At 44.8% G+C, this 115,343-nt stretch carries 115 protein-coding genes and 1 tRNA gene (2 of these 116 only partly in view); 27 read left to right on the top strand and 89 right to left on the bottom strand.

Annotation, left to right across the window (positions count from 1 at the left end):
- The 27 genes from neuC to ABD036_RS11010 all read right to left on the bottom strand — a co-directional run.
- Positions 1–580, bottom strand: the 5' portion of a protein-coding gene (neuC, locus tag ABD036_RS11140) for a UDP-N-acetylglucosamine 2-epimerase (protein WP_343859882.1). Its footprint begins 596 nt before the window's first position; only the first 580 of its 1,176 coding nucleotides appear in the window; it begins with the start codon at positions 578–580; its stop codon lies off the left edge, out of view.
- A 22-nt stretch (positions 581–602) separates the two neighbouring features.
- Positions 603–1,595, bottom strand: coding sequence for an NAD-dependent 4,6-dehydratase LegB (locus tag ABD036_RS11135; RefSeq protein ID WP_343859879.1), 993 nt, complete (start codon positions 1,593–1,595; stop codon positions 603–605).
- Positions 1,596–1,644: 49 nt separating this feature from the next.
- Positions 1,645–2,736: a polysialyltransferase family glycosyltransferase gene (locus tag ABD036_RS11130; RefSeq protein WP_343859876.1), complete on the bottom strand. Its 1,092-nt coding sequence runs from the start codon at positions 2,734–2,736 to the stop codon at positions 1,645–1,647.
- Positions 2,726–3,685 carry a nucleoside-diphosphate sugar epimerase/dehydratase gene (locus tag ABD036_RS11125; RefSeq protein WP_343859873.1) on the bottom strand — a complete coding sequence of 320 codons (960 nt, stop codon included), beginning with the start codon at positions 3,683–3,685 and terminating at the stop codon, positions 2,726–2,728. Before ABD036_RS11125 ends, ABD036_RS11130 begins: the two co-directional genes overlap by 11 nt.
- An 18-nt stretch (positions 3,686–3,703) precedes the next feature.
- Entirely contained in the window at positions 3,704–4,777 is a 1,074-nt protein-coding gene (locus ABD036_RS11120; protein ID WP_343859870.1) for a phosphonoacetaldehyde reductase, read from the bottom strand.
- Entirely contained in the window at positions 4,777–5,901 is a 1,125-nt protein-coding gene (gene aepY, locus ABD036_RS11115) for a phosphonopyruvate decarboxylase (RefSeq protein ID WP_343859867.1), read from the bottom strand. The genes ABD036_RS11120 and aepY overlap by 1 nt, the downstream gene beginning before the upstream one ends.
- Positions 5,901–7,202: a phosphoenolpyruvate mutase gene (gene aepX, locus ABD036_RS11110; RefSeq protein WP_343859864.1), complete on the bottom strand. Its 1,302-nt coding sequence runs from the start codon at positions 7,200–7,202 to the stop codon at positions 5,901–5,903. The genes aepY and aepX overlap by 1 nt, the downstream gene beginning before the upstream one ends.
- Before the next feature lie 53 nt (positions 7,203–7,255).
- Positions 7,256–8,479, bottom strand: a complete 1,224-nt coding sequence (locus ABD036_RS11105) for an acyl-CoA reductase (protein WP_343859861.1) — start codon at positions 8,477–8,479, stop codon at positions 7,256–7,258.
- Between the two features lie 45 nt (positions 8,480–8,524).
- Positions 8,525–9,625 (bottom strand): LuxE/PaaK family acyltransferase, encoded by a 1,101-nt coding sequence (locus tag ABD036_RS11100; RefSeq protein WP_343859858.1) that lies wholly within the window; start codon positions 9,623–9,625, stop codon positions 8,525–8,527.
- The gene (locus ABD036_RS11095) at positions 9,618–11,039 is read right to left on the bottom strand and encodes an AMP-binding protein (RefSeq protein WP_343859855.1); all 1,422 of its coding nucleotides are present in this window, start codon (positions 11,037–11,039) and stop codon (positions 9,618–9,620) included. Before ABD036_RS11095 ends, ABD036_RS11100 begins: the two co-directional genes overlap by 8 nt.
- A gap of 3 nt (positions 11,040–11,042) precedes the next feature.
- Positions 11,043–11,768 carry an SDR family NAD(P)-dependent oxidoreductase gene (locus ABD036_RS11090; RefSeq protein WP_343859852.1) on the bottom strand — a complete coding sequence of 242 codons (726 nt, stop codon included), beginning with the start codon at positions 11,766–11,768 and terminating at the stop codon, positions 11,043–11,045.
- Positions 11,761–12,006: an acyl carrier protein gene (locus ABD036_RS11085; protein WP_343859849.1), complete on the bottom strand. Its 246-nt coding sequence runs from the start codon at positions 12,004–12,006 to the stop codon at positions 11,761–11,763. The genes ABD036_RS11090 and ABD036_RS11085 overlap by 8 nt, the downstream gene beginning before the upstream one ends.
- Before the next feature lie 59 nt (positions 12,007–12,065).
- Entirely contained in the window at positions 12,066–12,659 is a 594-nt protein-coding gene (locus tag ABD036_RS11080; protein ID WP_343859846.1) for a GNAT family N-acetyltransferase, read from the bottom strand.
- A complete protein-coding gene (gene pseG / locus ABD036_RS11075) occupies positions 12,652–13,710 on the bottom strand; it encodes a UDP-2,4-diacetamido-2,4,6-trideoxy-beta-L-altropyranose hydrolase (protein WP_343859844.1) in 1,059 nt (352 codons plus the stop codon). The genes ABD036_RS11080 and pseG overlap by 8 nt, the downstream gene beginning before the upstream one ends.
- An 18-nt stretch (positions 13,711–13,728) precedes the next feature.
- A complete protein-coding gene (gene pseI / locus ABD036_RS11070) occupies positions 13,729–14,781 on the bottom strand; it encodes a pseudaminic acid synthase (RefSeq protein WP_343859842.1) in 1,053 nt (350 codons plus the stop codon).
- Between the two features lies 1 nt (position 14,782).
- On the bottom strand, positions 14,783–15,730 hold the full coding sequence (locus ABD036_RS11065) for a glycosyltransferase family 9 protein (protein ID WP_343859839.1): 948 nt from the start codon (positions 15,728–15,730) through the stop codon (positions 14,783–14,785).
- Positions 15,723–16,424, bottom strand: a complete 702-nt coding sequence (gene pseF / locus ABD036_RS11060; protein WP_343859837.1) for a pseudaminic acid cytidylyltransferase — start codon at positions 16,422–16,424, stop codon at positions 15,723–15,725. Before pseF ends, ABD036_RS11065 begins: the two co-directional genes overlap by 8 nt.
- Positions 16,421–17,584: a UDP-4-amino-4,6-dideoxy-N-acetyl-beta-L-altrosamine transaminase gene (pseC, locus tag ABD036_RS11055; RefSeq protein WP_343859834.1), complete on the bottom strand. Its 1,164-nt coding sequence runs from the start codon at positions 17,582–17,584 to the stop codon at positions 16,421–16,423. The genes pseF and pseC overlap by 4 nt, the downstream gene beginning before the upstream one ends.
- Before the next feature lie 9 nt (positions 17,585–17,593).
- Positions 17,594–18,592, bottom strand: coding sequence for a UDP-N-acetylglucosamine 4,6-dehydratase (inverting) (pseB, locus tag ABD036_RS11050; RefSeq protein WP_343859916.1), 999 nt, complete (start codon positions 18,590–18,592; stop codon positions 17,594–17,596).
- Positions 18,593–18,848: 256 nt separating this feature from the next.
- Positions 18,849–19,157, bottom strand: a complete 309-nt coding sequence (locus ABD036_RS11045) for a hypothetical protein (protein WP_343859832.1) — start codon at positions 19,155–19,157, stop codon at positions 18,849–18,851.
- Positions 19,154–19,585 (bottom strand): flagellar export chaperone FliS, encoded by a 432-nt coding sequence (fliS, locus tag ABD036_RS11040; protein WP_343859830.1) that lies wholly within the window; start codon positions 19,583–19,585, stop codon positions 19,154–19,156. Before fliS ends, ABD036_RS11045 begins: the two co-directional genes overlap by 4 nt.
- A gap of 15 nt (positions 19,586–19,600) precedes the next feature.
- Entirely contained in the window at positions 19,601–21,058 is a 1,458-nt protein-coding gene (fliD, locus tag ABD036_RS11035) for a flagellar filament capping protein FliD (RefSeq protein WP_343859828.1), read from the bottom strand.
- A 19-nt stretch (positions 21,059–21,077) separates the two neighbouring features.
- Positions 21,078–21,500, bottom strand: coding sequence for a flagellar protein FlaG (locus ABD036_RS11030; RefSeq protein ID WP_343859826.1), 423 nt, complete (start codon positions 21,498–21,500; stop codon positions 21,078–21,080).
- An 88-nt stretch (positions 21,501–21,588) separates the two neighbouring features.
- Complete coding sequence (locus tag ABD036_RS11025) at positions 21,589–22,413, bottom strand: flagellin N-terminal helical domain-containing protein (protein ID WP_343859823.1); 825 nt, start codon at positions 22,411–22,413, stop codon at positions 21,589–21,591.
- 739 nt (positions 22,414–23,152) lie between these two features.
- Positions 23,153–23,983, bottom strand: a complete 831-nt coding sequence (locus ABD036_RS11020) for a flagellin N-terminal helical domain-containing protein (protein WP_343859821.1) — start codon at positions 23,981–23,983, stop codon at positions 23,153–23,155.
- Positions 23,984–24,472: 489 nt separating this feature from the next.
- Positions 24,473–25,315 carry a flagellin N-terminal helical domain-containing protein gene (locus ABD036_RS11015; protein WP_343859819.1) on the bottom strand — a complete coding sequence of 281 codons (843 nt, stop codon included), beginning with the start codon at positions 25,313–25,315 and terminating at the stop codon, positions 24,473–24,475.
- A gap of 364 nt (positions 25,316–25,679) precedes the next feature.
- A complete protein-coding gene (locus tag ABD036_RS11010; RefSeq protein ID WP_343859817.1) occupies positions 25,680–26,504 on the bottom strand; it encodes a flagellin N-terminal helical domain-containing protein in 825 nt (274 codons plus the stop codon).
- Positions 26,505–27,231: 727 nt separating this feature from the next.
- Between ABD036_RS11010 and ABD036_RS11005 the strand changes: the two genes are divergently transcribed.
- A complete protein-coding gene (locus ABD036_RS11005) occupies positions 27,232–28,164 on the top strand; it encodes a hypothetical protein (RefSeq protein WP_343859815.1) in 933 nt (310 codons plus the stop codon).
- A gap of 15 nt (positions 28,165–28,179) precedes the next feature.
- On the opposite strand, the gene flgL is transcribed toward ABD036_RS11005, so the two are convergent.
- The 13 genes from flgL to ABD036_RS10940 form a co-directional block, all read right to left on the bottom strand.
- On the bottom strand, positions 28,180–29,409 hold the full coding sequence (gene flgL / locus ABD036_RS11000; protein WP_343859813.1) for a flagellar hook-associated protein FlgL: 1,230 nt from the start codon (positions 29,407–29,409) through the stop codon (positions 28,180–28,182).
- 8 nt (positions 29,410–29,417) lie between these two features.
- Positions 29,418–31,514 carry a FlgK family flagellar hook-associated protein gene (locus tag ABD036_RS10995; RefSeq protein ID WP_343859811.1) on the bottom strand — a complete coding sequence of 699 codons (2,097 nt, stop codon included), beginning with the start codon at positions 31,512–31,514 and terminating at the stop codon, positions 29,418–29,420.
- Positions 31,511–32,494: a flagellar assembly peptidoglycan hydrolase FlgJ gene (gene flgJ, locus ABD036_RS10990; RefSeq protein ID WP_343859809.1), complete on the bottom strand. Its 984-nt coding sequence runs from the start codon at positions 32,492–32,494 to the stop codon at positions 31,511–31,513. The genes ABD036_RS10995 and flgJ overlap by 4 nt, the downstream gene beginning before the upstream one ends.
- Positions 32,495–32,520: 26 nt before the next feature.
- Complete coding sequence (locus tag ABD036_RS10985; RefSeq protein ID WP_343859914.1) at positions 32,521–33,582, bottom strand: flagellar basal body P-ring protein FlgI; 1,062 nt, start codon at positions 33,580–33,582, stop codon at positions 32,521–32,523.
- A 62-nt stretch (positions 33,583–33,644) separates the two neighbouring features.
- A complete protein-coding gene (gene flgH / locus ABD036_RS10980) occupies positions 33,645–34,334 on the bottom strand; it encodes a flagellar basal body L-ring protein FlgH (RefSeq protein WP_343859806.1) in 690 nt (229 codons plus the stop codon).
- An 11-nt stretch (positions 34,335–34,345) separates the two neighbouring features.
- Positions 34,346–35,134: a flagellar basal-body rod protein FlgG gene (flgG, locus tag ABD036_RS10975; RefSeq protein WP_343859804.1), complete on the bottom strand. Its 789-nt coding sequence runs from the start codon at positions 35,132–35,134 to the stop codon at positions 34,346–34,348.
- Between the two features lie 33 nt (positions 35,135–35,167).
- Entirely contained in the window at positions 35,168–35,911 is a 744-nt protein-coding gene (locus ABD036_RS10970) for a flagellar basal body rod protein FlgF (protein WP_343859802.1), read from the bottom strand.
- 133 nt (positions 35,912–36,044) lie between these two features.
- A complete protein-coding gene (gene flgE, locus ABD036_RS10965; RefSeq protein WP_343859800.1) occupies positions 36,045–37,427 on the bottom strand; it encodes a flagellar hook protein FlgE in 1,383 nt (460 codons plus the stop codon).
- Between the two features lie 43 nt (positions 37,428–37,470).
- The gene (locus ABD036_RS10960; RefSeq protein WP_343859798.1) at positions 37,471–38,157 is read right to left on the bottom strand and encodes a flagellar hook assembly protein FlgD; all 687 of its coding nucleotides are present in this window, start codon (positions 38,155–38,157) and stop codon (positions 37,471–37,473) included.
- A gap of 26 nt (positions 38,158–38,183) precedes the next feature.
- Complete coding sequence (gene flgC / locus ABD036_RS10955; protein WP_343859796.1) at positions 38,184–38,606, bottom strand: flagellar basal body rod protein FlgC; 423 nt, start codon at positions 38,604–38,606, stop codon at positions 38,184–38,186.
- Complete coding sequence (gene flgB, locus ABD036_RS10950; protein ID WP_343859794.1) at positions 38,603–39,007, bottom strand: flagellar basal body rod protein FlgB; 405 nt, start codon at positions 39,005–39,007, stop codon at positions 38,603–38,605. Before flgB ends, flgC begins: the two co-directional genes overlap by 4 nt.
- A 108-nt stretch (positions 39,008–39,115) precedes the next feature.
- Entirely contained in the window at positions 39,116–39,952 is an 837-nt protein-coding gene (locus tag ABD036_RS10945; protein WP_343859793.1) for a CheR family methyltransferase, read from the bottom strand.
- A gap of 27 nt (positions 39,953–39,979) precedes the next feature.
- Positions 39,980–40,906, bottom strand: coding sequence for a chemotaxis protein CheV (locus tag ABD036_RS10940; RefSeq protein ID WP_343859790.1), 927 nt, complete (start codon positions 40,904–40,906; stop codon positions 39,980–39,982).
- A gap of 166 nt (positions 40,907–41,072) precedes the next feature.
- Between ABD036_RS10940 and flgA the strand changes: the two genes are divergently transcribed.
- From flgA to flgN, 3 genes are all read left to right on the top strand, one after another.
- Entirely contained in the window at positions 41,073–41,792 is a 720-nt protein-coding gene (gene flgA, locus ABD036_RS10935; RefSeq protein ID WP_343859787.1) for a flagellar basal body P-ring formation chaperone FlgA, read from the top strand.
- 137 nt (positions 41,793–41,929) lie between these two features.
- The gene (flgM, locus tag ABD036_RS10930) at positions 41,930–42,262 is read left to right on the top strand and encodes a flagellar biosynthesis anti-sigma factor FlgM (protein ID WP_343859786.1); all 333 of its coding nucleotides are present in this window, start codon (positions 41,930–41,932) and stop codon (positions 42,260–42,262) included.
- Between the two features lie 55 nt (positions 42,263–42,317).
- Positions 42,318–42,743 (top strand): flagellar export chaperone FlgN, encoded by a 426-nt coding sequence (gene flgN, locus ABD036_RS10925; protein ID WP_343859785.1) that lies wholly within the window; start codon positions 42,318–42,320, stop codon positions 42,741–42,743.
- Between the two features lie 127 nt (positions 42,744–42,870).
- On the opposite strand, the gene ABD036_RS10920 is transcribed toward flgN, so the two are convergent.
- Positions 42,871–43,767, bottom strand: a complete 897-nt coding sequence (locus tag ABD036_RS10920) for an alpha/beta fold hydrolase (RefSeq protein WP_343859784.1) — start codon at positions 43,765–43,767, stop codon at positions 42,871–42,873.
- A 132-nt stretch (positions 43,768–43,899) separates the two neighbouring features.
- Positions 43,900–44,364 (bottom strand): LPP20 family lipoprotein, encoded by a 465-nt coding sequence (locus ABD036_RS10915; RefSeq protein WP_343859782.1) that lies wholly within the window; start codon positions 44,362–44,364, stop codon positions 43,900–43,902.
- A gap of 270 nt (positions 44,365–44,634) precedes the next feature.
- Here ABD036_RS10915 and ABD036_RS10910 point away from each other — a divergent pair, with 270 nt between their 5' ends.
- Both ABD036_RS10910 and ABD036_RS10905 read left to right on the top strand, forming a co-directional pair.
- Complete coding sequence (locus ABD036_RS10910) at positions 44,635–45,810, top strand: flagellar assembly protein FlgT (protein WP_343859779.1); 1,176 nt, start codon at positions 44,635–44,637, stop codon at positions 45,808–45,810.
- A gap of 53 nt (positions 45,811–45,863) precedes the next feature.
- A tRNA-Arg gene (locus ABD036_RS10905) sits at positions 45,864–45,940 on the top strand.
- Between the two features lie 73 nt (positions 45,941–46,013).
- Here the strand turns inward: ABD036_RS10905 and ABD036_RS10900 are convergent.
- Positions 46,014–47,813 (bottom strand): cation:proton antiporter, encoded by a 1,800-nt coding sequence (locus tag ABD036_RS10900; protein WP_343859777.1) that lies wholly within the window; start codon positions 47,811–47,813, stop codon positions 46,014–46,016.
- Between the two features lie 382 nt (positions 47,814–48,195).
- Positions 48,196–48,576, bottom strand: a complete 381-nt coding sequence (locus ABD036_RS10895; protein WP_343859774.1) for a TonB-dependent receptor — start codon at positions 48,574–48,576, stop codon at positions 48,196–48,198.
- Between the two features lie 324 nt (positions 48,577–48,900).
- Between ABD036_RS10895 and ppk2 the strand changes: the two genes are divergently transcribed.
- The gene (ppk2, locus tag ABD036_RS10890) at positions 48,901–49,854 is read left to right on the top strand and encodes a polyphosphate kinase 2 (protein WP_343859771.1); all 954 of its coding nucleotides are present in this window, start codon (positions 48,901–48,903) and stop codon (positions 49,852–49,854) included.
- Between the two features lie 41 nt (positions 49,855–49,895).
- Here the strand turns inward: ppk2 and ABD036_RS10885 are convergent, their stop codons facing one another.
- The gene (locus ABD036_RS10885) at positions 49,896–51,779 is read right to left on the bottom strand and encodes a M1 family metallopeptidase (RefSeq protein ID WP_343859769.1); all 1,884 of its coding nucleotides are present in this window, start codon (positions 51,777–51,779) and stop codon (positions 49,896–49,898) included.
- 349 nt (positions 51,780–52,128) lie between these two features.
- Here ABD036_RS10885 and smrA point away from each other — a divergent pair, with 349 nt between their 5' ends.
- The gene (gene smrA, locus ABD036_RS10880; protein ID WP_343859768.1) at positions 52,129–52,713 is read left to right on the top strand and encodes a DNA endonuclease SmrA; all 585 of its coding nucleotides are present in this window, start codon (positions 52,129–52,131) and stop codon (positions 52,711–52,713) included.
- A 21-nt stretch (positions 52,714–52,734) separates the two neighbouring features.
- On the opposite strand, the gene ABD036_RS10875 is transcribed toward smrA, so the two are convergent.
- A complete protein-coding gene (locus tag ABD036_RS10875) occupies positions 52,735–52,872 on the bottom strand; it encodes a hypothetical protein (protein WP_343859767.1) in 138 nt (45 codons plus the stop codon).
- A 330-nt stretch (positions 52,873–53,202) separates the two neighbouring features.
- The gene (purL, locus tag ABD036_RS10870; protein ID WP_343859766.1) at positions 53,203–57,096 is read right to left on the bottom strand and encodes a phosphoribosylformylglycinamidine synthase; all 3,894 of its coding nucleotides are present in this window, start codon (positions 57,094–57,096) and stop codon (positions 53,203–53,205) included.
- Between the two features lie 229 nt (positions 57,097–57,325).
- On the opposite strand from purL, the gene mltF reads away from it, so the two are divergent.
- Together mltF and ABD036_RS10860 are read left to right on the top strand one after the other, a co-directional pair.
- Complete coding sequence (gene mltF / locus ABD036_RS10865) at positions 57,326–58,741, top strand: membrane-bound lytic murein transglycosylase MltF (protein ID WP_343859764.1); 1,416 nt, start codon at positions 57,326–57,328, stop codon at positions 58,739–58,741.
- Positions 58,742–59,146: 405 nt separating this feature from the next.
- A complete protein-coding gene (locus ABD036_RS10860; protein ID WP_343859762.1) occupies positions 59,147–59,299 on the top strand; it encodes a hypothetical protein in 153 nt (50 codons plus the stop codon).
- Here ABD036_RS10860 and tadA read toward each other — a convergent pair.
- A complete protein-coding gene (gene tadA / locus ABD036_RS10855) occupies positions 59,296–59,805 on the bottom strand; it encodes a tRNA adenosine(34) deaminase TadA (RefSeq protein ID WP_343859761.1) in 510 nt (169 codons plus the stop codon). The two genes, ABD036_RS10860 and tadA, sit on opposite strands and share 4 nt — an antisense overlap.
- 204 nt (positions 59,806–60,009) lie before the next feature.
- Between tadA and ABD036_RS10850 the strand changes: the two genes are divergently transcribed.
- Complete coding sequence (locus ABD036_RS10850) at positions 60,010–60,246, top strand: hypothetical protein (protein ID WP_343859760.1); 237 nt, start codon at positions 60,010–60,012, stop codon at positions 60,244–60,246.
- Between the two features lie 110 nt (positions 60,247–60,356).
- On the opposite strand, the gene guaA is transcribed toward ABD036_RS10850, so the two are convergent.
- Positions 60,357–61,934, bottom strand: a complete 1,578-nt coding sequence (gene guaA / locus ABD036_RS10845; protein WP_343859759.1) for a glutamine-hydrolyzing GMP synthase — start codon at positions 61,932–61,934, stop codon at positions 60,357–60,359.
- A gap of 74 nt (positions 61,935–62,008) precedes the next feature.
- Positions 62,009–63,478 (bottom strand): IMP dehydrogenase, encoded by a 1,470-nt coding sequence (guaB, locus tag ABD036_RS10840; RefSeq protein WP_343859758.1) that lies wholly within the window; start codon positions 63,476–63,478, stop codon positions 62,009–62,011.
- Positions 63,479–63,617: 139 nt separating this feature from the next.
- On the opposite strand from guaB, the gene xseA reads away from it, so the two are divergent.
- A complete protein-coding gene (gene xseA / locus ABD036_RS10835) occupies positions 63,618–64,976 on the top strand; it encodes an exodeoxyribonuclease VII large subunit (RefSeq protein ID WP_343859757.1) in 1,359 nt (452 codons plus the stop codon).
- Complete coding sequence (locus ABD036_RS10830) at positions 64,976–65,350, top strand: DUF1801 domain-containing protein (protein WP_343859756.1); 375 nt, start codon at positions 64,976–64,978, stop codon at positions 65,348–65,350. The genes xseA and ABD036_RS10830 overlap by 1 nt, the downstream gene beginning before the upstream one ends.
- 8 nt (positions 65,351–65,358) lie before the next feature.
- On the opposite strand, the gene der is transcribed toward ABD036_RS10830, so the two are convergent.
- The 19 genes from der to serB form a co-directional block, all read right to left on the bottom strand.
- Positions 65,359–66,801 (bottom strand): ribosome biogenesis GTPase Der, encoded by a 1,443-nt coding sequence (gene der / locus ABD036_RS10825; protein ID WP_343859754.1) that lies wholly within the window; start codon positions 66,799–66,801, stop codon positions 65,359–65,361.
- Positions 66,802–66,929: 128 nt separating this feature from the next.
- Positions 66,930–68,165 carry an outer membrane protein assembly factor BamB gene (gene bamB, locus ABD036_RS10820; RefSeq protein WP_343859752.1) on the bottom strand — a complete coding sequence of 412 codons (1,236 nt, stop codon included), beginning with the start codon at positions 68,163–68,165 and terminating at the stop codon, positions 66,930–66,932.
- A 7-nt stretch (positions 68,166–68,172) separates the two neighbouring features.
- Positions 68,173–68,787 (bottom strand): YfgM family protein, encoded by a 615-nt coding sequence (locus ABD036_RS10815; protein WP_343859749.1) that lies wholly within the window; start codon positions 68,785–68,787, stop codon positions 68,173–68,175.
- A gap of 43 nt (positions 68,788–68,830) precedes the next feature.
- Positions 68,831–70,111 (bottom strand): histidine--tRNA ligase, encoded by a 1,281-nt coding sequence (gene hisS / locus ABD036_RS10810; protein ID WP_343859746.1) that lies wholly within the window; start codon positions 70,109–70,111, stop codon positions 68,831–68,833.
- A 104-nt stretch (positions 70,112–70,215) separates the two neighbouring features.
- The gene (ispG, locus tag ABD036_RS10805; protein WP_343859743.1) at positions 70,216–71,334 is read right to left on the bottom strand and encodes a flavodoxin-dependent (E)-4-hydroxy-3-methylbut-2-enyl-diphosphate synthase; all 1,119 of its coding nucleotides are present in this window, start codon (positions 71,332–71,334) and stop codon (positions 70,216–70,218) included.
- A 12-nt stretch (positions 71,335–71,346) separates the two neighbouring features.
- The gene (locus ABD036_RS10800) at positions 71,347–72,255 is read right to left on the bottom strand and encodes a RodZ domain-containing protein (protein WP_343859740.1); all 909 of its coding nucleotides are present in this window, start codon (positions 72,253–72,255) and stop codon (positions 71,347–71,349) included.
- Between the two features lie 2 nt (positions 72,256–72,257).
- A complete protein-coding gene (pilW, locus tag ABD036_RS10795) occupies positions 72,258–73,550 on the bottom strand; it encodes a type IV pilus biogenesis/stability protein PilW (protein ID WP_343859737.1) in 1,293 nt (430 codons plus the stop codon).
- Positions 73,551–73,612: 62 nt separating this feature from the next.
- Positions 73,613–74,749 (bottom strand): dual-specificity RNA methyltransferase RlmN, encoded by a 1,137-nt coding sequence (gene rlmN, locus ABD036_RS10790; protein WP_343859734.1) that lies wholly within the window; start codon positions 74,747–74,749, stop codon positions 73,613–73,615.
- Positions 74,750–74,865: 116 nt separating this feature from the next.
- The gene (gene ndk / locus ABD036_RS10785) at positions 74,866–75,297 is read right to left on the bottom strand and encodes a nucleoside-diphosphate kinase (protein ID WP_343859731.1); all 432 of its coding nucleotides are present in this window, start codon (positions 75,295–75,297) and stop codon (positions 74,866–74,868) included.
- Positions 75,298–75,509: 212 nt separating this feature from the next.
- A complete protein-coding gene (gene fdx, locus ABD036_RS10780; protein WP_343859728.1) occupies positions 75,510–75,848 on the bottom strand; it encodes an ISC system 2Fe-2S type ferredoxin in 339 nt (112 codons plus the stop codon).
- Positions 75,849–75,867: 19 nt separating this feature from the next.
- The gene (gene hscA / locus ABD036_RS10775) at positions 75,868–77,733 is read right to left on the bottom strand and encodes a Fe-S protein assembly chaperone HscA (protein ID WP_343859726.1); all 1,866 of its coding nucleotides are present in this window, start codon (positions 77,731–77,733) and stop codon (positions 75,868–75,870) included.
- Between the two features lie 60 nt (positions 77,734–77,793).
- On the bottom strand, positions 77,794–78,321 hold the full coding sequence (gene hscB / locus ABD036_RS10770; protein WP_343859724.1) for a co-chaperone HscB: 528 nt from the start codon (positions 78,319–78,321) through the stop codon (positions 77,794–77,796).
- A gap of 54 nt (positions 78,322–78,375) precedes the next feature.
- Positions 78,376–78,699, bottom strand: coding sequence for an iron-sulfur cluster assembly protein IscA (iscA, locus tag ABD036_RS10765; RefSeq protein ID WP_343859721.1), 324 nt, complete (start codon positions 78,697–78,699; stop codon positions 78,376–78,378).
- 19 nt (positions 78,700–78,718) lie between these two features.
- On the bottom strand, positions 78,719–79,105 hold the full coding sequence (gene iscU, locus ABD036_RS10760) for a Fe-S cluster assembly scaffold IscU (protein ID WP_343859719.1): 387 nt from the start codon (positions 79,103–79,105) through the stop codon (positions 78,719–78,721).
- 87 nt (positions 79,106–79,192) lie between these two features.
- Positions 79,193–80,416: an IscS subfamily cysteine desulfurase gene (locus ABD036_RS10755; protein ID WP_343859717.1), complete on the bottom strand. Its 1,224-nt coding sequence runs from the start codon at positions 80,414–80,416 to the stop codon at positions 79,193–79,195.
- Between the two features lie 12 nt (positions 80,417–80,428).
- Positions 80,429–80,917 (bottom strand): Fe-S cluster assembly transcriptional regulator IscR, encoded by a 489-nt coding sequence (iscR, locus tag ABD036_RS10750; RefSeq protein WP_343859715.1) that lies wholly within the window; start codon positions 80,915–80,917, stop codon positions 80,429–80,431.
- Between the two features lie 116 nt (positions 80,918–81,033).
- A complete protein-coding gene (gene cysE, locus ABD036_RS10745) occupies positions 81,034–81,843 on the bottom strand; it encodes a serine O-acetyltransferase (protein ID WP_343859713.1) in 810 nt (269 codons plus the stop codon).
- A gap of 8 nt (positions 81,844–81,851) precedes the next feature.
- On the bottom strand, positions 81,852–82,583 hold the full coding sequence (gene trmJ, locus ABD036_RS10740) for a tRNA (cytosine(32)/uridine(32)-2'-O)-methyltransferase TrmJ (RefSeq protein ID WP_343859912.1): 732 nt from the start codon (positions 82,581–82,583) through the stop codon (positions 81,852–81,854).
- Positions 82,584–82,704: 121 nt separating this feature from the next.
- Positions 82,705–83,715: a phosphoserine phosphatase SerB gene (serB, locus tag ABD036_RS10735; protein ID WP_343859710.1), complete on the bottom strand. Its 1,011-nt coding sequence runs from the start codon at positions 83,713–83,715 to the stop codon at positions 82,705–82,707.
- 142 nt (positions 83,716–83,857) lie between these two features.
- Between serB and ABD036_RS10730 the strand changes: the two genes are divergently transcribed.
- Complete coding sequence (locus tag ABD036_RS10730; protein ID WP_343859708.1) at positions 83,858–84,466, top strand: AhpA/YtjB family protein; 609 nt, start codon at positions 83,858–83,860, stop codon at positions 84,464–84,466.
- An 18-nt stretch (positions 84,467–84,484) separates the two neighbouring features.
- On the opposite strand, the gene ABD036_RS10725 is transcribed toward ABD036_RS10730, so the two are convergent.
- The 10 genes from ABD036_RS10725 to rpoE all read right to left on the bottom strand — a co-directional run bounded on the left by ABD036_RS10725 (position 84,485) and on the right by rpoE (position 93,126).
- Positions 84,485–85,261: a TatD family hydrolase gene (locus ABD036_RS10725; RefSeq protein ID WP_343859706.1), complete on the bottom strand. Its 777-nt coding sequence runs from the start codon at positions 85,259–85,261 to the stop codon at positions 84,485–84,487.
- Between the two features lie 16 nt (positions 85,262–85,277).
- The gene (pdxH, locus tag ABD036_RS10720; protein ID WP_343859704.1) at positions 85,278–85,940 is read right to left on the bottom strand and encodes a pyridoxamine 5'-phosphate oxidase; all 663 of its coding nucleotides are present in this window, start codon (positions 85,938–85,940) and stop codon (positions 85,278–85,280) included.
- 57 nt (positions 85,941–85,997) lie between these two features.
- Complete coding sequence (gene era / locus ABD036_RS10715; protein ID WP_343859702.1) at positions 85,998–86,900, bottom strand: GTPase Era; 903 nt, start codon at positions 86,898–86,900, stop codon at positions 85,998–86,000.
- Positions 86,897–87,574 carry a ribonuclease III gene (gene rnc, locus ABD036_RS10710; RefSeq protein WP_343859699.1) on the bottom strand — a complete coding sequence of 226 codons (678 nt, stop codon included), beginning with the start codon at positions 87,572–87,574 and terminating at the stop codon, positions 86,897–86,899. Before rnc ends, era begins: the two co-directional genes overlap by 4 nt.
- Positions 87,575–88,459 carry a signal peptidase I gene (lepB, locus tag ABD036_RS10705; protein ID WP_343859696.1) on the bottom strand — a complete coding sequence of 295 codons (885 nt, stop codon included), beginning with the start codon at positions 88,457–88,459 and terminating at the stop codon, positions 87,575–87,577.
- Positions 88,460–90,256 carry a translation elongation factor 4 gene (gene lepA / locus ABD036_RS10700; protein ID WP_343859693.1) on the bottom strand — a complete coding sequence of 599 codons (1,797 nt, stop codon included), beginning with the start codon at positions 90,254–90,256 and terminating at the stop codon, positions 88,460–88,462. It abuts the gene before it with no gap.
- 147 nt (positions 90,257–90,403) lie between these two features.
- Positions 90,404–90,883: a SoxR reducing system RseC family protein gene (locus ABD036_RS10695; RefSeq protein ID WP_343859690.1), complete on the bottom strand. Its 480-nt coding sequence runs from the start codon at positions 90,881–90,883 to the stop codon at positions 90,404–90,406.
- Between the two features lie 2 nt (positions 90,884–90,885).
- Positions 90,886–91,887 (bottom strand): MucB/RseB C-terminal domain-containing protein, encoded by a 1,002-nt coding sequence (locus ABD036_RS10690; RefSeq protein ID WP_343859688.1) that lies wholly within the window; start codon positions 91,885–91,887, stop codon positions 90,886–90,888.
- Entirely contained in the window at positions 91,868–92,488 is a 621-nt protein-coding gene (locus tag ABD036_RS10685; protein ID WP_343859686.1) for a sigma-E factor negative regulatory protein, read from the bottom strand. The genes ABD036_RS10690 and ABD036_RS10685 overlap by 20 nt, the downstream gene beginning before the upstream one ends.
- A gap of 59 nt (positions 92,489–92,547) precedes the next feature.
- Positions 92,548–93,126, bottom strand: a complete 579-nt coding sequence (rpoE, locus tag ABD036_RS10680) for an RNA polymerase sigma factor RpoE (RefSeq protein ID WP_343859684.1) — start codon at positions 93,124–93,126, stop codon at positions 92,548–92,550.
- Positions 93,127–93,312: 186 nt separating this feature from the next.
- Between rpoE and nadB the strand changes: the two genes are divergently transcribed.
- Positions 93,313–94,917 carry an L-aspartate oxidase gene (nadB, locus tag ABD036_RS10675; RefSeq protein ID WP_343859682.1) on the top strand — a complete coding sequence of 535 codons (1,605 nt, stop codon included), beginning with the start codon at positions 93,313–93,315 and terminating at the stop codon, positions 94,915–94,917.
- Here nadB and ABD036_RS10670 read toward each other — a convergent pair.
- The 3 genes from ABD036_RS10670 to ABD036_RS10660 are packed head-to-tail and all read right to left on the bottom strand — an operon-like array spanning position 94,906 to position 96,464.
- The gene (locus ABD036_RS10670; RefSeq protein ID WP_343859680.1) at positions 94,906–95,763 is read right to left on the bottom strand and encodes a MaoC family dehydratase; all 858 of its coding nucleotides are present in this window, start codon (positions 95,761–95,763) and stop codon (positions 94,906–94,908) included. The genes nadB and ABD036_RS10670 overlap by 12 nt on opposite strands.
- Before the next feature lie 10 nt (positions 95,764–95,773).
- Positions 95,774–96,226, bottom strand: a complete 453-nt coding sequence (locus tag ABD036_RS10665; protein WP_343859678.1) for a protein YgfX — start codon at positions 96,224–96,226, stop codon at positions 95,774–95,776.
- A complete protein-coding gene (locus ABD036_RS10660) occupies positions 96,213–96,464 on the bottom strand; it encodes an FAD assembly factor SdhE (RefSeq protein WP_343859675.1) in 252 nt (83 codons plus the stop codon). Before ABD036_RS10660 ends, ABD036_RS10665 begins: the two co-directional genes overlap by 14 nt.
- A 158-nt stretch (positions 96,465–96,622) precedes the next feature.
- Between ABD036_RS10660 and ygfZ the strand changes: the two genes are divergently transcribed.
- Both ygfZ and ABD036_RS10650 read left to right on the top strand, forming a co-directional pair.
- Complete coding sequence (gene ygfZ, locus ABD036_RS10655; RefSeq protein ID WP_343859674.1) at positions 96,623–97,570, top strand: tRNA-modifying protein YgfZ; 948 nt, start codon at positions 96,623–96,625, stop codon at positions 97,568–97,570.
- Positions 97,571–97,709: 139 nt separating this feature from the next.
- On the top strand, positions 97,710–98,195 hold the full coding sequence (locus tag ABD036_RS10650; protein ID WP_343859672.1) for an FKBP-type peptidyl-prolyl cis-trans isomerase: 486 nt from the start codon (positions 97,710–97,712) through the stop codon (positions 98,193–98,195).
- A 152-nt stretch (positions 98,196–98,347) separates the two neighbouring features.
- Here the strand turns inward: ABD036_RS10650 and ABD036_RS10645 are convergent, their stop codons facing one another.
- Both ABD036_RS10645 and nadE read right to left on the bottom strand, forming a co-directional pair.
- The gene (locus ABD036_RS10645) at positions 98,348–98,686 is read right to left on the bottom strand and encodes a P-II family nitrogen regulator (RefSeq protein ID WP_343859669.1); all 339 of its coding nucleotides are present in this window, start codon (positions 98,684–98,686) and stop codon (positions 98,348–98,350) included.
- Positions 98,687–98,742: 56 nt separating this feature from the next.
- Positions 98,743–99,585, bottom strand: a complete 843-nt coding sequence (nadE, locus tag ABD036_RS10640; RefSeq protein ID WP_343859666.1) for an ammonia-dependent NAD(+) synthetase — start codon at positions 99,583–99,585, stop codon at positions 98,743–98,745.
- Positions 99,586–99,774: 189 nt separating this feature from the next.
- Here nadE and ABD036_RS10635 point away from each other — a divergent pair, with 189 nt between their 5' ends.
- Positions 99,775–100,350 carry a GspH/FimT family pseudopilin gene (locus ABD036_RS10635; protein ID WP_343859663.1) on the top strand — a complete coding sequence of 192 codons (576 nt, stop codon included), beginning with the start codon at positions 99,775–99,777 and terminating at the stop codon, positions 100,348–100,350.
- A 71-nt stretch (positions 100,351–100,421) separates the two neighbouring features.
- On the opposite strand, the gene ABD036_RS10630 is transcribed toward ABD036_RS10635, so the two are convergent.
- Together ABD036_RS10630 and ABD036_RS10625 are read right to left on the bottom strand one after the other, a co-directional pair.
- A complete protein-coding gene (locus ABD036_RS10630; protein ID WP_343859661.1) occupies positions 100,422–100,679 on the bottom strand; it encodes a DUF3081 domain-containing protein in 258 nt (85 codons plus the stop codon).
- Between the two features lie 68 nt (positions 100,680–100,747).
- The gene (locus tag ABD036_RS10625) at positions 100,748–101,365 is read right to left on the bottom strand and encodes a hypothetical protein (RefSeq protein WP_343859659.1); all 618 of its coding nucleotides are present in this window, start codon (positions 101,363–101,365) and stop codon (positions 100,748–100,750) included.
- Positions 101,366–101,745: 380 nt separating this feature from the next.
- On the opposite strand from ABD036_RS10625, the gene ABD036_RS10620 reads away from it, so the two are divergent.
- Genes ABD036_RS10620 through fghA form a run of 3 tightly spaced genes read left to right on the top strand, consistent with a single transcriptional unit; the run spans position 101,746 to position 104,041 of the window.
- Positions 101,746–102,051 carry a hypothetical protein gene (locus ABD036_RS10620; protein WP_343859657.1) on the top strand — a complete coding sequence of 102 codons (306 nt, stop codon included), beginning with the start codon at positions 101,746–101,748 and terminating at the stop codon, positions 102,049–102,051.
- Positions 102,052–102,071: 20 nt separating this feature from the next.
- Positions 102,072–103,190, top strand: coding sequence for an S-(hydroxymethyl)glutathione dehydrogenase/class III alcohol dehydrogenase (locus tag ABD036_RS10615; RefSeq protein WP_343859655.1), 1,119 nt, complete (start codon positions 102,072–102,074; stop codon positions 103,188–103,190).
- Positions 103,190–104,041, top strand: a complete 852-nt coding sequence (fghA, locus tag ABD036_RS10610; RefSeq protein ID WP_343859654.1) for an S-formylglutathione hydrolase — start codon at positions 103,190–103,192, stop codon at positions 104,039–104,041. The genes ABD036_RS10615 and fghA overlap by 1 nt, the downstream gene beginning before the upstream one ends.
- A 713-nt stretch (positions 104,042–104,754) precedes the next feature.
- On the opposite strand, the gene ABD036_RS10605 is transcribed toward fghA, so the two are convergent.
- The 3 genes from ABD036_RS10605 to ABD036_RS10595 form a co-directional block, all read right to left on the bottom strand.
- Positions 104,755–106,872 (bottom strand): PQQ-dependent sugar dehydrogenase, encoded by a 2,118-nt coding sequence (locus ABD036_RS10605; RefSeq protein ID WP_343859653.1) that lies wholly within the window; start codon positions 106,870–106,872, stop codon positions 104,755–104,757.
- A 149-nt stretch (positions 106,873–107,021) separates the two neighbouring features.
- On the bottom strand, positions 107,022–107,864 hold the full coding sequence (locus tag ABD036_RS10600; protein WP_343859651.1) for a hydrolase 1, exosortase A system-associated: 843 nt from the start codon (positions 107,862–107,864) through the stop codon (positions 107,022–107,024).
- Positions 107,861–108,772 (bottom strand): alpha/beta hydrolase family protein, encoded by a 912-nt coding sequence (locus ABD036_RS10595; RefSeq protein WP_343859648.1) that lies wholly within the window; start codon positions 108,770–108,772, stop codon positions 107,861–107,863. The genes ABD036_RS10600 and ABD036_RS10595 overlap by 4 nt, the downstream gene beginning before the upstream one ends.
- Positions 108,773–108,907: 135 nt before the next feature.
- Here ABD036_RS10595 and ABD036_RS10590 point away from each other — a divergent pair, with 135 nt between their 5' ends.
- The 6 genes in view from ABD036_RS10590 to ABD036_RS10565 are tightly spaced (at most 33 nt apart) and all read left to right on the top strand, a layout consistent with a single transcriptional unit that may run on beyond the window.
- Positions 108,908–110,050, top strand: a complete 1,143-nt coding sequence (locus ABD036_RS10590; RefSeq protein ID WP_343859646.1) for a DegT/DnrJ/EryC1/StrS family aminotransferase — start codon at positions 108,908–108,910, stop codon at positions 110,048–110,050.
- Positions 110,051–110,059: 9 nt separating this feature from the next.
- Positions 110,060–111,082 carry a GNAT family N-acetyltransferase gene (locus tag ABD036_RS10585; RefSeq protein ID WP_343859644.1) on the top strand — a complete coding sequence of 341 codons (1,023 nt, stop codon included), beginning with the start codon at positions 110,060–110,062 and terminating at the stop codon, positions 111,080–111,082.
- 10 nt (positions 111,083–111,092) lie between these two features.
- Entirely contained in the window at positions 111,093–112,046 is a 954-nt protein-coding gene (locus tag ABD036_RS10580) for a glycosyltransferase family 2 protein (RefSeq protein ID WP_343859641.1), read from the top strand.
- Positions 112,047–112,079: 33 nt separating this feature from the next.
- Positions 112,080–113,051 carry a glycosyltransferase family 2 protein gene (locus ABD036_RS10575; protein ID WP_343859639.1) on the top strand — a complete coding sequence of 324 codons (972 nt, stop codon included), beginning with the start codon at positions 112,080–112,082 and terminating at the stop codon, positions 113,049–113,051.
- Between the two features lie 9 nt (positions 113,052–113,060).
- Entirely contained in the window at positions 113,061–114,146 is a 1,086-nt protein-coding gene (locus ABD036_RS10570; protein WP_343859636.1) for a glycosyltransferase family 4 protein, read from the top strand.
- Positions 114,143–115,343, top strand: partial view of a glycosyltransferase gene (locus ABD036_RS10565; protein ID WP_343859633.1) — the 5' portion only. It continues 716 nt past the right edge of the window; only the first 1,201 of its 1,917 coding nucleotides appear in the window; it begins with the start codon at positions 114,143–114,145; the stop codon falls past the right edge of the window. The genes ABD036_RS10570 and ABD036_RS10565 overlap by 4 nt, the downstream gene beginning before the upstream one ends.

The following is a 115,343-nucleotide window of genomic DNA, read 5'->3' as shown; positions in this document are numbered from 1 at the left end:
TGGACAATTCAGACAAACTAAGCAGCGATGATTTATGAATATTGTCTAGACCCGGTGCGCCAACATTAAACACCGTGTCAGGCTGTTCGCCAAGCTGAATGATCCGCTGCCGGTGTTTCTCTGTGGAAGCGAAATGCAAATGCGCCAGTTTGCTTATCGCATGTCGAATTGAGTCGTCCATTGCCCCTTGGGTTATCTCACCACCGTGGATATGAGCAATGGGTATACGGGCTAACATTGCCGCTTGAGCTACCGCCAATGCTTCGTATCTGTCTCCTAGTAAAATTAGCAGGTCAGGCTGGTGCTGAGCAAAGGCCTTAGCACTGCCAATCAACGCTTGTCCCATTGAGGTGGCAATCCCTTGGGTGTCGTCAGTGGATGCAAGAAAATCGAGACGCTCCATAATGTCAAAGCCATCTTCTTCAATTTGCGTCACCGTATAACCGAAATCATGGGATAAATGGGTACCACCGACATACAGCTGCAATTGCATATCTGCGCACATGTCTAACTCTTTTATGATCCAATACAGCAGACCATATTCAGCTCTAGTACCTGTAAATACCGCAATTTTACGCATGATTAGATGTCTTCATTTGAGCCTAAATGTTGTATATCGAGGTTTTGTACTTAGCCAAATTCTCTGGTTGGCTAAACCAATTAATGGTTTCTTGTAACCCTTGACGCAAATCATATTGATGCGCTAGCCCGGTCAACTCCGTCATTTTAGAATTATCCGCCCATAACCTAAACACTTCAGAGCCCGCAGGACGCAGCCGTTGTTGATCGAGTAACAGCTCCACATCACTGCCCATCAACTGTTTAATCAGCTTCACCGTATCCAATATTGAAATTTCGGTGTTAGAGCCAATGTTGACCGTTTCACCAATGGCATTTGGACAAGTGGCAAGAGCAAGGAAACCACGACAGGTATCGGTGACAAAATTAAAGTCACGTGTGGGTGACACATCTCCTAGATTAATACTCTCTACACCACTGGCTATTTGCCCAATAATGGTCGGGATTACCGCGCGGGCAGATTGTCTAGGTCCATAGGTATTAAAAGGTCTGGCGATGGTCAATGGCATTTCAAATGCGTTAAAATAACTCATGGCCATGGCATCAGCGGCTATTTTAGATGCACTATAAGGCGATTGCGCTTGCAGCGGATGTTTTTCATCAATAGGCACATATTGAGCCGTGCCGTAGACTTCACTGGTTGAGGTATGAATAACACGCTCAACGCCAGCATCTAAGGCAGCCTGACAAATATTAAGCGTACCTTTGACGTTGGTGTCTACATAACTATCAGGTGCAACATAAGAATACGGAATGGCAATTAATGACGCCAAATGAAAAACCAGTTGGCAGTCTTTTACGATTTCTCGGCAAAAATGCGGATCACGCACATCACCCAATACCACTTCGACCTCACTCAAGGCGTCAATGTCTTCCAACCAACCCCAGCTATTGAAAGAGTTGTATTGCGCGAGTGCTTTCACCTGATAGCCGCTTTTAACCAATAGCTCGGTTATATGAGACCCAATAAAGCCATCCGCTCCGGTGACCAATACTTTTTTATTACTCGTTGTCAAAGCCTTGCCCTATTTTATAGAAAAGCAGTTTAATTTGATCCTAATCCAACTATGTCGTGTGTGACGTTGCAACCGATGAGTTCACAGTCACTGATTGCATTGGTTCGATGAGGTTCATCCGCAGTTTATAATAATCATAAATGAGTTCGAATATATCTAAAATACTAAGATGACTACTTCGTGACATCCTTAATTGAGCGTCACTGGTAAAACACTCAGTGTTAAATCGATGCGCATCGACCGTTATGCCAGTCTGAAATTTTGCGACATACCACAAGGCTGCTGAGAAAAAGCTACTTAACACCGATGGCGGCAACGAAGATTGCAGTAAATATTGCTCTACCGAAAGTTGAGTTTTAACCAAGATCACCCCATCGTTATCCTGCAGCTCTTCAAGGTAGCTTCCATCTTCACGAGGATGTGCCAAATATTGAAAATCCATACCCGAATAAAATTGCCGAACGGCCTTAACATGGGCAACATAGGAATCTTGCGTAATATAGCCATACTTTGCCAATGGCTGGCCTAAAAAGAGCACTTGATTAGGATTGGTTTTTGGATGGTGCGTCGCAATTTGACTCATCGGGTTTGCAACCACCTTGAATTGTTCGCAAGACTCAAAATCAAAAGCGGTAAATAGATCATATTTCACTGGCGTGAGTTGCCAAAGTCCGTATTTCTTTTTTACCTTCTCTATTGCCTGTTGACGAGTTGGTGACGAGCTTTGGGTAATATCAAAATATTTACCGGTGTGCTTTAAGCTCTCTACAGTTTGGATAATGCCAGTACCATCATCCATCAAATAGGTGCATGGATGCTGCAAGCTATTCACGATATCTATAAAAATGTACAGGCGTGAATCGGAAAAAAACACCAAATCAAACGCTTGCTCCTTTAACCAAGGAATATGCTTCGCATAGCCCTGAGTACACCCCTCTAAATCAAAATCATTTCTCTCACAGAATAGGCTGTTGGCATTAACCGGCAAGGCTGCGATCATCATTTGCGCCCACTTTGCATTGTGCTTACTGGTTACCACTAAAAAAGTAGGATGGGTGATACCAAATTTAATAATAGCTTCACGGGCATTATGAATATGCAGCGGACTTTGCACCATGAAAAGTGCTTTACTATTGGTCATTTGCACGGCCATTTACACGACTGTTTTGCGCTTGTTGTGAGTGGGTAATGTCAGTAGCAGTAAAGCTGGCTTGCTGAATATCGGCAAAATCAACGCTTTGCAGGTTTGCATAATCACTTAACTGAATATCTTTCTTAGGGGTTTTCCAGTCGCCGTACTGAAAGGTTAAATAGGCTTCATGATCAAGTGGCACAGGGACTTTCTGGCCGCGCCAGTCAATGGTGTTAACACCCGCGAAGTGCGCTTGTGGCGCGAACCACATACCTAGGCTTGGCATATGTACCGATTTACCATCGGTGTTTTGCCGAAAACTGAAAGAAGAGGTGAATTCAATTAATTCGCCTTTTGGATCGTTAAACTTGAGTAGTAACCCGGAAATATTATTATGACTATCCGCTACTTTTTCCAACTTCCAGATAACCCCAAATTGTGTTTCAGCGACAAACTCCTGCAGTAATTTTTCTACCTGTTCACTGGCCTCAATGGGGGCGGCAAAATCAATATCGTCATCCCACTCAATAATGTCGTTATCTCGCGTGATCCCCAGCAAAGTGCCAAAATCAATGACAATAGGCACTTGCTTAGCAAGCGCAAGTGACGATATAGCCGTCACTATGTCTCGCCCTAAACACATTGTTTTTGGGTGTTCGAATGGGGTGATTTTTTTAAACTGATTTTTCTCAGGAAGAATGACCTTGTCGGCTGCTACGCCAAGCTCGTTGAGCAGTTGATGTTGCACTTCCATGGCCCATTGAGTAGAGATCACAATCTCATCAAACTGCAATTCACTCACGCGCTCTGGGGCATGAATGGGTAAGCCTTCAAACTCAGTCCCATGTTTGTTCTTGTCATTATCCAGAAACCCAACAAAATCTCTTGAGCCAAGGTTATTTTCCATATATTGACGAGAACCTTGCCCAGCGCCAAAAAGTAACGTTTGCGTTTTCATATTATCAGTCCCCCGCTCTCACGCTTTTGCGCCTTGCAGTATGTCCATCACCTTAATGTCTTCAACATCAACTACAAAGTTTCCGGCTCGACTTGGATCCAGTGTTATATTGAGTTGGCTGGTTAGGGTTTTCCAATCGACAAACCGTTCAAGTTCACTAGGCAAGTCTAAGGATTCAAGTAACTGTGCCACCTTAACGGCCAAATCTGCGCTCAAGTTGAGTTTGTCGCTGCCAAATGTGTTTAGAATGCTCAGCAAGGTAAAACTGCACGCCAGTCCATGCGGGACGCCGAATTGCAAGGTGACCGGATAGGACATCGCATGTGCAAGCGCGGTTTTAGTAATCGATATTGCTATACCTGCGCAAGTTGCTGCCACTTGCAGGTTCTTTCTAGCAACCAAATCCGAAGGATCGACTAACGCCAAGGGCAAATTGTCGCACACCAGATTAATCGCCAAAACAGCATAAACACTGCTTTGCTCAGTATTGTTCACATTCCATTGTGACTCCAGTGCATGAGAAAGCGCATCCAATGCCGGATAGAGGGTTTGTTCAACCGATAGCGACAAGGTTAACGACGGATCCAGTAAAGCAACGTTGGGACGGATCCCATACAGTGAATACTTCCTAGCGATATCACTTTGCCACACTGTCGCAAAGGGGGTAACTTCCGCGCCTGTGCCTGAGGTTGTTGGCACCGCAATCAAGTTAAGCTTGTTTTCAACACTAGCCACTGACAACAAATCATCTAATGATAAAGTTGGATGACTCAACAAAGCACAAAATATTTTGGCGGCATCGATGACACTGCCGCCCCCAAGGGCAATAACGTGGGTAATCTTGCTTTGCATAAAACGCGTAACATGGCTGCTTAAATGTGCCTTTTCAGGATTAGGCGTCACCTGATCAAACACGTGAACTCTCGTTGAACCAAGAGTGTCAACCACTTGCTTAACTAAACCTCGTTGCGAAAAACTTTGACTGGTGATTAACAGAATATTGCCTGTTGCTGCAAGCTCAGGTAGAGCCGATAAAAAATCGTCGCATTCAATGATTTTCACATCGGAAAACTGCTCAAATGCGCGGTTCATTAGCGACTCCCAACATGTTGCATAAAGGCTAATTTGTTCTCTATTGGCGTGCTCGTAGGTCGGCCAAGATCCGCCCGCGAGCCAATCGCAATTTTCACTTCAAGTAGAATAGGCCCAGTTTGGCTAAGCACTTCATTCATGCACTTGCTTAACCCCGCCTCCGTTGCCGCACAATCATAATGTTGATAGCCGCTAGCCAATGCAATCTGTTGAATGTCTATTTCTCCGGCGACAGTGGGCTGACCTCCAACCGACTCGTGACTTTGATTATTCAGCACTATATGGACTAAATTGGTTGGTCCGTGACAACCGATAATCGGCAATGCCCCCATATGCATTAGCATCGAGCCGTCGCCATCGATGGCAATGACTCTGCGCTGGGGTTTAGTTAATGCCACTCCCATTGCGATAGAAGAGGTATGTCCCATACCACCTACAGTCAAAAAGTCATTAGCCGGTTGCTGGCGAGATTGTCTTATCTCGAACACTTCCCTTGAGGTTTTTCCGGTGGTTGAGACCACAATGTCGGACTTATCCAAACTCGCTAATATTATCGATAAGGCCTGTTCACGCCCCAAAGGTGCAATAGGGTCCGTTGCCATTTGGGTTTGGTATTTTGCGAAGGTGTTTTTCTTGACCAGAAGCGCAACAGGTCGAGAACCATCAAGCATTTTCTGCAATAACGAGGGCAATATCGATTCTAATGAAGAGTCGGCATCTAAGATCACGTAGGGTATATCCAATAACTCAAGTTGTTGTGCGGTTATTTGGCCTTGCTTGACATGCTGCGGCTCGTCTTTGACATCGGGTTCGCCACGCCACCCCACGACTAACAACATGGGAATACTATAAACTTGCGGGTCGGTTAACGACGTTAATGGATTAATGGCATTACCCAGCCCGGAGTTTTGCATATAAGCCACTGCTGGCGCCCCACTGCCAAGGTAATGTCCTGCCGCAAGGGCAATAGCATTGCCTTCATTGGCAGTGATAACGTGTTGCTGTGACGGCAGATTATCGTCTATGTAGGCACATAGGTTTTTCAATAGTGAATCTGGCACCCCACAATAAAATTCGATTTTGTGTTGCGCCAGCGTGTCGCAAAAGTGTTTAGCTTCAATCACTATTTACCGCCTGGGATCAATTCTAAAATCTGTTTGATCGGCATCATGTTTTCATCCACTTCAGCGGAGCGACCATGCTGAAGTATTGATTGAGCGGTGTTAACCATGGCTGGATACGCACTGCGCAATAGCTGATTAGCATAGATGACCACGTTAACCCCCTTGGCCTGTAATTCTTGTTCGTACACAGAATTATAACTGGATGGCACAACCACTAAGGTTTTTCGATTTGGCAGTTGGCTGTATCGATCGCAGAACTCAAATATTTCATCTGGGCTTTTGTTTCTACTGTGGATCATAATGCCATCTGCCCCTGCATCTAAAAATGCCTCAGCCCTTTCCAGCGCATGCTCAATACTTTGACCTAAAATTAAACTTTCGATACGCGCAATGATCATGAAATCATTTGTGGCCTGCGCATTTTTGCCCGCTTTAATTTTTAAACTAAAGTTTTCAATACTGTCTTGGGTTTGCTCAACGTCAGTACCAAACAGCGAGTTTTTCTTAAGACCTGTCTTGTCTTCAATGATGACCGCTGACACGCCAAGACGCTCTAGCGTCTTCACCGTAAACACAAAGTGCTCGGTTTTGCCGCCAGTATCACCGTCATAAATAATCGGTTTGGTGGTAACTTCTAACACTTCATTGAGCGTCGCCATTCTCGAAGAAACATCGACTGCCTCAATATCTGGTTTTCCTTTAGCCGTGGAGTCAGTCAAGCTACTTCCCCACATACCATCGAACTCTTTGACTCCGCTTTCAGTGGTGACTTTGGTGTTTTCGATAATCAGCCCAGATAACGCATTGTGAATATCTAAAAAACGCAGCATAGGTTTAGCTGCGAGCAGACGTTTCAATGATTTCAATCGTATTTGTGGTGTAGTACCAATTTCCTTCATTGCATTGTGCAATTGCGTGGAGGAGATCCCTTGGGTGTATGAGACCTCAACCAACTCGCCGCCCCATTGCTTTAAGCAATCAATAACACGTTGCCGGGTTTTTCGTTGCACACCCACTCGCCAATCATCACCATGCACCACGTAATCGGGCTTGATTCGCTCTAAGTTAGGCACGTAATCGAGGGTTGATTGAGTCACGACCGTATGCACACCTTTGATGTTTTCGATCACTTGTTTACGTTGCTCAAACTCCATAAAAGGAACTCTTTTATAACTGGCAATCGCTTGATCCGTTAGCAAACCCACGGTTACCTGCCCTAATTTGGCGGCCTCTTTGATGATATTCAAATGGCCTGGATGGACAAGATCAGCACTCATTCCCACGTAAACTACTTTTGACATTATTTATTGATTCCGTAACTCATTATTAAATTTAAAAGACATTACCCCTTGCCTTAGCAAATTGTGACTTGGCGGGTAAGTTGGGTCTGAAGTTGATATCCATCCCAGTCGGTGGAAAAATCCAGCGCCTGCCCTACAGGCACTATTCTATCTATTCCTGATATCGACGGTAGACTTAAAATCTTTAGCAGTTCAAGTTTGTCCACGCCCCAGTAACTGAGGGTTTGCAGCTTGCCGATGTCATCTAAAAGGAGGTCTTGATAGCGCTCAATTTGACGTATATAAAATACGTTTTCACCAGCATGCCAATCTATCAATTGTTTAGTCATTCTCGCCACAGAAACAGCACAAATATGTTGCTGCATCAGGACTCTTGCGCTTTCATCCGCGCTCATTACCATCTGTAAGTTCACTAACTGATTGTTTTTACGAGTAATTGAACTGGTTTCTTGGCTGGTTAGCTTATTTATCTCATCAAGCAACCGATGTAACTGCGACTCGTCACCTTTGTAATACACAATCCTCGGCGATGAGCAGGCTTGTTGTTGATAGGGCGCTGCATCTTTAAATAATTTAGTCGCCAACTTAGCTAACTCAGTCGGATTTGATGTTGCGCTCAAATCTAGCACGGTTGCCGAAAATCGATCTGCAAAGCTAATGTCTCGACATCGCGGTTTACAAGCTTCATTACGGATGGCATTAACACTGTCATCGCCGCCCCAGATAACCCGAGCATCGGCCAGCAGTGAAAGCTGTGCACTTAAGCTTGATTGTTTAGGATAACTTACAAACCCGTTTCGTTGGGCAATTTCTCTATGTTGTGGTTGCGCGAACAACTGGTTTATCAGCTCTAATAGTGCGCTGCGAAGCTCGCTTTCGTTTGACGCCACTCTGACGATATTATTGTTGCCACACAATAATGAGCAAACCCAGCTGTAGACAAACATGGTGTCTACATTGGCAGGTGTGAAATGCACGACCAATCCTAATGGCTTGGTGATCACATAAGCTGTGTTCAGGTCAGACGGTGGATTTTGATTCAACGGTTCAAATAAGCTTAACAGATTGCGTTTACGTAACCAGAACCCTAATGCCACCAATTCAGGGTACGCTTTATACTGCGGGTCTTTAAGCAGGCCCTCAGATAAGTCATGCAAAAAACTCAAACTTTGACTGTTCATCGGTAACAGTGGCGCAAGGGTGACAAAACCGCTGTCCGCAAAGGTCGCGGTGTTGAGCGTCATGTTGCTGGGCGCTAAAATAGTCATGTTATCCATCAACAATTCACTCCGGTGCAAAACATCGCGTTTGCTAAATAATGATCAGGCGCTATGAGTATCACTGCAACCTCGCACTTCTGTTTTGGGTAGTCGTCCTTGAATAGTAAAATAATGTCCTTGCCGACCGCACTGACAATCATCTGTGCCTATTAAAGTGCCTAAGTCTTCGGTCAAAATACTGTGCCCGGGATAACTTGTAGGCAACACAGACAACACTTGCACTAAACCCGATTGGCCAATAGGTGCGACCTCTAAGGTAAAGGGATCACGAATAATCACATCTGCAAATACGGGCGCGTGCAAATACCCCTGTTCGCACTCCATAAATACCGAACCGACTTGCTCTGCCATGCCATAAAAATTATAACAGCGTTCAACGCCCGTTGTTTGAGCTAATAGATGTTTAAACTGGTGATTATCAACACGCTGACCTTCCAACTTTTTCCAACCACCGGAATGCAGTAAAACACCGTGGTTAAAGCGTACTGTTTTGGCTTGTTGTTTTAACCCTTGAATAAAATACAACCACACCATAAAGGTAAAGCCAAATATCAGTACCGGTTGGTCTTGGTATTTTTGATGAAAAGCGTCAATCGCGCTCCAGTTAAGCTGCATATTGTCGTCTAACGCATAGGTATGATCACGCCCAAAAAACGATAAACCTTGGATCCCTGCACCTCGCGCACTGAAAAGCGATTTATCTTTTAGTACTGCGGGGCTATCTATAATCAGCATAGGTAGTCGCTGTTTACCTAAGGTTTCTTGTAGCACCTTGACCAAAACTTTGCTTTGCCTACCACTGGTCGCCTTGTCTAAGAAAATACTGGCAGGTCTTTGACTGGTGGTGCCTGATGACTGTAAAACTTTAAACACATCTTGTTGAGGAACGCTGCTTAAACTCAATTGCTTAAACAGACGCACGGCTAAGTAAGGCAGATCAGCCAAAGCGTTCACTGTGCCATTCGCTTGCTGCATGATATTGGCATAGGCCAAACAATGCGTTTGATGATGCTGATGCAACAGGTTAAAAATCGGTAACAATGCCTGTTGTTTATTTTTTTGCGGCACTTGATACACTGACGTTTGCAGCAAGTTATCAAATGCCAGTTGAAACTGTTCAAGCTGAGTCTGATCTTTAATCATCTATTGAGACCTCTGCCAGTTGTGACAATGCAGCATAATCCATCTTACCATTGGCATTGGCCGGAAAAGTGGTTAACGGCAGCACCTGCACTTTAGTAGGGTGAAGGCCAAGGTGTTGGTGTAACCAAGCTTTGATCTCTTGTATTAGGTTTACGTCTCGTTGGCCATTGATCACGCCAACCAATAAGTTATTATCATTACCGGTACACTTAGCGTTAAAACCTGCTTTTTGCAGTAAACGCTCGGAATCATCCAAATCGAGGCGTTGCCCCGCCAATTTTAAAAATCGTGATTTTCGGCCATTAATAAAGTAATCACCTTGACGATTTCTATAGCCCAAATCGCCGGTAGCTAGCCATTTAGGCTGTTTATTTTCTAGCGATGCCAAGTCCGTTATATCTTGTCGACAACTCACATAGCCCAACATCACATTGGGTCCTTTGTAATAAAGCTCGCCTTGTGTATCGGCGTCATCGATTTGGATGCCACTTTGTGCGACTAATTTAAACTCGCCATCGGGGATGGGCTGACCGATAGACTCAGGGATGTCGAGCACTTTATCGGGCGCTAAGTAAGACATTCTAGCGGTAGCTTCGGTTTGCCCATACATAACGAAAAATTGTTTGTCATTTTTTGCTGCATAGTTGGCCAGTGCAACTACATGTTCAGCAGCTAATTTGCCACCGGCTTGAGTGAAATAACGTAAATGTGGCAATTTTTTTTGAGTGAATCTCAGTCTCAGTAACAACTCATAACTAAAGGGCACACCGGCAAAACTAGCAATATGATGTTCGTCAAACAATTGCCAGTATTCTCGCGAAACAGGACTTGCATTACTAAATACACAGCAAGCCCCTTGGTTAAGGTGACTGTTTATCACCGATAATCCATAAGAGTAGTGAAACGGCAATGCACACAAAGTCACATCGGTTGTTTTAATGGGTAAATAGCGACAGATGGATTGCGCATTAGCATTGAGGTTTTCCTTGCTTAACGCCACGTGCTTGGCACTACCGGTGGAGCCCGATGTTGATAACAACACGCCCACATTGCCCAAGGTATTTGGCGTTGGCAGTGGATCTACTAGCTCTAACCTAAGCTGTTGCGCCGCCTCACAATGGGCGATCATGGCCGGTCTAAACTGCTCAACTAAGCGCGTTAAATCAGCCTCTTTAATGTTGGGATCAAGCAACACCGCGCAATGTTGTGACTCTAAGGTCGCCAAATACACCACCAAGGTGGACAGTCCGTTATAGGCTTTGATAAACACCAACTGTCCAGCATCACCGATGCTATGTTGTATTTGCGATTTTGTGTCTTGTTGAGCTTGTGCTAATTGCGCATACGTTATCGACAGATTGCCTTCGATAGCGGCAATTTGCTGATTAAAACGGGATAAGTTTTGAAAAAACATCAGTTAAAGACTCAACCCGCCATCGACTGCAATTATCTGGCCGCTTATAAAACTAGCCTGTTGAGATAATAAAAAGCAGATGACATGGGCAACCTCTTGCGCTTGTCCAGCTCGACCTAAAGCGCTGTTAGTCACAATCTGTTGGCGTGACTCACCTTGATAGCTGCTGGTCATAGCGGTGTCGATAAATCCTGGCGCCACGGCATTTACGCGAATGCCTAAGGATCCTAGTTCTTTGCTTAGCGATTTAGTCAGGCCTGATAAGGCTGCTTTACTGGTGGCATAAGCACTCTGCCCCACGCTGCCCTGTTCGCCCACAGCAGAGCACAAATTAACAATGCTGCCACAGCGCTGCTTGGTCATCAGTCGAGTCGCCAACTGAGCATGCTGATAAGCAGCTACGGTATTGGTGTTGAGTTGGTGCTGCAAGTCTGACAAGCGCGTCATAGCAAAACCCGCATCTAGCATGACGCCAGCGCAATTAACCAAACCATCAAGCTTACCCGAATTTTGCATTATCTGAGAAAAGGCCTGTTTTACCGCCACTTCATCGGTGATGTCGTAAGCTAACACTGAGGACTTTTCAATTTGCAGGTGCAATTCTTGTAACGCTTCTGAATTTCGCCCAGCTATATACACAAATGCGCCTTGTTTGGCGCATTCTAGTGCAGTGGCATAACCAATACCGCTTGAGGCACCGGTAATTAAAATGATTTTATCGTTAAGCATCAAATTCAATATCGTATTTGGCTAGTATCTCTTTGGCTTTCGCTACTGAGCCCATGTCTATTATATCGTCCGTATCTAGCATCACTTTAAACTGGTCTTCTAACTCGGCAATCAAGATCATATGCGCAGTTGAGTCCCACTGCGGGATCGTATTGTAGGTGAGATCTTGCGTTACCATAGCCGCTTCGATGCCAAGGCTTGTGGAAAATGCATTGATCAGTATTTGTTCATTCTTCATCTTTGTTACTCTGTTGCTTATACTGAAATTTATGTCACCAACAAGCGGTTGACTCGCTTTTATGTTCTGGGCGTGCGTGACAATAACGATTTAAGTGTTTTGCTATGCGCTTGATAATCATCGAAATTCAATTCAATTTCAATTAAATCACCTTGCTTGACGATTTTATAACCGAGTTTTTGATTGTACTTGAGTGCAGCGTGATTGTCCGACTTCACTACCGCCACCAGTTTTTGACAACCGAGTTGCTCGAAACAATAGTCTATGATGAGTAATGACGGTGAAAAAGCGACTATATTGTTGCGATACGTCGGGTCTGAAATGTACAATCCAGGCTCAATCACAGTCGCGTTTTCAATAGTTTCACCTACCAAACGCGCTTTTATATTCAGCGAGCCAATTGCGCGCTCTTTGTATTCGATGATGAAGTGTTGCTGACTGGTATCACGCTGAATCTTTTTAAACCAAGCCTGCTGCTGCTCTTTGCTGATATCCGCTTGTGACAACATGAATTGACTGACACTGGGATCATTTCGCCATTGCCGTAAACGCTCTAAATCGTCTTCACCAATCGGGCGCAGCGTTACTTGATAACCTTTGAGGGTGGCAGCCTTATTGGCTTGTGTGGAGTTCGTATTGTTAATGTCAGGCATCTGCAAGCGCCTTTAATAACGTGTTGAGCACTCGTTGGGCACCGTCAACGTCTGCCGTATTTAGTGCGTTTTGATGCCATTGTTGTAAATTTAGCTCACTTGACCAAAGCACATGAACCTGAGCAACCAATTGGTCGATAAGTCGTTGAGTCGCCTCTGGAGTAGCCAGGGCACGGCAGTCATACCAACAGCACCAATCTTGATTTACTGCCTCTAGCGTTGCGTTGAGTTGATTGTCCGCCACCACTATAAGCACACAGGGACAACCACAAGCTTGCAGTTCGAATTGACTGCCACCTGCCGCCGCTATCGTCAACCGAGCTTGTTGCATTTGTTTCGCCATGGCTTGGCAATCATGCAAATGTTGAATACATAACGAACTATCTTGGGCAAAGTCACTGATTTGTTCTACTTGCTGGTTTGCAGCCCCAGTTACGACCGTCAACTTGCCGTTAAAGCCACTTTGCTCAAGTGAACGTAATAGCGGTAGGGTTAACCCCAGAGGATCACTGCCACCTAAGGTTACAAGTAATTCGTCGCGCTGCGCGAAAGGTGAAGTTTGGCTTGTGCTAAACTCGCTTCGCATCACCCGATACGATTCGCCTAAGCACAAAGTCGCGTTTGGATTGCTGTGCTCATATCCTAACTTTGCGGCATTGCCTGCCCCGTTGATGATGATATCTGCCCATAATTGCCCTGTGCTATTGGTATCATCAAAACAGAGCACCACTAATCCAAGGCTTTTTAACGCTTTTCGATAACCTTGGGTAAAATGATAGCCGTCAACCACAATCGCATGTATCTGCTGTCGCTGACAAAACTCGGCAATCTTGGCTAATTCTGCTAACTCAGTTAAATGCTTGTCGATAGGATAAAGAGCGCCAACCCAATCAGCTCGACTTTCACACAAGGCTAGCGCTTCTGGGTTTACCCAAAAATGACTGCTCATGCCTTGTGATTGCATTCGTTGGGCCAAGGCCAGACAACGCATAAGATGACCTAAACCGTCTTTAGCGCCAGCGTTGACCCGAAAAAGTGTATTGTATGTCATGACTAGGCTTGCACGTAGTTATTCAAACAAATGCCACGCAAGAGGCGTTCCTGCTGACACGTCCTGTTTGGCTGTCTTGCCAAGTACGTTATCCCAATGTTTGGGCAATAATCCACTGGCAGGTCTGACTATTTTAAGATTTTCTGTGCTCAGCACGTCGCCCTTTTTGATAGACTGACTGACGTAGATTGAACGTCGATAATGTTTTGATTTTTCTTCAGCTTGAGTGCCACCATAACAGACCTGCCCGATTGCTTGATGTGCTCGCTGGGTCTCAGCCACCAGCTGCTTCAACTCTTCTGGTTCCAGTGAGAACGCCGCATCGACGCCACCGGCGTTCCGGTCTAACACAAAATGTTTTTCAACCACAGTTGCGCCAAGCGCCACAGCAGCTACTGACACTCCCACGCCAGCGGTGTGATCAGACAACCCCACTTGGGTTGCAAAAGCAGATCGCAAATGGCTGATAGTGGCTAGATTAGTATTCTCAGGTGATGCCGGATAGGTACTGGTGCACTTAAGTAGAATAATCTCTTGGCAACCGGCGTTGCGAGCGGTGTTTACGGCGTCTTCAATTTCACTCAAGGTTGCCATGCCGGTAGACATAATAAGCGGCTTTCCGGTACTGGCGGCTTTGCGAATAAGCGGAATATCCGTTAGCTCGAACGAGGCTATCTTAAAACAGGGCACATTTAATGAGCTTAGGAAATCGACGGCATCTTCATCAAACGGACTGCTAAAGGCTAGCATACCCAGTTGATGTGCCCGCTCAAACAGCGGGGCATGCCACTCATAAGGCGTTGCCGCTTTGGCATAAAGGGCATGTAACGACTCGCCATGCCACAAGCTATCTTTTTCTTGGATTACAAAATCACGGCTGTCTACATCCAAGGTCATGCTATCGGCGGTGTAGGTTTGTAACTTGATCGCATGCGCACCCGCTGCTGCCGCGGCTTCCACCATGGCAACGGCCAACTCAAAATTTTGACTATGATTGCCACTGAGTTCAGCGATGATAAACGGCGGATGGGAAGTGCCGATGTGATACTTTCCTATCTTGATATCTTGCATATTAGTGCTGCTCAAAAATGGAGGCAATGCTGTCCGCTAAATCATTCGGCAATGGATGCTCTAACGACTCATCGGCTGAGTAATCAGGCATTAGAATGCGCGGATCCAATTGCATTGGGATCAACAAGGTTGGCGTGCTCACACCATTTGCTAAGGCAAACACCGCATTGGCAAAACAGACACAAATATCACACTGGGCAAGGGTTTCAAGACGCTGTGAAATGGCCTGAGTTTCGTTGTCGATAAAGACGCTAAAACCTCTACTTTCTAGTTCCTTTTGCAACTCATCTTGGTGTAAATACGGCATATTTTGATCAGATAAGGCGATATACACAGCGGTCTTTTGCACTGCTGCGACATTACGCTTTTTGTCTAGCAGTTGATTGTTATATTCTAATCCTGAAAAGCCGCAACAGTTGACCAGATAGAATTCCGGATAACCGTTGTCTGGCAACACATTGCCTGTCCACCACTGTGAGTGCCACTTATACATGCTAAAGAAGGTACTCAGCATGTATTGCTGGGCGTTATTAACATACTCGGGTTGCAAACTCTGATTTTGAATCTGGTCGATCAAGGTTTGCAATGGCACGCTCAAGTAATTCCCAACCACTGGCTCTCCGGCATCTTTAAGAAAGCGAGCTAGAAAATTGGGCATAAACGCGGTGTCGAGATTAATAATTTGATCAAAACCTATTTCAATGATCTGTTCAGCTAAACCAAGAAAGGCTTCAAGCGCCTTTAAAATATGATCTGGCCATAGATCTTGAGGCAAGCCAATTAATTTCACCTCTGGCTCGGCAAGTGAAATTAACTCTTTTCCTTGACCATGAGTTAAGCAATACACTTCTGACTCAGGGTTGTTGGCTTTTATGTGTCGTAAAGCAGGAATGCCAATACTGGCGACGTCGCCTAATTCAAGCATCCGTATGACTAATATTTTACTCATTGCGTAAACCTCTTACGTAAGCTTGATACATTAATTCTGCACGATACCAATCTTCGGGTGTATCGATATCTTGGACCAAATGTCGAGGTAACACGACCGGCACGCTGTGCTTGGAAAAAATGCCTTTTTTGGTTAGATAGTCGTCGGTGCGGCCCCAATAAAATTGGCCCGCATCATGATAGGCTTCCTCTAAATCTTGAGAGCGTTTAAAGATGTCACGAGGAAACATGGGCGAAACATCACCATCGACAATATTAATGGCCCGTTGAATTGGAAATGCAAAACTAGTGACTGAAAATGAAAATGATTTGCTCGGATCATTTTTTAGCACCGTTAGGCCGTCTTGCAAATATTGCGCTTGTAAAAAAGGCGCCGTGGCATAAATACAACAACAAAACTCAGGCTTTTCGAAATGCTCGATACAATATTGAATAGCATGACTGGTCACCGGCCGCGTGCCAATAACATCATTAGACAAATCTTCTGGGCGCAAAAAAGGCACTTCCGCGCCATACATTTTGGCGATATCGGCTACTTCTTGCGAATCGGTTGATACCCAAACCTTATCAAATAGTCCGGATTCTTGCGCCGCTTGGATCGAGTATGCAATCAACGGTTTTCCCGCAAACTCTTTGATATTTTTTGCTGGGATACGTTTACTTCCCCCCCGCGCTGGAATAATTGCCAAATTCAAGCCAGTACCTCGTTTAATGCTTGGATAACTCTATCTTGTTCATCGGCCGTCATGGTGGGAAATAAAGGCACAGTGAGTGCATTTTGGTAAAACTGCTCTGCATTGGGGAAATCGCCGAGTTTAAATCCTAGGCGTTGGTAATAAGGATGTAGGTGCACCGGGATATAATGAACGTTTACGCCAATGCCTTTTTCATGCAAACGAAGATAGGTTTGTTTGCGCTCGTGTTGAGTTAATTCGATCATGTACAGGTGCCAAGCACTGTCTTTTAAATTGCTATGTTGTGGCAATCTTAGCGGCAAATCTGCCAGCGCTTGATTATATCGAGCAGCTAACTGCTGGCGTTGAGTAATAAAGTGATCAAGCTTACTTAGTTGTGATTTTCCCAGCGCTGCATGTAAGTCACTCATGCGATAATTATAACCAAGCTCCAGCTGTTGGTAGTACCAAGGCCCTTCGGAATCGCCTTCCATCAACTCAGGATCTCGTGTTACCCCATGCTTGGCGAACAATTTAATTTTAGTGTCGAGCTGTTTTTGATTAGTCAGAACGGCGCCACCTTCGGCGGTGGTGATCGACTTTACCGGATGAAAACTCAATACCGCGATATCACTGAATTCACAGCTGCCAATTTTACCCTTTAAATAACGACCGCCTAATCCATGCGCCGCATCTTCCACTAATTTGACACCGTATTTTTGCGTTAGAGTTGAGACTTCTTTCATGTCGCAACTCAATCCAGAAAAGTGCACTACAATCAACACCTTAGGCAGAGCGTTGTGTGCCGATGCATAGGCCAACTTTTCTTCCAGCGCGGTGACACTGATATTGCGCGTTAGCGGATCAATATCGACAAAGTCAATTTTAGCGCCGCAATATCTAGCACAGTTAGCGCTTGCAACAAACGAGTTGGGCACTGTCCAGACTAGATCGTTTTGCTCAACACCAAGGGCTAGACAAGCCACATGCAAACCAGAGGTCGCACTATTCACTGCGGTAGCATATTGCGCCCCAGTATAGTCTTGCAACGCAGCTTCGAATTCGGGTACCGCACTCCCCTGTGTGAGGAATTGGTTTTGCAGCACATCGATAACCGCTGCAATGTCATTATCATCGACATGATGTTTGCCGTAGGGAATAGGCTTAAAATTTGATGTCACCATCTGACCCTATAAGGTTTCTTTGTCTAAAGCTTTTAACTCTTCGACGTCGAGGAAATGCGGATTAGTTCCTGAATTATATTCAAACTTATCCGTCACGGGCTTGCCACGCTCGCCAAGTTTATTGCAACGATAGTCGATGGTTTTATCGAAAAATTTAATTGCTGGCGTTATCACGTAATGATCGTCGAATTCTAACGAATGATGCGCCATTTCTTCTGGCACCATGACTTCATGGAGTTTTTCGCCAGGGCGAATACCGATAATTTCGTAGTCTCGTTTTCCACTAATGGATTCAACCAAATCTAAGATCCGAATCGACGGGATTTTGGGTACAAATATCTCGCCACCATACATCCGTTGAAAATTGGTAATAACAAACTGAACGCCTTCATCTAAGGTGATCCAAAAACGCGTCATTTCATCATGGGTGACGGGTAAGCAAGTTCGGCCTTCGGCAAGTAGCTTACGATAAAAAGGCACCACTGAGCCACGCGACCCTACCACATTACCGTACCGTACAACGGCAAATCTCGGTCCTGATGCACCTGAAATATTATTAGCGGCCACAAACAGTTTATCGGATGCTAATTTGGTCGCACCATACAAATTTACTGGGTTAGCGGCTTTATCCGTTGACAATGCGATGACACGACTCACGTTAGTTTCGATAGCCGCATCAATGACATTTTGTGCACCATTTATATTGGTTTTAATACATTCATTGGGGTTATATTCGGCAGCGGGAACTTGCTTCAACGCAGCAGCATGGATAACGTAATCCACATCTTTCATAGCCGATTTTAAGCGTTCTTTGTCTCTGACATCACCGAGAAAATAGCGCATGCACGGTGCATCAAACTGCTGTTGCATTTCAAATTGCTTAAGCTCATCTCTGGAGTAAATGATGAGTTTCTTCGGCGTATCATTCTTAAGAAGGTGAGAAACAAATCGCTTGCCAAAAGAACCTGTACCACCAGTGATTAACACACTTTTATTATTAAACATCATTTGCCACCGTTAAAAATAGGTAGGATTGTAACAACTGTTGAAAATTCGTCGTTCGATGCGCAATCGTCAAACAGTTTGAGTTACTGAAAATTTTGAAATTCGCAAGCACGGACACTTTCCTTTTGGTTGTCACAAGCGTCAAAAGTTCGCCATTGTTAATGGCCTGACTTACGTAAAGCAAATTTCCAGCCAAAACCTTAAGTTTTTATTTTTACGTTACTTTTAAAAGAAAATAAATAGCTAGGTTGATAATTTACTTGTATTTATTCACTGCTTTTTGACCTTTGAGCAAACCGCTAAGTTGTTTTAAAGACGCACTAAGTTGATGCTCAATCAATGACGACAGCTTCTTATTGCTCTTTAATTCCAATTCAGCGAATTGCTTTTTAGCATCGTCTTGTAACGTAGTGAGGTGCTCTAAAATGAAGGTATCACGTTGGGTGATGAGTTGTTTAAGCTTTTCATCATCTAGTGAGTCGGCTTTTAACACCGACTCTAACTGGCTGTTTATCTCGGCGAGGTCATCTGGAGTATGGGCATGATGTAAGTTAAGTTTTTTCACACTACCGCTTGACGTTTTTGCCTCTGCGCTTCATAAGCTTGTTGCTTAGCATCTTCAGGGATGCCGGCCCAGGCAGTTTTAATGGGTAACAACAGATTAATCACTTCGTCCATGATGTTCAAGTCATTCTGAATATTGGCATCGGTAATGCGACTAATCATGTACTCATATAAAGAGTAGAGATTTTCACTGAATTCACCGCCTACTTCACGATCTAGGGTGTCTCTTAAATTCATCAATATGGCCGCTGCGCGCGACAAATGCTCGGCTTTACCTTCGAAATCTTTTCTTTCGATACAGCCTTTGCCATAGGCCAAACGATCCAATGCCCCTTGCATCAACATCAAGGTGATTTTATGCGGATCAGCAGAGGCAACATCTTGTTTTAGGTTGCCTTTTTTATATGCGTTTATGCCTTTCAATGCCATAGTTACAACTCCTTACTATCCGCCTAACGATGCGAGTAATGCATTTCCTGTTGAATTAAGTCTTGCCACTGTTTGGTCAAGATTAAGGTATTTATCTCGTAAAATTTGTTCGAAGCTCATCATCCGCAATTCAAATTGTTCACGTTCATCTGACAACTGATCTTTTTCATCTTTTACTGAACGTTCTCTTGTAGAAAGCAAACCACTAAAGGTCGTGTACTCTTTCGTGTATGCATATAAACGCGACGCAATCCCTTCATCTTTATCGGTAAATAGCGATGCTATGTCATCAAAGTTTTCCTCTAATGCCTCTTTTAAGCGATCTTCACCGCTGCCAATACCAAACTCATCGGTAGCACTGATCTCAAGTTTGCCATCTTGGTTTAGTTCCACACCAATGGCAAAAAGCCCGCCTAACGCTGAAGAGCTGACATTAGAACCAATGATACTCGACAAGCCACTGGTGATACTTCTCGCCATAAAATCACCGGCTAAGGCTCCATCCTCTTCGAGCTCAGAAGTTCCGTATTTTGTCAGCGTATCAATCTCACTGGCTAAGGCATTGAAATTATCCACAAAGTCGCGGATTTTCTTATCCAATCCTTCAGTGTCAAAGCCGATTTTCAATTTAGACGTTTGAAAAGCCCCCAAGGCATCTTTAATAGACACCGTGCTGGCCTCAAAAGAGACGCTGGAAATGGTATTTTCAAATTTATTAGTGCTGGATTCTACCGCAATACCGTCGATGGTCGCTTGCGCGTTTTGGGCACTGGTAACAGGGGTCAAATAGGTATTAGTTTCCGTTGAATCGGTTGTTGATATACGATTCAAATCAGCAAGATCATCATTGTTAACAATGACCAAATCGTTACCATCTCCAGTGGTGGTTGAAGTGAAAACTAATTTAGCACCACCGTTGGCGGTACCGGTATCGATAATGCTGGCGTTAACCCCAAAGTTATTCTCGTTGCTATTAATATCATTAGCAAGCTGCTGCAAAGTTCGACCCGCAGTCACATTAACGTTAAAGCTGTCGCCTGTGTTGTCAATTTTAAAGGTAAGTGAACCTGAACCTGACGAAAGTACTGAGTCACTGCTGCTAGTGAAGCCACCATCAACAGCATTAGCCGTTTCAATTCGGCTACCGCTGGCGAGTCTGGTTATTGCAATTTGATACTGAGCTTTTACCGCACTATTAGATGCTTCAGCGGTAAAGGGCTCGGTATTTTCATCCGGATTGCTAATGGTCGGTTCGCGACCTTGGAGATTATTATCGCTGCGCAGTTCGTCGACAGAATCGAGAAAGTCACTCATTTTCGATTTAAGTTGCCCTATACCGGAAATTTGTGCGTCCAGCGATTCTTCTTTTTTATCGAAACGATTCTGTTTTGGCTCACGTTCAGCTGCAATCAGCTGAGTGACTAAATCATCTAAGGCAAGTCCTGAGCCTACGCCGAGAGATTGAATTGTCATAATGAACCTCTTAATTAAGTTACGCTTGGTTGTTGAACAGCACTCCTACTACGTTTCCTACGTCAGATTGGAGCTCTTTGATTCTTTCCGACAGTGCCAGCACTTCCTCGGATGGTATTTGTCGAATCACCTCTCCCGATTCAGAATCTGTTACCTTGACCACTTGTCGTTCACTCTTTTCATCAACTGAAAACGACAATTGGCGATTGGTTGCCTGCAAGAAATCACTGATCTCACTAACCGCTTTTTCAATGTTTAACGAATTACTATTTCGTGGTGTATTGTTATCGGCCGATTCTTGCCTTTCTTGACTATCTTCTGCCGCTTTTTCCTCAGGTTTTTGAGTAGACAACGTGTCTTGTTCTTTCACCTGTATAGAATCTACCGCAAACCTATCTTGCTGAGCAATATTCTGGCCAATTTGTGAAAAATTAACGTCCATCTTTCACCTCCATAAATAATGATCAGCCACTAACTGTCACAGTATAGTGGCATTATCATTGTTAGACTAACTTACTTAGATGGAATTACTATCCAAGTAGCGACAACGCCGATTGTGGACGCTGGTTAGCTTGACTTAATACCGACAATGACGCCTGCTGAATGATCTGGTTTTTAGTCAGTTCTGCAGTTTCAGTTGCGAAGTCAGTATCTCTGATACGTGAGCGCGCACCGGAGATATTTTCAGATATATTGCTCAAGTTACGGATAGTAGATTGGAAACGGTTTTGCAGCGCACCCAAATCTGCTCGTGCTGCTCCAACTGTCGATATAGCTTGATCAATTGAAGTTAGCGCGCCAGATGCGCCGGCGATTGTAGCAACAGTCAATGAACCTATGTTTAATCCCGAAGAACCATAACCACCGCTACGAGACAAGTTAACTGAAATAGTTTGCCCGCCATTAGCTCCTACAAGGAAGGCTGCAGAGAAACTACCGGTAAGAATATCAACCCCAGCGAACTGTGAATCGGTAGAGATACGCGAAATTTCAGTTTTCAGTGCTGAGACTTCTTTTTGCAGTGCCAAGCGGTCAGCAGACGTATTGATACCGTTTTGCGATTGTACAGCCAATGTACGGATACGCTGCAATGAGTTAGTCACCTCACCCAATGCACCCTCGGCAGTTTGCGTTAACGAGATTGCATCATTAGCGTTACGTACCGCTTGATTCAAGCCCTGTACCTGTGTGGTTAATCGATCTGAAATTTGCAAACCAGCCGCATCATCTGCAGCGCGGTTGATACGAAAACCAGATGACAATCTTTCGAACGATGTACTTAATGCCTGCCCAGAACTAAACAACTGACGTTGCGCGTTCAAAGAAGACACATTGGTGTTTACAAATAAACCCATATTTACCTCCTGAGAATCACCAAACTACTAAACAATTGGTAATTCGCCTCAATGTCGACTCAATTCAGTTACCTGAATTAAGCCACCTCACTTTTTCTAAGAGCAGGTACCTCTACCACGCCCTTAAATTAAAAATCCTGCAAGCAGAATTCCCCTCAACTAAAGTTATCGACAACATCTTGAGTATCTTTAGTTTTTTTTAGGTTTTTTTTACAACTATTTTTTGATCGAGTTAAGTGTTTGATTTATTTGATATTTTCAATTAAAGGAAAAAGGTTTGATGAAGCACGGACTAAAAAAGTACGGAATTTGAGCTTAGCGTTTTAGTAAAGAAAGGGATCAGCTGGATGTCGGATTTAGCTGTAAGGCGATTATTTTAGTTTTTTATTCAACATTTTCACATTGTGGCATAGCAGTTGCTTTTAATATCGCAAGAACGTGAGTCACATAGGTGACGTCGGATTTCTGGCACTGATACATAAAAAAAGGCCAGATCAAATGATCTGGCCAACTTGCTCACGTTAGGAGTACGAGCAAATACTGTTTCTGTCCGGCTGGCAGGGTTAGAGAATGAATACTGGCCTCTCAACCAAACTTCTACACTCTCAGTCCTGTTAGTCGGCTTTTTCTTTTGGTGATGTGTACCATCACCGCCAGGTCTATCCTTGACAAAGCCTAGCGAGCTTCCTTATCGCCACGGGTGGCCTCTCAGTTCCTACCCTCTTTCAATTTTAAAATTCTATCCACCTAGCAGCTGTAATGCCGCTTGGGGTCTTTGGTTTGCTTGAGATAAAACCGTTAAGTTGGCCTGCTGAATAATTTGCGCGCGGGTCAAACTTGCCGTTTCAGTGGCAAAATCTGTATCGCGAATACGTGATCTTGCCGCTGACACATTCTCAGAGATATTACTTAAGTTACGAATAGTGGATTGGAAACGATTTTGAATCGCACCTAGATCGGCTCTTTTGGCATCAATAATCGAAATTGCTTGGGAAATGCGTCCCATGGTAGCGGATGCTTGAGACTCAGTTAAAACCGAAATTAACGCACCATTAAACAAACCGGATGTACCGTAACCACCAGGTCTGGAGATATTGACGCTGATAGTTTGCCCGGCGTTTGCTCCAACCAGAAATTGCGCGGAATAAAAGCCATCAAGAATGTTGACTCCTCCAAATTGGCTGTAGCTAGCAATTCTACTGATTTCGAGCTTTAAAGCCGACACTTCTTTTTGCAGTGCCACCCGGTCAGCGGAGTTATTAATACCGTTTTGGGATTGCACCGCTAAGACCCGGATCCGTTGCAATGATGCGGTCGTTTCCGCTAATGCGCCCTCTGCTGTTTGGGCCAGAGAAATACCATCATTGGCGTTCCTGACAGCCATGTCTAAGCCGAGAATTTGCGTGGTGAGTCGATTGGATATTTGCAATCCTGCCGCATCATCTTTAGCACTGTTGATGCGAAACCCTGACGACAACCGTTCAAACGCCGTACTTAAATCGTTATTGGTGTTAATAAGTTGCCGCTTTGCATTAATTGACGAAATATTCGTGTTCACAAATAATGACATGGCACACGCTCCTATTCTTATACTAAATCGTTGATATTATTTAGTTTTACTATAGGTAAATTGCTTAGCTGGTCACTATTTAAACTTTGGCATGGTATATGCTTTGTTGATAGTGTCAGTCATTAATTTGACTGATTGTTTTGCTTAGCAATTTGCTTGCAAAGCTATACAAAAAGCGAGAGCGAAAGCTCAGGTCGGCGGGTGGAATTGATGGCCTAAACCTCAATACCTCTCACTACCTCCTGGCTTCTTTTCCGCCAGTCGACCGCCTATTAAAAAAGCCTTGGCTTTGTTAGTTGGCAGAGAGTTCGCACCCGTCTTTGTATAGCGTGTTACAGCTAGTTGTTATAGTAAAACTGTCGTTCTTCGGTCGGTTGCAGCCTGCCCCCACATTTTGCAATCCGACCGTTCTCTTTCTTAATCATTCTTCGATGCTGCAGCCTGCCCCATTTGCTTGCCTGACATCATATATCATCATTTATACCCTTATTATTGTAATAACTGCAGTGCCGCCTGAGGCCGCTGATTTGCTTGGCTAAGCACCGTAATGCTGGCCTGCTGGATGATTTGATAACGTGTCAATTCTGCTGTTTCAGTTGCAAAATCGGTATCTCGGATACGTGACCGTGCGGCTGATACATTTTCAGAGATATTCGTTAGATTTCGAATAGTTGACTGAAACCGGTTTTGAATTGCACCCAAATCAGCGCGTTTTGCATCAATGATGGATATAGCACCTAACACTGCCGTCATGGCACGAGAAGCATCCGCTTCTGTGACTACTGACACGTTATTAGCAGGGTTACTCTGTGCACCAAACAAACCGGATGTACCATAACCACCTAAGCGTGAGATATTGACACTGATCGTTTGACCCGGGTTGGCGCCGACTAAAAATGCTGACGAGAAAGTACCACCAAGGATATTCACGCCACCAAATTGTGAAGTTGCGGCAATTCGACTGATTTCTGCTTTTAACGCAGACACTTCTTTTTGCAGTGCCAAACGATCCGCAGAACCATTGATTCCGTTTTGTGATTGAACCGCTAGCACCCGAATACGTTGCAGTGCTGACGTGGTTTCAGCCAATGCACCTTCCGCAGTTTGCGCTAACGAAATACCGTCATTGGCGTTTCTTACAGCCATGTCCAGACCCAATATTTGAGTTGTTAGACGGTTTGAGATTTGTAGTCCAGCTGCATCATCTTTTGCGTTATTGATGCGAAAACCAGACGATAGCCTTTCAAAGGCAGTGCTGAGTTCGTTGTTCGACGTGAATAGCTGACGCCTTGCATTCAACGACGACACGTTCGTGTTGACGAATAAAGACATTTTTTTCTCCTAACGATTTTTGCAAACTGCTCGACCTGTTTTTATTTTTTCCGGTCTTTGAGCATCAACGTGCGCTATTATTATTATTAGTGCGTCACTATTTTTTATGGCGTGTACTTATTTTATTTTTTAGATATACATCGCTCTTGCAACCTGTATCGTTCGGATCCAATTTTTCCTTTAGACTAATTTTCAGCTAAATTTTTATTTCCTTTAAAATCATGAACTTAAACCACGAAAAAAGCCGACTAAATTAGTCGGCTAAGCGCTCTTACGTTAGGAGAGAGTGAGCGGGCTCTCTACGTTTTGGGCCATTAAATTAGGAAACACTACCTCCTGGCTTTAATATCCCAAGCGTATTTTTTTACCCTAGAAGCTGAAGTGCTGACTGCGGACGCTGATTAGCCTGCGACAAAACAGTCAAACTTGCTTGTTGGATAATCTGGTTTTTAGTCAATTCTGCAGTTTCTGTGGCGAAGTCAGTATCTCGGATACGACCACGTGCACCGGCAACATTTTCTGAAATGTTACTTAAGTTTCTGATGGTAGATTGGAAACGGTTTTGCAAGGCACCCAAGTCGGCACGTACAGCTCCAACTGTGGATATAGCAGCGGTGATTGACGTCAACGTGGCAGATGCATCTGCAATATTTGCTACAGAAGTATTGGTCAAACCTAGACCAGACGCGCCATATCCACCGCTACGAGATAGGTTGATAGAGATTGTCTGTCCGCCGTTTGCGCCCACTAAGAAAGCAGCTGAGAAGCCACCGGTTAGGATATCGACGCCAGCAAACTGTGAATCCGTTGAGATACGTGATATTTCAGTTTTAAGGGCAGATACTTCTTTTTGCAGTGCTAAACGGTCAGCAGAAGTGTTGATACCGTTTTGTGATTGTACTGCAAGCGTACGGATACGTTGTAGTGAGTTTGTTACCTCACCCAACGCGCCTTCAGCGGTTTGCGCTAGCGAAATCGCGTCATTGGCGTTACGTACGGCTTGGTTAAGACCCTGGACCTGAGTGGTCAAGCGATCGGTGATTTGCAGACCGGCAGCATCATCTGATGCACGGTTGATACGGAAACCAGAAGACAAACGCTCGAAAGACGTGCCTAAACGGTTTGATGAATCGAATAATTGACGTTGCGCATTTAAAGACGAAACGTTGGTATTGACGAATAATCCCATGGGATATCTCCTACACTCTCAGTCCAGCGTTTCGCTGGCAACCGAAAAAACTCGGCGGTTAAAAAACACATTCAAGAACATCAACTGATCAATAGAAAAGTTGGTGTTACTGGCTCTCTCAGGTAAGGGTATCGACGGATCCTAAAATCCCTTTAACAAAAATTTGCCGTTTTTTATTCAAATGGCAATTTATTGCCGCATTAGTTAACCTGAACTCGGGGTAAGATGTGTCGAGAAATTAAATATTACATAACGATTTCAAAGTTTTAGAGGGGATATATAAAAGCGAACTTGTAAAACACACATCAATGATGCAATTTTTGCGATTAGCAAGGCGAGTTTTCGTACGTAATAGCTGGCCTATTGCTAGAAAACGCAACGCAGATAAGCGTAAAAAGGGCGTTATTGATAGGCACGTATTACTCCGAGTTCAGGTTACCTAACCTGAACTCGGGGTAAGATGTGTCGAGAAATTAAATATTACATAACGATTTCAAAGTTTTAGAGGGGATATATAAAAGCGAACTTGTAAAACACACATCAATGATGCAATTTTTGCGATTAGCAAGGCGAGTTTTCGTACGTAATAGCTGGCCTATTGCTAGAAAACGCAACGCAGATAAGCGTAAAAAGGGCGTTATTGATAGGCACGTATTACTCCGAGTTCAGGTTAGCAATCTAATTAACTGACGCTTAATGTATTTTTTATTGGAAATTAATCGAACATATGCAATTTCACTGGACCAAGAAACTGACAGTTTCGCCCAAACATAATGCCTTTACTGATTTGTGTGAATACAACCGCCAACTGATTTGCTGTTATCGTGAAGCCACCGATCATATGGGGGTTGATGGTGCGGTACGAATAATGATACTTAATTACGAAGGACAAATTATCGCTCAAAGTCGTATTACAATTGCACACTGCGATTTACGGGATCCTAAACTAACGGTTATGCCTGATGGCAAATTATTGCTTAATGCCTATGCAAGATGTTACGACAACAACGACAAATGGACTCACAGCCATTCCCTGTGCTGGTTTTCAACAGACGGATTAAGTTGGTCAAGTGCTCGTTGGTATGGTGAAAAAAATTGGTGGGTATGGAGTCTAGCATGGCATCAAGATCAGGCGTTTGGACTCGCCTATAATCGTAAACAGCAATCATTGAATTGGTATAAAGGCAATCCATTGCGCGGATTTCATTGTATTGAACGTGAGGTTTTGGGACTCAAAACGCATGGCTTAGGTTATCCCAATGAAGCGGCACTGTGTTTTACGTCCGATGAAACAGCGTTAGCTATTGTGCGCCGCGATGCCGACTCATTTACTGCACAATTGGGGATCTGTACAAAACCGCACAGAAGCTGGCAATGGATAGATTTGCAGGAATATATTGGTGGTCCGGCTATATTACTTTGGGATGAAAGCCATTTAATCATCAGCGGCAGACGTTGGAATGGCAAGCAATTTAACACTGCTATCTGGTTGCTCGAACTGACCACGCAAAAATTGCAGCTGTTATCACTGCTGCCATCGGCTGGAGATAACAGTTACCCAGGCTTAGTCAGACGAGGGCAGGATCTTTATGTGTGTTATTATTCCAGTCACCTTAGTGCCACCAGCGACATATTTTTGGCTAAATTGAGCTTAAGTTAGCCGAATTCAACGCCACTATCGAATATAGTCAAAAAGAGTAAGTCCAGTGACGCGTGAAAACGTCGCTTGAGCTGCTTGTAATGCGGTTTCTTGTTTACTTAACTCGGACACCGCTTCGGCGTAATCCACGTCTTCGATCACCGAGCGCGCTGATTTATTAGCAATTTCTAAATCCAAATTAGATTCAAGTACCGATTGTGCGACATTTAATCTGCCACCTAATGACGAGGTTGCATTAGCCAGTTTTTTAGCACCGTTATCCAGCCCCACTAAGCCATCCGCAATTGCCTTGCTAAAGTCAGTGTCGGATAAAGAGGCATCATTGAGGGCAATAAAAAAGTCATTGAGCGTTTCGGCAATATTTTTCTTTTCTGGCTTGTTTAATTCAAAATCAAACGTATCACCTGGAGCGGCATTCACATCAAAGGAAATACCTTTAAAAACAAAAGGCTTACCTGACTCGAAGTTTTGTGTCGATATAGTCGCCCCCGTTCCGATGTTGTCGATCCGGATCTGATTGCCAGCCAAAACCGTTGCTCGAAATTGATTATTAGCTGGCGTTACCGCATCGTAATTTTGCTTATGGAATTGATCAAAAGCGGCCTGTTCGGTAATACGCGATGACAATGAGCTAACACCCACGCGAGCAGTGACGTTTATATTAAGTCTGGCCTGTACGTCTTCAAAAACCGTTTTCCCAGAGCTATTGGATTGGATAGTGACAGCATCAGAGACTTGAATCTTTTTAAATCCATCATCTCCAGCAAAGGTATATTTTTTATCGGTGGAAGATGGGTCGTAGCTGAAGGCTTCCGTTTGTGACTGATATCCTGCGAAAATGTACTCGCCATTCGAATTTTGCGAATTCATTAATCCAAATATTTCATCGCGGATCGAGCCAATTTCAATGCCAATTGCCTGCAAATCGGTTTTATCATAAACCCCATTGCCTGACTGGATCATTAATACGCGTGCACGATCAAGGGCGTTGTTAATATTCTTTAACACCACTTCTTCTTGCTCTAATGAGTTTTGTAAAAGCGTATTGTTACGCTTGTACTGAGTTATTTTATCAAGATCTTCGGTCAATCTGACCACTTGAGCTGCACCGACCGGATCATCTGACGGTCGCAATAACTTTTTCCCTGAAGACAATTGTTGCTGGACGTCAGACAAACTTCCCTGATTACGCGTTATCGCATCAATGCTTCGGTCATAAAGCTGGTTAGTTGATATTCTGGTCATATGCTTAATTATCTCGTCGCGCTAAATATGGTATCGAACAGGGACTGCGCCGTTGTCAGGATCCTTGCGGATGCCGCGTACGTTTGCTGAAACCGCACAAGGTTTGCCGCTTCCTCATCCAAATTCACTCCTGACACCGATTGAAACCAGTCGTTCGATTGGGTTTTCATCGCTTCGGCAGCCTGTAATGATATATCTGCCGAGGCCGTTTTTGCACCTATATCACTGACAATATTGGCATAGGCTTCATGAAAAGACACCTTATTGCTGCCACCACTGTTATTTTGACTCATGATATCTTTGTCTTGCATTCTAGCCAGCTCTAGGCCATTACGGTTATCGTCTACACCATTAGTATTGTAGCTAATGCTGAAAGTATCACCTGCAACAGGGGTGCCTTGTAAGCTGAAATCATAGCCAGGATAATCATTCAACGCGGCAAAGGGCCAGCCAGCATCATTAGCGGCTTGGGTCATGAGATTGTTATAGTCAGCAACACCATTAACCACCACCAGTGAGTTCCCTGCTTCGTCAAATACTTCAAATTCAGTGGCGCTATTAAACACGATACTCGCTGGACTTCCGGCAACAAATCCACCGTTACCGTTGAACGCAGATCGATCAGGATCGGTTAAGCTAGCATCTACGGTTGTGTTAGTGACTGTAGATCCAGTTAATTTAGCATCCCCTAAATTATCAATGGCAGAATCAACCCTAAAAGGTGACGCCAAGGCAATGTCTTCAGGTCGAGTCATGATCACTTCGATTGATTGCGCTGTTCTTTTGGTTGGTTGCAGTAGAAAGCGATCGCCTGCGGCATAACTATCGCCATTGGGGAATTCTAATTCCAAGCCACCAATCACTGAAGTGAAAGTGTCATTTTCGGCATCCACGCCTGTGTAAGCTTGGGTAATAACATTACCATCAGTGTCCCTAACTTGCGTTCCGTCTGGATTCACCAGTGTCACGGTAAAATCAACGGTATCAGGTGTGCCCGCGGTCGTGCCGGTGATTTCGATTAAGTAATCTGCACTGGTAAGAGAAGAAGCGCCGTCTTCAGACAGTCTGCCGGTCATGGTCAATGTCAAATCAGAATTATCTGAATAGTTAAGCCCTTGAAACTCGGGTGTAGAAAAGATGTTGCTACCTAATTGCTGATCGAAATCCATACCTAGACGATTTTGCTGGTTCATGGCGGTCACCATGGCCATGGAAATTTGTCCCAATTCACGCTGACTTTCAGCCAAGATTTCATCCCGATAACGGAACAAACCGCCCATCTGACCGCCCAGATTAATTTCAGGCAGCCTCAATGTGGTGGGTTTTCCGGTACTGGAAAGCAAAAGACTACGATAATCAGGGTCTGGATCGCCACTGAGTTGAAATAGGTTGAATGAGCCATCTTCTAGCACCAGCGATTCACCGGATTTAAGATTGACCATGGTTGAACCATCTTGGTTACCGTTGGATCTGGTTTCAATGGACATTAATTCCGCCAGTTCCAAGATTGCACTATCGCGCTTATTTTTTAGTACGCCTGGCTCATCAAACAGGTTATTGCCTTCAGCCACGCGAATATTTTTATTTAGATCAGCGATGGTCTCAATCAAATTATTGGCATAATTGACCATAGCGTCTAACTCAAGATTCAATTCTTTTTCCTTGTCGTCCATAAAGCGAGACAAGGTAGACACTTGCCCTACTAAGGCATTCGCTTCGCCTAAGACTAATTGTCTGGCGGCCATATTAGTGGGTTCATCAGTGGCGGTTTGCAATGAGCCAAAAAACCGACTCATACTGCTGGACATGCTATTGGCTTCACTGGCAAAAATATTGTCTAACACCGATGCTCGTTGAAAATAGGTTTCATATTCACCCACTTGCGTGGTATCACGTCGCAACTGATTTTGCGCAAACACATTGATAACACGTTCCGTTTTGCCTCGCCCAACACCGCCCACCAACTGACTTTCAAAGGTGGTACGTTCTCGTACGTAACCTTCAGAATTTACATTGGCAATATTGTTACTGGTGGTTGCCAGCAATTCGTTACTAGCGCGCACACCACTGGTGGCTATAGTATAAAGGTCAGCGGCTTTGATCATCGGTTACTTGCTCCGAAACTTAACGCAGTCTTGAAGGTGTCACTGTTTAACACTGACAATATTTTATCCGCATACTGAGGATCAGTGGCATATCCGGCGTCCTGCAAAGCACTGAAGTAGGCTTTTGGATCAGATGCTTTTTCAAGCGCTTGCTTATACCGTGGGTTATCGACCACAAAAGACACGTAATCTTGTAAAGAATCAGTAAAAGAGTCGTAACTGCGAAACGCGGCTTTTTGCTGTTTGGGGATCCCTTGGTCGAACTCCAAGGTATTGATAGCAGCACTTTCTCCCTCCCAACGCTTATCCGCTTTGATACCGAATAAGTTGTGTGAATTCTGACCGTCACCACTGTGGATCATGTAACGTCCCCAACCTGTTTCAACCGCCGCTTGAGCAAGCAATGCCTCAGGATCAATTCCCAGTTTCTGAGCAAATTCTTTCGCGTGAGGCAACAAAGTGGCCACGAACTCGGTCGGAGATGCGAACGCACTTTGCTTACTAGCACTTTGCTGGCTTGTGTTTTCTAACTTGCTTTTTGGGGAGGTAGCTTCATCGTCATTAGCGTTAAATTTAACACTCGGCTGACGTGTCATGTTATCTAAATTAGCATTATCTCTGATTGCCGCTGCGGGCATAAAACCGTCTTTACCCGGGCTGAGTTGTTGCACAATGATGTCTGCGATACCCACACCACCTCGGGTTGAAAGATCAACCGCCAGTTGTTGATCATGCATATCACGATAGAATTGGACTTGTTGAGAATTAAATGGACTGTCTTTATCAGCTTGAGCATCTTGTGCTTTGCGCATGGATTTGAGCATCATTTGCATGAAGATCGCTTCAAACTGTTTGGCAGCTTCTTCCAACGCACCTTTGTCACCACTTTGCGCTGCGCGCCTAAGGTTATCGATCCCCTTAATGTCATGCACATTTCGCGACATGTCGAGCTGATGACTGATGTTGTTTTTAATGTCCATAGGATGTTCTCATTTGAACGTCAAAGTTAAATGACGACCAACTCCCCCTGTAATGCGCCAGCTTCACGCAGCGCCTCCAGTATCGCCATTAAATCACCGGGCGCGGCGCCGACCTCGTTCACCGCTCTAACTAACTGATCAAGTGTCACGCCGGGCTCAAATTTAAACATGCGACTATCATCTAAGTTAACGTCAACAATGGATTGTTGTGCCACTACGGTTTCGCCATCTGCTAATGCATTGGGTTGAGATACCGTTTGGTATTCAGAAATAGTGACCGTTAAACCACCATGCGTGATAGCGGCGGGCAATAGACGCACATCTTTGCCAATCACTATGGTGCCGGTACGACTATTAATGATCACTCTTGCCGGCGCATCCGCTGGGGTAAATTCAAAATTCTCAAGGGTTGCAACAAAGCCCACTCGTTGACCCACATCCCTAGGGGCAGTCACTCTCACCGACGCCGCATCAAGCGGTGTGGCGATGGCAAAGCCCATTTCAGCATCGGCTCCTAAGCGCATATTAATGGTATCGGCCAACGCTTTGGCGGTGGAAAAATCCGGATAGTTTAAGTTCAGCGTCAAAAAGTCATTTTGCATGAGTCCACTTGGTACAGCGCGCTCAACCAGTGCACCATTAGCAATACGACCGACAGTAGGGGTATTTGAAACGATGCGTGAGCCATCAGCCCCTTCGGCGCCGAATCCACTCACCACTAAACTGCCTTGGGCGATGGCATAGACTTTACCATCGAGTCCCTTCAAAAAGGTTTGTAACAAAGTACCACCGCGCAGGCTAGCCGCTTCGCCAACCGAAGAAACCGTAACATCAATGGTTTGACCTGGTTTCATAAACGCAGGTAGCTCGGCATGTACCGCAACCGCGGCGACGTTCTTGATTTTTGGTTTAATATTGGATGATAAACTTATTCCAAAATTGGATAACATGGTGCGAAAGCTCTGTTCAGTGAACGGACTTTGCTCGCCTGTTCCTGGCAAACCTACCACTAAACCATAGCCCACCAATTGGTTACTCCGTACACCTTGAATAGAGGCGAGATCTTTGATCCTTTGCGCCGATGCCATGGGCGTTATTAAAGCACCAATTAATAAGTAAACGATCCAGCAAATGCGTTTGTTACTAAGCATTAGAAAGGCCACCATTCAGAAGCGAAGAATTTACCTAACCAACCATGTTGCTGGGCGCTGGCAAAGGTCCCTGTGCCACTGTATTGAATGCGCGCGTTAGCAATCTTGGTTGAGACTATTTCGTTGCTCGGGCTGATATCAGCGGGACGTACAACACCGGTGAGACGAATATATTCGTCACCGTTATTCAACGTCAGCCATTTTTCGCCTCTCACCACTAGATTTTGATTGGGTAAGACTTGGATCACGGTAACTGAAATGTTGCCACTGAGATTATTACTTTGATTAGATTGCGCATCACCGGAAAACTCACTGCCGCCATTCAAATCTAACTGGATCCCCTGACCACCAATATTGATCGCATCGCCGCCTAACCCAAGCAAGGGATCAACGGAGACACCCGTGTCTCTATTGGTCGTGGTACCGGCCGACTTAGTGGCACTGGTATTTTCTCTTAGATTAACGGTAATGATGTCACCAATTCGACGCGCTTTAACGTCTGAATAGATACTGTTGGCCATATCAGCCTGAAAAATTGAGCCGTCTTCGGCAATCTTTTGCCGCGGCATGTCGCCGACAATCGGTGCATAGAAAGGGTCATTTGGCAGCGGTCCTGCATGGTGGTGCGACGCACAACCTGTTAGCAAAAGCAGTGCAATGATTCCAAATACGAGTAATAACCTATTCATTGGGAATACCATTAAAGTTGTTGTATTACCTGACCAAGCATTTGATCCACAGATGAGATAACTTTTGAATTCATCTCATATAAGCGCTGACTTTCAATCAGGTTAACCAGCTCTTCTGTGACGTTGACATTCGAGGTTTCTAACGCGCCTTGCACGATAGAGCCCAACCCCTCAAGTCCAGGAACCCCTTGCAGCGGAGCGCCACTTACGGCGGTCTCAACGTACAGGTTCTGACCTATAGGTTGTAATCCTGTGGGGTTGATGAAGTCTGACAGGCTAATTTGTCCTAATACCGCCGGTTCAGCTTGTCCGCGTAAACTGGCAGACACTTCACCGTCTTGGGAGATGGTAATTTGCTGTGCATCTTCTGGCACAGTGATATTAGGTTGCAGTAAAAAGCCGGCACCAGGGGTGACTATTTGCCCCTGATCATTCAAGGTAAATTGACCATTTCGGGTGTAAGCAATAGAGCCATCAGGCTGCAGAATTTCGAAAAATCCCTTACCTTGAATTGACATATCCAAGGCATTTTCTGTTGTTAGCATATTGCCTTGGGTATGGGATTTTTGGGTGGCAACCACTTTACTACCCGCGCCAAGCATTAATCCTGAAGGCAACTCGGTATCGGCTGAGGACCGCCCGCCAGGCTGATTAATGTTTTGATATAGCAGGTCTTCAAAGATCGCGCGATCTTTTTTGAAACCCACGGTACTGGCGTTGGCCAGGTTATTTGAAATCACAGCAACGTCCGTTTGTGCTGCATCGAGTCCGGTTTTACTTATCCATAATGCTGGGTGCATTGTTCACCTCCGCTAATTAATTAGGTTCGCTTACTAGATTATTCTGAGTAACATATTGCCGCGCATGTCTATCGTGTCGGCAGTTTTCATCATTTTGACTTGCATCTCGTAATGGCGTTGCAAGCTGATCATATTGACCATTTCTTCAATCGCGTTGACATTACTGCCTTCTAACATGCCGGTACGGATACTCACGTTGATGGCCTCAGGCGCGTCTTGGCCGTTTTTCAATCTGAATAAGCCGTCTTCGCCGCGCTCCATATCCCTGACATTTGGATTGACGAATTTCAACCGCCCTACTTCTTCAAGTACGGTCTCTGGTGCACCTTGTGGCCGCACTGAAATAGTACCGTCGTTAGCAATATTAATATTTGACAGGGGGATGGGTAGATTAATAGGACCCTGGTCACCGACCATAGTGTTGCCGTGGGCATCTTCTAAACGCCCATCGGCGCCAAGTTGCAAACTGCCCGCTCGGGTATAGGCTTCATTACCTTGCGCATCTAACACACTAAACCAACCATCACCTTGAATTGCCGCATCTAATGCGCGGTCGGTTTGGATCATGGCGCCGCCATCGTAATTATTTGAGGGGGATTCTGTCATTGAGAAAACACGAGTGGGCAGCCCCTCTCCGAATGCTTGCATCGAGCGAGTATTCTCCAGCATGGCTTTGAACCCATTGGTCTGGGCATTAGCCAGATTATTGGCTCTTACCGCTGTACCGAGTAAATCCTGTTTAGCGCCGCTGGCGGCGATGTAGAGTAATTTATCCATGACAACTTATTGACTCTGGTGAATTTGTATAAATATGTGCAATAAAGATGCCAGCCGTCTTGTTAAAACATAAGAATCGTAACAATGAGATATAAAAAAGGCCGCAAAAGCGGCCTTAGTGTTCAAAATCAAATTATCGGATATTCAAAATGGTCTGATTAAGACTATTGTTAACTTCCAGAGCTCGCGAGTTTGCTTGGAAGTTCCGTTGCGCGATGATCAAATCAATCAGCTCAGTGGTTAAGTTCACATTCGCTTGCTCTAGCGCTGAAGAGTTAATATCACCAAAGGTTCCTGTGGTTGCCTCACCGGCCAATGCTTCACCCGACAGAATACTTTCTTGCCATTGGGTGTTGCTTTGCTGGCTCAACCCTTGCTCATTGGAGAATCGAACCAACGCCACGCGCACTACTGGCTCTGACGTACCGTTTGAGAAAGTAGCTCGAACCAATCCATCAGGCCCAATATCGATGCCCGTCAAACGACCCACAGGCAAACCATCTTGCTCAAGAGACGTAACCTCAAATGCAGATGCAAACTGAGTAGGCTCATCTGGCGTTGCATTGGCTGCATCAAGCGCAAAATTGGTTGTGATCGCTTGGGTAATATCAGAGCCATTAGTCAACGGTGGGTTACCTAACTGAACCGTTGTAATATCACCTGTCGCGGATTGTGTACCGTCACCATTTTGTACACCAATGAAATCACCGCCACTACTGAACTGCAAACGGAATCCTGTGACCGCATTAGCGCCTAATGATACAGCACCGGCAATGTTGTTAGGATCAGTACCGGCAACGTTAGGTGTATCGCCGGCAGTATTTACCGGTGTATCGTCGATGTAATTCACCACCACCCATTCATTGCTAGCATTCACATCTTTCATAAAGTAGTAGGTCATAATATGACTATCACCTAATGAATCGTAAACGGTGATCGAAGTCGCTGCGTTGTATGTCAGCGGATCATTTGGATCAAATAAAGCAACATCTACAGCACCATCACCTGCGGGTAAGTTAAAGCGCGGTGACACTTCGGTCGTACGTTGGGGTGAACCCGAAGAGTCAGGGATACGCACAGGTACAGTAGTACTTAATGCCACTGAAGCAGAGGTTCCGTCTGAGTTGACTGGGAATCCCATTAAATTGTCGCCATTTGAATTAACAACAAAGTTATCTTGATCTAATTTGAACTGCCCTGCTCGGGTAAACGAGAAATCACGAGAGGTAATATCTGGCGTTGTGGCAAAAAAACCATTGCCGGTAATCGCCAAATCTAATGACGTGTTGGTAAATTGCAAACTACCTTGAGAAAACTGCTGAGCCACTTCTTGTGTCAAAACACCGTCACCCACTTTGGTTCTGCCACCCGACAATAAAGAAGTTGCATACACATCACCAAATTCGGCGCGTGATTCTTTAAAGCCCACAGTATTTACGTTAGCAATATTGTTTGCCGTTACGTCTAAGTCTCTTTGCGCGGCACTGACACCACTTAATGCGATATTAAAAGACATTGCTTATTCACTCCTAAAACTTATTTGACTATCACGACCGGGGTTAGCCACCGATTTGAATAACTTCACTTAAATTAACACTCGACTCACCATCCAGATTCAAAATGACACCCTGGTTATTACCAGCCAAACTCACACTATCGACATGACGGTTTATGGCTGTTGGCAATGTTGTTGAATCACCATACTGAGTACCTTGAGCCCTGATGATGTAATTACCGGGCGGCAAAACATTGCCATTGCTGTCTTTTCCATCCCAGTTAAATTCAATATTGCCTGCGGGTTGAGTACCAGCATTGATGGTTTTAAATACTTCACCGATTTCACTTTCAATGGTGATTTCTAAATTCTGCGTAGACTGCTCGGTAATAACCACACCAGACAATCCATCACTGGTGTTGCTGAGGTAACCCACATTGCCCGGCAGTAATACATCTTGCCCAATCAGGCTGGAAGCTTGAAGCGCCTGATTTGAGGTCATTGACGAGGCAAAGTCTTGGAACTGAACGTTAAGCTCGTCGATCCCCTCTGAGATACTAAAACTGGTCATTTGCGATACCATCTGATCATTGTCCACAGGTTTAGTGGGATCCTGATTCGCGAGCTGCTCAGTTAGCAAGGCGAAAAAGTCTTCTTGCGAGAGACGCTGGTTACTGCCGTCGTCGACAGGTACCTTATCCTCTTGTAAGTAGAGGTTTGGATCCAGTCCGGTATTTCTTGTTAATTCCACTTGGTTACCCTCATTAATTCAACGACTTACTGGCCTTGCCCCAATTGCAGTACGCGTCTAAATATTCGTTTGGTTGTGTCCGCTAATTGCACGTTGGTCTCATAAGCTTTTGACGCCGACATCATGTCTGCCATTTCTTCTACGACATTGACGTTAGACTTGTAAATGTAACCATTCTGATCCGCCATTGGATGCCCAGGACTGTACTCAATTTGTAAAGGTTTTTGGCTTTCAACCACACCTAATACTTGTACACCAGAGCCTTGACTAAACTTGTCAGTGGCCTTTTGAAGTTCTGCAGCAAATACTGGATGACGTGCTTTGTAGGTATCTTCGTAATTGCTACTAACACTATTGGCATTAGCAATATTACTCGCCGTGGTATTAAGTCTGACGCTTTGCGCCTCCATACCAGTGCTTGCGATATCCATAACTCTAAATAAACTCATTGCCCTTGCCCTCCAGATATTGCCTTCTTCATGCCTTTAATCTTGCCGGTTAGAAACTGAATGCTCGCTTGGTAGCGCATGCCATTTTCTAAAAACTCATTCCGCTCGGCTTGTACTTCAACAGTGTTACCGTCTCCAGTGTCAGGCTGTGAGGGGATTCGAAATTCTATTTGTGCCTGACTTTGCATTTTGCCTTCGAAATGTTTGTCGTGAGTGCGAGACATGCTTTGCTGGCGGTCGTGTTGTGCGGATTGCATGGCTTTTTGAAAGTCGACACCTCTGGCTTTATAGCCTGGGGTATTCGCATTGGCCAAATTACCAGCGATGACCTCCATCGAGTCATTTCTCACTGTGAGAGCCTTATGATGTACACCGACTAATTTATCTAAACTAATTGCCATTGTTGTCTCTTCGCAAAACGCTTGGTTACGAAAAAGATAGCAAGCTATGTGCCAAATGGTTGTGAGGCAGTAAAGGGAATGTCTATAAAGAGTTATTAACTGTTTGTTTTATCGAGCTTTTTTAGAGTAAAAAATGCCCGGATTGTTGCGTACTAACGTAAACAAATGGGTCAATTCGCCAATCGATTCTGATGCCCCAAGAAACAAAGCTCCGTCATCTTGCAGGCAAGCGGCAATTTGTTGCAGTATTTTGCGTTTGTTGGTCACCGAAAAATAAATCAGCACATTGCGGCAAAAAACCACATCAAATTTTCCTAACGATGAATAGCTGTCCAGCAGGTTTTGGGTTTTAAACGAAACCATGGACGTAATCTCAGGGAGCAGCTGCATATGGTTGCCCTCTACAGAACGAAAGAATCGATTTTTCCGTTCCTCTGGCAAACCGCGGCCAATAGACAAATGATCGTAACTTCCGCGCTTAGCACGCGCCAACATATCAGTCGAAATATCAGTCGCCACGATTTCAACACCCGCGGGAAATGCCCGAGGGTGTTTTTGCTTGTATTCATGAACGAGCATGGCGATAGAATACGGTTCCTGCCCTGAAGAGCAAGCCGCGCTCCAGATCCGCACTTTTCGACGACTAGAGGATAAGGAATTAAAAAGCGTGTTGGTCAAAATATCGAAGGGATATTTGTCTCGAAACCATAATGTTTCGTTGGTCGTCATTGCATCAACGACTTTTTCACGCAGTTTTGCTTGATTGCCTGATTGTATCAGTTGCAAGCAGGTAGATAAGTCGGCGATTTTTTCCTCTCGTATCAGAGGCATCAGCCGACTCTTTACCAAATAACTTTTGTTTTCACTCAAAACAATGCCGCATTGTCGCTCTAAAAACTGCGAAAACTGGATAAACTCTTGTTGTGATAATTCGTTACTGTTCACAGACTAAGGTCCAACGACTAAATGCATTTATTTTCCGAACCATTTTTGCACAGCCGTCGCAAGCTCATCGGGGTGGAATTTTGCAATAAAGTCATCCGCTCCCACTTTTTTCACCATGGCCTGGTTGAACACCCCACTTAACGAGGTGTGTAGGACAACCTTGAGATTTTGCAACTCAGGGGTATTTTTAATTTCTGCGGTCAGCGTATAACCATCCATTTCCGGCATTTCGATATCGGAAACCAAGACCCCCACTTTATCAGTGACATCGCCCGTCTCTGCAGCAATTTCCTTGAGTCTTTCTAATGCTTCGAGTCCATTTTTTGCGACTTCTATTTTTAGTCCTAAAGCAGTAAGGGCTTTCTTGACCTGATTTCGAGCAACCGATGAATCGTCAGCGATGAAAATAATTTTATCCTGCTCTGCATTTTGAGCCATATTTAAGTCAGCGGCTAGCTCATCGCTTACTTCCGCATTTAACGGAGATATTTCATTGAGGATCTTTTCAACATCAAGGATTTCAATTAATTCGTTTTCAACTTCAGTCACTGCCGTTAAATAACTGGCTTTACCCGTACCTTTGGGTGGCGGCATGATGGCATCCCAGTTGGTATTGATTATACGCTCAACTGAACCAACCAAAAATCCTTGAACCGAGCGGTTATACTCGGCAATGATAATAAAGGCATTACTCACGTCTTCTATTTTTCGACCGCCGGTTGCCATGCTTAAATCGATTACTGAGATGGTTTGACCGCGGATGTGCGCAACCCCTCGAACTAAAGCATTCTGTTTGGGAATGGACGTTAGAGGTGGACATTGAAGAACTTCGCGCACTTTGAACACGTTAATACCAAAGCGCTGTCTACCAATTAATTTAAACAGCAAAAGTTCTAATCGGTTTTGACCAACCAGTTGCGTTCTTTGATTTACAGAGTCAAGAATTCCTGACATAGACCACCCCAAAAATAAAGTAGGCACAATTGTTGCGTCGTACCAATTAATAATACCAATAAATGCATAAAATGCCGATTATCACTGAGATAACGACTGAAAATTGACGCTTTTATTGGTAAATACAGTCAATTCATAAGCATAGACAAAATGGCGGCAACTGAACATGAAAAAATTACGAATTCGAACAATCAAATACGTATTGCTCGCATTTGGTCTGGCCACCACTGCACCTTTAACGGCTTCAGAACAAATTAATTTAGCCCATCAACAACTTCTTGAATCTGCGAAAAACTATGTGTTTCAAGCGCTAACTCAAGGTGCTGTTAACCAAGATACTAGCCTGTCCGTTGAAGCAACGCCACTGGATACTCGAATCGTTATTCCTGAGTGCCAAAGCGACTACGTTTTCAGTGCCAGTGATGAAACCTTGCGTCAGAGTAATATAACCGTGCGAGCAGAATGCCCTGATAATGATTGGTATTTATATTTGATGGTAAAAGCCGTTCGTATCCAACCGGTAGTCGTGCTCACCCGAGCAATGAGTCCGGGAGCTGTGCTAAATGAAAATAGTGTAAAATTGGTAATGATGGACAAAAACTTGATCCGCACCAGCACGTTTTCTGATGTGAATACGGTTTTAGGAGCGAGATTAAAAAAGCGCAGTCGCCCAGGGCAACCCATAGTGCCTGGTCAACTGTGTTTCGTATGTAAAGGTGACAGCATTGTGATCATAGCCAGCGGCGGCGGGGTGAACATAAAAGCATCCGGGATCGCCCAACAAGACGGTAATCTTGGCGACACTATTGCGGTTAAAAACAGTCGTTCACAAAAATTAGTGCATGCGCAAGTAGTTGATACTAGACAAGTAGAGGTGCAGATCTAAGTGAATTAGCGTACACTATAGGAACCTTGTGGGTGCTAGCCTTGTTTCCGATATACACTTTTTTGTAAATTAGCACTAAAGATCCTCAATCAGAGGCCGATACACAATGTGAGGTAATTTAGGTATTCGAGGTCATTATGACAGTTAACAATGTAAACAACGGCAATCAAAAGCCGCAGTTAGAGAACCAGAGGCTTAATCAACAACAAGCCCAAAATCAAACTGCTGCCCAGTCAACGGCGAAACAAGCGCAAGCGGCTGCGGCACCAAGACAAGATTCTGTATCCTTGACACAATCTGCACAGCAGTTGAGTCAGGTGCAAAAGAAGTCGACTGATGCACCTGTAAATCAGGAAAAAGTCGACAAACTCAAAAAAGCCATCCAAAATGGTGAGTATCGTGTTAACCCAGATGTGTTAGCACAAAAAATTAGCACTCTTGAAGCACAAATATTTGGCATTAAAGACTAATACTTTTCACTTTGATGCCAAATCGTTTAGCTTCACATAACTAAAGCAAAGCTAAATGAAAAACTTAATACCTCACCTCGAAAAACAAAAACAACACCTTGACACCCTGACGGGGTTGCTTGAGTCCGAACTGCATCTTATTAGTACGCGAGACGCTGAAACGCTAACGACAGTTATCAATGAAAAAAGTGAGCTGTTAGAGAGCATTGCGCAACTTGATAAGACCATTGAGCATGAATATCACAAGTTGCAAAACCCACTCGATAATGAAGAAGTGAAGTCGCTGTTTGATGATATAGAACACGCCTTAGCGCAGTGTAAGTTTCGAACAGAGATCAATCAAAAGGCGGTTGAACAAGGGCAATTGCGACTTGAGCATCTACGCAGTTTATTGCTTGAGTCTCGCGCAAAAGAAACCTTAACCTATGACAAAAGCGGCAAACCCAGAGGCGGAATGTCAGGCAAGGGTGTGAGTGCATAGATGCATTACTCGTCGGCATATTAAGCAAGTACTATTGACTGTTGAATCCTGTCACGTCGTAAACTGATAAGGGGATAGTCAGCCTCTGAGGCAATCCCTGCCCCGCTAGGGTTATTCGCTAACGCTTTTATTGCGCATCTATTTCAAATAGATAATTCACCAGCACTGCAAAGGCGGGACGCCCTGGATGGATCCAATCAAAATGATTTGCACTTTGCTCGATTGCATACGGCAAACCCGATCCGCTCGCTTGGCTAAGCTTCACAATCGCATCTTTACTTCCTGCAAACAAAAACCCTGCATTACCAATATTGACCAGCTGTGGCGAAGCACTCTCATAGCGTTCAGGTACTGAGCTTGGTGTGCCCCCCATAAAACTGCGAGTCAAACCATTACAGCTGCCGTTGTCATTTGCGTAACTAACGATATCAGTGATTGCGGCTAAACCAACGACAGTGTATCCATCTTGCTGCTGTGATCTTGCTAACAAGGCCAAATGCCCGCCAGCGGAATGTCCAAGTACAACAAGCTTCCGCGAGGAATAGTACTCAGCTGAAGTATCAATAATGGTTTGAATTGCGCTATTGACGTCTTCAAAGGTACCAGGCCAACCACCACCTTGATCACCGGTCGCTCGGTATTCTATCGACCAGACCGGAAAGCCGTTAAGTGCCAAAGCTGTGGCAATGGGATAACTCTGTTCTACCCGAAAACTATTAGACCAACATCCACCATGAACGAATATGAGAGCAGGTAAGTGTTCCCTGCCCAGCACATTCTGTGGTGGCCAGTACTGCATAGATTGCAAATTAGAGGTGCCATACAAAAGTTGAGCAGTCGATGGTTGATAAGCTAAAGAAGTGATATCGGCAAACGAAGCAGGCTTATTTACAGCAGGGTAAAAATCATTGTGCAGGGTTACAAGGGCATCTGGAGCGGCGTTACTCGGTGGTGAGTCTCGGGTAGATTCACCAGAGCAACTGGTTAGATAAGCGCACACAACTAGCACAAATAGATGTTTCAACTTGGCCTACTTTTAGGTGGATTTCAAGTGACTAATCTATTTACGCAAATGATCCGCTTTTAGATGTATTTAGGTCAAATTCATTGATGGAACAACAATAGATAACTATGCAAGACGTTACCGTGAAGCGCTTTAATAATACCGTATTTTTTTCAATTTTTTCGGCTTTGCTGTACTAAGGTAAATGTCGTGTACCAAGGCAAAGTCCAATTCCAACTCAGTGGCGTAGGAGTCTTCCCCCACCGGATAGCTTTTGACCACACGTGCGCCTCGGATCACCCCCTGAACGGTTGCTTTAAGTTGCGTATCTGTAAGTACTAAGTTTGCCAGCGATTGGCCACCGTCAATTTTCTGTCCATACACCTGTTCGGTCAGTTCACGATAAGCATCTAGTTTAGACGCCTTAAGTGCATTTAACACTTTGGCAGAGCGAGTTTCCCCTTGCTGGGCGTCAATGGGCGCATAGCCAACGGATCGGATTGTGGGGTAGCTTTCAGGCTCAATGGTTTCCCACTCTAGCTGTTTTGAGATCATGTTTTGGCAGGCACTGAGCATCAGTAACGCGCTAAGTATTACAAGCAATTGAATGGCTTTCATATTCAGGTCTCAATGTTATTAAATTCATAATGCGTTCGAGTCGTTGAGTAAATAACTGCAAATATCATTCCTTTCTATATTGAAAAGAACAAATTGTTTATTGAGGCGTCACCGAAGGTTAGATAATCACGGATGAAATAACATTACTCACTTTAGGTACAGAAGATGCATAGTACTTAGTTAGTATTTGGATTCTGACCATACAATCTGGCACAAAGGTAGCTAGGTTGTAAGTCAGCACCATCATTTGCCACACGGATACAACTATTGATGAACAGATTAAGCCCGATAATCAAAGCGAAATTAGCCTTTGGCGTCGTTATTACCCTGACAATGTTTTGGTATTCACCGGCAAATGCTGCTTGGTTTGAATCTACCGGTCAAGCGGCAATTCATGACGGCAATATTGAGCTGGCCCGGCAAAATGCGACCCAAGAGGCAATTAAACAGGCACTACTCTTTGCCGGAGCCTCAGTCAAAAGCGTACAAAAAATGGCCAACGGTGTGTTGCAGGATGATGACCTGATCATTCGTGCCACTGGCGAGGTGAATACCATCGAATTGATCGCTGAGCAGCACATGGACGGGATTGTCAGTGTTTCTATACGCGCCGATATTTTTGCTCAGCAGCAGCAATGTAACGCCACTGATTATGCCAAAAACTTGGTGACGACCTGGCATCCGCTGCGCAACAAACAACAAGCAGCCACTGGCGGACTCTATAAGTTAGGTCACACAATACCAGAGGTGTTGCAGCGCAGCTTCCAAAGTCATGCTCAACACACCGCGTTATCGAAAATCATGCCCTTTGAATATACCGATTCGGATCTAACGTCATATTCAGAAGTAACTATGCTGGCCAAGCAATCCGGAACTCAATATGTGTTGCTTGGTGAGATCAGTGATATCAGCGTATCTGAAATACCACCAGCCGCATGGCAATTGTGGGACAAGGGCACTACGGTTAGGCAGTTTGGCTATAAGGTGTCTGTTTACGATGGGTTTACTGGTGCACAGCTATGGCAAAAGCAATATGCCATTAATGCGCCTTGGGGATTCGATACCCATAGTATAGTGGATGTCAGCTCCCACCAACTGTGGAGCAGTGAGTACGGTAAAAGCATCCGCAAAGTCATGTTTGACGTAGTCAGCGACGTTGATGAGTCGCTTGGATGTTTGCCCTCATATGGCCGTATTCTACAAGTCCAAAATGAGCAGCTGATGGTCAATATTGGTAGCAATCATGGGGTCAAAAGTGGTGATGAACTGCGCTTGTTCCAAATAAGTCAGATGCAAGATCCTCGCGGCAAATTGCATGCAAAGTTCAATCTACACCCTACTCGCGTAAAGATCCAAACCGTCTATCCAGATTCAGCGGTTGCGGTATCGGTGGACGGCAGTTATCTGGCGAATATTCAGGCAAATGACTTCGTTTCCCTAAACTGACTCTTTTAAAGTGCTGCTGCCTGAGTAATAATCCAAGGCGCACTCAATAGCGTGTCCCTGTAGCTCAGCTGGATAGAGCAAGCGCCTCCTAAGCGCTAGGTCGGATGTTCAAATCATCTCAGGGACGCCACTCCCCTTTAGGCTGCCATGTGACTCTGGGGTACTACCTTGCCTAACCTTGGTGACAGAATAATTTCTGCACATTAAACAATTGTCGGATCTTCAGGCAAAATCAAGCTAATGACTTTCCAATCCGCTTTAGGAGACACTTTGGTATTGGTGGTAAATAGATGCATTTTGTTATTGCTATCAAGGGCGCACAGTGGCAGCAAGTTACCACTATACTGCTGTAGATAATCTTGCATCGTAAAGTTGCTAGATAATCCCGTGGTCTTAATTTTAGCGCCTTTAGCTACCCAGCTTGCCAGCTTGCCATAGGTAATACCTTCATCAAACAAGCCTAACTTTTTCGCATAGGATTCTGATACCTGATGACTTGGGCGCTGTTGCTGTTCGTTATTGCTCAACCCAAATACGGTTCCTTTGCCCATCAAATCTTCAAAGTGAAAGGTAACCATGGGATTTAACTGACGGTACGGCGACATCACTAACACAGTACCATATTCAGCTAATGCCAGAGAGCGTGACGCATGCTCAGACATAGGGTTACCAAAGTAAGTGGGAATATTTTCCATGCGCGCTGCGCGGATTGCATCCCAGTTAGTATCGGTGATGCACACATTGATTTTGTTTTCGGACAGCTCTTTGGCAAACATTCGGCAAAATGCACTGCCGCCAAATATCAAAAAGCCGTTAGGCGCTGGCGCTCTGATCCCCAGCCAAGAAGCCACTTTGACCGACGTTAAACTTTGAAACACAACAGTCGCTATAATCACCAGGAATACCAGAGGTACCAACAACTCAATTTGCTCATAATTGAGCACTTCCAACTTGAGGGAGAACAGTGCAGAAACCGCTGCGGCAACTATACCTCGAGGAGCAATCCAGCTTAATAGCGCGATCTCTTTCATATTCAAACCCGTGCCAATGGATGACACCAAGACTGACAGCGGACGAGCGACAAACATAATAGCCAGAAGCACAAAAACAGCGCCCCAACCAACATTGTAGATAGAATCCATATTGATACGCGAAGCGAGTAATATGAATAACCCAGATATAAGTAATACACTTAACGTTTCTTTGAACTCTAGAATATCTTCAACATCGACGTCGCGCATATTGGCTAACCAAATACCCATGATGGTCACGGTTAATAGGCCAGATTCATGGGCGATGAAATTCGAACCAGCAAAAGCAGCCAACATAAGGGTTAACACTGCGGTATTGCGCAGATAGTGTGGAATAACATTGCGCTTTAGTGCTAAGCCCATCAGCCAGCCCATTGCGGCTCCCACACTCAAACCTACGCCTACGGTTAGACCAAATGCATAGAGTGTTTGACTGATAGCGTCTTGGGTAGAAACAATATATTCGAACACTAACACCGCTAACAAGGCACCGATTGGATCGATAATGATCCCCTCCCAGCGCAGAATATTAGCAATCTTAGAGCTAGGCCTTACCGTACGCAACATAGGCACAATCACGGTTGGGCCTGTCACCGTTACGATGGCACCAAATAGAAATGACATCTCCCACGACATTTCCAAAACATGATTCGCAGCGATAGCCGCTACTAGCCCGGTGACCAAGGTACCGACAGTGCACAAGTTTCTGACCATAGAGCCATGGCCACGCAGGTCTTCGAAGCGTAATGTCAACGCTCCCTCAAACAAAATGATCGCAACCGATAACGATACAACTGGGAATAATAAATCACCAAACATGATGTCGGGATCGATAACACCTGTCACAGGTCCTGCAAATATCCCCGCTATCAACAATGGCAAAATAGCGGGTAACTTTATTTTATAGGCGATGTATTGGCAAAAAATGGATAACAAACCAACGAGTACTAATCCAGCTGTTAGGTCTATCAATGTAAATCCTTAAATATTAATTCAAAAGTCAGGCATCATGGGGTTGCCTTCGAGATGAGCTTTGGCTAAACGCAGCAAATAAATAGTATGTGGTTTTCCACCCAAAGCTGCAATGCATTTGCTCGATTATCAATGTTCTATATCCAAGCTTAGACAAGAACAAAGTGACGGCAATTTATGATCTAATTTAAGCCGTGTAAAGTTACTACTGTGTTCTTCAATAATAAGTTCTAAAGCAATGATAACAATTTGATAAAACCAAGCAAGGTAAGCCCATTTCAGAGGACTAAAATAACTGTCTGAGAGGTCGGTAATAACATTAATTAACGCCATGACTGAGGCAAATAACAAGACCCAATTAAGTCATTCTAAACTCCGTATTTCAGATTGCGTTTTTAGTAGATTTAATGATCATTATCTTCATTAGAATCATTGCTGCCAACACCAGTATTGACGATACACCAAGAATCGGTCCCAATATAGACTCTGAAACAGCACCCGCATAGAGAAAGTAGAGGCAAACCAACACGAAAAAAGTGCCAACTTGATGGACATAAAATTGCACGTTGGCTAATGCTTTGGAAACGCTTGGAAGCCACAGCTTATGGCATACGCCATAAATAAAGGAGACGACAAAGCCAATCAACATTATATGTGCATGGGTGACCAACTGACTGTGATTTTTAGTTGAGGCCATATAAATACCCAACAATAAACCTACTATTGCATATCCTAATCCGGTAATTACAAACTTTCTATCCATGGTTCTTCCTTTTCGGTTCCCGTAAATTAATAATAAACAAAAGAATTTCAAGAAAGAGTCTAGGATATATTTTGAACGATAACCAGTGAGCTGCATTGAGCATCGCATTAGTCCGTCAAGACAAACGTGTTTAGCAGATGTTCTAGCAACTAGGACAAAAACACTTTAAAGACCAGCTTCTTGCTGCTCTATCCACATTAAACCTGATCTACATCAAACTCATCGCTACTCGAACTCCTTTTCGTGTTAATTAGTTCTACACTTGTGAAATCGATTCATCTTTGCAGCGTTGTGCAGATTAAGAAGGTAAGTGAACTCAACACTATGGATAAAAGTAATTATCAACAACCGCCAAACAGCAATGATCGTCAGCCGTCTTGCGGTCACGAAGAAGAACACAAATCAGCAGCAGTACCTCTCGTTAATGATCCTGAATCCATCGCCAAATCCTTTCGCTCAAGCGAGTACCCGTATAAAACCAAGATTGCAAAAGAGGCTTATGACGCACGCAAAAAAGAACTTCAGGTAGAATTGTTAAAACTACAACGTTGGGTGAAAGACACTGGACAGAAAATTGTGGTTATATTTGAAGGTAGAGATGCAGCGGGCAAAGGAGGCACAATCAAGCGCTTTATGGAACACCTTAACCCTCGCGGTGCAAGAGTTGTTGCTCTGGAAAAGCCCTCAGATACCGAACGTGGGCAATGGTATTTTCAGCGCTACATACAGCATCTACCTACCAATGGTGAAATAGTTCTATTTGACCGCTCTTGGTACAACCGTGCTGGGGTTGAACGTGTGATGGGGTTTTGTGAACCGAATGACTACCTTGAATTCATGCGTCAAACTCCTGATCTAGAGAGAATGTTGGTTCGCAGTGGAATAAAGCTATTTAAATATTGGTTTTCGGTAACGTCAGAGGAGCAGCAAGCTCGCTTCAAAAAACGTGAAAGCGATCCTTTGAAACAATGGAAACTCAGCCCGATCGACCGACAAGCTGTTGAAAAATGGGATGACTATACCGAAGCAAAAGAGGCGATGTTTTTTTATACCGACACTGCAGATGCACCTTGGATAGTGGTTAAGTCAGATGACAAAAAACGTGCTCGTCTTAACTGCATGAGACACTTCCTTGCCAGTTTACCTTACGACAATAAAAACACGCATTTAATCAAAGGCGCTGACCCACTCATTGTTGGGCCAGCTTCAACAATCATCAAAGAAGACACTCATATCCTTGGCAAAAGTTTACATCCGCAACAAAAAAAGCGGGAATAATATCCCGCTCTTATTTGTCGTTGTGTTTTACAATAATTGCTTTATTCGACAAAGCCTTGGTTAGCTTTGACCGTCAATGGATGGTAACCGGGTTTAGCTTGTTCAAAGGCGCGTTTTGCAAATGCCTTACCCTCTGCTGTTTTCGATAATTCGCGATACAAAGGTTTGACCAACTTATTGCGACCGATACTGGTGAGATAGTCGTAAAGGCGGTCGTATGCCGGTTTATATTCATTTTTCACCGCAATCATCAACCAGCTATGAGCTATTTCGTTGTTTTTACTTTGCGTTAGCCCAAAAGCGTCATCCAACTCAGCGATTTGTGTTTGATCTAAGGACTCTGGCATATTGTTCAAAAAGTACAGCCATTGGTGCACTGTCCAATTCTGCGTGTCAATTGCGGCAGCTTGTTTATTACCCGCTAACCACGCTTGTCTGGCGTCATCCACTTTAGTGAATGCATCGGATTCTGGTACTGGCGCACCTTCTGGGATCCCCGGCTCGAAAATCCATTGTTGAATACGCTTTTTATCCAGTTTACTAGCATAGGTCTTGAGCAACGTATTATCTAGATAGGTAATAAATTGGTCAGTCGTAATGCTTTTAAATGCAAAATGTTCGAAATAATTTAATAGGAACTGGTCAAAGTTGTCGCGACCGATTTTGTGTTCAATTTCACGTAGGAATAACGCGCCCTTTTCGTAAGGGATATTAGAGAACACGTCATCTGGGTTGCGACCGCGTAAGTCAATGGCAAGGATCTGATCGTTTGGATCTAACGAAGCAATATCCGCTTGCAGATCTTGATAACCTAGCACCGCTTCCATGTTGTAGCGATCTTCCCCGTAAATCATTTCCATAATGCGATAGGTTAAATAGGTAGTGAATCCCTCATTTAGCCACAGGTCGCGCCATGTAGCATTGGTCACTGTGTTACCTGACCAACTGTGGGCTAATTCATGGGCAATCAATGCTACCAAGCTTTTATCTCCCGCTATCACCGTGGGTGTAATAAAAGATAACCGTGGGTTTTCCATACCACCAAAAGGAAATGACGGGGGCAAGATCAACAAATCATAGCGATCCCAACTATAAGGCCCATAAGTTTGCTCGGTGACTTCCAACATACTTTCGGTATCTTCGAATTCAGCCGCGGCGGCATCAAGTAACGATGGCTCTGAATAAATCCCCGTGCGCTTACCCATAGCTTTGAAATGCAAGTCACCCACGGCGAGTGCAATCAAATAAGATGGGATCGGTTGTGGCATGGTAAATTCGTAAACCCCATCACGCTCGGCATTCGGATCGTTGGCGGCACTCATCACGGCCATCAAGTCTTTTGGCGTTCGGATTGTGGCGTTATATGTCACCCTAACCTGTGGTGAATCTTGCAGTGGAATAAAACTCCGTGCATGCACAGCTTGGGCTTGAGTAAACAAAAATGGATGTTGTTTACCAGCAGTTTGCGCAGCGGTTAGCCATTGGGCACCAGACGCATCCGGTGAAGTGTGATATTCAATGGTGACTTGGTTAGCATTAGCCGGCAACTTAATACGCAGCGCCGAGCCTAAATTGGGATCGGCCTTATCCAGACTAAATTCGACAGCTTGCTTGCCATCAGTGACGCTAAGAATGGTTAACCCTCGGGTATCTAACACTAAGGTATCGGCTTGCTCGTCAATTCGCTTGGTGGTTAAGGTTGCAGTGCCAATCAATTGCTGTTTGTCAAAATCAGCCGTAAGATCCAAGTCGATATGTTCAACGATCACCTCATCTGGGTTTGCAAATGAATGGTAGTCTTTGCCTTTTTCAATTTGATCTTTTGGCGCTTTTACACTGTGCTCGTCTGAGGTGCTCTGTGGAGCTGGCGAACATGCCATTAGCAAAATAGCGGTAATCGATGCTAATAAAACTGTTTTCGTCATTTATTTTTCCTGAAGTCTGTCGACCATAATGAACTTTTTGTAATATTGTGACATAAAAATGCCATCGACCCAAAAGACCTACTTGGGTTTTGAGGTTACCGATAATAACTAACCTGAGCATAGGATTATACAAGTCGGCTATATTTAAATAGTTAATCTGAACTGAGGTTAAGATGTATCGAGCAATTAACGCGCAACATTGAAATTTTAATGGGTCGCAAAGCATGCTTTGATGTGTAATAGCCTAAGGTTGCTAAAAAACACAAGGTCGATAGGCGCAAAACTAGGGTGTGAACAGGCCCAATCTATCCCAATTTCAGGTGAAACACGAAGCAGAGGAAAGAATACAATGTCAAACCAACGCGATCCTAATGACGTTTCTTTTATGGATGCCATGCAAGACGTAAAACCATTGCCTCAAAACGACCGCGTTGTCAGCTTCAAACCTGAACATACGCTGGCACAAAAACTGAAACGACAAGCGTTGGAGCAGCATCATCAACGCATACAGAATTATTTGAAAGTAGATTACGTAGACCCTGTAGATCCCTTTGATCACCTCAGTTACAAGCAATCGGGGATTCAACAAGGCGTATTTAAAAATCTTCGGTTAGGAAAGTATCCGATTGAGAATGTCATTGAGCTACAAAAACTAAATTTTGAGCGCGCTCGGCAGCGTGTATTTGATGGCATACTTGCCGCCCATCAACGCAATCATCGAACGGTATTGATCAAACACGGCATTGGCAGAGACAGTAAACCTTTTCCTGCATTTATGAAGAGCTATGTTAATCAGTGGTTGCAGCAAATGCCTGAAGTCTTGGCGTTTTACAGTGCACAGCCTCAGCATGGTGGAAGTGGCGCGGTTTATGCGCTAATAAAGAAAAGCGAAAACGAAAAAGTGGCGAATCGAGAACGCCATGCAAAACGATAATTTAGCGGGTAAAAGTGTGAGTTATTTAGCTTGAGTAATGCTAATAGGCGATTGCAATTCTGCTGATTTCGCGGAAGAGCTCATTACTGCTGTAATCACTAATACTAAGACGGTGATAAACACACCTGTCAGACCAAACCCTTTTGAAGAACGATTCATTTACTTATCTCTTTTGTTATTATTATTTTATTCGGTTTTTAACCGCAGTTCATTTACTTGTCGAATTTCAGACAGATTAATGCTGGCACTTTTTTTAGTGCCGCAACAGTCTAAACCTGAATTTTACACTTGACAAGGGGTTTATATAATAAAATCAACGATCTACTTGATTATGCTTTGGTCAATTCGAATTTGGATAAAAAACAACCCAAACCTTTATTGCAAATTCATCGCCGATCTTTACGGTGTGTGCTTGTCTAAAATGCAGTTTCAATAGGCGAAACATCCTTGTTCTTGTCGCCCGTGATACGGTTTCATTGCTGGGCTTGGCTAACCAACAAAAACCCGTGCATTTCTAAACATTCTCATCCACGGACTGTCTTCTTGCCAGTCATCCGGTTTCCAAGAATTAGCCACAGCTCTAAAAACCCGTTCCGGATGCGGCATCATGATGGTTGCTCTACCATCAGCGCTAGTGAGACCCGTGATCCCATCTGGTGAACCATTCGGGTTAGCCGGATACTGTTCGGTGATACTGCCATAGTTATCTACATACTGCAGCGCGATTGCATCACTGTTTTGTACCTGTCGCAATTGCCCCGTATGTTTAAACTCAGCCCTGCCCTCGCCATGAGACACGGCGATTGGCATTAATGAACCTTGCATGCCGTTAAAGAAGATTGAAGGACTTTGTTTGACTTTCATCATCGCAACACGGGCTTCAAATCGCTCTGAACGGTTTGTCACAAAGTGTGGCCATAGTTGGGCACCAGGGATCAGTTCTTTTAGATTAGATAACATTTGGCAGCCATTACACACACCTAAGCTAAAGGTGTCAGTGCGATTGAAAAACTGCTCAAATTGATCGCGAGCTTGAGAGTTAAACAGAATCGATTTGGCCCAACCTTCTCCCGCTCCCAGTACGTCACCATAAGAGAAACCACCACAGGCAACCAAGCCTTTAAACTTGCCAAAGTCGACCCGTTGATTTAGCACATCACTCATGTGCACATCGATAGCATTAAATCCGGCTCGATTGAACGCGGCCGCCATTTCGTTTTGAGAATTCACCCCTTGCTCTCGCAATATTGCAATACTCGGCTTGACACCTTTGGCAATATAAGGAGCAGCAACATCTTGATTGATGTCAAAGCTTAGACGGCTGTGAAGACCAGGATCAGCATCATCCGATTTGGTTTGCCATTCTTGCTCGACGCATTCAGGATTATCACGCAAGCGCTGCATTTGATGGGTTGTTTCCGCCCAAATTTGACGATAGTAGCCACGTGTTTGCTCAATCACACGCTCGCCAAGATGATCTATTTCTATTTTGTCCGTGTGGTTTACAGTGCCAATTTCATGGCAATAGTTGCTAATGCCATGCTCGGCAAATACCGCAAAAACCGCGTCACGCTGCTGCTGACTAATTTGCACGACCGCACCCAGCTCTTCGTTATATAATACCGATGCGGTATCGCCACTGAGACTATCTAGTGAAATACTGATGCCTGTGTGACCGGCGAAGGCCATTTCAACCAAAGTGGTGAACAAGCCACCATCTGAGCGATCGTGGTAGGCCAATAGCAGCTGTTCGTGCAGTAATTGCTGAATTGCATTGAAAAATCCTTTTAAACTGCCAGCTTGGTCGACATCTGGTGGTAAGTTACCTAATTTATTGTGAACTTGCGTTAAACAGGATCCCCCCAGACGATTCTGACCAAGGCCCAAATCGATACAGACTAAAATACTCTCGCCCTTATCCGTTCTGAGTTGTGGTGTGACGGTATTACGCACGTCTTTCACGGCGCCAAATGCGGTTATCACTAATGACAATGGCGAGGTCACTGACTTGTCTTGTCCATCATCTTGCCACTGGGTCTTCATTGACATCGAGTCTTTACCCACTGGGATAGTCAGACCCAATTCGGGACACAGTTCTTCTCCAACCGCTTTCACAGCCTCATACAAACCGGCATCTTCACCAGGGTGGCCCGCTGCGGCCATCCAGTTAGCAGACAGTTTAATTCGGTTCATTGAGCCAATATCGGCAGCCGCAATGTTAGTTAACGCTTCCCCAACCGCCATACGAGCCGACGCACCATGATCTAATAATGCAATGGGCGTTCTCTCACCCACCGCCATGGCTTCCCCCTGGTAGCTATCAAATGATGCGGCGGTCACCGCCACATCTGCCACCGGGATCTGCCAAGGGCCGACCATTTGATCACGGCAAACCAAGCCGGTTACAGAACGATCACCGATCGTAATAAGGAAGGTTTTTTCGGCCACCGTGGGTAACCTGAGAATACGCTCAGCTGCATCTTTAATATCAATAACACTGACATCGAAGTCATCACCTTTGGCTTCGCTTGATGTTACATCGCGATGCATTTTAGGGGCTTTGCCCAAAAGCACATCGAGCGGCAAGTCGATAGGCTTATTGTCAAAATGTTGATCATTTAGGGTCAGATGTTGGGCTTGGGTTGCTTCCCCCACGACCGCAAATGGTGCTCTCTCCCGTTCACAAATCGCCGTAAACAACGCAAGATTTTCCGGTGCCACTGACAGCACATAACGTTCTTGTGACTCGTTGCACCAAATTTCATGGGGCGCCATACCGGGTTCATCATTAGGTACTTGGCGAAGCTCAAACTGGCCGCCACGACCGCCATCATTAACTAACTCAGGAAACGCGTTAGATAAACCACCAGCGCCCACATCATGGATAAATTGAATGGGGTTGTTATCTCCCATCTGCCAACAGCGGTCGATCACTTCTTGGCAACGGCGTTCCATTTCAGGATTATCACGTTGAACCGAAGCAAAATCTAAGTCTTCACTAGATTGACCCGATGCCATAGATGATGCTGCACCGCCGCCTAGGCCAATGTTCATTGCTGGTCCACCAAGGGCAATCAGTTTTGCTCCTACGGTGATTTCACCTTTTTGAGTATGCTCAGCGCGAATATTACCCAAGCCACCAGCAAGCATGATGGGCTTATGGTAACCGCGAACTTCTTCACCGTTAAAACTGTTTACCTGCTGCTCGTACGTGCGGAAGTAACCCAAAATATTCGGGCGACCAAATTCATTATTAAAGGCAGCGCCGCCAAGTGGGCCTTGTTGCATGATCTCCAACGCGCTGACAATACGCTCTGGTTTGCCGTAATCCACTTCCCACGGTTGTTGAAAACCGGGGATACACAAGTTAGAGACGCTGAACCCAACCAAACCGGCTTTGGGTTTAGAGCCTCGTCCAGTTGCCCCTTCATCACGAATTTCGCCACCGGAACCGGTCGCAGCACCAGCAAATGGAGAAATTGCAGTAGGATGATTGTGGGTTTCGACTTTCATCAAAATGTCGATATTTTCATGATGATAATCATATTCATGGCTTACCGGATCGGGGAAGAATCGACCGGCTTTGCATCCTTCCATTACCGCGGCATTGTCTTTGTAGGCTGAATGCACAAAATCGGGGTTTTGTTCGTAGGTATTTTTTATCATTTTGAACAACGATTTTGGCTGCGCCTGACCATCGATTGTCCAATCAGCATTGAAAATTTTATGACGACAATGTTCTGAATTTGCTTGGGCGAACATATACAATTCAATGTCGTTGGGATTGCGTGCTAATCGCTTAAAATTGTCAACCAGATAATCAATTTCATCTTCGGCCAACGCCAGTCCCATGGTTACATTGGCTTTAGCCAATTCATCTCGTCCCCCTGATAAGATATCCACGCTTTGAAAAGGTTTAGGCTGCTCTTCAACAAACAAAATGCTTGCGGCATTGAGGTCTGTCATCACAGATTCAGTCATTCTATCGTGCAATAACCTATTGACCGCATGTCTTTGCAAGTCACTTAATGGTAACTCGCATTGCAAATAGTAAGCACAGCCACGTTCAATGCGCTTCACTTTTGCTAAACCGCAATTCAACGCAATGTCAGTTGCCTTTGATGACCAAGGAGAAATGGTGCCCGGACGCGGGGTAACCAGCAATAAATCACCTTGAGGCTCGTGCGCCGGAATACGTGGGCCATAGGTAAGCAGTTTTTCCAGTACCTCCTGCTCTGTATCATCAAGCTGTGCCGTTGCCTGCACAAAGTGCACATACTCAGCGTATATAGCGCTTATAGGCAGTTGCTGGGCAGCGAAAAGGTCAAGTAATTTTTGGGTTCTAAAATCAGAAAGCGCAGGTGCACCGCGTAGAACTAGCATAAGGCTATCACCAAGGTTACTGGAAGTTTTCGTCCGCAGAAGAAAAATTCACGATTTCAACAGGATATGAGGCGCGAATTATAGAGTAAAATCGAACTATTGATAAGCATCAAAAGGCGTGATTTATTATCTTTTACTGATCATTTTTGTTATTCATGTAGATGAACAACAACATTTTGTTCACAATAGGGGGGATAGCAGTATTAAAAGGGCGTTTGTGAAAAGTAATATGAGTAGATTTTTGTTGGTAGGGTTGGCACTGGCCATTTTGGTTTCCATTAGCGCCTGTGAACAAAAACAACAAAAAGCCAGTGCGTTGGAAAAGATCCTTGATACCGGTGTATTGAAGATAGGTACTAACTATGGTTTAACCACATACTACAATGGCACAGCAGGCCCTGAAGGTTTTGAATACGAGTTAGCCGATGGCTTCGCCGAATATTTGGGGGTGCGTCTTGAAGTGTTCCCCTACTACACCCTGAACGAACTTTTTCCGCAATTGGCTAATCACCACCTTGATCTTATTGCTGCTGGTATTACGGTTACGCCAGAACGCAGCCAACAATTTCGTTTCGGTCCAGCTTATCAAAGCATCAGTCAAAAAGTGGTGTTTAAACAAGGCAACCAACGCCCTCGCAGTGCAAGCGATTTAACCGATGAATTTACGATTATTTCCGGCAGTAGTCATGCTGAAACCTTGCGTGAGTTTTTGCCTCATCATCCGCATCTTCGTTGGCAAGAAACCGATGAAAAAGATGCCGAGGAATTGATGGAGATGGTGTTAAATGACGAATTAGCTTACACCATAGTGGATTCAAATATTCTGTCATTGCTGAGAAGGCGTCATCCCGAATTGAGCATTGGCTTTACCATCAATCAAGAACAAGGCGTTGCTTGGGCGTTAGACAAGTCTCAGGACGATTCTTTATTAGCGGCATTGATAGAGTACTTTGGCTTGATCCATTCAAATGGTAAATTAGCGGCATTAGAAGACAAATACTTCGGTCATGTTAGACAATTTAATTATGTCGACACCCGTGAGTTTATTCGCTCGGCACGCACTACCTTGCCCAAGTTCCGTGAGTGGTTTGAGCAACATTCTCAGGACGTTGATTGGCGCCTGATTGCCGCCATGAGTTATCAAGAAAGTCACTGGGATCCAAAGGCAAAATCTCCCACAGGCGTGCGCGGCATGATGATGTTAACGCTTGCAACGGCAAAAGATTTGGGCGTTGAATCACGCCTAGATCCAGAACAAAGCATACGTGGTGGGGCTGATTATTTCGCCAAATTACTCAAACGTATCCCAGCCCGAATACGGGAGCCTGACCGGATTTGGTTTGCCATGGCAGCGTATAATATTGGACTGGGGCATCTAGAAGACGCCAGAGTGCTCACTCAACGTCAAGGTGGCAATCCCGATATGTGGATTGATGTGAAAAAACGTCTTCCCCAATTACGTCAGAAAAAATATTATAAAACAACACGCTACGGGTATGCGCGGGGTGATGAAGCGGTTACCTATGTGGACAATATTCGCCGCTACTACGATACCTTGGTTTGGTTAGATGACCAGACCGAAGATACCTTAGACGAGGCTGAAGACGCAGCACAAACCGCAATACCAGAGGACACCTTCGATTAAAGCCTAGATTAAAGGTTTCTTTAATAGCCTAAACTGGACTGATACACCCATGTTGGTAATTTCACCTAAAATTCATGAAACTTTTGTTCCCTTTGTCCTGTCTATGGGTATTATCAGAAGTTGAGCAACGGATTGAAAGTTGCAGTTAAACTAACCTGAACTGACCAATAAGATGTGTCGAGTAAATAAATATTACTTTACGAACTCAAGTGTTCGTGAGGATTAGTAAAAACGAAACGTCAAAAATACACATCAATGATGCAACTTTTGCGATTAGCAAGGCGAGTTTTCGTATGTAATAGCTGGCCTATTGCTAGAAAGCTCAACGCAGATAAGCGTAAAAAGGGCGTTATTGAGGGGCATTTATAATCCTACCGTTCAGGTTTAACTAAAAGGGAAGAAAATATGCGAAAGAGAACGACAGTGTCGAGAAGAACACTGATAAGTAATGGCAATAAACGTCGATTAATGCTCAAACGAGTACACAAGAAAGTATTGCTTCGCCGTCAACAATATCATCAATTTGATTTACAAGAGCAATGCACTGAGGTGCTCTAGGCTTTTTTGTGCTTTAGCGCTTTTTTTTGTGCTCGGCGCTGTTTAAAAAACGCCGATAACTGCTCACTACATTGCTGCTCCATGACACCACTGACGATATCAACTTGATGGTTGAGTCTATCGTCATTCAGCAAATTCATGATGCTACCAGCACTACCGGTTTTATAATCGAAGGCACCAAACACCAAGCGTTTAATCCGGCTGTGAATTAACAATCCAGCGCACATAGGGCATGGCTCTAAGGTGACGTACAAAGTACAGTCGATCAGCCGGTAATTTTGCACACTTGAACCAGCACTGCGAATTGCGATCATCTCCGCATGTGCAGAGGGATCGTGCAGACTAATGGATTGGTTCCACCCCTCGCCAATAATGTCATTGTCTTTTATCAATACTGCGCCTACCGGAATTTCACCAATATCTTGCGCTTTTTTAGCTAATGTTAGAGCGTGTGACATCCATTTATGATCACGTTGCTGCTGTGTGATTTGCCCTTGGTCGCTCACATCATTACCTTTTTAGTTAATTTAGTCATTTTGCTTAAAAGTTAGGTTTTTTCGCTACCGACAATGACAACAAAAGCAACATGAATTTATAAGTCATTGTTTTTGTTTAACTTTATTTTTGGTCAGTTTTATGCAGTAGCTGAGTAAAGACACCGCATATTTTTAATTACAACTGAACCAATTATACGCCAAGGAGAACATCATATGAACTTAACCGCCATCGCAATTATTGCCATTATTTGTTGGACCATAGTGAAATTAACCAGCAAAGACAAAAAAGCCGTGAAACAGGAACCTGTTCAAGACCAACAAAAAAATGAGCTACAGCAACAAATTCATACTATGCAAGAGCGCATCGCCGTACTTGAAGCCCTTGTGACTGATGAAAAATACGCGTTGAAACGCGAGTTTGAAAACCTGAGTAGGAACCGTGCCGCCTAAGCACAAAGCCACTCAAGGTAAGCGTAAGTTAGACTTTTAAATCCAACCACCAAAGGCAGTGATAAATTGCTTCTGGTGGTTGACTCGTCAAGCCCAATATTACTCGCTTGTTATTCCCACTCAATAGTCGCCGGTGGCTTACCAGAGATATCGTAAACGACGCGAGATATACCGTCGATTTCATTGATAATTCGATTCGATACTTTACCTAAGAAATCATAAGGTAAATGTGCCCAATGAGCGGTCATGAAGTCAATGGTTTCAACTGCCCGAAGCGACACAACCCAATCGTATTTGCGGGCATCGCCCATGACGCCAACGGAGCGCACTGGTAAAAATACTGTAAAGGCTTGGCTGACTTTGTGGTAAAGGTCTGCGGCGTGCAGCTCTTCGATGAAAATAGCGTCGGCGCGACGAAGCAAATCACAATATTCTTTTTTCACTTCGCCTAACACTCTTACACCTAAACCTGGTCCAGGGAATGGGTGTCGATATAACATATCGTAGGGTAAGCCTAATTCAAGACCAATCTTACGTACTTCGTCTTTAAACAATTCCCGTAACGGCTCTACCAAACCCATTTCCATGTCGTCGGGGAGTCCGCCCACATTGTGGTGCGATTTAATTACGTGGGCTTTACCGGTAGCGGAGCCCGCTGACTCAATGACATCAGGATAGATAGTACCTTGAGCTAACCACTTGGCATTGGCCAATTTTCTCGACTCTTGATCGAACACTCCGACAAATTCATGACCGATGATTTTACGTTTAGCTTCAGGATCATGCTCGCCAGCCAAGGCGTCTAAAAAGCGGTCTTCGGCGTCTATTTTGATGATGTTCAAACCAAAATGATCACCAAACATCTCCATCACCTGCTCGCCTTCATGCAAACGTAACAGACCATTGTCGACAAATACACAGGTCAATTGGCTGCCAATAGCACGATGCAACAACATAGCAGTGACCGAGGAATCAACACCGCCAGAAAGACCCAGTATCACTTCGTCTTTACCAACCTGTTGCTTAATTCTCTCAATAGCGTCTTCTATGATATTGCTCGCGGTCCAGAGTTTTTCGCAACCACATATATCCATCACAAAATGCGATAAAACCCGCAAGCCCTGTCGCGTGTGCGTCACTTCAGGGTGAAACTGCACACCGTAAAACTGACGGGATTCATCGAACATCGCAGCGTGAGGGCAGCTCGGTGTTTTTGCGGCAGTGACGAAACCATCTGGGATTTCAAGTACTTTGTCACCGTGACTCATCCACACATCCAACAATCCGTTGCCGTTACTTGCAATGTGATCCTCAATATTGGCCAGCAGGGGAATCTCTTTAATCACTTCCACTTGCGCGTAGCCAAACTCACGTTTGTCCGAGCCAAGTACTTTTCCACCTAGTTGCGCAGCCATGGTCTGCATGCCATAGCAAATTCCCAAAACCGGTACTCCGGCGTTATACACATATTCAGGAGCGCGTGGAGAGCCCTCTTCGGTAACCGACTCGGGGCCACCAGACAAGATGATGCCATTGGGGTTAAACGACTTAATTTGATCTTCAGTTACGTCCCAAGCCCATAGCTCACAGTAAACGCCAATTTCTCGCACTCTACGGGCAATAAGCTGAGTATATTGCGAACCAAAGTCGAGGATTAAAATGCGTTGGTCATGAATATTAGTTGTCATGCATACTCTCTTTAAAAAACAAAACAGGCATTGAAGTTAGTTCAATGCCTGTGAATTAGCTTTCGCTTAGTCGATTAACCTAGACGATAATTTGGCGCTTCTTTGGTAATACTCACGTCATGAACATGAGACTCCCCCATTCCCGCGGCGGTGACTTTCACAAATTGCGGTTTGGTACGTAAAATATCTATGGTGGCACAGCCCGTGAGCCCCATTGCAGAGCGCAAACCGCCCATTTGTTGATGAATAATGGTCGAGATTGGGCCTTTATATGCCACGCGTCCTTCAATCCCTTCAGGGACTAACTTTTCATCACTGTTACTGTCTTGGAAATAACGGTCTGATGAGCCATGACTTTGATTCATCGCGCCTAGTGACCCCATTCCGCGATAAGACTTATAGTAACGACCTTGATACAGTTCAACTTCACCAGGTGCTTCTTCTGTACCGGCAAGCATACTACCCACCATCACGCAGCTCGCACCCGCCACCAGGGCTTTGGCGATATCACCAGAGAATCGAATACCACCATCGGCAATGACCGGAATATCTCGGTCTTTGAGGGCCTCAACCGCATCGGCAATGGCGGTAATTTGCGGCACGCCACAGCCAGTGACGATGCGAGTAGTACAGATTGAACCTGGACCAATACCCACTTTCACTGCGTCAACACCGGCATCGGCAAGCGCTAACGCTCCTTCGGCAGTGGCAACATTACCGGCTATGATTTGAATATCGGGGAAAGAACGACGGGTTTCAGTCACGCGGTCGATCACGCCTTGCGAATGACCGTGCGAGGTATCAATCAGTAATACGTCTACACCGGCTTCCACGAGAGCCTGAATACGCTCATGAGTACCCAATCCAACGCCAACAGCAGCACCGACACGCAATCGCCCTAACTCATCTTTACAGGCGTTGGGTTTGCTTTCCGCTTTCTGGAAATCTTTTACCGTGATCATGCCTTTTAGCTTAAAGCTATCATCGACCACCAAGATTTTTTCCACTCGGTGCTCATGCATTAATGACAAGACTTCATCTGACGCTGCGCCTTCAGGCACAGTCACCAAGTTTTCTTTGTGCGTCATCACACTGGACACTGGCTGATCGAGCTTATTCTCGAAACGAAGATCTCGGCCAGTCACAATGCCAATCAGATTCTTATCACTATCAACGACCGGGAATCCAGAAAAGCCATGATGTTTAGCCAACGCATTGATGTCACCAATGGTAGCATCAGGGCTAACAGTGACCGGATCTGAGACCACACCACTTTCGTACTTTTTCACTGCACGCACGTGGTTGGCTTGTTCTTCAATGGTCATGTTTTTGTGAATGAATCCGATGCCACCTTCTTGCGCTAGGGCTATTGCAAGCCGAGCTTCAGAAACGGTATCCATTGCAGCGGAAACTAGGGGAATATTTAACGAGACAGTGCGAGTCAATCGCGTTCTCAGGTCGGCGGTGTGCGGCAACACAGTGGAGTGCCCAGGAACCAACAACACATCATCAAAAGTAAGGGCTTCTTTCGCTATCCTCAACATGCAACAACACCTATATTTAGCGGGTTTTAGTTGCGGCGGAATTGTAGCCGTTTTGGCTATGCAGGTAAACTGAAATTACATTAAATAATGAATTCTTTTATGGGTATAATCGCAAACGAAAGCATATTGAAAGGAAAGAATGTTGAATCCAAGCGCCGCGACTAAAAATATTTTCACTGTTAGCCAATTAAATCGTCTTGCCAGATCGGTATTAGAATCTGAAATTGGCCAGATTTGGCTCACTGCTGAAATCTCTAATTTTGTTGCTGCATCCTCAGGGCATTGGTATTTCACCCTCAAAGACGCCAAAGCTCAGGTCAAAGCGGCCATGTTCAGGGGCGCTAATATGCGCGTCAGTAAGCGCCCTAAAGAAGGTGACAAAATATTGGTCAGAGCCTCGGTTGGGATCTACGAAGCCCGCGGTGATTATCAGTTGGTCGTGGACTTCATGGAGCCCGAGGGGGAAGGACAGCTTAAACAACAATTTGAGCTATTAAAAATTAAATTGGCCGGTGAAGGGCTGTTTGCCACGTCGCACAAGAAGCCGATGCCAGCAAAGATTAATCGCATTGGCATTATTACCTCCGCCACCGGCGCAGCATTGCATGACATTCTCACCGTATTGAGACGTCGAAACCCCGCCACCGCAGTCATTGTGTACCCTTCTCAGGTGCAAGGTGAACAAGCGCCTAGGCAACTTTGCGCCGCCATCGATGTGGCAGTGCGTCGCAATGAAGTGGATGTACTGCTTGTTAGCCGCGGAGGCGGTTCACTGGAAGATCTATGGTGCTTTAACGACGAGGCCGTTGCGCGTAAGCTGTTTGCGTGTCCGTTACCGACCATAAGCGCGGTTGGACATGAGGTAGATGTGACCATCGCCGATTTTGTCGCTGACTTACGCGCCCCTACCCCATCTGCAGCGGCTGAATTGCTCAGTGTGGATCGCAATGAGTTATTGCAAGCAGTGGCGGTATTGAAAAATCGCCTAGCACAAGGTGTGCTGCGACAACTTAAACAGCATCAACATCACAATCAATTATTAGCACAACAACTTAAACAGACCCATCCGGTTAACCGAATTAGACAACAACAGCAAAATCTCGATAACTTGACCATGAGTTTTGAAGCCAGTTTTGAACGTCAGTTTAACAAGAAGGTACAAAGGCTGACTAATGGACAACAACGGCTCAATCAAGTGTCGCCAAAAAATCGCATTGAGCGCCATCAACAAACCGCAATGCATTTGGCTGGACAACTCAACAAGGCGATGCAAACAATATTAAGTACCCGACAGTTTCAATTAGCCAAAGCGTCGCAATTGCTCGACACAGTGAGTCCCTTAGCAACCTTGTCCCGTGGCTATAGCATCACGTTTAAAGATGGTGATATCGTCAAAAGCAGTAAACATCTACAACAAGGTGAGCAAATCATCAGTCGATTTCACGATGGCGAGATTGCGAGTGTGGTCTCGGAAATATCGACAACAAAGCAAAATTGATGACCCAAGATCCGGTTGTGGCATACATCAACAAACACCCAAAGTGGCAACTAGGGTTAGTGTTATTGCGGGAGCGTTTACGCTTATCTGAGTTACAGGAAACCATCAAATGGGGAATGCCGACCTACTGTTTTGATGGCAAGAATGTCATTGGCATTGGCGCATTCAAACACCACTACGGCATGTGGTTTTTTAACGGTGCGGCAATGCAAGATCCAAAAGCGCTATTGATTAATGCCCAACAAGGCAAAACCAAACACATGCGACATTGGCGCTTTCAACACGTAGATGACCTAGATCCGGGTTTGATAGATCAATACATTGGCTACGCCATTGCGGCGCAGCGTCAAGTAGGATCTAACCAAAATCCTTAGCAGCCGTGCTATTTTTTGTAATGCGTCATTAAACGCTTTCGTTTACGCTCTTGTGACAAGGTCAGTTTGTTAACTTTACCTTCGAACGGATTAGCCCCTTCTTTAAATTCAACTCGAATTGGCGTACCCATGGTTTTCAGCGACTTACGATAGTAATTCATCATATAACGCTTATATGCATCGGGCAGATCTTCGACCTGATTTCCATGAATAATGATCACTGGCGGATTATAGCCACCCGCGTGAGCATACTTCATTTTTACTCGACGACCCCGCACCATTGGCGGTTGATGGTCATCTTGCGCCATTTCCATAATGCGCGTTAGCATAGAGGTATTAATACGTTTAGTGGCGGATGCATAAGCTTCTTGTACCGATTCGAACAGATGGCCCACGCCGGTACCATGCAACGCCGAGATAAAATGGATACGAGCAAAGTCTACGAAACCTAAGCGCCGATCAAGCTCACGCTTAATGTCTTCTTTGACGTCGGTTTTAAGGCCATCCCATTTATTGACCGCAATCACTAATGAGCGCCCTGCGTTAAGCACAAAGCCCAGTAAACTCAAATCTTGATCCGAGATCCCTTCTCTTGCATCAATGCACAGCAACACCACATTGGCTTCTTCAATCGCTTGCAGGGTTTTAATGATGGAAAACTTCTCGACTGCATCTGCGACTTTTTTACGTTTGCGTACACCTGCTGTATCGATTAACACGTATTCGCGACCATCGCGCTCCATCGGAATAAAAATGCTGTCTCGAGTGGTGCCGGGCATATCAAAGACCACAACACGCTCTTCACCTAGGATACGGTTGGTCAAGGTTGATTTACCGACATTCGGCTTACCAACAATGGCTAACTTAATCGGTAAGGCCTGTAATCGTTCTAACTGAGCTTGCGCATTTTCATCGTCATCATTGCGTACTTCTTCAACGATATGCATATCAGGAAAATCGTTTGCCAATGGCGATAACGATTTATCCAGCAGTTGAGTAATACCTCTGCCTTGTGAAGCGGCAATTTGCGACACATCGCCAAGCCCCATGGCATAAAAATCGGCACTTTCACTGTCGCCGTCTATCCCGTCCACTTTATTGGCAACCACATACACGGTTTTTTCTTGTTTACGTAAATGATTGGCAATGCCGATATCGGCGGGAGTTAATCCAGCGCGGGCATCAACCAAAAACAAGACTACATTGGCTTCATCGATGGCCAACAGCGACTGTTCCGCCATCTCCGCATCTATGCCCTGTTCGTCGCCGCTGATACCGCCCGTATCCACCACAATAAATTGCAGTCCTTCATACTTTGCTTGACCGTATTTACGATCACGGGTCAAACCAGGATAGTCCGCCACGAGCGCGTCTCGACTATGAGTTAGTCGATTGAATAAAGTGGATTTCCCCACATTTGGACGGCCAACGAGTGCAACAACAGGTAACATAAACTTTTATCCACTAAAAACGATGACGGCTCAAAATTCCACTACAGAAACATTGAGCCGTTCAAAAACATAACCTAGTTCAAATTAACAGGTTACTAACAGCTGCCTAAGCAACCATGAAATTTATTTTAAATCGGTATCTCGATTGCCACCAACTCACCTTCACGAGTTTGTGTATAGAGAATATTACCGATAGCAACAGGTTCAACGTAGATCCCTTCATCTTCGTCATCGCCGCCCACATCATAGCGCGCAACTAAACTACCGTCGTTCTTATCTATCCAATGCAGCAGACCGTATTTATCCCCTACTACAATATAGTCGCCCATTGGCTCAGCGGCAGTAAGATTGCGTTTTTTTAAGCCATTTTGGCTCCACAATTCAACTCCGTTACGACGATCGATACTGTAGATATTGCTATTCACATCGGTGACAAACAAACTATTACCTTCAACACTCACGCGGCGATAAGAGCTGTATTCACGCTTCCAGATAACGCGACCAGTGCGTAACTCCACTGAAGCTAGGGTGCCATCATATGAAATTACGTAGATGTTTGGCCCTACAACGAGTGGCTCACTGTCAATATCGACAATACGTTCCAATTCGGTTGCGCCCGAAGGTGCCGAGATAGTTTGTTCCCATGCCGTTTGACCACTGGTTAGAATATTTACCACTAATTTACCGGTGGCAGTTCCGATGATGGCTCCGCCATTAGCCGCAACAGGGGTAGAGATACCACGCAAGCTTAATGCTGGCACATCAGACTCATAATTCCACAGGGTGTCACCTGTTGCTGCATCTAACCCGAACATTTGACCTGAGCCAGTATTAACCACCACCACATTGTCATCCACAGCCGGCGCTGCCATCACTTCACCATTGACTTTGACCCGCCATTTGGTGTCACCTGTATTGGCATCTAACGCTATCACTTCACCGTCTTCAGTGCCGAAAAATACTGTTTCATAAATGACAGTCACACCGCCAGAAACCTTGGCCGAAATACCATCAGACCAAAGATTGCTGATACTGCTAAACCATCCTTCATTGGGATAGATCGCAAAGTCTTTTTTCCAAACTCGTTTTCCGCTTTGCTGGTCAAAGGCTGCCACTATGCCTTGCCGACTCGCTGCGAATACTTTGTTGTATGCCACTGCAGGACGTAAACGCGAAAAGTAGTTATCTACACCACCGGTTAAGCTTTGTGACCAAATTTGTTTAGCTTGAAATTTAGCATCCAATGGCGCCAGTCGTCTTATTTCCAGCTCTTCATCGTCGATAAACCAATCGGAAACAGTGGTACATCCGCCTAACACTAGGATCAGCGAAACACTCACTACCTTAAGCCATGAGCTACTCATGATGCCGTTACCCATTGATCGCAACAGCTAGATTATCTAACTTCATTTTAACCAATTGATTGTTCGCATCCGCATTTAATGACTCAGTATACGCTTCTTTGGCTTGCTCGATTTTTTGCTGATTAAGGTAGATATCACCTTGAATTTCAGCGACCTGCGCTTTAAACGAATCTTGTGTCACTAAGGTTAACGTTGCCAAGGCAGCATCGTATTCATTTAATGCATTCTGCACTCGAGCAAGACGCACGTTGGCGACACTCTTGATTGCTTCATCGCTCGCTTTGTTAGCAACTTGCTTTAAGTGTTTTGCTGCAGCGCTAAGATCATCCGACTCAACCGCTAATTTAGCCAATTGCAATGCCGTCAAAACAGAATAGCCCGTATCGTTATTTTCAACGAAAGCTTCCGCCTGAGCGGTGTTTTCAGCGCTTAAAGAAGAGATCATTGTTGAGTACGATTTAGAGGCCGCTTCTTGCGCAGCAATTTGGGTGTCATTGTAATAGCGCCAGCCGTACAAGCCACCTATTCCTAGAACAACACCAATACCAATGGCTAAACCATTCTCTTTCCAAAATCGTTTAATCGCTTCAACTTGTTGTTCTTCGGTCTCAAATTGTTCCATTTCATCTTCCTCGTACTACTTGTGTGGCTTTTCGCCGACAAAATCAATGTTCAAAATACTCATTTAACAGGGACGTTAATTCGGCCTTGCTAACGGATTGTTGTTGTTTATCACCGCGCATGAATTTAATCGTTGCGGCGTTTTCTTGCATCTCGTTTTCGCCCAGTATAATCACCACAGGCGCACCGCACTTATCAGCACGTTTCATTTGTTTTTTCATGTTGCCACCACCGCAATGGGTTTGGATCCGCAACCATGGCAAATTATCTCTCAGTTCCTCAGACAACCCCATCGCGTAAAGTTCCGTGGAATCACCTAAAGCGGTTACATAGACATCGACAGGTTGCGGCACTTGCGAGGTCAAATCGAGCGTTTGTAACATCAGAACCAGTCTTTCCAATCCCATGGCAAAGCCAACCGCTGGACTGGGTTTACCGCCCAGTTGCTCAACCAATCCATCGTAACGGCCACCAGCGCAAACTGTGCCCTGTGAACCTAAACTGTCGGTCACCCATTCAAACACGGTGCGGTTGTAATAATCTAATCCACGAACCAATCTGGGGTTAATGCGATAAGCGATACCTAAAGCATCAAGCTTGTTACACAATCCCTCAAAATGCGCTTTGGATTCGTCATCTAAATAATCCAACAAACTAGGCGCATCGACAATGGCTTGTTGCACATCAGGGTTTTTGCTATCCAGTACACGCAGAGGATTGGTCTCAAGACGGCGAAGGCTATCCTCATCCAATTGATCTTTGCGTTCATTTAAATAAGCAACCAAGGCATCGCGATAATTGGCTCTGGCTTGATTAGAACCGAGTGAATTGAGTTCTAGGCTTACATGCTCACTGATTCCAAACACTTTCCACAAACGGGCCGATAACATGATCACTTCAGCATCCACATCGGGTCCATCAATGCCAAAGGTTTCTATACCGAATTGATGGAACTGACGATAGCGACCTTTTTGCGGGCGCTCATGACGGAACATAGGTCCCATATACCAAATGCGTTGCTGCTGATTGTAAATCAGGCCATGTTGGTTACCGGCGCGCACGCAACAAGCAGTATTCTCTGGACGAAGGGTGAGACTGTCACCGTTGCGATCAGCAAAGGTGTACATCTCTTTTTCAACGATATCGGTCACTTCGCCAATCGAACGCTTAAATAAATCCGTACTCTCTACGATCGGCGTGCGCAGTTCCTGATAACCATAACCGGCAACAACTTGGCGAATAGCATTTTCTACCCATTGCCACACGGCGGAATCGGTAGGCAGGCAATCATTCATACCTCGAACTGCTTGAATCTGTTTGCTCACTAATAATTCTCTAGAAGTCGGTGTTAAGGCGCAATTTCGCACCATAAAAAAAGCCCCGTATTATAGGGGCTTTGATAGTGCTGTTACAAGGGCTGTGTGGATATTTATCCCACCTGCTTGACCGCAATTTTCCGGCTTTCATCCAGTTGCGATGCTTTAGCGCGGATCCGTTTTTCCAATTGATCAACTAAATCGTCATTAGAGAGGCGTTCTTTTTGGCGTTTGCCATCGAGGTAAAAGCCACTCATGTTGCGCGCGCCAGTTAATCCAAGGTCGGACACTTCAGCCTCACCAGGTCCATTGACCACACAACCGATAATAGACACATCCATTGGCGTGAGAATATCTTCCACTCGCTGCTCAAGTGCGTTTACCGTGCTGATTACGTCGAACTCTTGACGTGAACAACTCGGACAAGCAATGAAATTAATCCCCCGTGAGCGGATACGTAATGACTTAAGAATGTCAAAGCCGACTTTAATTTCTTCGATAGGATCGGCGGCTAACGAGATCCGAATAGTGTCGCCAATTCCTTCTGCTAATAACATACCCAGTCCAACCGCGCTTTTTACGGCACCAGAGCGAAAGCCACCGGCTTCGGTAATGCCTAAGTGCAAGGGTTGATCAATGCGCTTAGCCAACTCTCTGTATGCCCCAACGGCTAAAAACACGTCTGATGCTTTCACACTCACTTTGAATTGATCAAAATTAAGTTTATCGAGGATATCGACGTGTCGCATGGCAGATTCAACCAAGGCTTCAGGTGTTGGCTCACCGTATTTTTCCTGCAACTCTTTTTCCAATGAGCCGCCATTTACGCCAATTCGGATTGGAATGTTGTTATCGCGCGCACAATCAACCACCGCGCGGACACGTTCCATGCTGCCGATATTGCCTGGGTTGATGCGCAAACAATCCACACCATATTCTGCGACTTTTAATGCAATACGATAATCAAAATGAATATCTGCAATCAAGGGCACTGAGACCTGTTGTTTGATCAACTTGAACGCTTCGGCAGCTTCCATGGTAGGCACAGAGACCCGCACAATTTCACCACCGACACCGACGATACGATTGATTTGAGCCACTGTGGCAGCCACGTCCGTCGTATGGGTATTTGTCATAGACTGCACAGCTATTGGTGCGCCATCTCCAATAGGCACGTTTCCGACATTAATTCGGGTGGATTTACGGCGCTTAATGGGAGTTTCAGAGAACATAGCTATTACCTGTCACGATTGGGAAAATGGCAGTGAAAAAGTCACTGCTTTAGTTGGATCGAAACGAGACATATCGACTAATACGCCATCGTAACTAATTTTTACTACACCGGGTGAACATAAAGTGACTTCAAAGGGAGCAACACCCGACACACTCATTACTCGGCCGGCCTTTTTTTCACCATATGCAATATCTTCACCGGTTGAGTCCGTTAATTTCATCCAGCAATTATTGGCGAATTCAAACACCAAATCGATGGTTTGTCCTTCATCAGTTAACGCGCTTTGAGCGGATAATTCGTCAAGTGAGTTTGCTTGTGATTCGATATCTTGAGACGCATCATCAGGCAACTGGCTAGCCAGGTCATCCTGTTGGGCAGCTAACTCGGCTTCGCGCTGTGCACTTACGATGAGATCGTCAGGCGTAGGATTACGCGGTGTTGCCTCTGGAATGTTTTCTGACGGCTGTGATTGAATACTCGGCGTTTCAATCACGGCAGCCGGCTCCGACGAATCTTGTTGGAACCACCAAATCACCACCAAGGCCAGTAACACAGCCACAATCAGATAGGTTAATAACATTAACCTGTCATCATTCGCTTGCTTGGCAACCCGCTTAGAAAAACTTTGCAGTTTAGCGGGCTCTTTTTCCTCAACATGATGCAGGGCGAAGGCTTCTAGCACCACATTTTCTGGAACATGCACTTGCTTGGCATACAGTTTTAAATACCCTTTGGTAAAGGTCAGTGATACTTTAGGATCATAGTTGTCCGCTTCAATCGCTTCGATATTAATCACTTTAAGATGCAGTTTGCCAGCAATATCAGCTACTGTCAGGCCCATTTTTTCACGGGCAAGCTTGAGAATTTGTCCTGGTCCAGGGCTGTTACTTGGCACTGCTTGTTGTTGTTCTTCAGTCATCTCTACTCTACCGTTGCAGGATCGACCACCAGTAATCGCGTTCCGATCACGACAGCGTCGCCTTCTTGTAATTCATTCCATTCCATCAGTCGTTTCATTTTGACATTATATCTCAACGAAATACGATATAAATTTTCCCCTTTAGCAACCACATGATAGCGCGGGCTTTCGGCATCAGACTGGCTAGTAGGTTCAGGCATTTTCTCTTGTTCATTATTAAGGCTAACGGTACTGGCGCTGCTATCAGCTTGCTCGGTATTCGATGTCAATGCCGGTTGCGTTATAACAACTACAGGTTTGTCCGTGGTCTCAATGATAATGGGTTGCTCAACTTCATCCGCCCTTGGAGCTTGGTCTGCTGTTGCAACAATCACCACAGGGGCCGACTCAGAAGTATCATCAGAGTTTGCTTGAACAGGCGCTTTCAGCTGTTGGGTTTCAGTTGTGATTGCTGATGTCGATTCGGATTGTGCAATGACATCAGTATCGGGTTTGAGCTGTCGCGAAATCTTGCCCGAGGCATCTACATTAGAAACGCCTCTTCGCTCCTTCAAGTATTGCAAGGTGCGAGGATCAGTGGGATACATTCTGATCAACATATCACCATAGCCTTTGGCTAATGCGGTATTGTTCAAGGCATTTTCAATTTCAATCGATTTTAATAAGGTGTCAGGCGTTATTCGGGCTACTTTTTCATAGCGTCTTAAATTGAGCTTAGCGTCTTGCCATTGTTGTTGTTGCATCTGCAGTTCAACGAGTAACAAGATACTCTTACCACGCGAAGGTTGGTGATTTATCGCACTTTGTAGATAAGTGATAGCGTCATCAAGTTGGCCTTGGCTTTGGCTACACAAGGCGAGATTTTCATAGGTTTCTGCGGTAGAAATGTAGTTGCTGCTATTCACCGCTTTTAGAAAATATTTTTTGGCTTGCTTATAGTCACCATTTTCACACAAAAAGGCACCATAAGAGTTAGCTATATCGGCATTTTTAGGGGCGAAGTCCAAGGCTTTTTGATACGCCTTGTCGGCTAATTCTATTTCATCAACCTGTTGATAATAGTAGGCCATACTGTAATGAGCGTCAGCTAACCGGGGGGCAAATTGCAAGGCTTTATCAAGGTTGTATTTGGCTTGTGAAAAGTCACCATTTTGCAAATAAGTAAGCCCCAGTGAAATGCGATTTTTAGCCGCTACGACTGGATCAAAGTCATTACTATCTTTAAACCCATCCGGTAAAGGTTCACTGACACAGGCTGTCAAAAATACCAGTGCCACTATTAATAAACTTCGCATAAAACTCACTTGTTGCCAATCTCCTTTCGATCATGCTAACTGCTTGTTGAACACTAATCCAATCAGTTGGCTATTTTTACTGAAATTTGTTCGCCCTTCATCTGTTTTTTCAACAATCGTTTGGTTCTATCTACCACATCGCCCACAAGTTGACCGCATGCAGCGTCAATATCATCGCCACGGGTTTTGCGCACCACCACAGTATACCCGTACTCCATCAAGACTTTAGAAAATCGATCCATTCTGGAGTTACTTGAGCAGGTGTAGGGTGATCCTGGATAGGGATTAAATGGGATCAGGTTAATCTTGCAAGGCGTGTCTTTTAACACCTTGGCCAACTGGTGTGCTTGATCTGTGCTGTCATTGATACCATTGAGCATCACGTATTCAACGGTCACTTTACCCTGATTGGCCTTTGACTTGGCCAGATAACGGCGCACGCCAGCTAAAAACTCTTCGATGGGATACTTTTTGTTAACGGGCACAATTTCATCACGCAGATCATTGGTCGGTGCATGTAATGAGATAGCCAACGCCACGTCAATCATGTCACCCAGTTTATCTAACGCAGGCACAACGCCAGAAGTACTTAAGGTGACCCTGCGTTTTGACAAGCCAAAACCGTAATCGTCGAGCATGATATCCATTGCTGGCACCACATGCTTAAGATTGAGTAAAGGCTCACCCATCCCCATCATCACCACATTGGTGATGGGACGCTTAGCGGTATCTTTAGATAAGCCAATGGTGGTGGCGACTCGCCATACCTGACCAATAATTTCAGATACGGTTAGATTGCGATTAAAGCCCTGCTGCGCAGTTGAGCAAAATGTGCACTCCAGCGCACAGCCCACTTGCGATGATACACACAAGGTAGCTCGGTCAGTTTCAGGGATCCAGACAGTTTCAACTTCTTGACCACCCTCAAGCTTGAGCGCGAACTTAATGGTGCCATCGGTGGCATTCTGTTGATAAGCGATTTCCGGCGCTTTAATCACACATTTTTCTTTGAGCTTGGCGCGTAATGACTTATTCAGGTTGGTCATACGATCGAAATCAGTCTCACCATGCTGATAGATCCATTGCATTAATTGCTCAGAGCGAAACGGCTTCTCATCAATAGATTTGAAATATTCGCGCATTCCCTGACGATTAAAATCCAACAAATTGACTTTTGCAGGTTGACTCACTTCTGTCATGTAACACTTTACCTTTGATTTTTAATGGGCTAAAACGGCATCATTGTACAGTTTTTAACCACCCTTTACTACGACAAAAGGGGAGCTAAGCTCCCCCTTCTCATCATTTCGCTGGACTATCGAGTGCGAGGGCAGATTTCTTCTTCAGAGAAGAAATAAGAGATTTCGCGAGCTGCAGACTCAGGTGCGTCAGAACCGTGAACTGCATTTTCATCGATTGAAGCTGCATAGTCTGCACGCAAAGTACCGGCTAGTGCATCAGCAGGGTTAGTCGCACCCATGATTTCGCGATTGCGCAATACCGCATTTTCGCCTTCCAATACTTGAACCATTACTGGACCAGAAGTCATGAAAGAAACTAAAGCGCCAAAGAAAGGACGTTCGCTATGCTCAGCGTAGAAACCTTCCGCTTGCTCTTTGCTCAAGTGAACCATTTTAGAAGCAACAATACGAAGGCCGGCTGACTCGAAACGATTGTAGATGGCACCGATAACATTCTTTGCTACAGCGTCAGGTTTGATAATTGAAAAAGTACGTTCTAAGGCCATTCCAGGTCTCCGATTACATAAATAAAGTATAAGATTAAAATTCCGCGCGGATTATATGCAAAAACAGCGGCAAAACCTAATTTTTCTTAAAGATACTTGTTAGAAATGTGCTTGCCTAACTCATCGCCAGACTCAAAATAAAACAAAATCTATAATTCGACGCGCCGCCATTTGCCAATCTATGCCAACATCCGGGGCAGCGGTAAACTTAACTAATGCCCTTCACTCACTTGATTGACCGTGTATTTCGGTATTTCGACGACCAAGTCTTCATCTTGAATAATGGCTTGGCAACCTAAGCGTGAATCAGGCTCTAATCCCCATGCTTTATCAAGCATATCTTCTTCCACCTCATCTTGCTCAGGTAAAGAATCAAATCCTTCGCGGATCAACAGGTGACAGGTGGTGCAGGCACAGACTTTTTCACAAGCATGCTCAATACCGATACCATTGTTTAACGCTACATCTAGAACAGATACGCCTTTTTCGCCTTCTAACACTGCGCCATCAGGACAGAGTTCATCATGCGGTAAAAAAATAATCTGCGGCATACTAATGCTCCTTTACAATTTATAATTCGTTAACAGATTGACCAGACAACGCCTGATTAATAGATTTATCCATGCGCCGCGCCGCAAACGCTTGACTAATTTGATCGACTTTTTCTATCGATCGCTTGATGTTTTCAACATCGTCTTGCTGGGCAACGCTGAGCATCTCATCCATGGCCGCTTGGATTGCTTTAAGTTCGTCTTCACTTAGCAATTCTTCGCCATCTTTTTGTAATGCACTTTGCAACGATTCCGCAACTCGAGATGCTTCAACTTGCTGCTCCTTAAGCATCCTAGCCTGCATGTCTTCTTTGGCATGGTGCATTGAGGATTTGAGCATATCGGCAATTTCTGACTCGTCTAACCCATAGGATGGTTTGACTTGGATTTGGGATTGCACGCCAGTAGACTTTTCCATCGCAGTGACACTAAGTAAGCCGTCTGCATCCACTTGGAAGGTTACTCGAATGTGCGCCGCACCAGCCGTCATCGGTGGAATGCCAGTTAAATTAAACTTTGCTAACGAACGACAGTCTTCCACTAATTCTCGCTCACCTTGCAATACATGGATCATCATTGCAGTCTGACCGTCTTTGAAGGTGGTAAATTCCTGTGCTTTAGCAACCGGAATAGTGGTGTTTCGAGGGATCACTTTCTCGGTCAAGCCGCCCATGGTTTCTAATCCCAAAGACAGTGGCAACACGTCTAGCAATAACATTTCCGCATCAGGCTTATTACCGACTAAAATATCGGCTTGGATTGCAGCGCCAATGGCCACTACCTTGTCTGGATCGATTGAGGTAAGGGGCGTTTTGCCAAACAATTCGCCCACTTGATGACGCACCAATGGCACGCGCGTAGAGCCGCCAACCATAACTACTTGCAACACCTTATCGGTCTCAACGTCAGCATCTTTAAGTGCGCGTTTGCAAGCGCGTAAGGTTTTCTTCACCAAAGGTTGGATCAATGCCTCAAACTTCACGCAACTTAGCACTACATTGTGAGACGTGCCTTGATCATCAACGAATTCAATGTCGACTGCGGAGTCTTCACTTAGCGCTTCTTTGGCGAGTTTGGCGTCATCTAACAGGCGTCTTCTAAGTCCTTTCGACAACTCGTTAGGAAGCTGTGTTTGGGCGCATATATAATCAAAAATAATTTGATCAAAATCATCACCACCTAGGCCCGTATCGCCGCCGGTAGATAACACTTCAAATACGCCTTTGGAGAGACGCAATATGGAAATATCAAAGGTGCCGCCACCGAGATCATAAATCGCAATCACGCCTTCTTGACCAGAATCCAGGCCATACGCAATTGCTGCTGCGGTAGGTTCGTTTAACAACCTTAAGAGGTTTAAGCCAGCCAGTTGCGCCGCATCTTTGGTACTTTGTCTCTGGGCATCATCAAAGTAAGCAGGAACTGTCACCACTGCGCCGGTGAGTTCATCACCTAAGGAGTTTTCCGCTCTAAGTTTGAGTTCACGTAATATATCTGCAGACACTTCGATGGGATTAACCGTTTTACCTGGTACTTGCATCCTTAGATGAGAAGATTGACCATCAAAATGGTAGGGTAAATTCGGATAGAGTTGCTGTACTTCACTGAGGTTTTTACCCAACAAGCGCTTCACCGATACGATAGTATTAACCGGATCTAAATTGGCGTTTTGTTTGGCTTGCTCCCCCACTACTGTAACGTCTTGACTATAATGCACCACCGATGGCAAAAGGTGACTTCCCAATTGGTCAGGTAGAGTTTCAGCCTGCCCACTGCGAACCGCAGCAACCAGTGAATTGGTGGTGCCTAAATCAATACCGACAGCCAGTTTTCGTTGGTGAGGAGCGGCCGCTTGGCCCGGCTCCGCAATTTGCAGTAGTGCCATATTCGATAAAAACCTGTTTGTTGTAATGCTAAGCGCCATGACGAAGTGGCGACAAGTAGCCTAATCGTCTAGTAACGCGTCTTCTTTTAGTTCTATTTCGCGATGCAACTTTTCCATAAACTTAAGTTTACGGATACGATTGGCGGCGTCTAAATTTGCTTGTTCAGTATCCGCTTTAAGGATATCTGCCAATTGGGAATATTGTAATTTTGTTTGTATTGCCAGTTCGGCATCTAACGCTGCCAGAGCGGCTTCAGGATCGGCTGCATTGCTGGTTTCTTCAAGGCTTTCGCGCCATTCCATTTGTTGCATTAAAAAGCTGGGATCTTGCAGCGTTTTGGTTTCATGCTGCATATCAATGCCACGCAAAGACAACAGATGTTCAGCTCGGGAGAGTGGATTTTTGAGCACTTGGTAACCGTCGTTAACCTGAGCGTTTTTCTGCACTGCCATGAGCTTTTCAGCCCCACCTGACTGGGAAAATTTATCAGGATGCGTCACTTGCGCCAACGACTTATAAGTTGCCGCTAGCTTGGTCGTATCGATATCGTATGAGGCCTCAAGACCAAACAATGCGAAAAAATTCATACTCAGTACTAACTATCCACAATGATTGCATGACAATGCCCGATAGGCATTGTATTAGACATTGAAACTCTCGCCACAGCCACATTCACCGTTGGCGTTGGGGTTATTAAACAAAAACCCTTCGTTGAGTCCTTCTTTGGCAAAATCGAGCTCTGTACCGTCAAGGTACACCAAGCTTTTACCATCGATAACAATTTTTACACCATTATCTTCGAATACCTGATCATCTGCGTTGAGCTCGTCTACGAACTCAAGCACATAAGCTAAACCAGAACATCCGGTGGTCTTGACACCAAGACGCAACCCCACACCTGAACCTCTATTTTCCATAAAGGTTTTGGCGCGCTTTGCTGCTGCGTCTGAAACTTTAATACCCAAACCTAAGCCCTCTTAGTTATTAGTTATTAACGTGTTTTGACTTGTAATCTTCTACTGCTGCTTTGATCGCATCTTCGGCTAAAATCGAACAGTGGATTTTCACTGGTGGTAAGGCCAACTCTTCTGCGATATCGGTATTTTTGATCGTCACAGCTTGGTCAAGGGTTTTGCCCTTTACCCACTCTGTTACCAAAGAGCTAGATGCTATCGCTGAACCACAGCCATAGGTCTTGAATTTAGCATCTTCGATGACGCCATTTTCACCGACTTTCAATTGTAACTTCATCACATCACCACAAGCAGGCGCGCCTACCATTCCAGTAGCGATACTTGGATCATTTTTGTCGAATCCACCAACGTTGCGGGGATTTTCATAATGGTCGATAACTTTTTCACTGTAAGCCATGATACTTACCTCAGTTAATGCGATTGCTCGCGTTTGTTTCAATTAGTGCTGTTATACAAAATGTCGTTGTCATCGGGTTAAGAAAACCTAGTGATGAACCCACTCCACTTTGGTCAGATCAATGCCTTCTTTGAACATATCCCAAAGCGGTGACATTTCTCTCAATTTGGTGATCGCGTTCTGTACCACAGAGATTACATGATCGATGTCTTCTTCCGTGGTAAAGCGACCGATACTGAATCGAATAGAGCTGTGCGCTAACTCATCGGTTAAACCCAATGCTCTTAACACGTATGACGGCTCTAAACTGGCAGACGTACAGGCAGAGCCCGATGAAACCGCCATGTCTTTAAGTGCCATGATCAATGACTCACCTTCAACATAAGCAAAGCTCACGTTTAGGTTAGCTGCTACCCGTTGCTCAAAATCACCGTTTAAATACACTTCTTCAATATCTTTCAAGCCGTTCCACAATCTGTCACGCAGGCGCTTGATACGGGCATTTTCTTCTACCATCTCAACTTTTGCGAGTCTAAAGGCTTCCCCCATACCAACGATTTGATGGGTTGCCAGTGTGCCAGAACGCATACCACGCTCATGTCCACCACCATGCATTTGCGCTTCAAGACGAACCCGCGGCTTACGACGTACGTACAAAGCTCCAATGCCTTTCGGACCATAGGTTTTGTGCGCTGAGAATGACATTAAATCGACTTTCAGGTTTTGGAGATCGATTTCCACTTTGCCGGTACTTTGTGCTGCATCAACATGAAACAAGACTTTCGCCTCACGGCAAATTTCACCGATGGTTTCAATATCTTGGATCACGCCAATTTCATTATTGACGTGCATGATACTTGCTAAAATCGTATCAGGGCGAATGGTCTTTTTAAATTCTTCTATATCCAACAAGCCATTTGGTAGTGGATCCATGTAGGTCACTTCAAAACCTTCGCGCTCTAATTGACGACAGGTATCAAGAACGGCTTTGTGCTCAGTTTTAAGGGTAATAATATGCTTACCCTTTTTATGATAAAAGTGAGCAACCCCTTTGATCGCCAAATTATCTGATTCGGTAGCACCCGATGTCAGTACAATTTCACGTGGATCTGCGTTGATCAAATCAGCGATTTGGTTTCGTGCAATATCGACGGCCTCTTCTGCCATCCAGCCAAACTTGTGTGAGCGTGATGCTGGATTACCAAAATTACCCTCAAGCGATAAGCACTCCATCATTTTTTCTGCAACACGCGGATCTACCGGTGTCGTCGATGAATAGTCTAAATATATGGGAAGATTAACTTTGCTCATTGCTTGCTCCGCTTATAGCTGCATACTAATTTCAATTTCGTTTGCTACGATAGTGTTCAGTTGTTTAGTCCGGTCTTGACGACCTGCGACTACTTTTACGTCTTGTTTGGCCATAAGTTCACCTAAGGTGATACTGTCTAGAAAATGGCTAATTCGTTCGCTTAAATCATGCCATAAGCTGTGAGTAAGGCATCGCTCTCCACCTTGACAGTCTGAGTTGCCTTGACAACGCGTCGCATCAACTGACTCATCTACGGCTTTGATAACTTCGCCAACCGCAATATCTTCAGCGGGCCGCCCCAATTTGTATCCACCACCGGGTCCACGCACGCTTTGCACCAAGTTTTCACGTCTAAGACGAGAAAAAAGTTGCTCCAAATAAGACAATGATATTTCCTGACGCTCTGAAATGTCGGCAAGCGAGACAGGGCCTCGACGTGAGTGTAATGCCACATCAAGCATGGCTGTCACTGCGTATCTACCTTTAGACGTAAGTTTCATTGCTCAAACCCGTTAACAAGATAGCCGCAAGTGTCACATACCTGACTAAATTAGTCAAGTATTTAACCTAGCGTTTCACTCAAGTATTAGTGTTCGATTTTGGGCAGAATAAGGCGTTAAATCGATGGATCAAACGCCTCTTTTGATGCTTGAATATCATCGGCCATGCCACTTTCTTGGAAATTCTCCAAGTTAATAGTTGGTAATGATTTACCGCAAACAGCTCCGCCCATGTCATTGATCGCTCTGCACATTTCTTCGACTTTGGTGTCAATTAAATGCACATGGTCCAACATGACACCTATGGCGTTAGCCACCGGATCTGGATTGTCAGGGTCGACCGCATAAGCATCGAACCCATATTTGCGCGCGATTTTATCACGCTGCTGATGTTTGTCTTCATCTTTTTGCTTTTTCGGCATCACGATACGTCCCGGAACGCCAATGACTGTGGCGTTCTCAGGTACATCTTTGACCACCACGGAATTAGAGCCAACCTTGGCACCTTTGTGCATTGTAATAGGCCCAAGTACTTTCGCGCCAGCCCCCACCACGACATTATCTTCGAGGGTTGGATGGCGTTTGCCACCAGTCCAAGTGGTGCCGCCTAAAGTGACGCCATGATAAAGCGTCACGTCATCACCAATCTCGGCCGTTTCACCAATCACCACTCCCATGCCGTGATCAATAAAGAAGCGTCGGCCCAAAGTTGCACCTGGGTGGATTTCTACGCCGGTTAGCCAACGGGAAAAGGTGGATATAGTGCGCGCTAACCATTTCCAATTATTCTTCCACAATTTATGCGCAAGTCGATGAAACCATATCGCATGCAGACCGGGGTAATTTGTCAACACTTCAAATGTGGTGCGCGCCGCTGGATCGCGGTGAAAAACACTTTGAATGTCTTCTTTGATTCGTTCAAACATAATGTCGATTATTCACTGTGCTTTTTAATCTTTATGGTTTTCTCGATGGAGGCGAGAATACCACGCAATATATTTAACTCCTGAGTTTCAGGACGAGCGCGGTTAAATAGCCGTCTCAATTTAGTCATCACCATACCGGGATGTTGGGGAATGATGAAATTCGTTTTTGAAAGGGTTTGTTCCAAATGACTATAAAAACGCTCCAAATCTTCTGCGTGAGGGTAAGCTCTCTCTTCTTCAGGGATTTGAGTTTTATTTAAAAACGCCATTCTTATTTCATAACACAGGGTTTGCACTGCCGCGGCAAGATTTAATGAGCTGTATTCTGGGTTTGCCGGTATGCACACGTGAAAATGACACTGTTGTAGCTCTTCGTTACTCAGACCGTTGTTTTCACGACCAAAAACTAAAGCTACAGGATAATTTGTGACTTCTGAGATTAACTTCTCGCCACATTCTCTAGGCTCCAACATCGGCCAAGGCAAGGTTCTTGAGCGAGCGCTGGTTCCAACCACTAGCCCACAGTCCGCTACTGCCTCTTCTAAGGTGGATACAATTTTTGCGTTAGCCAAAACGTCACCCGCACCAGCGGCAAGAGCACTGGCTTTGCCATCGGGTTTATCCACTGGATCAACCAACACCAATTGGCTTAACCCCATCGTTTTCATCGCTCTGGCGGCGGAGCCGATATTACCGGTATGAGAGGTATTGACCAGCACAATGCGAACGTTTTGTAACATAGAGTTTGATGTGGTTTTTTGAGACATAAGGTAGTGGTTCTTTTATGAGCAATGAAACGATTAAGCTTGGTTCTTTATAGGCCAAGCGTTTAAAAAGATCATTCTAGCATAATAGCTAAAATTATTGACGTAGATAGGCTAAAAGACCATCTGCTGCGCTAAACCGCAATGCAGCATCGGCTTGTTGACGGACCAAAGGTTTAGCATGAAGCGCGATCCCTAGGCCAGCTTGTTTCATCATAACTAGGTCGTTGGCACCATCACCTAGGGCGATGGTTTGTGACAGGTCAATGCCATATTGGTTTGCCAGTTTTGTTAAGGTATCCGCTTTGGTCTGAGCACTGACAATATCCCCCTCCACTTTACCGGTAAGTCGCTTATCTTTGATTTCTAGTTGGTTAGCAATGACATAATCTAGATCCAACCTTTCAAGCAAATAGTCAGCAAAAAAGGTAAAACCACCAGAGGCAATGGCGAGTTTCCAATTCGCCAGTCTAAGCTCATGCAACAAGCGACTGATCCCAGGGTTGATCGGCATTGCATCCCTGACTTGCTGTAAAATAGACTCTGGTGCATCGGCTAAACAAGCCACGCGACTAGTAAGACTATCGACAAAATCCAGTTTACCTTGCATGGCTAGTTCGGTTACGGCCGACACTTGCTCGCCAACCCCAGCCAGTTTGGCTATTTCATCGATACATTCAATCCCAATCACGGTACTGTCCATGTCCATAAGCAGCACGCCCGGTTGACTCAGGGTTGGGCGGTGCGTTAATAACGCCATATCGGTTTGTGTGGCGACACTGAGCTGTTCAATGAGCGTATTCAAATCACCATCAGAGTGTTGATCCATCGCGACTTTTGCTTCGACAGCACAGCCTGCGCCCATGTCGCGGCCAGACTTAAAATAGTCAATCGAAAGTACATTAGACAACGCCGTTTTGATGGCATATAGCTTTTCTAAATTGAGACCCTCTGCGAATATGACCAAGTGTGCACTGTCGGACTCATCAGCTGCGACTAATTGCAGTTGTTGATTCTCGGGCAAAGTAAAACACACTGACTTATGACATAAACCGGTGAGATATTGACTAGAGTGCCATTGGGCCAACGTGGTGTTAGTCAGTAACATTGAGATAACGATCCGCAATCAAATAGGATTGGCGATTCTACCTAAATGACACTGCTGTGCAAATGCAATTTGGCATAAGCTATCATCAGTTTATGACTTGTTTTGGTTGGCAAACAACGCAATTTCCCCTATTGTCTATGCCATGGAAATGACAAACAACTATACCCCTGCATCAACAGACAGGCGCCACAGTAATTTTTCAATATTTAAACGAATTGCGAACTTTACCTTAGTGCTTGTGGCTGCGGCTATCTGTGTGAATTTGTGGCTATTAAATACCGGACAATCCAAAGACTGGCATGAAAAACAGTCAACGCAACTTGGGCGCTCATTAGCCGGTTACGCTGCTAAAGTGATTGCGCCGAGTATTGCGCAATTAGACACAGAGAATATTAAAGCGCAGCTTGAGCTGATTGCAACTGATCCTCATGTGTCAGGCGTGTCAGTATATGCTAAAAGCGGTGAGATCATCGACAGCAATGAACCAAATGTCTCTGTGCTCGCCAGCTTTTTGCTAGACGAAAACATACCACTGGTGTTTGTTGAAGAAGTTAGAAGCGATAATCAACTGCTGGGATATTTACGTATCTTGCTGGACGAGCAAAAAGTCATGTTATACCACGCTGAATATCAAACACAGTTAGACAAACAGTTAATGGTTTTTATGCTGTTAGCCGCTTTGATTGGTATTCTTGTCGCTCGCGCCTATTACAAAATTCGATTCCGAAATTATATCAAAGGGCCTAAATAGCGAAAATTATTCCAACATTTAGTTCATCGTAAGACCAAACAAAGATGCCACATTATTGTCGGTTATTGCAGCCACCTGTTGTATTGACGTATTGGTAATTAACGCTATCTGCTGCGCAATTTCCGGTAAATTCAATGGACTATTTCGTTGCCCTTGGCGACCGTGTAGCGGCATATCTGGCGCATCGGTTTCCAACACAATATGTTGTAAAGAAAGGCGTTTCACCACGTCTCGCGTTTTTGAACCTCGCGGATAGGTAATAGTGCCACCAATGCCTAGCTTAAAGCCCATGTCCACATAGGTTTTAGCTTGCTGATAACTGCCCGAGAACGCATGCAATACGCCACCATAGGCAAACTGGTGACCTTTGAGCATGCGGATAATTTCATTGTGAGATTGGCGCTGATGTAAAATGACCGGCAATTTGAATTCGCTCGCTACAGATAATTGGCAGTCGAAGAAATGCTGTTGCTTTTGATGTAAACCATTGTCAGCGAGATGAAAGTCGAGGCCTATTTCACCAACCGCGACAACGTCGTCTTGGTGTTTGCATAGTAACTGTTGTAATTGCACAAGATGCTCATCCTCTGCCATCTCAATAAAATAAGGATGTATCCCCAAGGCAAACTCTAGCATTGACTGTGACTGACACAACGAAATCAACGCAGGCCATTGGGAAGCACTTACACCTGGAATAATAATACGCTGAATATTCGCTTTCCCACAGGCTTCGATTACCTGTAGACGATCTTCATCAAAAGCGCTGAAATCAAGGTGACAATGGCTATCGATCATCTACCATGCCTTTTGACTAAGGCATCAGGCGCTGAATTTGCCACTCTTGCTTATCTTTAAGATAGTCTAGGTTTTTGTCTCTGCTATACAAAAAGCGATTATGTAGGCGATGTTCGCCTCCTTGCCAAAATTCGATTTCATGAGGAACAACGCGATAGCCGCCCCAGAACTTGGGCAGAGGCACCTCTCCATCAGCAAACTTCTGCTTAATTTCGTGGTACTTTGCTAACAGCATTTGGCGCGTGGAAATAGGGTGACTTTGCTTAGAAGCCCAGGCCGCTATTTGGCTTTCTTTGGGTCTGGAAAAGAAGTAGCTTGCCACTTCCGCGCTAGAAAGCGGTTGAGCAACACCACATACCTTGACTTGGCGCTCCATGAAGTGCCAAGGGAAATGCAAAGAGATACGATTGTTGTGCGCTAGCTCATTGGCTTTACGGCTAGCAAGGTTGGTGTAAAACACAAAGCCAGCGGCGTTAACATCTTTGAGCAACACGATGCGCTGCGATGGCTGGCCGTCTTCTGCGACCGTGGCGATCGTCATTGCCGTGGGATCTGGCACACCTGAGTCCACTACTTGTTTCAACCATTGTTCAAATTGCGCGATTGGACTGGGGTCTAAGTCTTCTTGACGAAGCTCTGCGAGTTTATAATCGCGTCTGATATCTTGTAGCGATGCCATCTGTTGCCTCACAAATTATCGGAACTACTACACAATATGTGCGCAATTCAAATAAGATCAATTATCGCCGTAACCTAAACTTCTTAAGGCACGCTCATCGTCAGCCCAGCCTGATTTCACTTTCACCCAAAGTTCAAGAAACACTTTGTTGTCGAACAAATTTTCCATGTCTTTACGCGCTTCTGCACCTATGGTTTTTAAGCGTTGCCCGCCCTTACCAATGACCATACGTTTCTGGGTTTCGCGCTCTACCAAGATAAGACCGTTAATTCGAAACACACCGTTTTCGGCCATTAAAAACTGTTCAATCTCAACCGTTACCGAATAAGGCAATTCATCGCCGGTAAAACGCATGAGTTTTTCACGAATAATCTCTGATGCCATAAAGCGGCTGGATCTATCGGTAATATAATCTTCAGGAAAATAAAACTCACTCTCAGGTAAGCTTTTATGCACCATTTCTCTGAGCTCATCGACGTTGCGACCAAGCTTAGCGGAAATAGGCATGATCTTTTCGAAGTCATGCTGTTGTTGCAACCATTGCAAGTGAGTCATAAGTTCGGTTTTATCTTTAACATTGTCGCTTTTATTGACCAACAACCAGCAAGGCAAACCAGATTGGATCACCTTGGTGAGTACCATTTGATCATCCTCGGTCCATTTAGTCCCTTCGACTAAAAATAGCACTAATCCCACTTCGGCAAATGAGCTTGAAGCGGCACGGTTCATCAGCCGATTAATCGCTCTTTTCTCTTCTACATGTAATCCGGGCGTGTCGACAAAGACTGCCTGATGCTGACCTTCAGTATCAATTCCCATGATGCGATGACGTGTGGTCTGGGGCTTTCGCGAGGTGATACTGACCTTCTGACCCAATAGTTTATTCAATAACGTCGATTTGCCGACATTGGGACGACCCACTATGGCAATCATGCCGCAGAACGTTTGCGTTTGTGTCATGTTAGTTTTTCCAATGCAATTTTGGCTGCGTTTTGCTCTGCTTTTCGACGTGAACTGCCCTCGCCGACCACGTTTTCTTCGAGTCCCTCAACCTGACAAGTCACCACAAATAACTGATCGTGATCCTTACCCTTTATCTCTGCTACAGTGTAGTCAGGCAGCGGCATTTGTCGACCTTGAAGAAATTCTTGTAGTTGGGTTTTGTTGTCTTTGGGATGTGCCGTTGGATCAAGCGCATCTAATCGTTTAGCAAACCAGGTTTGCAACAAGGGTTTGATCGTTTCAAGACCGGCTTCTAAATATATTGCTCCAATAATGGCTTCGACTGCGTCGGCTAAAATGGAACTGCGACGATGACCGCCACTTTTTAGCTCACCGGAGCCTAACTCAAGGAGCTCACCTAATTCAAATTCTCTGGCAACTTCCGCTAGCGTATCGCCTTTGACTAAGGAGGCCCGCATACGTGTCAATTTGCCCTCAGGTTGCTTGGGAAAACGGGCATATAAGGTTTCGGCGACTACCAATCCAAGTACCGCATCACCAAGATATTCCAGACGTTCATTATGCTGTTTACTGGCACTGCGATGTGTCAGTGCCAACTTAAGGTTATCTGGCTCTTGAAAGGTATAGCCAAGCCGTTTGCACAACCGCTTGTGGTCATTTGATAGCGACATTTATTGTATGCCACCAACGCGGTTGAAGCGCACACCTGATGGCACCCAGCCGGGCAGAATACTATCTTTGCCACGATTGAATTCAAAGCTGATCCAAATTGCCACGGCTTTACCGACCAGATGATCATCGGAAACAAATCCCCAATATCGACCATCTTCACTGTTATCACGATTATCGCCCATCACGAAATAATGCCCTTCAGGCACTACCCAAGTGTTGGTGTTGTTGTGATAACGAAACGACTGTTCACGCTCTCTAACATAAATAAGGATATCGTGCTCTATATCGCCCAAAGTCTCGGTAAACTGATTAACAGGGTGCTTACCAAATTGATGGCGTGTTACATAGCTGCGCTCAACCTTGTATTCGGGCGTACAATTTTCATTGCTGGGGCAGGCAGGGGTTATGTAAAGTTCTTTTCTAGCATAGCGTATGGTATCACCTGGCAACCCGATTACCCGCTTAATGTAGTCAAGTCGGGTGTCTTGCGGATACTTAAATACTACAACATCGCCACGCTCTGGCTCACCGGTTTCAAAAAACTTATATCGAGCCACGGGATCTTTCAATCCGTAAGCATATTTTTCAACCAGAATAAAATCACCTACCAATAAGGTTGGCATCATGGATCCTGAAGGTATTTGAAAGGGTTCATATAAAAACGAGCGCAAGATAAGCACAAACGCAATGACTGGAAATATTTGCTGAGCGGTATCAACCACATAAGGGATCGGTAACTCTGTCCCTTCCGGAAGCGCCTGACCACCATTAGCAGCGGCAAACTTTTCGCGACGTTTTGGTGCATACACTTTGGCGTCTATCAACCAAATCAAACCTGACACTACTGTCAGGACGACTAAAAAAATTGAGAAGTAATTGGCCATTTATTTTCCTGTCCTTAATACTGCTAAAAATGCATCCTGCGGCAGTTCTACATTGCCGACTTGCTTCATACGTTTTTTACCGTCTTTCTGCTTTTGCAAGAGCTTCTTCTTACGGCTCACATCACCACCGTAACACTTAGCGATAACGTTCTTTCTGAGCTGTTTAACTGTGCTTCGAGCCACCACATGTCCACCGATAGCCGCTTGAATAGCGATATCGAACATCTGTCTGGGGATCAACTCTCGCAGTTTCTCAACCAAGTCACGGCCGCGACCTTGAGAATTATCTCGATGCGTAATAACGGCAAGGGCATCAACCCGCTCACCATTAATTAGAATGTCCAAGCGCACCATGTCCGCTTCATTAAATTTAACGAAATTATAGTCCAGAGACGCGAAGCCTCGACTGGTAGACTTCAATCTATCAAAGAAGTCCATGACCACTTCGGCCATAGGCAGCTCGTAAGTTACTGCAACTTGCTTGCCGTGATAGGTCATGTTGGTTTGTACGCCACGCTTCTCAATACACAAGGTTATAACATTGCCCAGATAGTCTTGCGGCACTAAGATATGCGCTTCGACAATAGGCTCTCGGATTGAGGCGATGTCATTTACTGCCGGCAACTTAGAAGGGTTGTCGACTTTGAGTATTTCACCTTTGGTCGTTTCAACTTCATACACCACCGTAGGGGCTGTGGTGATCAGATCCAGATCGTATTCTCGCTCCAATCGTTCTTGAATAATTTCCATGTGCAACATGCCCAAGAAACCGATACGGAAACCAAAGCCTAATGCTGAGGAGCTTTCTGGCTCATAGAACAATGATGCATCGTTAAGCGTCAATTTCGCCAAGGCGTCTCTAAAATCTTCATATTCATCAGAGCTAACCGGAAACAATCCCGCATAAACCTGAGGTTTAATTTTCTTGAAACCCGGGAGGGCTTTTTCCGCAGGCGCTTTGGCTAAAGTGATAGTATCGCCCACAGGTGCACCGTGAATATCCTTGATACCCGCGATGATATAACCCACTTCACCGGCGTCTAAGTGACCGGTTTTGGTTTGCTTTGGAGTGAAAATACCCACATCGTCCACTTGATGCACGGCACCGTTGGACATAATCTGGATTTTATCTTTTGAGGTTAGCTTACCTTCCATAACACGTACCAAAGAAACAACGCCTTGGTAGTTATCGAACCAAGAATCCACAATCAAGGCTTTAAGTGGGGCTTCTGGATCGCCAACCGGTGGTGGTATACGTTGCACGATGACTTCTAAGACATCCTCTATGCCTACACCGGTTTTGGCTGAGCAGCGTACTGCATCGACAGCGTCAATTCCGACGATGTCTTCAATCTCTTCGGCAACCCGATCAGGCTCAGCTTGAGGCAAATCAATCTTATTGAGGATAGGCACCACTTCCATTTCAAGATCGATGGCGGTGTAACAGTTAGCCAACGTTTGTGCTTCAACTCCCTGCCCTGCGTCAACAACTAACAACGCACCTTCACACGCGGCCAATGAGCGAGATACTTCATAAGTAAAGTCAACGTGTCCGGGAGTATCAATGAAGTTTAGCTGATAAGTTTCGCCGTCTTTTGCAGTGTAATTGAGAGTCACACTCTGCGCTTTAATGGTGATACCGCGCTCACGCTCGATATCCATGGAATCCAACACCTGCTCCGACATTTCACGTGAGGTTAAGCCCCCGCAATGTTGAATTAACCGATCGGATAATGTGGATTTACCGTGATCGATGTGCGCGATAATAGAAAAGTTACGAATGTGCTTATGTTGCATAGTGTTAAAACAGTTACCTACAGCAAGTGCTCTATGTCAAAACCCAATGTTAAGACAGTAAAACAGGATCAATAAATTTGGCGGGGATTTTACAGTGTTATTGGCAACAATGCGATATTGTTCTAAACATAAGCACAAAGTGCGGTGTTAATGGCTGTGTTTTACCACGATCATGTCTTCTTCAGCAGGTAAGATAGCCAGAAGTTTGGGCTGGAATTTGGTATCGCCGTCTTTGGTTGCTTTGCGTTTGACCCACTTAAATGACAACAAGGTAGCGAAAAACGACGCGCCAATAACCCATCCTTCATGTTCCATACCAAAACTGGGGAGAAGCGCCTGTGCGCCCAAGGCGGCAATAATCATGATCACCAGAGGTAACACATACACGATAGCTGAAGCACTGATAAGTTGATCTTCTTCAATACCTAATTTAACGCGCTGGCCGACACTGGCTACTTGCTTACACCTCAGGATCAGTTTCTCTTTTTTAGGTGCAAAGGCTTTGGCCACCACGCCAGTGCCACAATTATCTTGCGCCTGACAACCTCCACAGGTAGTTTTTATTTCGGTTTCAACCCAAATATGGTCTTTATCTACCGCGGTGATCACGCCAATCTCTTCAATCATTTTTATTGCACCGCAGAAATAGAAGTAGCTATCGCATTTGCCGTATTGGCTGGAATTTTACCAATCACAGTCACCAATACATTGCCTTGGGTACGTGAATAATAAATATCAGAGCCGATTCTGGCGACAATATCGCTTTCCGCCACCTGCCCATTAGCACGCTGTAAATAAACTGATATGTCGACAAGTCCATCACTCAACATCATGTATTCAAGTTTGCCGCCGTTATTTTGCAATAAACGGACACTGTGTTTCACTTGTTCCATACCAATAGGCACAAAATCCAATTTCCAATTCTGTTTCTCTTTAGGTTGTGGCGCAAACTGGACCACATCAGGCATAGTCGCAGAGACCACATAGTTCGCAAAATAAGGATCAGGCGAAGGCGTCACTTCAAGCTCTGTGACTTGAATTTGTTCCATTTTTTGGCCGTTGAGATCCACCACACTTATTTTTAATGGCAAACCAATATTTTGATCGAGCCACAAATTATAGCCAAACCGCGTCTTGTCTTTGCTTACCATTCTAATTTGTTGCGCGACTCGCCCAGATATCCGACTCTTCCCCACCACGACAAATTCATAGGCGGGCATTAACGACAAAGGATCGGTTAACAATATGCTAGGTAATGGACCAGAAATATGGCTGGATTGTAAACTATAGGGCGGACGGTGCGAGTCAAAATAACTGACGGTGTTACCAATCCTTATCACTTCTTTACCTGGACCATTTAATTGATCCAACTGTTCCATTTCGATACCGTCTTCGGTTATTGCATGACGCCACAAATAAGGTTGCGGATCAGCGCCAGGCCTGGACATAACAAAAGTGACTTTGTAGTTAAGTTGCTGTTTGGCTTGCGCCATTTTAGTCAGCCAAATTTGGGCATTGGGATCTTGCACCAAACCACTTTGCGCATGCACTTGGACAGCAAATAATAAGCAAAGTAGTGCGACATTGACATGTCGCACTATTAATAGGAATTTATTCAGGAAGGTTCTCACGTTCTTGGCTTACATCAGGTTGCCGTTCTTGAGCGGATGACTCAACCGCCGCTTTTTCTGGGGTACTGCTCAAGGTATTCTTTAGCATTACCTGATTCATGTGATCATTCATCAGCATATTGAAGCGGCGTTGTTGCTCTTCTACGCTGACATTAGGCATCACTCGGGTTTGCTCTAGACTAACCGGAGACAATCCACCTTGAATGCCAGTGAAACTAGCTGGTGCAGGATTAAAAATTTGCGTTTCTGGCTGGTTGTTTACCTGTTGGAATCCAAAAATTACCGCGACTGCGACTGAGGCGGCTATCGCAAGTTGCCCACTAGAACGTACCAAAGGGATCACATTGCTAATAACAGGTAAGTCTTTCCAGGTTCGCTTGGGCGCTAGAATTGCAGGCTCACTTTGCAACGCTGCCATGACAGATCCACTAATATCAAAATCAGCTTGCTCTGGCATTTCTTTTCGCAAAGACTGACGAATAATATGGTATCTATGCCACCGTGCACTCAGCTCGGCGTCATTAACCAACGTCTTAACGAAATTTTCGTCTTGTCCTTCTCCATCAACAAATGCTGACAGATTTTCATGCTTTGGCGTCATAAGGGGTTCCTGAGTTAACGCTTCATTTTTCAACATTTTGTTTCAAATGTCATCTTTCTTTAATTTTCGAGTAGCGGGTTAAGCACTTTATCGATGGCTTCCCGCGCTCTAAATATTCGTGACCGAACAGTCCCTACGGGACAATCCATCACATTTGCAATATCTTCGTAACTAAGCCCTTCCAGTTCTCGCAAGGTAATTGCCATGCGCAGATCTTCAGGCAGTTTATCCAGTGCTTCAAACAGCACTTTTTCTAATTCAGTTGACATAAGACTACGTTCAGGAGAGTTTTGTTCCTTTAACGCGTCACTTCCGTCGTAATATTCTGCTTCCTCTGCGTCAACATCGCTTGCCGGTGGCTTTCTTCCTTGCGAGACCAAGTAGTTTTTCGCACTATTTACCGCAATGCGATAAAGCCAAGTGTAAAACGCACTCTCGCCTCGAAAGTTAGGCAACGCCCGGTACGCTTTGATGAACGCTTCTTGAGTTACATCTGCCACGTCGCCAGAATTTTTAACATAGCGTGAAACCAGATGAGCTACCTTATGTTGATACTTAGTTACCAACAAACCGAAAGCATTTTTATCACCACGTTGTACTTTTTCAACAATCTGTTGATCGGTTATTTGCTCGCTCATTCGAGCCTTCTCTCCTAATCCATTTACTTCATCGGCTCATGCAAGCACTACAATAGACTGTGCATTTGACGGAAAGTTCGATTTAATTTGAATTATTCCTAAAATACTATCGAACGCTTTGTTTTCACAAGCTTTCAATTCGATTAGTATGTTAGAACCTTCCCTACTTTTCGGGCATTGTACTCTATGAGCTCTGCTGTTGAACATCGCTGTGACGTATTGATTATCGGAAGCGGTGCAGCTGGATTAACTTTGGCATTAAAACTTGCCGATAATTTCAATGTAATTGTACTGAGTAAAAGCACGCTCAGTGAAGGCTCTACGCGTTATGCGCAAGGTGGCATTGCGGCTGTTTTTGATGAACAAGATTCGATTGAATCCCACGTCAAAGACACGCTCGAAGCCGGCGCGGGGTTATGCGACGAAGCAACGGTACGATATACCGCTACTGAGGCGAAATCCTGCATGCAATGGTTGATTAATTTTGGCGTGCCTTTTGATCAAGAAAAAGATGCCGGTGGAAACACCCGCTATCATTTAACCCGCGAAGGCGGCCACAGTCATAGACGCATACTCCATGCGGCCGACGCCACCGGCCAGGCTGTACAAACCACGTTGCAAGACGCCGTACTGCAGCATCCTAACATTCATTTATTTGAGCGTTATAACGCTATCGACCTGATCCGCCACGAACAGGCCCCAAACCAATGCTTGGGCGCTTACGTGTGGAATCGCAAAGCCGAGCATGTTGAAGTGATCCGCGCTCGATTTATTGCCTTAGCTACCGGCGGCGCGAGTAAGGTCTATCAGTACACCTCCAATCCAGATGTTTCAAGTGGTGACGGTATTGCCATGGCTTGGCGGGCCGGTTGTTCTGTGGCAAACATGGAATTTAATCAGTTTCACCCTACTTGCTTATTTCATCCAGAGGCAAAAAACTTTCTGATCACCGAAGCGCTGCGAGGTGAAGGCGCATTTTTGTGTCATGCCGATGGCACGCCTTTTATGCACAAATTTGATGAGCGCGCCGATCTCGCGCCTCGAGACATAGTAGCCCGAGCAATCGACTACGAGATGAAACGTCTAGGGGCGGATTGCATGTATTTGGATATCAGCCACAAACCGGCTGATTTCATCGTAAAACACTTTCCGAATATCTACCGAAAGTGCCGCTCGTTAGGGATTGATATAACCCGACAACCTATTCCGGTAGTACCGGCAGCACACTACAGCTGCGGCGGTGTTAAAACCGACTTTAACGCACGTACCGACTTAGATAACCTGTATGCGATTGGGGAAGTGGCTTATACCGGACTGCACGGCGCCAATCGCATGGCGAGCAATTCATTACTCGAATGTGTGGTATTTGCGCATGCTGCGGCGAAGCACATCATGTCGCAACAAGACCGTAAAGCTTTCGAGCAACCCATTCCAGCTTGGGATGAAAGCCAAGTGGGTAACTCGGACGAGGAAGTCGTGATCCAACACAACTGGCACGAGCTGCGCTTATTCATGTGGGATTACGTCGGCATAGTGCGCACCACCAAGCGATTGGAAAGGGCGTTGCGACGGATCGAATTATTGCAGCATGAAATTCATGATTACTACGCGAATTTCAGAGTGAGTAATAATTTATTGGAATTGCGTAACCTGGTGACGGTAGCAGAGCTTATTGTGCGCTGCGCTATGCAACGTAAAGAGAGTCGCGGACTACACTACAATGTTGACTACCCTGACACGCTGCCCACCGCCAGTGTCACTGTGCTGCCAGGCAAAGCGTCAAAAAACTAACCGTCCCTGAAGGTGTAATTGCTGATGATCATCGCTGGTCACCCACAGTGCCAGCGAGTGTTCATCCACGATATAATTACTGAAGGTTACCTGATTGGGCAAAAACAGCGGGCGTTTAAACTCTACCTCACAACGAAATGCCGAGGCACTATGTTGAGATAGCGCACTTAAACAGCGCGCTTTGGTCCACATGCCATGGGCAATAGCCCGTTTAAAGCCAAACAGTTTTGCACTCAACGCACTTAGATGAATAGGATTAAAATCGCCTGAGGCGGCCGCGTACTGCCTACCTAAATCTGCGTTCAATTGCCAATTTTGATGTTGGCTGTGTTTTGCTGGGTCGGCACTGAGGTTAATTGGCGTTGCTTTTATTGCCGACATGGTTAATTTATCAATAGCAATAAATTCACTTTCACTACGCCACACAAGGTCGTTATTGCATTCGAATCGGCTAGAGATCACGAAAGATATGCCTCGATCGTGACGTTTAAAACTGCATACCTGGCTACTGAGTAATCCTTCAGGTGCTGAAGAAAGCGCTGCAAACTGCGCAATTTTATTGGCTTTGTGCACCAAGCCTAAAACCGCAAAAGGAAACGCTGGCTGCAACATGAGTTGCAGATGTTGCCGGAACGCTAGAGTATGTAAAAAACAAGGATGAATACCCTCGCCTTGCCATGCCACAGCTTGATGGAATCTTGATATACGTTTTTCACTGCATCCTGTGATTAATTGCTCAGTGCTAAGTTCGCAGCGAGGAAGTAATGCCGATTGAAACACAAAAGCAGCATTACGCTTGAGCAAAACTCGGGGCAAAATAGACAGTGGATGATAGTCTCTGATCACGGCCTTAATCTCACACTGGATTCATATTATTAGCACGTTGACAACGGCATATTACGCGGCACAATCGGCGAAAGTCCGTTTCGATAAACTGATCTTTTGCCAGCCAATTTGTCATTCTTTGTTGGTGATTAAATCTGTCGTGAGCCTGCAGATACACGAAAGGGCCCACAAGCTTTGAATCGCTGCTGACTTGCCACTGAATGCCGCTGTCGGGCATTTGTGTTAGCTTCCCTGATTCACTGAGTAAAAAGGTTAATGGTCGCTGTGCATGCCTGTGCGTCACTAGCCAAAAGCCGCCGAAACCTATGATCATTAATGAGCCGAGGATTTGCAGCAGCAGTTGATAAGTGATCACATCAACTTTCCAACTCCAGATAGATAACAGTAGCCCACACAGCCAGCTGATTTGCACGACGCTGCGCAAACCTGATTGAGCACGAATTTCAATCCTATACTTTGACACGATTTAAGATGAACTTAATCATGTCGCGCAGTTGCGCGTCATCGCATTTTTGATGGCCCATGAACCAAGCATAAAGATCCGGATCATCGCACGTTAATAAACGCTCAAACGTCAGCTGCTGCTGCTCATCAAGGTCGTTAAACGCGTCTTCTACAAACGGCATAAAAAGTACGTCGAGCTCTAACATCCCACGACGGCATGCCCATCGCAGTCGATTCACTCTCTTTTTGTCAAACATGACTACTCCTGCAGGAAAAATCGATAGCGTCTTATTGCACAAAAACTGAGAGCATTACAGCAAGCTACCGAGTTATTGAATCAATAGGACCTTGTATATGAGTGGTTAAACCCTATTATAATGACAACACTTAACAGATTAACAAGGTTCGTTTGCGTATGCAGTCCAGTTTTACCTCTCCAGACAACTTTATATGTGAATTGTCTACATTAGGGATCATATCGATCAACGGTGAAGATGCAACGAGTTACTTACAAGGAAAGGTGACTAATAATGTTGCACAGCTGACACCCGATCAAGCTCAACTTGGCTGCCACTGTGACTTTAAAGGCAAAACATGGAATATATTCTATGCTCTAGGCGGTGCACAAAAAATCGAATTCTTATGTCATCCCGAAAGTATTCCCGCATCGCTGGCTGAATTAAAAAAATACGGTGTGTTCTCAAAAGTGGACTTTTCAGATACCACACAAGACCATCAATTTGTCGGCATGGCGGGGGTAGAAGCGGAAAAAGCCCTGAGTAAATTATTCGGAGCCTTACCACAGCAGCATCTAGCAGTCGTGCATAGTGAACTAGGTTACGTAATTAGATTTGAACAACCCAAACCACGCTTTCTCGTGATCACCAAATCTCAAGCAGCTAATTCGTTATTAGAGCAGTTGGCCGAGTATGTGGTGGATGAAAGTTATTGGGAAGCAATGGATATCGTCGCTGGTATCGCCAATATCCAGAGCCAAACCTCAATCGAATTTATCCCACAAATGATGAATATGCAGGCGCTTGATGCGATTAGCTTTGATAAAGGCTGCTACATGGGCCAAGAAGTCGTGGCACGTACCAAATACTTGGGTAAAAACAAGCGCGCTGCATTTATCTTAAAATCAAACCTGGCTGCGCAATTGCAAGCTGGTGATAGTTTAGAAGCTCAAGTAGGTGAAAACTGGCGTCGTTCAGGTACTGTGTTGCGCAGTGCAACATTAGAAGACAGTACGTGGGTTCTCGCGGTGCTTCCAAATGACACAGCCTCAGATGCCATGTTACGAGCAAAGAACAATCCGCAACAAACCTTTAGCGTAGAGCCCTTGCCCTACAGCATTGATTAACTCATTTTATTAGTTATTGCAGGTTAACTTATTCAGTAAGAAACTTGTTAGAGCCTAGCGACGTTGCTAGGCTTACCAAGTCACCATTTTATTTTCACAGGCTTAAGCGCCCTAACTAAAAGTAAGAGAACAGAATAATATGCAGATATCCGAAAACTCCGTCGTTACCATGCACTTCACAGTTAGCACTCCAGATGGTACACAGATTGATTCATCCAGAGGTGAAGAGCCGATGGTATATATGCAAGGGAGTCAATATCTGATCCAAGGATTAGAAGAGGCGTTAAATGGGCGTAGTCCCGGTGATAAGTTTGTTATCGATATTGAACCAGAGCTGGCCTATGGAAAGCGTCACGATGAATTAGTGCAAATGATGCCGATTTCTATGTTTGATGGCATGGAAGTGGATGTCGGTATGACATTTAGAGCCACAACGGATGAGGGCGAACAATCTGTGATGGTAATCGATGTTACCGATGAAGAAGTTGTGGTTGATGGCAATCACCCGTTGTCCGGCTTAACTCTAACCTTTGACGTAGAAGTACTGGAAGTGCGCGAAGCAACAGCAGAAGAGATTGCCCATGGGCATGTTCACGGCGCCGGTGGTTGTGGACACACTCACTAGGCAACTAGCAGCGGGGGTAAATTAAACAGAAAGACGCCCCTTTTCGACATCGACAGGCAAAGCCTAGCTAAACCTCCTGATCGGGACAGCAATAAAAATTGCAGTCCCGACAGTAAAACTGATTTTATTAGTTATCCTTCAGTTCAGGTCAGTTATACGGCATCTTCGTTTTCTTCACCGGTGCGAATCCGGATCACTCGTTCTACCGTAGTGACAAATATTTTACCATCGCCAATCTTGCCCGTATGCGCTGCTGCTGATATCACTTCCACGGCTCTATCTACTTGGTCTTCAGGTAATACAATTTCCAGTTTCACCTTGGGTAAAAAGTCTACTTGGTATTCTGCTCCACGATACAATTCGGTGTGACCTTTTTGCCGTCCAAAGCCTTTGACCTCAGTGACTGTCATCCCAGACACACCGATTTCAGATAGTGACTCTCTGACATCATCCATTTTAAATGGCTTAACGATCGCTTCGATTTTCTTCATCTCGATTGTTTTCCTTAGTGCTTATAAACTTTTTGCGTTACGAAATTCACTTAATGTTATTGGTTTATCCCATCATAAAGGGTCGGGATGGGAACTCGCTTATGTTGGGTTTTACGATAAATAGCGATGAGCTTTTCTTCAACGTCTTGACTCACCGCTTTGCCCTCTAAAAAGTCGTCTATTTGATCATAGGTTAATCCCAACGCTTGTTCATCCGCTTTTTGTGGTGACAAAGTTTCCAGATCCGCAGTAGGTGCTTTATACACAATTTTTTCAGGTGCGCCTAGAAACAACGCTATCTGCCTAACTTGACGTTTATTGAGACCAAACAAGGGCGCAAGATCACAAGCCCCATCTCCGTATTTAGTGTAAAAGCCGGTAATATTTTCTGCTGAGTGGTCGCTTCCCAATACCAGACCATCGAGCATCCCAGCAATTTCATATTGGATAACCATGCGAGTCCGCGCTTTGACGTTGCCCTTGACGAAATCTTGTTTCACTTCGTCGTCAGGCAACAATCCCAAAGACTGCATGGCGTCACTTGTATTTTGATGAATAGCATCTGCGCCAGGTTGCACATTGACGCTTAACGCGTGAGTAGGATTAATAAAATCAATACTTGCCTGCGCATCTTGTTCATCAGCTTGCACATTATAAGGCAAACGCACAGCCACAAACTGGTAGTCACCTTGCGAATCTTGGTTCAATTCATCTACTGCGAGCTGTGCCAAACGACCTAAGGTGCAAGAATCGACGCCACCACTGATACCTAATATCAGTGTTTTTAAACCCGCACTTAGAAGTTGTCCTTTGATAAAACTGACTCGTTTACTCACTTCAACGGCAGGGTCTATTTCAGGTAACACCTGCATCTCTTCTAATATTGCTTGTTTGTGCATCTTTCTTCCCGTGTTTTATACTATACGCTTATGCAATGATATGTGTTTTGCCTCACACAGCAAAGCATTTTGATGGCAATACTGAGTTACACAAATACATACGCAACAAACTGCTAAATTGCGCTATGGTTAAGATAATAAAACGTCAGCAGTGACAAATCAGGTCATTTTTTTCATATTGAGGTCACATTGAGAACATCAAAAGCGCTACACAACCAAGCTCGACAGCAAAAAGGAGCAACACTGGTTGAGCTTATGATTGGACTTGTCATTGTCGGTGTCGTACTCACTTTCGCTGTTCCTGCGACTCAAGACATTATCATTAAAAACAGAATTGTTGCTGAGATCAACGAAATCAGCGGCATTATTCAATATGCCAGAGCCACTGCGGTTGACGAACAACTTGAAACCATAGTCTGCCCGTCCTCTGATTTTGCTACCTGCACAACCAATTGGAGCCAGGTGAAAATGATCTTTGGAGACGAAGACGGCAACGGTGCCAGAGGCAATGACGAAGAAATTTTAGCAGCCACATCGTTGTTATCAAGCAACAACTACTTGGTAGGTCCAGCGCAAGCCATCCAATTTTTACCAAATGGGTCGGCCAATACCCAATCGACACTGTTAATTTGTCATAATGATAAAGACGCAAGGTATGCCCGAATGCTGACCGTTACTCCTCAAGGCAGAGTTAAAATGAGTCAAGATCGTAACAACAATGGCGTGCATGAAAACGATGCGGGTGCCGACCTAGTGTGTCCATAATAGCGTCAGAGTGAAGCGCACAGACTAATCGCACTTAGTTTATACCAAGAAAAATAGCCGAAGTTACACGACTAATCCATTTTGCTAATAGCGATTAGTTTCCTTTGAAAATTCTCCAGTTGCTCGGCTTTTTCATAGTCAAAATGATATTGATTATGGAATCCGTAACGTAAGTTTACGAACGCATCTTCGAGATAAACAGTGTATCCGTCAAGATCAGAGTAGGCCTTAACACCTTCCAACATGTGTCCGCCTTCTACCTCTTCACCTTTCTCTCTTATCTTTTCAAATACCGCCAATACGAAGCGGCTGTCTAATTCATTTTTCATGTTTGTCTCCTTAAAGTATGCACTTGAAGTGAGCCAACATTAATCGTGAGTATGGCTGTTCAACAATATTAAAAGTTGTACCTCAAGCCCACATAACCGGCGTTAGTTTCAAAGCCTTGCTGACCTTTGATATGTTCAACTTCAGTACGAAGCATCAAGTTCACGCCCAGATAAAAGTCAAAGCCAATACCCACCACGCCAGCAATAATCCCTTCATCGAACTCGCACAAAGTTTTGATATCGCCGCTATCTAATGAAAAGTCACTACCATTACCAAGCGCACATTCGGGTGAATCACTGACACTCTGTCCGCTCACATCCACATTCATTACGCCTAGTCGATAAAATAGTTCACCGGCGTTACTGGCCGCTTTACCTAGAACCGAAGCAACTAATGCGTCAGCCTTCATGCCAAATTCTGTATTTGCGAGTTCCGCTTCGGTTAGCGGCGGCATATCGACGTGGCTTTGGTTGACGATTTGTTGATAACCAAACTCTGCATACCATTGGCGGTGAAACTCATAACCTAGTGCTAGTTTATAACTGGCTCCATCGGCACCTGCAGAAGTGTCGATATCCGACTTGGCATATCCAGCACTCACAATCCCATACATATCATCAGTGGCACTGGCGGCATAAGACCAAGTCAGACTAACAACATACACAATAAGAGCTAAACGCTTCACAATAAATCCTTAATTGATGAGGTAAAAATAACTAGCTGTTAACATTGATATTAGCCTAGATCGGCACCGCATGTTATGGGTTTTTTCATTACCCGAGCTTTTTAGTGATCCCTTTTATACTAATTACATAATAAAAGAGATTAATTGTCATAAAAATCTGATAACTAAATAAGGCACTGATTTTCATTTTCAAGGTTTTGATCCTGCTAGAAATTGCAGTAAGCTGGATATATGCAAAAAACAAACAATATAATTTTCATTAACCTATGCTCACTGTAATCAAATCCAGTGCTCGACTAATTATGTTTTTCAGCTGCATTACGTTAGTGGGTTGTAGTAGTAAAAATGATCATCATCTGCAAATAAGGCACAGCTTCGAGGTGACGCATGATGACGCTGCAAAAGACGGGTTTGACTTTCATATGACCTGGTTCGTGCCACCAGAAGTGCTTTTTGGCAATCAACAGAATACGATTATTGCTAACATAGGGTTGGTCAGCCGCCCGCAACAAAAGCCGAGACTCGAAATCAGTAATGAAACACGTTTGCGCTTAGAAGAGATCGCAGTAAAACGTCTGGAACAAGAATTAAAAGACAATGACATGTGCTCACAAGGCTATAAGATCAAACAGACCAAGTGGTTCGAGCGATCTATTGCTTTCATCGGCACCTGTCATAGAAATTAAAGACAACAAGGATCCTTAACATGCAATTAATCAAAACACGCGCTGCAGTCGCTTGGGAAGCGGGCCAGCCTTTGAGTATTGAAGAAGTCGACCTAATGCCACCTCAAAAAGGCGAGGTATTAGTCAAAATTATTGCCACAGGTGTGTGTCATACCGATGCCTACACACTGTCAGGTGATGATCCAGAAGGTCTTTTTCCAGCTATTTTAGGCCATGAAGGCGCGGGGATTGTTGAAGCCGTCGGCGAGGGAGTAACCCTAGTCGAAGTCGGAGATCACGTGATTCCTTTGTACACTCCCGAGTGTGGTAAATGTAAATTCTGTTTATCGGGTAAAACGAATTTGTGTCAGGCCATTCGAGCTACCCAAGGCAAAGGTTTGATGCCAGATGGCACCACACGATTCTCGAAAGATGGCCAACCAATTTATCACTATATGGGCACCTCTACTTTTGCAGAGCACACGGTTGTGCCAGAAATTGCACTGGCTAAAATTCCCAAAGATGCTCCCCTAGAGAAAGTGTGTTTGCTCGGTTGTGGCGTCACCACAGGTATGGGTGCGGTCACTAATGCAGCCAAGGTTGAAGAAGGCGACACAGTTGCCGTATTTGGTCTAGGCGGAATAGGTTTATCAGTGCTAATTGGCGCCAAGATGGCCAAAGCGGGACGCATCATTGCCATCGATATCAACGAAGATAAATTCGACATAGCCAAGCAATTAGGTGCAACTGAGGTGATCAATCCAAAAGACTACGATAAGCCGATTCAAGACATCATCGTTGAGATGACAGACGGCGGCGTCGACTACTCGTTTGAATGTATCGGAAACGTTAACGTGATGCGCTCTGCGCTTGAATGTTGCCACAAAGGTTGGGGGGAGTCGGTGATCATTGGCGTCGCGGGAGCTGGTCAAGAAATCAGTACCCGCCCTTTTCAACTAGTGACTGGTAGAGTATGGCGTGGCACCGCATTTGGTGGCGTAAAAGGTCGCAGCCAATTACCCGATTATGTGCAGCGTTACATGGATGGTGAATTCGAACTAGACACCTTTATCACCCACACTATGCCACTCGAAGATATCAATACGGCATTCGATTTAATGCATCAAGGCAAATCCATTCGTACGGTGGTGCATTTCTAATGGCTAGTTTAGAACTCATTGCTTCAACTAACTGTTTTGGCGGACAACAACAGCGTTATCAGCATCATTCGGAAGTACTTAACTGCGACATGAAGTTGAGCGTTTTTGTGCCACCTCAAGTACAACTAAGCCATCGTTTACCGGTGCTGTTTTGGTTAAGCGGTTTAACCTGCAACGACGAAAACTTTATCACCAAAGCCGGTGCGCAACGCGTGGCCGCGGAATTAGGCATGATTCTAGTCGCGCCTGACACCAGCCCTCGTGGCGATGAGGTTGCCGATGATGAAGGCTATGATTTAGGTAAAGGGGCTGGCTTTTATGTCAATGCAACCCAAGCGCCGTGGGATAGTCACTATAAAATGTATGATTACATTGTTGAAGAGCTACCAGCACTGATCCGCGACACCTTTCATTGTAAGGCTAAGTTCTCCATTGCTGGTCACTCAATGGGCGGTCACGGCGCACTCGTTATTGGCTTATCCAACGTGCAACAATACATGTCAGTGTCGGCATTTGCGCCCATCGTCAATCCGATGGCATGTGATTGGGGTAAAAAAGCGCTGACGGCATACTTGGGCGAGGATAAAACCAGTTGGCAACAATATGACGCCTGCCATCTTTTGCAACAGCAAGGTCAATTTTTGCAAGTTCCAATGCTAATTGACCAAGGCCTAGCCGATGATTTTCTGGACTCGCAAAAGTTAACGCGCCCGTTCGAGCAAATAGCCAAGCAAATTAACTATCCGGCGGAAATAAACTATCACTCTGGCTACGACCACAGTTATTATTTTATTGCCAGTTTCATCGAAAACCATTTACGCTTTCATTACCGGCATTTAATGAGCCAATAGTGGTGTTTTAACGACAAACAGGCGTTTAGGAGATCCTCGACCAAGAGCGCCTCGAGGATGACCGTAACACGGTCATCCCAGCATGTTGTTAGCTGGGATCTTCCAAACAGTCTTACGTAGTTGAGTGCAAACAGGCGTTTAGGAGATCCTCGACCAAGAGCGCCTCGAGGATGACCGTGTTACGGTCACCCTTGCATGTTCACTCCCGTCATCCCAGCATGTTGTTAGCTGGGATCTCCCAAACAGTCTTACGTAGTTGAGTGCAAACAGGCGTTTAGGAGATCCTCGACCAAGAGCGTCTCGAGGATGACCGTGTTACGGTCACCCTTGCATGTTCACTCCCGTCATCCCAGCATGTTGTTAGCTGGGATCTCCCAAACAGTCTTACGTAGTTGAGTGCAAACAGGCGTTTAGGAGATCCTCGACCAAGAGCGTCTCGAGGATGACCGTGTTACGGTCATCCTTGCATGTTCACTCCCGTCATCCCAGCATGTTGTTAGCTGGGATCTCCTAAGCAGTCTGACGTAGTTGAGTGCAAACAGGCGTTTAGGAGATTCCCGATCAAGAGACCTCGGGAATGACCGTGTTACGGTCACCCTTGCATGTTGTTAGCTGGGATCTCCCAAACAGTCTGACGAAGTTGAGTGCAAACAGGCGTTTAGGAGATCCTCGACCAAGAGCGCCTCGAGGATGACCGTGTTACGGTCACCTACTCAATGGCTATGGTGTTGGTCGGGCAACGACTCAATGTACGTGACCAGGTGATCAATTTCCTTTGGTTTCAAGAAACCGCCCCAAGGTGGCATAAGCGGGCTCTTACCAACCGCTACTCCCCCTTCGACAATAATCTTTTTGATGGCTTCAGCGTCTGTGTTGTGATGGTACAGTGGCGAGGTTAAATCCGGCATCTCAACCCCCAGAAGTCCTGAATCGGGTCCTTTGCCATCGCCTTTGACGCCGTGGCAACGTGCACAGTTCACTGCAAACAGAGCCGCAGTCGCTTTCTGATCGTAGTCTTTAGGCGTGTTATCGACTTCTTCTCTAAACACATTTGCTTGGTCGGCATGCACTAACTGCAAGACTTCACCACTGGGCTCAGATGCGGCACCAAGGGTTGTTATGATAATACTGCCGTCACGTAGTTGTTGAACCGCACTGATACCGCGTTGCGCGTATTGATTGGCTCTGGCTATCAGCTCAACCTCGTCAACTTGTGGTTTATCAATGTCCATAACAAACACTTTAGCGGAATAATTATCAGCAAACACATACTTGTCTTTTAAATCAGGATACGCGTCTGAGCGATTGACTATGCCACCAATAACAGCGCGATCGTAAGCATTGTGTTCGTAGGTATAAACGGGTCCTTGTTGCGGAATATCGAGACTCTCCCACCCTTCTACGCCACTTGAATTACGACCTTCTATAACCGGAAACTGATAATGCTTACCTTTTTCAATTTTGTTTACTTCTTCCCAGATGGTTGATCCGATATCACCTAACCATAAATCATTAGTTTGTTTATCAAAATTGAACCTAAAGGGATTACGTAACCCCAGCGCATAGTATTCATTGCGGATCTGATCGTTATCAAAAAACGGATTATCTTTTGGAATGTAATAATTCTGAATTGTGCCGTAATCAAAGGCCTTATCGATTGGTACGCTTCTTTGTGGATCCATGTCCACGTCGATTCTCAAAATACCAGAGCGAAATACTTCGGCTGAGGTTTTTGCTTCTGGCGGATGCACTCCTTCGCCAATACCAATATACAAAAAGCCATCAGGGCCAAATTCAACAGAGCCACCATTGTGAAAGCCTGAATCATTGCGCACCATTTCGAAAAGCACCATTTCGGTGGTGTTATTTACGGATGCTTGATCAGAGCGAATGTCAAAACGAGAAATACGATTGTGCTGTTTATCTTCTGCTCGGGTATCGGTGTAATACAGATAAAGATAAGGCTTGTTCGCAGCTTGATCAGCAAATTGAGGATGGAAGTCAAAGCCGAGTGCGCCATTTTCCATTTCCACTTCGCCCATTTGCGCTGACACATCGACAATCACTGTTGTACTGCTGGCATCGACGTTATCCACTTTAAGGATTTTTCCGCCCCGCTCTAGAACATACAAACTGGTGTCGTCACCTGGTGCTTGCTTAACAAGCAAAGGCTGGGCAAATTTCAAATTAGGTAGATAATTTTTAAAGCCCCAATCAGAGGTTTCAACAGGATTAAACCAGATGCGCACTTGGGTTATCGCATTGGCTATATCTCTATCTGAAGTAAAGGCTTTGCCCATGGCAAGCGGCACTAAAAAATACACCAGCGCTAGCACACCCGAAATGCTCAACATTCTTTTGAACATCGCAGCAATGGCAGACAGTAGATTCCCCATCACACCAGAGGTATGCCAAAGAGCATGGCAAATGGCAAAAGCAATCACATACATTAAGGTCGCAAAAAGGCCAATTGCCGCAATTAACTGTGGGTCATAATTAATGGTCGTGGCCATAAACAGGTAAAGGGAAGATGTCGTGTAGGCATATAAAAACCACACGTACTCATTGGCAAAACGTGCGGCAGATGAGAAAGCGGCAGAGCCATTGCGCCAATACGCCAGCATTATTTGAATGGCATATGTGATCACGAATATCTTAACGATTTGCCACATGTCTGCATTGCTGACATACACATCTGGCAGATGTAATACCGCTTTAGGAATGATTGAGAAATGCTGGGTGAAACGATAACTCAATACCACCGCAAGCCCAATTAAAATCAATTGAATGAGTGCGCTTATGGCAAAATGCTTTTTACTTTTTTCAGTCACAATGGTTCCCGTTTGCGATTGGGGTTAGTTCATAATAATGGGTTACCGGATTGGACCGGTTTTGTGAAGTTATATTGCCAGTTACCGTATGATAAATACAACAAAATTCGTAACTGGCATTAATTCGAAAGTGCTTCAATCTGCACAGGCTACTGGTTTAAACCGCGTACGAAATCCAATGTTATCTGTTCCACTTCACGCTTAAAGGCATGACTGGAAAACGTGTGATCGGCTCGTTCAATTCGATGTAACTCGGTCTGCTTTGAGCGCAGTTTCTTCCACGCTTTGCTAGATAACGCCTGCTGTTCAAACTCTTTGGCAGTGAGATCTACACCACTCAATATTAAGCAAACACGACCAGAAAACGCGGCCAGTCCCGATTGCATCCGCGACTGATAGGCATCTTGGCTGTTTTGTTGTTCAGACACGCTGTCTTTTACGAATCCTTTTGCATCACCTATACTGGAGGCCACATTGACTTTTCCGGTAAGCAGCTTTTGCCAAAATTCTTTAGACAATAAACGCTGCACGTAATAATACTTCAACATGGTTTTGCCCATGGCCGCATCACTTCTAAGCCATGGGTTGAGGATGACTATGCCCTTAACTCTGTTGTCTTGATGAGCGTAGATCATGGCCGCAGACGCAGCGTCACACAGCCCCCAAATGACCAATTGCTCTACGCCCAAGGTGTTAATGGCCGTATCGCAGGCCACTTTGATATCATCACAAATCTGATGAAAGGCTTTCTTTTCCCCTTGACTATCACCCATGCCGGTATAGTCGAAGCGAAATGAAGGGATTTGCTGTTGTGCCAAGGCTCTGGAGAGCTGCACAAACTGGCGGTGACTGCCTACCCGATATTGCGGACCGCCCACGACCACCAGCACCCCGGTTTTAACCGCCTGCTCGCTTTGGTGAGCTATCCCCAATAATTGATGACTCCCAGACGTAAAGGAAATCGCCGCCTCTTTAGTAACGAGTTGATTCATAATGGCGCCTCCTTGTCATTGTCATTGGCCTTGAGCTGATTGTCATCAGCATCCTTGCCTTGCAATGCATTTAGCGTGGGTTGATGTAAATGGGGTTGGGCAAATATCTCGGGGATTTGCCAAAACGCACTCCCCTGGATACATGACACGCTAAATTGTGCTTCTGGCCATTGTTTAGTTTGGATCTGAATTGCCGGTGTAACCGACGTCGCGGCTAACTCCAACCAACGAATCGCTGTTCTGTGCGTGAGTTCCTTGGGCATCTCCAGTGCATCAATGCTGGCTAGGAGTGGCGCGTTAATTATATAGCCTGCGACCTCTGTCTCTTCACCGCCTAAAATATGTTCGCGCCAATTGATTTTGGTTTGCCCCTGCATCATCGAGTTTGCTTGCTTAAGGCGCAAGAATTGGGTCATGAATTGCTTACCCTTGGGAACGGGTTTCCATAACAAGACCCTGTTAACCGGCAAAATCTCGACAACCTTTGGCAAACTGGTTAGCGCTATCAGTCCACCAAATCGTATTCCCCATAATGATAAAGACTGCACGCCTTGTGATGTCAGCCACACAACCGTTGCTAGTATGTCGGCATGCCAATCGTTGGCCGTCACCTGATTAATGTCGCCTTGGCTATCACCGGTGCCTGCATAATCTAAGGCATACACACAGTATCCCTGTTCTACCAGAAACGCCGCTTGTTTGGCGACGATAGCACGACATAAATTCATTTCTTCGAATAACGAGGGTAATAACAAAAGTGTTTTGTGTGGATTGGGCGTTCCGAACTGAGTCACAAAGACCTGACGGTTGTCGCTAGCAATAAAATGGCCGGTAAGCATTGAGTTGATGAGGTCCCAAACAGTAAGATTTGATTGCGCAAGGATATCGTAAAGTGCTGAAAAAGGCATTAGTGTTTAAATTCAATGCTTTTGTGGCGCCAATCCCCCTTTGAGCGTGGTATTTTGCATGAACATGACTTAGCATACTGGCATATCCATATTAATGGTTTTTCTAACAGGAGAGCCCTTTGCTAGCAGAGACACATGGCAGTATCATTTTTTAAACCTATCGCTGACGCCAGTCAATTCCCCAAACCTCGGGTTCCAGCCACACCGAAATTCAAATTTTCGGCATTGAAATTGGCTAAATGTGTCCAAGGAGAGGTCAACGACACGCTATTTACCCGCAATGGGCGCGGCGCGATAGGCATTGCCGGGACCGCACTAAAAAACACCGATAGCAACGTGATCCTGATCCCTGCCTACCATTGTCCAGCGTTGGTCGAACCTTTCATATGGCTGGGTTATGAAATACGTTTTTATCCTGTAAATGAGGATTTAAGCGTGGATATAAGCATGCTTGAACGAGCTCTCACTGATGATGTCTCCCATTGCGTGGTGGTGCGCTACTTCGGTTTTGGGCAAAACAATAATGAGGTTATCGAGTTTTTGCACGCCCGACCGGTTAAAGTTATCGAAGATTGTGCGCATTCCCTGTTTCGATTCACCGATCATTTTGAAAATAGTGTGAATAGCGTGCCCCAAGTGGATGCCAGTATTTGTAGTATTAATAAAATTTTACCGACCATCGATGGCGGTGCACTGTATTTGAAAGCCCCTTACCATGCGCAGCTAAATCATATTAGTTGGGTTGAAGAGTTTAAGGCGTGTGCTTTCATAGCCGGTATTCCACAAGCACTAGATAAGATTAAAACTTGGCTAAAAGGCAAGCCCGAAACCAAAGCAGCATCGATGGCTGAATCGGTTGAAAATGAAGATGCGCATTTACGTTATTTTCAACCTGTTGATTTGACGTCGGCCAGCTATCGCCACACAAAATTTATTTTTTGCCACAGTGACTTAGACACCATTAAAGCCAAGCGTAGGGCTAATTTCGCGTATTTAACTCAACACATTAATAATCCAGCAGTAGGCCAACCGTTATTTAGCCAATTGACGGATGACGATGTACCCTATGTGATCCCGTTTTTGCTGACAGATGACAAGCACTTTTCCACGCTTAGAAAACAAGGGATCCAAATACTCCGCTGGGAAGAAGTGGCTATAAGCGACTGTAGTGTGAGTCAAGAGTATCGTTCGCTATTGATCCAGATCCCCTGTCATCAACAGTTAACCCAACATCAATTAGACAGTCTTGTGTCTACTTTTAATCAACTTCGCGCATAGGAAACAGATATGAATTGGCTTGCCCTTCCCTGCTCTGAATTTCCCGCTCATCAACAAGCATGGACTCGTTTAAACAGAGCAACGATGAATCTGGCGTTTTTTGAGCCTGCTTTTGTCAATGCGTTGATCACCCACTTTTTAGACGGTGATGAAACCTTGCTTCTTGCCTATGAAGGCGAAGAGTTGCAAGTTGCCGGGATATTTAAGAACCACGGAAAAGGCAGATGGGCAACAGCTATGCCGTCTCAATGCCCGTTAGGTTTATTTTTGCATGCTTCCCCTAAGGTTGACGAAAGCATCATCAAACACATCTGCGAGCACTTACCGGGAAACGTTGCCATGCTCGACATGCTGCAAATGGATAGTAAATTTACTGAATTTACGCCCCAAAGTAAGTTTGAAACTATGCCGTATATTGTCACTGGCAATCGTCCGATTGCTGAAGACTTTGACGCGTTTTTTCAATCGCTTGGCAAAAACATGCGACAGAATTACAATAAAGTCATTAATCGAGCCAGTCGCGCTGAAGACACCTTGTCATGGCAAAAAGTCAGTGAGCCTGATGAAGTAAAACAAGCCATCATCAAGTACGGCGAGTTAGAAAGCATGGGCTGGAAAGGTGAAGAAGGCACCGCCATTTCACCTAACAATACCCAAGGCAAATTTTATCAACAAGCGCTCAGTGAGATGGCGGCTTCAGGCCAAGCCTGTTGCTGGTATTACAAAATAAACCAAGAAATAGTCGCGGTCGATTTATGTATTCAACAAGACGATTGTCTGATCATTCTGAAAACGACTTATAACGAACAGTTTAATAAACAATCTCCAGCACTGATGTTAAAAATTGAAATGTTGAAGCACTACAGCGTTAATATGGCTCAAGAGGGAATCATTAACATTGAGTTTTACGGTAAAGCTATGGAATGGCATAAGCGACTTGATTCCACACTGCGCGATATTACGCACGTGACTTACTATCCCAGCGCAGTGGCGAAAACAATGATCAAGTTAGTGAAAAAACTAAAACCATAGTCGAGATATTATGACCGATTTGATCACAGTAGTTATTCCCTACTATCAGCGTCAAGCTGGGCTGTTAGTCCGCGCGCTTAAAAGTGTGATGCAGCAAACGGCGTTCGAACATATTGAGCAAATCATAGTAGTAGATGATGGTTCTCCCATTGATGCGCAATCAGAAGTGGCTCAGCTAGATGAGTTCCCAAAATTAAAGCAAAAGTTATTGGTAGTGCAGCAAAGCAATGGCGGAGTGGCATCTGCTCGTAATGCAGGAATTGAAAAGGTAAAGCGCAGTTCACGCTATGTGGCGTTCCTTGATGCTGACGATGAATGGCTACCAGAGCATCTGGCTTTGGCGTTACCAGCACTGCAAGGCGGCAGCGATTTCCATTTTTGTAATTTCACTCACATTGGTCAAACCGTGGGAGCATTTGAACGAGCGGGATACATAGATCCCAGTGAGCATTTACCCGCTGAGGGTGAGCACAACTTCCAATACAAAGGGGACATTGTTAAACAAATCACCACGGCTAATGTGATTGGTGCTTCATCGGTTTTCTATGATAAACACAAGCATCCCGACAAACGCTTTAAAACCGATTTCACCTTTGCCGGTGAAGACTACTTAATGTGGCTCGATATTGCGCAAGATAGCGATAAGATTACCTTTACATCGAAAATCACGACCCATTGCGGAGAAGGCATAAACTTGTTTTCTGGTGCTAAATGGGGAAGCGCCCATTTAAGCAAGCGGTTGTTTGATGAAATAAATTACCGATATTATTTACTCAATCACCTGACCATGACCAAAGAGAATCGTGAACGAGTGAAAGAAATGTTGTCTGACAACCGTCAAGCCTATATAGGCAATTGTCAATCTATGCTAAAAAGGCTTAAACTTTCAGCAATTGTGTTATTTTTTAAACACTTTTTGGGTAATAAACCCTTCCGGGATGTGCTGTTTAAACGCTGTGATTAATCCAGCTTTTGTGACTGTTAATAGGACGAAACATTGAAACTGATCGTACAAATACCGTGTTACAACGAAGAGCATACGCTACCCGCTACCTTTAATGATATTCCTAAAAGCATCCCTGGTATCGATAAAGTGGAGGTCATGATCATAGATGATGGCTCCAAAGACAACACCATTGAAGTAGCCAAAAAACTCGGTGTAGATCACATAATCATCAACAAAAACAATCGTGGTCTGGCTCGTACCTTCCGCAAAGGTATCGACGAATGTTTGAAACGTGGGGCTGATATTATTGTCAATACCGATGGTGATAACCAATATGCGGGTTGGGATATTCCCAAGCTAATTCAGCCTATTTTAGACGGCAATGCTGATGTGGTAGTAGGTGATCGCAGAACTGCCCAAATCAACCATTTTTCACCGCTAAAAAAGTTCCTACAACGACTTGGCAGCTATGTCGTAAAAACCTTGTCTGGCGTCAATGTGCCCGATGCGGTGAGTGGATTTCGAGCTTACAGCAGAGAAGCCGCGCTGCAATTAAATATTGTATCGCCATTTAGTTATACCATAGAGGCTTTAATTCAAGCGGGTAAAAAGCACATGGCGATCACCTCTGTGCCCGTTGAAACCAATGCTAAAACCCGCGAGTCGCGCTTATTTACCAGTATTCCCAAGTTTATCGAACGCCAGCTAACCACAATTGTGCGCATGTACACTATGTACCAGCCGCTCAAGGTGTTCTTTTTTATCGGCTCCATTCTGACTATTTTGGGTTTGATCCCGGTCGTGAGGTTTCTGTTTTTCTATTTTACCGGCAATGGCGAAGGCCATGTTCAATCCCTAGTATTGGGTGGCACACTGATTATCCTTGGGTTTATTACCTTTTTGATCGCCTTTTTGGCCGATTTAACTAATTTTAATCGCCAGTTAATCGAGCAAACGTTAGAAAAAGTGCGGCGTATTGAGTTGGAACTGCAAGAGAGCAAAAAACCGAACAATAAGCCCTAAGGAATATAAGTGAAAGTACTCTTTGTCACGAGGAAATGGCCACCTGCAGTAGGTGGCATGGAGACATATAGTGTTGAGCTTTGTAAGCAACTTGAAAATCACGTAGATCTAACCATCAGGAAATTGCCCGGTAAAGAAGATGGCTCTCCCCCCAGCCCGATAGCAATTCTCGTTTTTTTTATCTCCAGTCTATTTTTCTTGGTGTTCAATGCCAAACGCTATGACGTTGTCCATATAGGGGATTTCGTTTTAGCTCCATTGGGTTGGATTAGCAAAATATTAGCGCCCAAAACAAAAACAGTAATCATGATCCACGGTTTAGATATTTTGTATGGCAATAGACGAGGATTATTACCCGCGATTTATCGAGTTTATCAACACACAATGCAAAAGCTATATTGTGCTGATTATTTCATTGCCAACAGTGAAAATACAGGTCGACTTTGCATCTCTGCTGGATTTTCTCCTGTTGAAATTATTCCATTAGGTGTTAACACACACTTGCCTCCGCTCACCTCTTCTGACCACGATTCAAGTATCTTATTTTTAGGCAGATTAGTGGTACGAAAAGGCGCGCTATGGTTTGCGAAAAACGTGCTGCCAGGGTTGCCTGAACATATCACCATGAAAGTGGTTGGAAAAACGTGGGATCAGAGCGAAGAAGGAGGCCTGTTAAATTGCCACCGAGTAGAGATGATGGGATACGTTTCAGAACAAAGCCTTAACATTTTGAAACAGCAATGCATGCTGGCCGTTATGCCAAATCAACCGAGTGAAAATGCAACCGATGTGGAGGGTTTTGGTTTAGTCGCAGCCGAACTTTCCATGCAAGGCATTCCGTTATTGGCATCAAATATTGACGGGATCACATGCGCTGTATTAGATGGTAAAACTGGTTTTTTAGTCGAGCATGATAATGTTCAGCAGTGGCAAACCAAGGTTCTTGAAATCGAAAAGTGGACAGCTCAACAGCGGCAAGATTTCAGTCGTCGATGTATCGCAGAGACTGAAAGCTATTTTAGTTGGCAACGTGTAGCACAAGACACCCTTACCTTATACAAAAAGCTAATGAGTAAAGGTAAATCACCGCTATGAAAACTCCAGTTCATCAGATCACGACAACCCTCACTCGTTATGGTGAGCCCGACTGGTTATTTCTTGAAACGCTTGAAACGCTTGCGGCGCAAGACAACATTAAGATGAAAGTATTGGTATTGGATCAGAAGGAAAGCATTGAGGTTTCTAAGTTCTGCCTAGAGAATTCATCTCCTGATATTGAATTGGACTATCATGTTATTCCCGCTAAAAGCCTATCCTTCGCCCGCAATGAGGCCATCCGTCTATGTACTACTGATATTTTACTCTACATCGATACTGATGCATTAGCACACAAAGACTGGGCCGCCGGGATGACCAATGCCATGCTAACTGAGAAAGCTGCAATTGCCGGCGGTCAAATAGTACCCAAGTGGCATCGTAAAACGAATTTTCTGCATAAAAGTAAAGTCGTACTCGACCAATATTCCATGTTGGAATTAGGTGAGGAAACCAAAATAGTCGCCAAGGTTGTTGGTGCTAGTTTTGGATTAAATATTAGGTTACTTGGTGATCTTGCCCAATTTGATGAAAACCTTGGCCGCAAAGACGGCAAACTTTTAGGCGGTGAAGAAACAGAGCTTTGTGCGCTGGCCACTGAAGCTGGTCTCAAAATAATTTATGTTGGCAATGCAGTAGTTCAGCATCAGGTTTTACCCGAGAGATTAACTTTTAGTTGGATTGCCAAACGTATGTATTATGGCGGTTATTCCAGAGCATTACGAGGCGGTAAACCGGCTCCGAATAATGCTGTAGATGGCTTTTCTATATATGACTACCTCGCCTTAGCATTATTACTTCCCTTTTACGTTATTGGCTATGTGAAAGCAAAATGGCTCAGATACCGAGTTGCCCCTCGTTCAGGAATCGTTTTTTTGTACAAACGATTCCACCCAATTGTTTTAGGGGCTGATGTTCACGGGTACAATTTGGCCAAATCTCTTGATTCGTTGGGCTATGAAATATTCGTTGCTCACACACAAAACGATGGTTTTACAAAGTCCTTAAAAAAACCCAAAAATTGGCTTAGGGCTCTGCTATACAGTAAAACCGCATATTTAAGAATTAGTCTCAAACACCCTTACACCGTCAACAGCATTGGCTTGTTCTTTAAGCTTTTAGGGAAAAAACTAGTTTTGGAATTTAATGCACCTTTTGAAGAGCTAGGGTTTGATGTGCAGCAGCAAGAACTTATGA

This window comes from Aliiglaciecola litoralis (assembly GCF_039523355.1).
In the GTDB taxonomy this organism is placed as follows: Bacteria; Pseudomonadota; Gammaproteobacteria; order Enterobacterales; family Alteromonadaceae; genus Aliiglaciecola; species Aliiglaciecola litoralis.
Note: the sequence above shows the minus strand (reverse complement) of the source record. Positions and strands in the feature narration are given on the sequence as shown.

Bases quoted from the DNA above. Each gene is read 5' to 3' on its own strand.
- ABD036_RS11130 (WP_343859876.1), bottom strand. From the start codon at position 2,736: ATGACCAATAGTAAAGCACTTTTCATGGTGCAAAGTCCGCTGCATATT.
- ABD036_RS11125 (WP_343859873.1), bottom strand. From the start codon at position 3,685: ATGAAAACGCAAACGTTACTTTTTGGCGCTGGGCAAGGTTCTCGTCAA.
- ABD036_RS11120 (WP_343859870.1), bottom strand. From the start codon at position 4,777: ATGAACCGCGCATTTGAGCAGTTTTCCGATGTGAAAATCATTGAATGC.
- aepX (WP_343859864.1), bottom strand. From the start codon at position 7,202: ATGTCAAAAGTAGTTTACGTGGGAATGAGTGCTGATCTTGTCCATCCA.
- ABD036_RS11105 (WP_343859861.1), bottom strand. From the start codon at position 8,479: ATGGATAACATGACTATTTTAGCGCCCAGCAACATGACGCTCAACACC.
- ABD036_RS11100 (WP_343859858.1), bottom strand. From the start codon at position 9,625: ATGATTAAAGATCAGACTCAGCTTGAACAGTTTCAACTGGCATTTGAT.
- ABD036_RS11095 (WP_343859855.1), bottom strand. From the start codon at position 11,039: ATGTTTTTTCAAAACTTATCCCGTTTTAATCAGCAAATTGCCGCTATC.
- ABD036_RS11090 (WP_343859852.1), bottom strand. From the start codon at position 11,768: ATGCTTAACGATAAAATCATTTTAATTACCGGTGCCTCAAGCGGTATT.
- ABD036_RS11085 (WP_343859849.1), bottom strand. From the start codon at position 12,006: ATGAAGAATGAACAAATACTGATCAATGCATTTTCCACAAGCCTTGGC.
- ABD036_RS11080 (WP_343859846.1), bottom strand. From the start codon at position 12,659: ATGCCTGACATTAACAATACGAACTCCACACAAGCCAATAAGGCTGCC.
- pseG (WP_343859844.1), bottom strand. From the start codon at position 13,710: ATGACATACAATACACTTTTTCGGGTCAACGCTGGCGCTAAAGACGGT.
- pseI (WP_343859842.1), bottom strand. From the start codon at position 14,781: ATGCAAGATATCAAGATAGGAAAGTATCACATCGGCACTTCCCATCCG.
- ABD036_RS11065 (WP_343859839.1), bottom strand. From the start codon at position 15,730: ATGAGTAAAATATTAGTCATACGGATGCTTGAATTAGGCGACGTCGCC.
- pseB (WP_343859916.1), bottom strand. From the start codon at position 18,592: ATGTTTAATAATAAAAGTGTGTTAATCACTGGTGGTACAGGTTCTTTT.
- fliS (WP_343859830.1), bottom strand. From the start codon at position 19,585: ATGGCATTGAAAGGCATAAACGCATATAAAAAAGGCAACCTAAAACAA.
- fliD (WP_343859828.1), bottom strand. From the start codon at position 21,058: ATGACAATTCAATCTCTCGGCGTAGGCTCAGGACTTGCCTTAGATGAT.
- ABD036_RS11030 (WP_343859826.1), bottom strand. From the start codon at position 21,500: ATGGACGTTAATTTTTCACAAATTGGCCAGAATATTGCTCAGCAAGAT.
- ABD036_RS11025 (WP_343859823.1), bottom strand. From the start codon at position 22,413: ATGGGTTTATTTGTAAACACCAATGTGTCTTCTTTGAACGCGCAACGT.
- ABD036_RS11020 (WP_343859821.1), bottom strand. From the start codon at position 23,983: ATGTCATTATTTGTGAACACGAATATTTCGTCAATTAATGCAAAGCGG.
- ABD036_RS11015 (WP_343859819.1), bottom strand. From the start codon at position 25,315: ATGTCTTTATTCGTCAACACGAACGTGTCGTCGTTGAATGCAAGGCGT.
- ABD036_RS11010 (WP_343859817.1), bottom strand. From the start codon at position 26,504: ATGGGATTATTCGTCAATACCAACGTTTCGTCTTTAAATGCGCAACGT.
- ABD036_RS11005 (WP_343859815.1), top strand. From the start codon at position 27,232: ATGCAATTTCACTGGACCAAGAAACTGACAGTTTCGCCCAAACATAAT.
- flgL (WP_343859813.1), bottom strand. From the start codon at position 29,409: ATGACCAGAATATCAACTAACCAGCTTTATGACCGAAGCATTGATGCG.
- ABD036_RS10995 (WP_343859811.1), bottom strand. From the start codon at position 31,514: ATGATCAAAGCCGCTGACCTTTATACTATAGCCACCAGTGGTGTGCGC.
- flgJ (WP_343859809.1), bottom strand. From the start codon at position 32,494: ATGGACATTAAAAACAACATCAGTCATCAGCTCGACATGTCGCGAAAT.
- ABD036_RS10985 (WP_343859914.1), bottom strand. From the start codon at position 33,582: ATGGCATCGGCGCAAAGGATCAAAGATCTCGCCTCTATTCAAGGTGTA.
- flgH (WP_343859806.1), bottom strand. From the start codon at position 34,334: ATGAATAGGTTATTACTCGTATTTGGAATCATTGCACTGCTTTTGCTA.
- flgG (WP_343859804.1), bottom strand. From the start codon at position 35,134: ATGCACCCAGCATTATGGATAAGTAAAACCGGACTCGATGCAGCACAA.
- ABD036_RS10970 (WP_343859802.1), bottom strand. From the start codon at position 35,911: ATGGATAAATTACTCTACATCGCCGCCAGCGGCGCTAAACAGGATTTA.
- flgE (WP_343859800.1), bottom strand. From the start codon at position 37,427: ATGTCTTTTAATATCGCATTAAGTGGTGTCAGTGCCGCGCAAAGAGAC.
- flgC (WP_343859796.1), bottom strand. From the start codon at position 38,606: ATGAGTTTATTTAGAGTTATGGATATCGCAAGCACTGGTATGGAGGCG.
- flgB (WP_343859794.1), bottom strand. From the start codon at position 39,007: ATGGCAATTAGTTTAGATAAATTAGTCGGTGTACATCATAAGGCTCTC.
- ABD036_RS10940 (WP_343859790.1), bottom strand. From the start codon at position 40,906: ATGTCAGGAATTCTTGACTCTGTAAATCAAAGAACGCAACTGGTTGGT.
- flgA (WP_343859787.1), top strand. From the start codon at position 41,073: ATGAAAAAATTACGAATTCGAACAATCAAATACGTATTGCTCGCATTT.
- flgM (WP_343859786.1), top strand. From the start codon at position 41,930: ATGACAGTTAACAATGTAAACAACGGCAATCAAAAGCCGCAGTTAGAG.
- flgN (WP_343859785.1), top strand. From the start codon at position 42,318: ATGAAAAACTTAATACCTCACCTCGAAAAACAAAAACAACACCTTGAC.
- ABD036_RS10915 (WP_343859782.1), bottom strand. From the start codon at position 44,364: ATGAAAGCCATTCAATTGCTTGTAATACTTAGCGCGTTACTGATGCTC.
- ABD036_RS10910 (WP_343859779.1), top strand. From the start codon at position 44,635: ATGAACAGATTAAGCCCGATAATCAAAGCGAAATTAGCCTTTGGCGTC.
- ABD036_RS10895 (WP_343859774.1), bottom strand. From the start codon at position 48,576: ATGGATAGAAAGTTTGTAATTACCGGATTAGGATATGCAATAGTAGGT.
- ppk2 (WP_343859771.1), top strand. From the start codon at position 48,901: ATGGATAAAAGTAATTATCAACAACCGCCAAACAGCAATGATCGTCAG.
- ABD036_RS10885 (WP_343859769.1), bottom strand. From the start codon at position 51,779: ATGACGAAAACAGTTTTATTAGCATCGATTACCGCTATTTTGCTAATG.
- smrA (WP_343859768.1), top strand. From the start codon at position 52,129: ATGTCAAACCAACGCGATCCTAATGACGTTTCTTTTATGGATGCCATG.
- ABD036_RS10875 (WP_343859767.1), bottom strand. From the start codon at position 52,872: ATGAATCGTTCTTCAAAAGGGTTTGGTCTGACAGGTGTGTTTATCACC.
- purL (WP_343859766.1), bottom strand. From the start codon at position 57,096: ATGCTAGTTCTACGCGGTGCACCTGCGCTTTCTGATTTTAGAACCCAA.
- mltF (WP_343859764.1), top strand. From the start codon at position 57,326: ATGAGTAGATTTTTGTTGGTAGGGTTGGCACTGGCCATTTTGGTTTCC.
- ABD036_RS10860 (WP_343859762.1), top strand. From the start codon at position 59,147: ATGCGAAAGAGAACGACAGTGTCGAGAAGAACACTGATAAGTAATGGC.
- ABD036_RS10850 (WP_343859760.1), top strand. From the start codon at position 60,010: ATGAACTTAACCGCCATCGCAATTATTGCCATTATTTGTTGGACCATA.
- guaA (WP_343859759.1), bottom strand. From the start codon at position 61,934: ATGACAACTAATATTCATGACCAACGCATTTTAATCCTCGACTTTGGT.
- guaB (WP_343859758.1), bottom strand. From the start codon at position 63,478: ATGTTGAGGATAGCGAAAGAAGCCCTTACTTTTGATGATGTGTTGTTG.
- xseA (WP_343859757.1), top strand. From the start codon at position 63,618: ATGTTGAATCCAAGCGCCGCGACTAAAAATATTTTCACTGTTAGCCAA.
- ABD036_RS10830 (WP_343859756.1), top strand. From the start codon at position 64,976: ATGACCCAAGATCCGGTTGTGGCATACATCAACAAACACCCAAAGTGG.
- der (WP_343859754.1), bottom strand. From the start codon at position 66,801: ATGTTACCTGTTGTTGCACTCGTTGGCCGTCCAAATGTGGGGAAATCC.
- bamB (WP_343859752.1), bottom strand. From the start codon at position 68,165: ATGAGTAGCTCATGGCTTAAGGTAGTGAGTGTTTCGCTGATCCTAGTG.
- ABD036_RS10815 (WP_343859749.1), bottom strand. From the start codon at position 68,787: ATGGAACAATTTGAGACCGAAGAACAACAAGTTGAAGCGATTAAACGA.
- ispG (WP_343859743.1), bottom strand. From the start codon at position 71,334: ATGTTCTCTGAAACTCCCATTAAGCGCCGTAAATCCACCCGAATTAAT.
- ABD036_RS10800 (WP_343859740.1), bottom strand. From the start codon at position 72,255: ATGACTGAAGAACAACAACAAGCAGTGCCAAGTAACAGCCCTGGACCA.
- pilW (WP_343859737.1), bottom strand. From the start codon at position 73,550: ATGCGAAGTTTATTAATAGTGGCACTGGTATTTTTGACAGCCTGTGTC.
- rlmN (WP_343859734.1), bottom strand. From the start codon at position 74,749: ATGACAGAAGTGAGTCAACCTGCAAAAGTCAATTTGTTGGATTTTAAT.
- ndk (WP_343859731.1), bottom strand. From the start codon at position 75,297: ATGGCCTTAGAACGTACTTTTTCAATTATCAAACCTGACGCTGTAGCA.
- fdx (WP_343859728.1), bottom strand. From the start codon at position 75,848: ATGCCGCAGATTATTTTTTTACCGCATGATGAACTCTGTCCTGATGGC.
- hscA (WP_343859726.1), bottom strand. From the start codon at position 77,733: ATGGCACTACTGCAAATTGCGGAGCCGGGCCAAGCGGCCGCTCCTCAC.
- hscB (WP_343859724.1), bottom strand. From the start codon at position 78,321: ATGAATTTTTTCGCATTGTTTGGTCTTGAGGCCTCATACGATATCGAT.
- iscU (WP_343859719.1), bottom strand. From the start codon at position 79,105: ATGGCTTACAGTGAAAAAGTTATCGACCATTATGAAAATCCCCGCAAC.
- ABD036_RS10755 (WP_343859717.1), bottom strand. From the start codon at position 80,416: ATGAGCAAAGTTAATCTTCCCATATATTTAGACTATTCATCGACGACA.
- iscR (WP_343859715.1), bottom strand. From the start codon at position 80,917: ATGAAACTTACGTCTAAAGGTAGATACGCAGTGACAGCCATGCTTGAT.
- cysE (WP_343859713.1), bottom strand. From the start codon at position 81,843: ATGTTTGAACGAATCAAAGAAGACATTCAAAGTGTTTTTCACCGCGAT.
- trmJ (WP_343859912.1), bottom strand. From the start codon at position 82,583: ATGTTACAAAACGTTCGCATTGTGCTGGTCAATACCTCTCATACCGGT.
- serB (WP_343859710.1), bottom strand. From the start codon at position 83,715: ATGTTACTGACTAACACCACGTTGGCCCAATGGCACTCTAGTCAATAT.
- ABD036_RS10730 (WP_343859708.1), top strand. From the start codon at position 83,858: ATGGAAATGACAAACAACTATACCCCTGCATCAACAGACAGGCGCCAC.
- ABD036_RS10725 (WP_343859706.1), bottom strand. From the start codon at position 85,261: ATGATCGATAGCCATTGTCACCTTGATTTCAGCGCTTTTGATGAAGAT.
- pdxH (WP_343859704.1), bottom strand. From the start codon at position 85,940: ATGGCATCGCTACAAGATATCAGACGCGATTATAAACTCGCAGAGCTT.
- era (WP_343859702.1), bottom strand. From the start codon at position 86,900: ATGACACAAACGCAAACGTTCTGCGGCATGATTGCCATAGTGGGTCGT.
- rnc (WP_343859699.1), bottom strand. From the start codon at position 87,574: ATGTCGCTATCAAATGACCACAAGCGGTTGTGCAAACGGCTTGGCTAT.
- lepB (WP_343859696.1), bottom strand. From the start codon at position 88,459: ATGGCCAATTACTTCTCAATTTTTTTAGTCGTCCTGACAGTAGTGTCA.
- lepA (WP_343859693.1), bottom strand. From the start codon at position 90,256: ATGCAACATAAGCACATTCGTAACTTTTCTATTATCGCGCACATCGAT.
- ABD036_RS10695 (WP_343859690.1), bottom strand. From the start codon at position 90,883: ATGATTGAAGAGATTGGCGTGATCACCGCGGTAGATAAAGACCATATT.
- ABD036_RS10685 (WP_343859686.1), bottom strand. From the start codon at position 92,488: ATGACGCCAAAGCATGAAAATCTGTCAGCATTTGTTGATGGAGAAGGA.
- rpoE (WP_343859684.1), bottom strand. From the start codon at position 93,126: ATGAGCGAGCAAATAACCGATCAACAGATTGTTGAAAAAGTACAACGT.
- nadB (WP_343859682.1), top strand. From the start codon at position 93,313: ATGAGCTCTGCTGTTGAACATCGCTGTGACGTATTGATTATCGGAAGC.
- ABD036_RS10660 (WP_343859675.1), bottom strand. From the start codon at position 96,464: ATGTTTGACAAAAAGAGAGTGAATCGACTGCGATGGGCATGCCGTCGT.
- ygfZ (WP_343859674.1), top strand. From the start codon at position 96,623: ATGCAGTCCAGTTTTACCTCTCCAGACAACTTTATATGTGAATTGTCT.
- ABD036_RS10650 (WP_343859672.1), top strand. From the start codon at position 97,710: ATGCAGATATCCGAAAACTCCGTCGTTACCATGCACTTCACAGTTAGC.
- ABD036_RS10645 (WP_343859669.1), bottom strand. From the start codon at position 98,686: ATGAAGAAAATCGAAGCGATCGTTAAGCCATTTAAAATGGATGATGTC.
- nadE (WP_343859666.1), bottom strand. From the start codon at position 99,585: ATGCACAAACAAGCAATATTAGAAGAGATGCAGGTGTTACCTGAAATA.
- ABD036_RS10630 (WP_343859661.1), bottom strand. From the start codon at position 100,679: ATGAAAAATGAATTAGACAGCCGCTTCGTATTGGCGGTATTTGAAAAG.
- ABD036_RS10615 (WP_343859655.1), top strand. From the start codon at position 102,072: ATGCAATTAATCAAAACACGCGCTGCAGTCGCTTGGGAAGCGGGCCAG.
- fghA (WP_343859654.1), top strand. From the start codon at position 103,190: ATGGCTAGTTTAGAACTCATTGCTTCAACTAACTGTTTTGGCGGACAA.
- ABD036_RS10600 (WP_343859651.1), bottom strand. From the start codon at position 107,864: ATGAATCAACTCGTTACTAAAGAGGCGGCGATTTCCTTTACGTCTGGG.
- ABD036_RS10595 (WP_343859648.1), bottom strand. From the start codon at position 108,772: ATGCCTTTTTCAGCACTTTACGATATCCTTGCGCAATCAAATCTTACT.
- ABD036_RS10590 (WP_343859646.1), top strand. From the start codon at position 108,908: ATGGCAGTATCATTTTTTAAACCTATCGCTGACGCCAGTCAATTCCCC.
- ABD036_RS10585 (WP_343859644.1), top strand. From the start codon at position 110,060: ATGAATTGGCTTGCCCTTCCCTGCTCTGAATTTCCCGCTCATCAACAA.
- ABD036_RS10580 (WP_343859641.1), top strand. From the start codon at position 111,093: ATGACCGATTTGATCACAGTAGTTATTCCCTACTATCAGCGTCAAGCT.